General features: G+C 60.1%; 108 protein-coding genes, 9 tRNA genes, 2 pseudogenes and 1 riboswitch (1 of these 120 running past the window's edge). Of the genes and pseudogenes, 84 read left to right on the forward strand and 35 right to left on the reverse strand.

The features are described 5' to 3' along the window. Positions 1-170 precede the first annotated feature (170 nt). Positions 171-626, forward strand: coding sequence for a hypothetical protein (locus GIW48_RS06740; protein ID WP_177411412.1), 456 nt, complete (start codon positions 171-173; stop codon positions 624-626). 144 nt (positions 627-770) lie between these two features. Here the strand turns inward: GIW48_RS06740 and GIW48_RS06745 are convergent, their stop codons facing one another. Further along, positions 771-1,172: a DUF6896 domain-containing protein gene (locus GIW48_RS06745; RefSeq protein ID WP_419789539.1), complete on the reverse strand. Its 402-nt coding sequence runs from the start codon at positions 1,170-1,172 to the stop codon at positions 771-773. Between the two features lie 91 nt (positions 1,173-1,263). Here GIW48_RS06745 and GIW48_RS06750 point away from each other — a divergent pair. Next, positions 1,264-1,550: pseudogene (locus GIW48_RS06750) on the forward strand (DUF3313 family protein); the annotation flags it as partial. Positions 1,551-1,553: 3 nt separating this feature from the next. Here the strand turns inward: GIW48_RS06750 and GIW48_RS06755 are convergent. After that, positions 1,554-2,567, reverse strand: a complete 1,014-nt coding sequence (locus GIW48_RS06755; protein ID WP_236462836.1) for a DUF3829 domain-containing protein — start codon at positions 2,565-2,567, stop codon at positions 1,554-1,556. Further along, complete coding sequence (locus GIW48_RS06760; protein WP_236462839.1) at positions 2,564-4,132, reverse strand: J domain-containing protein; 1,569 nt, start codon at positions 4,130-4,132, stop codon at positions 2,564-2,566. Before GIW48_RS06760 ends, GIW48_RS06755 begins: the two co-directional genes overlap by 4 nt. 15 nt (positions 4,133-4,147) lie before the next feature. Here GIW48_RS06760 and GIW48_RS06765 point away from each other — a divergent pair, with 15 nt between their 5' ends. From GIW48_RS06765 to GIW48_RS06775, 3 genes are all read left to right on the forward strand, one after another. Further along, positions 4,148-4,327, forward strand: coding sequence for a hypothetical protein (locus GIW48_RS06765; protein ID WP_236462841.1), 180 nt, complete (start codon positions 4,148-4,150; stop codon positions 4,325-4,327). Between the two features lie 136 nt (positions 4,328-4,463). Further along, a complete protein-coding gene (locus GIW48_RS06770) occupies positions 4,464-4,697 on the forward strand; it encodes a hypothetical protein (protein ID WP_017136893.1) in 234 nt (77 codons plus the stop codon). Between the two features lie 75 nt (positions 4,698-4,772). Beyond that, complete coding sequence (locus GIW48_RS06775) at positions 4,773-5,072, forward strand: hypothetical protein (RefSeq protein WP_017136894.1); 300 nt, start codon at positions 4,773-4,775, stop codon at positions 5,070-5,072. A 37-nt stretch (positions 5,073-5,109) separates the two neighbouring features. Here GIW48_RS06775 and GIW48_RS06780 read toward each other — a convergent pair whose 3' ends face one another. Both GIW48_RS06780 and GIW48_RS06785 read right to left on the reverse strand, forming a co-directional pair. Next, positions 5,110-5,349 carry a DUF6124 family protein gene (locus GIW48_RS06780; protein WP_169988616.1) on the reverse strand — a complete coding sequence of 80 codons (240 nt, stop codon included), beginning with the start codon at positions 5,347-5,349 and terminating at the stop codon, positions 5,110-5,112. A gap of 488 nt (positions 5,350-5,837) precedes the next feature. Then, positions 5,838-6,443: a hypothetical protein gene (locus tag GIW48_RS06785; protein WP_169988614.1), complete on the reverse strand. Its 606-nt coding sequence runs from the start codon at positions 6,441-6,443 to the stop codon at positions 5,838-5,840. Positions 6,444-6,567: 124 nt separating this feature from the next. On the opposite strand from GIW48_RS06785, the gene GIW48_RS06790 reads away from it, so the two are divergent. After that, the gene (locus GIW48_RS06790; RefSeq protein WP_236462845.1) at positions 6,568-7,149 is read left to right on the forward strand and encodes a nucleotidyltransferase family protein; all 582 of its coding nucleotides are present in this window, start codon (positions 6,568-6,570) and stop codon (positions 7,147-7,149) included. Here GIW48_RS06790 and chrA read toward each other — a convergent pair. Next, on the reverse strand, positions 7,130-8,341 hold the full coding sequence (gene chrA / locus GIW48_RS06795; protein WP_236462848.1) for a chromate efflux transporter: 1,212 nt from the start codon (positions 8,339-8,341) through the stop codon (positions 7,130-7,132). The genes GIW48_RS06790 and chrA overlap by 20 nt on opposite strands. Before the next feature lie 195 nt (positions 8,342-8,536). Here chrA and tspO point away from each other — a divergent pair, with 195 nt between their 5' ends. The 4 genes from tspO to GIW48_RS06815 all read left to right on the forward strand — a co-directional run bounded on the left by tspO (position 8,537) and on the right by GIW48_RS06815 (position 11,044). Continuing rightward, positions 8,537-8,977: a tryptophan-rich sensory protein TspO gene (gene tspO, locus GIW48_RS06800; RefSeq protein WP_017136899.1), complete on the forward strand. Its 441-nt coding sequence runs from the start codon at positions 8,537-8,539 to the stop codon at positions 8,975-8,977. Then, on the forward strand, positions 8,977-9,921 hold the full coding sequence (locus GIW48_RS06805) for an alpha/beta hydrolase (protein WP_236462851.1): 945 nt from the start codon (positions 8,977-8,979) through the stop codon (positions 9,919-9,921). Before tspO ends, GIW48_RS06805 begins: the two co-directional genes overlap by 1 nt. A gap of 65 nt (positions 9,922-9,986) precedes the next feature. Then, positions 9,987-10,526 (forward strand): hypothetical protein, encoded by a 540-nt coding sequence (locus GIW48_RS06810; protein ID WP_236462854.1) that lies wholly within the window; start codon positions 9,987-9,989, stop codon positions 10,524-10,526. A gap of 20 nt (positions 10,527-10,546) precedes the next feature. After that, entirely contained in the window at positions 10,547-11,044 is a 498-nt protein-coding gene (locus GIW48_RS06815; protein WP_236462857.1) for a GNAT family N-acetyltransferase, read from the forward strand. 334 nt (positions 11,045-11,378) lie between these two features. Here GIW48_RS06815 and GIW48_RS06820 read toward each other — a convergent pair. The 5 genes and pseudogenes from GIW48_RS06820 to GIW48_RS06840 form a co-directional block, all read right to left on the reverse strand. Beyond that, positions 11,379-11,570, reverse strand: a pseudogene (locus GIW48_RS06820) (histidinol phosphatase); the annotation flags it as partial. Positions 11,571-11,943: 373 nt separating this feature from the next. After that, on the reverse strand, positions 11,944-12,708 hold the full coding sequence (locus GIW48_RS06825; protein ID WP_236460721.1) for an ABC transporter ATP-binding protein: 765 nt from the start codon (positions 12,706-12,708) through the stop codon (positions 11,944-11,946). Further along, positions 12,705-13,709 (reverse strand): FecCD family ABC transporter permease, encoded by a 1,005-nt coding sequence (locus GIW48_RS06830; RefSeq protein WP_017138720.1) that lies wholly within the window; start codon positions 13,707-13,709, stop codon positions 12,705-12,707. The genes GIW48_RS06825 and GIW48_RS06830 overlap by 4 nt, the downstream gene beginning before the upstream one ends. Beyond that, positions 13,706-14,716 carry an ABC transporter substrate-binding protein gene (locus GIW48_RS06835; protein WP_017138721.1) on the reverse strand — a complete coding sequence of 337 codons (1,011 nt, stop codon included), beginning with the start codon at positions 14,714-14,716 and terminating at the stop codon, positions 13,706-13,708. Before GIW48_RS06835 ends, GIW48_RS06830 begins: the two co-directional genes overlap by 4 nt. A 115-nt stretch (positions 14,717-14,831) precedes the next feature. Further along, positions 14,832-15,025: riboswitch (cobalamin riboswitch) on the reverse strand. Positions 15,026-15,520: 495 nt separating this feature from the next. After that, positions 15,521-16,912, reverse strand: a complete 1,392-nt coding sequence (locus tag GIW48_RS06840) for an aldehyde dehydrogenase family protein (protein ID WP_170037936.1) — start codon at positions 16,910-16,912, stop codon at positions 15,521-15,523. A gap of 190 nt (positions 16,913-17,102) precedes the next feature. Here GIW48_RS06840 and ptrR point away from each other — a divergent pair, with 190 nt between their 5' ends. Further along, on the forward strand, positions 17,103-17,975 hold the full coding sequence (ptrR, locus tag GIW48_RS06845; protein WP_017138723.1) for a putrescine utilization regulator PtrR: 873 nt from the start codon (positions 17,103-17,105) through the stop codon (positions 17,973-17,975). 46 nt (positions 17,976-18,021) lie between these two features. On the opposite strand, the gene GIW48_RS06850 is transcribed toward ptrR, so the two are convergent. Then, complete coding sequence (locus GIW48_RS06850; RefSeq protein WP_017138724.1) at positions 18,022-18,231, reverse strand: hypothetical protein; 210 nt, start codon at positions 18,229-18,231, stop codon at positions 18,022-18,024. Positions 18,232-18,332: 101 nt separating this feature from the next. Next, positions 18,333-19,529 carry an amino acid aminotransferase gene (locus GIW48_RS06855; protein WP_017138725.1) on the reverse strand — a complete coding sequence of 399 codons (1,197 nt, stop codon included), beginning with the start codon at positions 19,527-19,529 and terminating at the stop codon, positions 18,333-18,335. A gap of 343 nt (positions 19,530-19,872) precedes the next feature. On the opposite strand from GIW48_RS06855, the gene uvrB reads away from it, so the two are divergent. The 13 genes from uvrB (at position 19,873) to GIW48_RS06920 (ending at position 32,806) form a co-directional block, all read left to right on the forward strand. After that, positions 19,873-21,888 carry an excinuclease ABC subunit UvrB gene (uvrB, locus tag GIW48_RS06860; protein ID WP_099548995.1) on the forward strand — a complete coding sequence of 672 codons (2,016 nt, stop codon included), beginning with the start codon at positions 19,873-19,875 and terminating at the stop codon, positions 21,886-21,888. A 190-nt stretch (positions 21,889-22,078) separates the two neighbouring features. Then, positions 22,079-23,560, forward strand: coding sequence for a glutamate--tRNA ligase (gltX, locus tag GIW48_RS06865; protein WP_236460724.1), 1,482 nt, complete (start codon positions 22,079-22,081; stop codon positions 23,558-23,560). A 147-nt stretch (positions 23,561-23,707) separates the two neighbouring features. Further along, positions 23,708-23,783: transfer RNA gene (locus GIW48_RS06870), tRNA-Ala, on the forward strand. A gap of 78 nt (positions 23,784-23,861) precedes the next feature. Beyond that, positions 23,862-23,937 (forward strand) — tRNA-Glu (locus GIW48_RS06875). Between the two features lie 50 nt (positions 23,938-23,987). Further along, positions 23,988-24,063, forward strand: a tRNA-Ala gene (locus GIW48_RS06880). 79 nt (positions 24,064-24,142) lie between these two features. Further along, positions 24,143-24,218: transfer RNA gene (locus tag GIW48_RS06885), tRNA-Glu, on the forward strand. Between the two features lie 183 nt (positions 24,219-24,401). Then, positions 24,402-24,941, forward strand: a complete 540-nt coding sequence (locus tag GIW48_RS06890; protein WP_017138728.1) for a TetR/AcrR family transcriptional regulator — start codon at positions 24,402-24,404, stop codon at positions 24,939-24,941. A gap of 14 nt (positions 24,942-24,955) precedes the next feature. Beyond that, a complete protein-coding gene (locus tag GIW48_RS06895; protein ID WP_017138729.1) occupies positions 24,956-25,789 on the forward strand; it encodes an alpha/beta hydrolase in 834 nt (277 codons plus the stop codon). Positions 25,790-25,826: 37 nt separating this feature from the next. Further along, positions 25,827-26,261, forward strand: coding sequence for an acyl-CoA thioesterase (locus GIW48_RS06900; RefSeq protein WP_058419746.1), 435 nt, complete (start codon positions 25,827-25,829; stop codon positions 26,259-26,261). Between the two features lie 55 nt (positions 26,262-26,316). After that, positions 26,317-27,276, forward strand: a complete 960-nt coding sequence (locus tag GIW48_RS06905; protein ID WP_236460725.1) for a tRNA dihydrouridine synthase — start codon at positions 26,317-26,319, stop codon at positions 27,274-27,276. Positions 27,277-27,851: 575 nt separating this feature from the next. Continuing rightward, positions 27,852-29,603 (forward strand): hypothetical protein, encoded by a 1,752-nt coding sequence (locus GIW48_RS06910; protein WP_236472890.1) that lies wholly within the window; start codon positions 27,852-27,854, stop codon positions 29,601-29,603. An 89-nt stretch (positions 29,604-29,692) separates the two neighbouring features. Then, positions 29,693-30,715 (forward strand): hypothetical protein, encoded by a 1,023-nt coding sequence (locus GIW48_RS06915; protein WP_236460729.1) that lies wholly within the window; start codon positions 29,693-29,695, stop codon positions 30,713-30,715. Positions 30,716-30,892: 177 nt separating this feature from the next. After that, entirely contained in the window at positions 30,893-32,806 is a 1,914-nt protein-coding gene (locus GIW48_RS06920; protein WP_236460731.1) for a hypothetical protein, read from the forward strand. Here the strand turns inward: GIW48_RS06920 and GIW48_RS06925 are convergent. Both GIW48_RS06925 and GIW48_RS06930 read right to left on the reverse strand, forming a co-directional pair. After that, entirely contained in the window at positions 32,792-36,100 is a 3,309-nt protein-coding gene (locus tag GIW48_RS06925; protein ID WP_017138735.1) for an EAL domain-containing protein, read from the reverse strand. The two genes, GIW48_RS06920 and GIW48_RS06925, sit on opposite strands and share 15 nt — an antisense overlap. Before the next feature lie 67 nt (positions 36,101-36,167). Continuing rightward, on the reverse strand, positions 36,168-37,058 hold the full coding sequence (locus tag GIW48_RS06930) for a LysR family transcriptional regulator (protein ID WP_017138736.1): 891 nt from the start codon (positions 37,056-37,058) through the stop codon (positions 36,168-36,170). A 140-nt stretch (positions 37,059-37,198) separates the two neighbouring features. Here GIW48_RS06930 and leuC point away from each other — a divergent pair, with 140 nt between their 5' ends. From leuC to GIW48_RS07025, 19 genes are all read left to right on the forward strand, one after another. After that, on the forward strand, positions 37,199-38,617 hold the full coding sequence (leuC, locus tag GIW48_RS06935) for a 3-isopropylmalate dehydratase large subunit (protein ID WP_099548310.1): 1,419 nt from the start codon (positions 37,199-37,201) through the stop codon (positions 38,615-38,617). Between the two features lie 10 nt (positions 38,618-38,627). Further along, the gene (gene leuD, locus GIW48_RS06940) at positions 38,628-39,272 is read left to right on the forward strand and encodes a 3-isopropylmalate dehydratase small subunit (protein WP_003234333.1); all 645 of its coding nucleotides are present in this window, start codon (positions 38,628-38,630) and stop codon (positions 39,270-39,272) included. A 128-nt stretch (positions 39,273-39,400) separates the two neighbouring features. Then, on the forward strand, positions 39,401-40,165 hold the full coding sequence (locus GIW48_RS06945; RefSeq protein ID WP_017138737.1) for a class I SAM-dependent methyltransferase: 765 nt from the start codon (positions 39,401-39,403) through the stop codon (positions 40,163-40,165). A 53-nt stretch (positions 40,166-40,218) separates the two neighbouring features. Next, positions 40,219-41,301, forward strand: a complete 1,083-nt coding sequence (gene leuB, locus GIW48_RS06950; protein WP_021491199.1) for a 3-isopropylmalate dehydrogenase — start codon at positions 40,219-40,221, stop codon at positions 41,299-41,301. Positions 41,302-41,365: 64 nt separating this feature from the next. Further along, on the forward strand, positions 41,366-42,478 hold the full coding sequence (asd, locus tag GIW48_RS06955) for an aspartate-semialdehyde dehydrogenase (protein WP_017138739.1): 1,113 nt from the start codon (positions 41,366-41,368) through the stop codon (positions 42,476-42,478). Between the two features lie 239 nt (positions 42,479-42,717). Continuing rightward, entirely contained in the window at positions 42,718-43,728 is a 1,011-nt protein-coding gene (locus GIW48_RS06960; protein WP_236460732.1) for an aspartate-semialdehyde dehydrogenase, read from the forward strand. 161 nt (positions 43,729-43,889) lie between these two features. Beyond that, entirely contained in the window at positions 43,890-46,457 is a 2,568-nt protein-coding gene (locus GIW48_RS06965; protein WP_236460734.1) for a FimV/HubP family polar landmark protein, read from the forward strand. 225 nt (positions 46,458-46,682) lie between these two features. Next, complete coding sequence (gene truA, locus GIW48_RS06970; protein ID WP_026013815.1) at positions 46,683-47,507, forward strand: tRNA pseudouridine(38-40) synthase TruA; 825 nt, start codon at positions 46,683-46,685, stop codon at positions 47,505-47,507. Between the two features lie 64 nt (positions 47,508-47,571). Next, positions 47,572-48,204: a phosphoribosylanthranilate isomerase gene (locus GIW48_RS06975; protein ID WP_186617567.1), complete on the forward strand. Its 633-nt coding sequence runs from the start codon at positions 47,572-47,574 to the stop codon at positions 48,202-48,204. A 245-nt stretch (positions 48,205-48,449) separates the two neighbouring features. After that, positions 48,450-49,370, forward strand: a complete 921-nt coding sequence (gene accD / locus GIW48_RS06980) for an acetyl-CoA carboxylase, carboxyltransferase subunit beta (protein WP_003234319.1) — start codon at positions 48,450-48,452, stop codon at positions 49,368-49,370. Further along, positions 49,367-50,674, forward strand: coding sequence for a bifunctional tetrahydrofolate synthase/dihydrofolate synthase (folC, locus tag GIW48_RS06985; RefSeq protein ID WP_236460735.1), 1,308 nt, complete (start codon positions 49,367-49,369; stop codon positions 50,672-50,674). The genes accD and folC overlap by 4 nt, the downstream gene beginning before the upstream one ends. Continuing rightward, positions 50,658-51,332, forward strand: a complete 675-nt coding sequence (locus GIW48_RS06990) for an SPOR domain-containing protein (protein WP_236460736.1) — start codon at positions 50,658-50,660, stop codon at positions 51,330-51,332. Before folC ends, GIW48_RS06990 begins: the two co-directional genes overlap by 17 nt. A 234-nt stretch (positions 51,333-51,566) precedes the next feature. Beyond that, the gene (locus tag GIW48_RS06995; RefSeq protein WP_003212681.1) at positions 51,567-52,124 is read left to right on the forward strand and encodes a CvpA family protein; all 558 of its coding nucleotides are present in this window, start codon (positions 51,567-51,569) and stop codon (positions 52,122-52,124) included. Positions 52,125-52,165: 41 nt separating this feature from the next. Next, a complete protein-coding gene (gene purF / locus GIW48_RS07000) occupies positions 52,166-53,671 on the forward strand; it encodes an amidophosphoribosyltransferase (RefSeq protein ID WP_017138746.1) in 1,506 nt (501 codons plus the stop codon). A gap of 65 nt (positions 53,672-53,736) precedes the next feature. After that, complete coding sequence (locus GIW48_RS07005) at positions 53,737-54,948, forward strand: O-succinylhomoserine sulfhydrylase (protein ID WP_017138747.1); 1,212 nt, start codon at positions 53,737-53,739, stop codon at positions 54,946-54,948. 11 nt (positions 54,949-54,959) lie between these two features. Beyond that, positions 54,960-55,724: an SDR family oxidoreductase gene (locus GIW48_RS07010; RefSeq protein WP_020372699.1), complete on the forward strand. Its 765-nt coding sequence runs from the start codon at positions 54,960-54,962 to the stop codon at positions 55,722-55,724. Positions 55,725-55,831: 107 nt separating this feature from the next. Further along, positions 55,832-55,907: transfer RNA gene (locus GIW48_RS07015), tRNA-Val, on the forward strand. Positions 55,908-55,962: 55 nt separating this feature from the next. Continuing rightward, positions 55,963-56,039, forward strand: a tRNA-Asp gene (locus GIW48_RS07020). 105 nt (positions 56,040-56,144) lie between these two features. Beyond that, positions 56,145-56,221 (forward strand) — tRNA-Asp (locus GIW48_RS07025). Between the two features lie 230 nt (positions 56,222-56,451). Here GIW48_RS07025 and GIW48_RS07030 read toward each other — a convergent pair. Further along, complete coding sequence (locus tag GIW48_RS07030; RefSeq protein WP_099549905.1) at positions 56,452-57,735, reverse strand: NAD(P)/FAD-dependent oxidoreductase; 1,284 nt, start codon at positions 57,733-57,735, stop codon at positions 56,452-56,454. Positions 57,736-57,919: 184 nt separating this feature from the next. Between GIW48_RS07030 and GIW48_RS07035 the strand changes: the two genes are divergently transcribed. Next, positions 57,920-57,996 (forward strand) — tRNA-Val (locus tag GIW48_RS07035). Between the two features lie 116 nt (positions 57,997-58,112). Here the strand turns inward: GIW48_RS07035 and GIW48_RS07040 are convergent. Continuing rightward, positions 58,113-58,529, reverse strand: coding sequence for a winged helix-turn-helix transcriptional regulator (locus GIW48_RS07040; protein WP_017138750.1), 417 nt, complete (start codon positions 58,527-58,529; stop codon positions 58,113-58,115). Between the two features lie 99 nt (positions 58,530-58,628). Here GIW48_RS07040 and GIW48_RS07045 point away from each other — a divergent pair, with 99 nt between their 5' ends. The 5 genes from GIW48_RS07045 to pcp all read left to right on the forward strand — a co-directional run bounded on the left by GIW48_RS07045 (position 58,629) and on the right by pcp (position 63,172). Then, a complete protein-coding gene (locus tag GIW48_RS07045; RefSeq protein WP_017138751.1) occupies positions 58,629-59,750 on the forward strand; it encodes an NADH:flavin oxidoreductase in 1,122 nt (373 codons plus the stop codon). 444 nt (positions 59,751-60,194) lie between these two features. Continuing rightward, entirely contained in the window at positions 60,195-60,620 is a 426-nt protein-coding gene (locus tag GIW48_RS07050; protein ID WP_017138753.1) for a GNAT family N-acetyltransferase, read from the forward strand. A 242-nt stretch (positions 60,621-60,862) separates the two neighbouring features. Further along, complete coding sequence (locus GIW48_RS07055; RefSeq protein ID WP_099549907.1) at positions 60,863-61,579, forward strand: DUF969 domain-containing protein; 717 nt, start codon at positions 60,863-60,865, stop codon at positions 61,577-61,579. Beyond that, positions 61,576-62,526, forward strand: coding sequence for a DUF979 domain-containing protein (locus tag GIW48_RS07060; protein ID WP_236447874.1), 951 nt, complete (start codon positions 61,576-61,578; stop codon positions 62,524-62,526). The genes GIW48_RS07055 and GIW48_RS07060 overlap by 4 nt, the downstream gene beginning before the upstream one ends. A 7-nt stretch (positions 62,527-62,533) precedes the next feature. Further along, the gene (gene pcp / locus GIW48_RS07065) at positions 62,534-63,172 is read left to right on the forward strand and encodes a pyroglutamyl-peptidase I (protein WP_236460737.1); all 639 of its coding nucleotides are present in this window, start codon (positions 62,534-62,536) and stop codon (positions 63,170-63,172) included. A gap of 15 nt (positions 63,173-63,187) precedes the next feature. Here pcp and GIW48_RS07070 read toward each other — a convergent pair whose 3' ends face one another. The 4 genes from GIW48_RS07070 to GIW48_RS07085 all read right to left on the reverse strand — a co-directional run bounded on the left by GIW48_RS07070 (position 63,188) and on the right by GIW48_RS07085 (position 66,440). Beyond that, complete coding sequence (locus tag GIW48_RS07070; RefSeq protein ID WP_236460738.1) at positions 63,188-64,588, reverse strand: heavy metal sensor histidine kinase; 1,401 nt, start codon at positions 64,586-64,588, stop codon at positions 63,188-63,190. Continuing rightward, on the reverse strand, positions 64,585-65,256 hold the full coding sequence (locus tag GIW48_RS07075; RefSeq protein WP_056861264.1) for a heavy metal response regulator transcription factor: 672 nt from the start codon (positions 65,254-65,256) through the stop codon (positions 64,585-64,587). Before GIW48_RS07075 ends, GIW48_RS07070 begins: the two co-directional genes overlap by 4 nt. Positions 65,257-65,298: 42 nt before the next feature. Further along, positions 65,299-65,559, reverse strand: a complete 261-nt coding sequence (locus tag GIW48_RS07080; protein WP_017138759.1) for a DUF2790 domain-containing protein — start codon at positions 65,557-65,559, stop codon at positions 65,299-65,301. Between the two features lie 110 nt (positions 65,560-65,669). Further along, positions 65,670-66,440, reverse strand: a complete 771-nt coding sequence (locus GIW48_RS07085) for an alpha/beta fold hydrolase (protein WP_236460739.1) — start codon at positions 66,438-66,440, stop codon at positions 65,670-65,672. Positions 66,441-66,661: 221 nt separating this feature from the next. Here GIW48_RS07085 and GIW48_RS07090 point away from each other — a divergent pair, with 221 nt between their 5' ends. Next, positions 66,662-67,339 carry an HAD-IA family hydrolase gene (locus tag GIW48_RS07090; protein WP_099549912.1) on the forward strand — a complete coding sequence of 226 codons (678 nt, stop codon included), beginning with the start codon at positions 66,662-66,664 and terminating at the stop codon, positions 67,337-67,339. Between the two features lie 19 nt (positions 67,340-67,358). Here the strand turns inward: GIW48_RS07090 and GIW48_RS07095 are convergent, their stop codons facing one another. The 3 genes from GIW48_RS07095 to csrA form a co-directional block, all read right to left on the reverse strand. After that, entirely contained in the window at positions 67,359-67,655 is a 297-nt protein-coding gene (locus tag GIW48_RS07095) for a hypothetical protein (protein ID WP_017138762.1), read from the reverse strand. A 94-nt stretch (positions 67,656-67,749) separates the two neighbouring features. Next, positions 67,750-68,013, reverse strand: coding sequence for a hypothetical protein (locus GIW48_RS07100; protein ID WP_017138763.1), 264 nt, complete (start codon positions 68,011-68,013; stop codon positions 67,750-67,752). A 209-nt stretch (positions 68,014-68,222) separates the two neighbouring features. Beyond that, the gene (gene csrA / locus GIW48_RS07105) at positions 68,223-68,417 is read right to left on the reverse strand and encodes a carbon storage regulator CsrA (protein WP_003192511.1); all 195 of its coding nucleotides are present in this window, start codon (positions 68,415-68,417) and stop codon (positions 68,223-68,225) included. A gap of 262 nt (positions 68,418-68,679) precedes the next feature. Between csrA and GIW48_RS07110 the strand changes: the two genes are divergently transcribed. Next, a complete protein-coding gene (locus tag GIW48_RS07110; protein ID WP_017138764.1) occupies positions 68,680-69,045 on the forward strand; it encodes an SPOR domain-containing protein in 366 nt (121 codons plus the stop codon). 31 nt (positions 69,046-69,076) lie between these two features. Here GIW48_RS07110 and GIW48_RS07115 read toward each other — a convergent pair whose 3' ends face one another. The 3 genes from GIW48_RS07115 to GIW48_RS07125 form a co-directional block, all read right to left on the reverse strand. Next, complete coding sequence (locus GIW48_RS07115) at positions 69,077-69,766, reverse strand: endonuclease (RefSeq protein ID WP_056861270.1); 690 nt, start codon at positions 69,764-69,766, stop codon at positions 69,077-69,079. A 4-nt stretch (positions 69,767-69,770) separates the two neighbouring features. Continuing rightward, positions 69,771-70,019, reverse strand: coding sequence for a DUF1654 domain-containing protein (locus GIW48_RS07120; RefSeq protein ID WP_017138765.1), 249 nt, complete (start codon positions 70,017-70,019; stop codon positions 69,771-69,773). Positions 70,020-70,206: 187 nt separating this feature from the next. After that, a complete protein-coding gene (locus GIW48_RS07125; protein WP_017138766.1) occupies positions 70,207-71,295 on the reverse strand; it encodes an asparaginase in 1,089 nt (362 codons plus the stop codon). A 494-nt stretch (positions 71,296-71,789) separates the two neighbouring features. On the opposite strand from GIW48_RS07125, the gene GIW48_RS07130 reads away from it, so the two are divergent. From GIW48_RS07130 to GIW48_RS07160, 7 genes are read left to right on the forward strand one after another with little or no spacing between them, the layout of a single operon-like run. Further along, on the forward strand, positions 71,790-72,749 hold the full coding sequence (locus GIW48_RS07130; protein ID WP_017138767.1) for a sugar ABC transporter substrate-binding protein: 960 nt from the start codon (positions 71,790-71,792) through the stop codon (positions 72,747-72,749). 57 nt (positions 72,750-72,806) lie between these two features. Further along, a complete protein-coding gene (locus GIW48_RS07135; protein WP_017138768.1) occupies positions 72,807-74,360 on the forward strand; it encodes a sugar ABC transporter ATP-binding protein in 1,554 nt (517 codons plus the stop codon). Continuing rightward, positions 74,357-75,334, forward strand: a complete 978-nt coding sequence (locus tag GIW48_RS07140; protein WP_099549914.1) for an ABC transporter permease — start codon at positions 74,357-74,359, stop codon at positions 75,332-75,334. Before GIW48_RS07135 ends, GIW48_RS07140 begins: the two co-directional genes overlap by 4 nt. A gap of 3 nt (positions 75,335-75,337) precedes the next feature. Then, entirely contained in the window at positions 75,338-76,360 is a 1,023-nt protein-coding gene (locus GIW48_RS07145) for a LacI family DNA-binding transcriptional regulator (RefSeq protein WP_099549915.1), read from the forward strand. Between the two features lie 23 nt (positions 76,361-76,383). Beyond that, positions 76,384-77,301: a ribokinase gene (rbsK, locus tag GIW48_RS07150; protein WP_236460740.1), complete on the forward strand. Its 918-nt coding sequence runs from the start codon at positions 76,384-76,386 to the stop codon at positions 77,299-77,301. Continuing rightward, positions 77,298-77,702: a D-ribose pyranase gene (gene rbsD / locus GIW48_RS07155; protein ID WP_099549917.1), complete on the forward strand. Its 405-nt coding sequence runs from the start codon at positions 77,298-77,300 to the stop codon at positions 77,700-77,702. Before rbsK ends, rbsD begins: the two co-directional genes overlap by 4 nt. 26 nt (positions 77,703-77,728) lie before the next feature. Beyond that, a complete protein-coding gene (locus GIW48_RS07160) occupies positions 77,729-78,757 on the forward strand; it encodes a nucleoside hydrolase (RefSeq protein ID WP_017138773.1) in 1,029 nt (342 codons plus the stop codon). A gap of 33 nt (positions 78,758-78,790) precedes the next feature. On the opposite strand, the gene GIW48_RS07165 is transcribed toward GIW48_RS07160, so the two are convergent. Next, on the reverse strand, positions 78,791-79,003 hold the full coding sequence (locus GIW48_RS07165) for a hypothetical protein (protein ID WP_017138774.1): 213 nt from the start codon (positions 79,001-79,003) through the stop codon (positions 78,791-78,793). 172 nt (positions 79,004-79,175) lie between these two features. On the opposite strand from GIW48_RS07165, the gene GIW48_RS07170 reads away from it, so the two are divergent. Beyond that, entirely contained in the window at positions 79,176-79,484 is a 309-nt protein-coding gene (locus GIW48_RS07170; RefSeq protein WP_026013818.1) for a hypothetical protein, read from the forward strand. Positions 79,485-79,627: 143 nt separating this feature from the next. Continuing rightward, positions 79,628-79,948, forward strand: coding sequence for an I78 family peptidase inhibitor (locus GIW48_RS07175; protein WP_017138776.1), 321 nt, complete (start codon positions 79,628-79,630; stop codon positions 79,946-79,948). Between the two features lie 74 nt (positions 79,949-80,022). Here the strand turns inward: GIW48_RS07175 and GIW48_RS07180 are convergent, their stop codons facing one another. Then, a complete protein-coding gene (locus tag GIW48_RS07180; protein WP_003234260.1) occupies positions 80,023-80,235 on the reverse strand; it encodes a cold-shock protein in 213 nt (70 codons plus the stop codon). Positions 80,236-80,524: 289 nt separating this feature from the next. Then, on the reverse strand, positions 80,525-80,839 hold the full coding sequence (locus GIW48_RS07185) for a hypothetical protein (RefSeq protein WP_017138777.1): 315 nt from the start codon (positions 80,837-80,839) through the stop codon (positions 80,525-80,527). Positions 80,840-81,204: 365 nt separating this feature from the next. Between GIW48_RS07185 and thrS the strand changes: the two genes are divergently transcribed. The 10 genes from thrS to GIW48_RS07235 all read left to right on the forward strand — a co-directional run bounded on the left by thrS (position 81,205) and on the right by GIW48_RS07235 (position 89,507). Beyond that, positions 81,205-83,127, forward strand: a complete 1,923-nt coding sequence (gene thrS / locus GIW48_RS07190; protein ID WP_017138778.1) for a threonine--tRNA ligase — start codon at positions 81,205-81,207, stop codon at positions 83,125-83,127. Continuing rightward, positions 83,127-83,678 carry a translation initiation factor IF-3 gene (gene infC / locus GIW48_RS07195; protein WP_015884933.1) on the forward strand — a complete coding sequence of 184 codons (552 nt, stop codon included), beginning with the start codon at positions 83,127-83,129 and terminating at the stop codon, positions 83,676-83,678. The genes thrS and infC overlap by 1 nt, the downstream gene beginning before the upstream one ends. A 59-nt stretch (positions 83,679-83,737) precedes the next feature. After that, complete coding sequence (gene rpmI, locus GIW48_RS07200; protein WP_002553160.1) at positions 83,738-83,932, forward strand: 50S ribosomal protein L35; 195 nt, start codon at positions 83,738-83,740, stop codon at positions 83,930-83,932. A 27-nt stretch (positions 83,933-83,959) separates the two neighbouring features. Next, the gene (gene rplT / locus GIW48_RS07205; RefSeq protein WP_003174975.1) at positions 83,960-84,316 is read left to right on the forward strand and encodes a 50S ribosomal protein L20; all 357 of its coding nucleotides are present in this window, start codon (positions 83,960-83,962) and stop codon (positions 84,314-84,316) included. 109 nt (positions 84,317-84,425) lie between these two features. Continuing rightward, the gene (gene pheS / locus GIW48_RS07210; protein WP_034117607.1) at positions 84,426-85,442 is read left to right on the forward strand and encodes a phenylalanine--tRNA ligase subunit alpha; all 1,017 of its coding nucleotides are present in this window, start codon (positions 84,426-84,428) and stop codon (positions 85,440-85,442) included. A 26-nt stretch (positions 85,443-85,468) separates the two neighbouring features. Then, positions 85,469-87,847 (forward strand): phenylalanine--tRNA ligase subunit beta, encoded by a 2,379-nt coding sequence (gene pheT, locus GIW48_RS07215; RefSeq protein ID WP_236460741.1) that lies wholly within the window; start codon positions 85,469-85,471, stop codon positions 87,845-87,847. Between the two features lie 3 nt (positions 87,848-87,850). Then, positions 87,851-88,153, forward strand: a complete 303-nt coding sequence (gene ihfA / locus GIW48_RS07220) for an integration host factor subunit alpha (protein ID WP_002553164.1) — start codon at positions 87,851-87,853, stop codon at positions 88,151-88,153. Then, positions 88,134-88,490 (forward strand): MerR family transcriptional regulator, encoded by a 357-nt coding sequence (locus GIW48_RS07225; RefSeq protein ID WP_003219935.1) that lies wholly within the window; start codon positions 88,134-88,136, stop codon positions 88,488-88,490. Before ihfA ends, GIW48_RS07225 begins: the two co-directional genes overlap by 20 nt. Positions 88,491-88,580: 90 nt before the next feature. Next, a tRNA-Pro gene (locus GIW48_RS07230) sits at positions 88,581-88,657 on the forward strand. 208 nt (positions 88,658-88,865) lie between these two features. Continuing rightward, positions 88,866-89,507 carry a glycoside hydrolase family 25 protein gene (locus GIW48_RS07235; protein WP_236460743.1) on the forward strand — a complete coding sequence of 214 codons (642 nt, stop codon included), beginning with the start codon at positions 88,866-88,868 and terminating at the stop codon, positions 89,505-89,507. A gap of 5 nt (positions 89,508-89,512) precedes the next feature. On the opposite strand, the gene GIW48_RS07240 is transcribed toward GIW48_RS07235, so the two are convergent. Next, a complete protein-coding gene (locus GIW48_RS07240) occupies positions 89,513-90,142 on the reverse strand; it encodes a CatB-related O-acetyltransferase (protein WP_236446538.1) in 630 nt (209 codons plus the stop codon). 167 nt (positions 90,143-90,309) lie between these two features. Between GIW48_RS07240 and GIW48_RS07245 the strand changes: the two genes are divergently transcribed. The 13 genes from GIW48_RS07245 to GIW48_RS07305 all read left to right on the forward strand — a co-directional run bounded on the left by GIW48_RS07245 (position 90,310) and on the right by GIW48_RS07305 (position 108,144). Further along, positions 90,310-92,715 (forward strand): TonB-dependent receptor, encoded by a 2,406-nt coding sequence (locus tag GIW48_RS07245; protein ID WP_236460746.1) that lies wholly within the window; start codon positions 90,310-90,312, stop codon positions 92,713-92,715. Between the two features lie 299 nt (positions 92,716-93,014). Next, on the forward strand, positions 93,015-93,929 hold the full coding sequence (locus tag GIW48_RS07250; protein ID WP_419789519.1) for a Fe(3+) dicitrate ABC transporter substrate-binding protein FecB: 915 nt from the start codon (positions 93,015-93,017) through the stop codon (positions 93,927-93,929). A 2-nt stretch (positions 93,930-93,931) separates the two neighbouring features. After that, positions 93,932-94,921: an iron-dicitrate ABC transporter permease FecC gene (gene fecC / locus GIW48_RS07255; RefSeq protein ID WP_170040382.1), complete on the forward strand. Its 990-nt coding sequence runs from the start codon at positions 93,932-93,934 to the stop codon at positions 94,919-94,921. Further along, positions 94,918-95,886: an iron chelate uptake ABC transporter family permease subunit gene (locus GIW48_RS07260; protein WP_138450896.1), complete on the forward strand. Its 969-nt coding sequence runs from the start codon at positions 94,918-94,920 to the stop codon at positions 95,884-95,886. The genes fecC and GIW48_RS07260 overlap by 4 nt, the downstream gene beginning before the upstream one ends. A gap of 4 nt (positions 95,887-95,890) precedes the next feature. After that, the gene (gene fecE / locus GIW48_RS07265; RefSeq protein WP_170040384.1) at positions 95,891-96,682 is read left to right on the forward strand and encodes a Fe(3+) dicitrate ABC transporter ATP-binding protein FecE; all 792 of its coding nucleotides are present in this window, start codon (positions 95,891-95,893) and stop codon (positions 96,680-96,682) included. 488 nt (positions 96,683-97,170) lie between these two features. Next, a complete protein-coding gene (locus GIW48_RS07270; RefSeq protein ID WP_138450892.1) occupies positions 97,171-99,564 on the forward strand; it encodes a TonB-dependent receptor plug domain-containing protein in 2,394 nt (797 codons plus the stop codon). 25 nt (positions 99,565-99,589) lie between these two features. Then, positions 99,590-100,555: an amino acid ABC transporter permease gene (locus tag GIW48_RS07275; RefSeq protein ID WP_236461992.1), complete on the forward strand. Its 966-nt coding sequence runs from the start codon at positions 99,590-99,592 to the stop codon at positions 100,553-100,555. Further along, complete coding sequence (locus GIW48_RS07280; RefSeq protein ID WP_017138708.1) at positions 100,548-101,321, forward strand: amino acid ABC transporter ATP-binding protein; 774 nt, start codon at positions 100,548-100,550, stop codon at positions 101,319-101,321. The genes GIW48_RS07275 and GIW48_RS07280 overlap by 8 nt, the downstream gene beginning before the upstream one ends. Before the next feature lie 18 nt (positions 101,322-101,339). Further along, positions 101,340-102,263 (forward strand): ABC transporter substrate-binding protein, encoded by a 924-nt coding sequence (locus tag GIW48_RS07285; RefSeq protein ID WP_099549947.1) that lies wholly within the window; start codon positions 101,340-101,342, stop codon positions 102,261-102,263. 10 nt (positions 102,264-102,273) lie between these two features. After that, on the forward strand, positions 102,274-103,857 hold the full coding sequence (locus GIW48_RS07290) for a flavin monoamine oxidase family protein (RefSeq protein ID WP_170040388.1): 1,584 nt from the start codon (positions 102,274-102,276) through the stop codon (positions 103,855-103,857). A gap of 11 nt (positions 103,858-103,868) precedes the next feature. After that, positions 103,869-104,291 carry a RidA family protein gene (locus tag GIW48_RS07295; protein ID WP_017138711.1) on the forward strand — a complete coding sequence of 141 codons (423 nt, stop codon included), beginning with the start codon at positions 103,869-103,871 and terminating at the stop codon, positions 104,289-104,291. 358 nt (positions 104,292-104,649) lie between these two features. Further along, positions 104,650-106,800: a phosphocholine-specific phospholipase C gene (locus GIW48_RS07300; protein ID WP_236461996.1), complete on the forward strand. Its 2,151-nt coding sequence runs from the start codon at positions 104,650-104,652 to the stop codon at positions 106,798-106,800. Positions 106,801-106,959: 159 nt separating this feature from the next. Then, entirely contained in the window at positions 106,960-108,144 is a 1,185-nt protein-coding gene (locus GIW48_RS07305) for an EAL domain-containing response regulator (protein WP_236461998.1), read from the forward strand. A gap of 32 nt (positions 108,145-108,176) precedes the next feature. Here GIW48_RS07305 and GIW48_RS07310 read toward each other — a convergent pair whose 3' ends face one another. Beyond that, the gene (locus tag GIW48_RS07310; RefSeq protein WP_017138715.1) at positions 108,177-108,743 is read right to left on the reverse strand and encodes a hypothetical protein; all 567 of its coding nucleotides are present in this window, start codon (positions 108,741-108,743) and stop codon (positions 108,177-108,179) included. Continuing rightward, positions 108,740-109,654 (reverse strand): NAD synthetase, encoded by a 915-nt coding sequence (locus GIW48_RS07315; protein WP_236462001.1) that lies wholly within the window; start codon positions 109,652-109,654, stop codon positions 108,740-108,742. Before GIW48_RS07315 ends, GIW48_RS07310 begins: the two co-directional genes overlap by 4 nt. A gap of 185 nt (positions 109,655-109,839) precedes the next feature. Between GIW48_RS07315 and GIW48_RS07320 the strand changes: the two genes are divergently transcribed. Further along, complete coding sequence (locus GIW48_RS07320) at positions 109,840-110,328, forward strand: Hcp family type VI secretion system effector (protein WP_236462005.1); 489 nt, start codon at positions 109,840-109,842, stop codon at positions 110,326-110,328. Between the two features lie 15 nt (positions 110,329-110,343). On the opposite strand, the gene GIW48_RS07325 is transcribed toward GIW48_RS07320, so the two are convergent. Both GIW48_RS07325 and GIW48_RS07330 read right to left on the reverse strand, forming a co-directional pair. Then, positions 110,344-111,180, reverse strand: coding sequence for a 5'-nucleotidase, lipoprotein e(P4) family (locus GIW48_RS07325; protein WP_236462008.1), 837 nt, complete (start codon positions 111,178-111,180; stop codon positions 110,344-110,346). A 245-nt stretch (positions 111,181-111,425) separates the two neighbouring features. Then, positions 111,426-111,512, reverse strand: partial view of a fimbria/pilus outer membrane usher protein gene (locus GIW48_RS07330; RefSeq protein WP_236462010.1) — the 3' portion only. Its footprint extends 2,424 nt past the window's final position; 87 of the gene's 2,511 nt are visible here — the last part of the coding sequence; its start codon lies off the right edge, out of view — the gene reads right to left on this strand; the stop codon is at positions 111,426-111,428.

Here is a 111,512-nt window from a genome sequence, read left to right on the forward strand (position 1 = left end):
GTGGGGAGGGTTGGGGAATGATGTATGTGTCTGCGTTTGTTCGGTAGATAATTGTGGGAAGGTCATCTTTCGGTCAGAAGCAGCCATTCATAATCCCTTAAGGTATAGGGATGCTAACCTCGCTAGGCCAAACTGAGGCAAGGCACCTGAGATATTCCTGGGATCAAAAAATGGAAGAAACACTCTCCTCTACATTTATGGGCACCAAAGGGAAGCCCATAAGTTTCAATGGAAAAACTATCGTTGCGATCATGGAGATCAAGATCACAGAGCCTAGAACCGTCTTTTCAGTTCGTCGATTGGGCGCTACGAACGGTCGAGTGCAAGGATTGGCATTAAAGATGATGGGCGGGAAAATCGTCGTCGAAGGCTTTGGCAACGGCTGTCCCGAAATAGTTTTGTGGTCTGATACCAGTCCCGATGCTTTGGAGATAGAAGTGTTTTCTAAAGGTGGAAACGTTCTAAAAATCTGGAACGTCTGGAAGAGCGCTTTTGGCATGAATGCATGGGTTGGCAATGCTGGAATTCACGTCCACGGGACCGATGGCACGATGACGTTGGAATGTAGCGACGGGGTGGGTGATGTCGACTTCTCCGATTATGTGGTTGTTGTGGAAAAACGATAATGCACGGAGTTATGTCGGCTTTGGGTCGATTTCTGCCTGTCGGAACGGGCATTAATCGGCCTAACTTGGCGGTGGTAGGTGACCGAAATTGGCAGGTCCAGGCAGGCGCCCTGTACTGAGAACTTAATGCTCGGATAGAACGGACTATTTCGACAGAAATTGTGAGGTGTCGTCTGCTACGTAGTACAGAATGTACCCTGAATACACTAGAGAACCGGCAGCAGCTTCTGCTTTGAAGCACTCTGTGAGTGCATCCTCATCAGCAAAACCGTATTCCGGCAACTTGTCGCCTGCGAAACTAGCAAGTCGCCAAGCGTCGAAGCCACCGATCTCACCATAAGCCCCAAAGTCAAAGTCTACTTTACCTGTGGGGAGGCTAACCGTGCAGCCATAGCCGTGCTTGAAGTAACGAACTCCGCCTTCTAGCTCTCCGTGCTGAGGAATGTCAGCTCCCACCCAATCCGTATTGGTCAAGGGCCGCGGGATACCAGACCGATGCATCATGTCCACAGCGGCGCCAACACTTGCTTGGTAGTCGCTGATCAAAATGGCGAGTTGGTTATTCCTACGGTCTCACGTTATAAGCAGCACTGAGTCCATTGACCGCAGAGAGTAGCAGTCGACGCAATTGATGGGCAGCAGCAAGACCGAAAGCCTCAAGCCGTATGAGTACATTCCCGTGGCGTTGATGGCTGCAGCGGTCAGCACTGGCACTGGGATTCGTGACCAGGAAACTACCCTGGGTACCGAAGCCAGTTCCTCGATGGCGACAGCGGCAAAGTAGTCGCCCAGGTCGTGCGCAAAGGCACCGGCAAGCCGTTGTCGAACGACTCCCAGGTGATGAAGGCCGATGATGTGAAGAGCGTCATCGACGGCTGGGCTTCGGACCTGCATCAGTCGTACCTGAAGCTTAAAAAGAGCTAAGCCTCAAAACGTATTACGGGCCGGTTTGTTGTAGAAGCTGAGCAAGACGTCGTAGCAGTGGGTGACGAGGGCATAGTCGTCACTCAGCTGCTGCGGCGTCGCATGTTCCTGCCAGTGCTGCTGAAGGGTTTGCAACGCTTGCAGGTACGCGTCCGCCGACGGCGTTATGGTGTACCAGAGGTAGTTGGCAAACTCGTCCCGCGGTGTGCCGGGGTGCAGGCGCACATACGCCTTGCCGTGGGCGCTCGCCCGTTGCACCGCGTCAATCAATGGCGCGAGGGTTTGCGGAGTCAGTGTGGCGAGGTAAACCCCTTGCTCCAGTTCGTCCACCGCTGTTCGTGCGGCAATCATGTAGTTGAGCAGGTGCCAGTGGGTGTCCTGGCCAAAGCGCGCCTGCAGCAGCGCCAGTTGCCCAGGGCGCAGGCGCACGTCCTCGCGCTCCAGGCGCTTGCGCAGCTCGGTGGAGGCGGCCATATAGGCATCGCCCTTGATGGCCATGGCCTGGGCGACTTGCCCTTGGGGCGGTTGAAACCGTGCCATGCCCAGCCGCTGGTAGAAGTCGAACGAATTGGTCAGCGGCGTGACGTCCTGCAAGGCCAGCACGTAGCGTCCGGCAGCATTGATCAATGGGCTATTGGGCTCCAGGCGCTCCAGCTTGCCGGTGATGCGCCGGGCACAGATATCGTTTTGCAGGTCGCGGCCCAGGGCTTCGTCGTGGTCGCCGAACTCCTTGAGGATCCGGTCCATCTGCACGAGGGATTCGTAGGTCTGCTCGTCGAAAATCGAAGGCCTGTACCATTCCTGATGGGTGTAGCCGTAATAGAACAGGCGCCAGTCCCGGTCGACGCGGTTCATGCAGTCGATGATCGGCGCCAGGGCGCTGGCCTTGGCGGTTTCGGGGCCGTCGCGCTTGTCCAGCCAGAGTTGCACTTGCGCCACCTGCTTGCTGGCCCCTGCCAGGCCGAGCAAGCCCAGGCCCAGGGTCAGGGCGATGGGCACCAACCATTTCGGATTCATCGTTTGGCCTCCTGGCCGTACCATTGCGCCTCGGTGGCGGGGGCGTGGCACTCCCGGGCGGTGGCCGGCAGTCGGCTGCACAGGCGTTCGGTCCATTGCTGCAAGCCCTGGTTGGGATTGACCTGGTGTTGGCTGTCGAATGCCTTCAATGCGCTGTACAGCACCACGCAGATGGCAATGCCCAGGGCGATCGCGCGGGTTGACCATTGGGCGTTGTCGGCCTTCCACGGGATGTGGGTTTTCAGGGTGTGCCGCTTGAACAGGCCAATGGCAGCCAGCACGAGCAGCAGCGTCACGCTGGCCGCCGGGCCGATTTTATAACCGGCCGCCACCATCATCACCGCGCCTGGCAGCAGGTCGCGCAACGGTAACAGGGGCAGACGTGTCGGGCTCAACCACCGGGGAAGCAGGGCGCCCAGGCGATCATCCAGCACGCGATACTGGTGGGCCAGCGGGCGCCATACATGCCACCCCACGAAGCCGCCCATCACGATGGGGATCGACCACAACAGGCCGACGCCAACGGTTCTCATCAGGTTGCCGGCCAGGGAATCGGCGTGTATCAGGGCGCCCACCATGCAGCCCACGACGGTTGCCAGCACCAGCGGCCAACTGTCGAACGCACGTTCCCAGCCTTGCCAGAAGTAGGGCGTGCCGCCTGGCATCGAGGCCGCCACCGTGGGGTGGTCAGCATAGATGTCGGCGCTGAGCCGTTGGCAGGCGGCCCAGTCGTCTGCGTCCAGGCGTTGGGCAAAGGCGCGGCGTTGTCCCAGGGTCATGGGTGCCAGCAGCAGGCGGGCGGCGCGTTGCTGCGGGGTGCCGGGAGGCTCCGCCGCCAGCTCGCGTTGCCGGGCGATAAACTGCGGGCTTTGCTGGCGCCGCAGCAACTGCAGCCAATCGTCGGGCGGGCAGGTATGGTTGCTGCCACCGTGCCAGCCCTGGCCGGCGCACACGGCTTCAAACACGCTCGGGGACCAATAGCGGGTGTCCAGCAGCAGCTTGGCCAGCCACGTGTTAAACCACTGTGCGTGGGGCGTCTTGTCAATCCAGGGCTCACGCAAGCGCGCCTCATAGGCGGCCAGGAAGCCGGCCTCATCCTGCTGTTCCAGGGGCAGGCGCAGGGATTTTTGCAGGGCCGCCTTGCTATGCATCTCCAGGGCTTCAATCAGCACGCCGGGCAGCTCCAGGCGTTGCCAGGCGGTCAGCCAATGGAAGGTTTCAAAGGCCCATTGGCGGTCGTCGATGCTGACGTCGTGGGTGTCGACAATGCGTTGCAGCAGCGTGACTTCAAACATCAGCCCGGTGCCGGTTGCCAGGGCTTGCTGATACTGCTGTTGCAGCGTCCCGACAGTGACGGCAGTGGGCACCGGCTCCACGACCGTAGGCTGATCATCTTCCCGCTGCCATTCGATCCAGTTCAACGCCTCTTCATAGGCTTCCCGCAGGCGTTGAAAGCTCTCGGGGTCATCATCCGGGCGGGTTTTCTTCAGCAGGGCGGCGTATTGACGTTTGATCGTGCGGGTGTCGGCATCGGAAGGCAGGCCGAGGATGTTCCAGCAACTCATGTGCGGCGCAACTCCATGAACAACGGCACCGCCCTCCTGGCGGGCGATGCAATGGGCGAACCTTACCTGTTTGGCGCGAATCTGTCCTCGTTTCAGTGCTGGCTATTGGCCAATCAAAAAACGGGACGGATCTATATGCAGGTAAATAAATCTGTCCCCTTTTTTCCTTTTTGCCAATTAGCCAGTTCTGAATGACGAGAGTGGGTCGGACGCCGCCTGACCCGACCGGCGGCTTTTGGCCGAAAGCCCCCCCTTTCCACGCCAACCGGTCTACCATGGCACCCCCGGCAGTGGTCCATGCGCTCCCGATCATTTTTCTCAAGGTATCGCCATGTCCATCGACCAAATCTCCCTCCCCAAAGGCGTCGGCCCTCACGCCGCTAAGCTTCTCGACGCCATCACTGGCGCCGCGACCCACGAAGAACTCAACCGCGCTGGCGGCAAGGCCGAAGGTTTTGTCTTGGGCCTGGAATCCACCAAAGCCATCAAAAGCCAGATCGCCGAATCCTTGTATGTGGCTTACGACGATGCGGCGAGTAACCGCGCGGGTGAGTTGAAGGGTTAAGCACCCGGCAATGCCGGACGTTGTGCGCGCAGGGCGTTAGACTGGGCGCCTTTTATTGCTCAGGATGAGGCTGTCATGTTCAAGGTTGCTCTCGCGTCACTGCTGCTGGCGTGTGCCTTCGGCGCTCAAGCTGATACGACTGTTGATGTGTCGAAGATTTACGGCAACATCAAGTTCGTCAGTAGCTTCCCGGACTATAAGGTCAAGGTGGTAAACAGTTTCCCTGACCTTAAGGTAAAACAGGTGAGTAGTTTTCCCGACTCGGCCGGCAAGTGGAAAACAGTCGAGAGCTTCCCCGACTACAAGATCCAGATTGTTGACTCCTTTCCAGACTTCACCATTCAGTACGTTGATTCGTTCCCTGGGGTTAATTGAAGGCAGCGCCCTTTGCGGCGCTGCCTCGGGCTGTTTATCAGCCAGGGCAAGGTGCTTCACGGTCGAGCAATTTGGCCGTGAGCAGCACGCCCAGTTCGCTTAGTTGGTGGATGGCCAGGGCGATGTCGCGGTGTTTGCCGCACAGGTCTTCGGACAGGTCGAGCAGCAGTGTGCTTACGCTGGTGAAGGTTTCGTAGCTGTTGGTGATGAGGGTTTCGGTGCTGGCGTGGGGGACGACGGTGAAGAGGGTGGTTGAGTCAATTTTTGCTTGAGTCATAACGATATCCTGGTTTTGGCCGCCATCTTTTCGCTACTAAACGAAAAGGTGGCAGCTGTGCGCAGGTTAGTAGACCGGTGGATATCAAAGCCGGCGCGCCCGAGGACGCCCTACGCACAGCCACCATCAAGCACAGACGCAATGTCTGATTGATGAAGCTCATGCACTTTTCAATACCCAACTCAGGCTACTAAACCCGATCACTGAACATTCAGCGACCGAGCCACCTTAGAGACGGCCACCTCAGCACACAAGCCGGCGGATTCTGACGCACGCGTAGGCAATGGAGCAAGGTGGTGCGGGCTTGTTCACCATTCCCTGTGGTTTGCACACTCCCTTGTGGCGAGCAGGCTTGCCCTGCGTTGGGCTGCGAAGCGGCCCCAAAAGCGGCGGCCGGGTTTCCCTCTTGGACCGCGGTGGCTGGGTTGGGAGCGCTGCGCACTCCAGCGCAGGGCAAGCCTGCTCGCCACAACAGTACTGCTCACCACTTAGAACGCCTGGTTCACCCCAACCCCACGCATGATCGAAAACCGTGGGTCGATCAGCTTCAGCGTTTGCTCACCCTTCAAGCGGCCCACCACCACGGTGTAGGTCTTGGGCACTTCGGAGAGGTTTTCCGGGTTGCGGGCCAGTTTTTCAATCGCCGGGGTGTTGGCCCAGTCGGCGATGGTTTTCTGGCGGATGTCCACGGTCACCACCCAGGATTTATCCACGGCGGCGCCCATCGGGTTGGGGTTGGCGGCGATGTTCTGGATCTTGGCGATTTCATAGCCCTGGGCGTAGCAGAACCCGGACTCTTGCTGCACATAGGCGGCGCGGCCGTTGTCGGTGAGGCTGTAGGTGTTGGCGCTTTTGGCCAGCAGGCCGGCGTCGGTCAGGGCGTCGAAGGCCGGCTGGTTGGCGCTGGAGGTGCCGCTCATGACGCCGTCACCCAAGGTCACCGGGAAGCGGTTGAACATCGCCGCCTTCACGCAGGACGCGCCTTCGAGCCTGGGTTGCAGCGCGGCTTGAATGTCGGTGTCCGACGGGCTGTCGCTGCAGGCGGTGAGCAGCAAAGCGGCGGCGGTGATGAGGGCCATTTCTCTGATTCGCATCGTTTTATCCTTGACGATTGGTGGCGGGCGGGCAAAGTGTATAGAAACATTGCTGTCACGAAACCCTCCCCGCCGTCGTGTAGGTTCGGTGACTTGAGCCACCCTGAACACACAAGGATTAAACATGACATTGACCGTCAACACCCTGCTCGAGCTGGCCATGGCCAACCCCATCAACGCCGAAATCACCGCACGCCTGCCCGACCTCGGCGTAGAGCAGTGCATGCTCACGGCGGGCTGCCTGTTCCAGGCCGTATGGAACCATCAGTCAAACTTGCCTGCGGCTCAGGGCGTAAAGGACTACGACGTCTTTTACTTCGACACGGACTTGTCCTACGAAGCGGAGGACAAAGTGATCCGCGCCGCCGAGCGGTTGTTTGAGGATTTGGGCGTCAATGTCGAGGTCAAGAACCAGGCGCGGGTGCACCTTTGGTACAGCGAGCGCTTTGGTCGGCCTTATCCGCAGCTGCACTCGGCTAAACAGGGCGTGGACCGTTACCTGGTGGCCGGCACCTGCATCGGGCTGGAGATCGACACCGGCGAAGTGTACGCGCCCTATGGGTTGGCGGATGTGGAGCAGGGCGTGTTGCGCATTAACCCGCTGCACCGCGAGCCTGAGTTGTTCGCCGCCAAGGCCCGCAGTTATCAGGCGCGCTGGCCTTGGCTCACGATCGTGGCGCCTGAGGTTATGCCGGGCCGAGACTGAGCAGCCATCCGACCCCGGCGCTGCCCAGCACCACCAGCCACGGGGGTAATTTCCACACCATCAACGCCACCAGGGCAATCAGGGCCAGACCGAAGTCCCGGGCGCTGAAGATGGCGCTGGTCCACACCGGTTGGTACAGCGCTGCCAGCAACAGGCCAACCACTGCAGCATTCACGCCCGCGAGGGCCGCTTGGGTGCGCGGGCTGTGGCGCAGGCGTTCCCAGAAGGGCATTGCGCCCATCACCAGCAAAAACGAGGGCGCAAAGATCGCCAGCAAGCAGAGCAAACCGCCAGGCCAACCGGTGGGGGGCTGTTGCATCGACGCGCCAAGGAATGCGGCGAAGGTGAACAGGGGACCGGGCATGGCTTGCGCCGCCCCGTAGCCGGCCAGGAATACGTCGTTGCTCACCCAGAGTGTCGGCACGACCTCCGCTTGCAATAGCGGCAGTACCACGTGGCCGCCACCGAACACGAGTGCACCGGTGCGGTAGAACGCGTCGATCATGGCCACGTCTTGGCGGGTTGTGAACTGCGCCAGCAGCGGCAGGCCCGCCAGTAATATCAGGAACAACGCCAGCCACATTGCCCCGGTTCGACGGCTGAGGGTGATGGGCAGCGCGTCGTGGGTGGTCGGCGGCGGGGTATTGAGCCAGAGCAGGCCGGCCAGTGCCGCTGCGGCTATAACACCCACCTGGCCCCAGGCCGAGGTTTGCAGCAGGGCTATGCAGGCGGCGATCAGCATCACAGTGATGCGCGTTGCGTCGGTGCACAGGTTGCGCGCCATGCCCCACACGGCTTGCGCGACGACGGCGACCGCCACGACTTTAAGGCCGTGCAGCACGCCGGACGGGATGGCCGCGCTGTGTTGGGCAATACCCATTGCAAACAGGATCAGCACCACGGCCGACGGCAGGGTAAACCCCAGCCACGCCGCCAGCGCGCCGCCGTAGCCCGCCCGTGACAGACCCAGCGCAATGCCCACCTGGCTGCTGGCCGGGCCGGGGAGGAATTGGCACAGTGCTACAAGGTCCGCATAAGTGCGCTCACTCAGCCAGCGCCGCCGGGTGACGAACTCGTTGCGAAAGTAACCCAGATGCGCCACCGGACCACCGAATGACGTGAGCCCAAGGCGCAGGAAAATCAGGAATACCGTCCAGGGGCTGGCGCGGTGGTCAACAGTGGAGAGGTTCAAGGCGCAGCATCCCAATGACGGCAAACGGATTAAGGCGTAGAGGCACCCTAGTCGATTTTGATGACGCGAAGAAGAGGCGCTGGTTTGTGCAAATTGCCGCGCTGGATGGAATTTATGCCCGTGTGTTTGAGTCATTGAAATGGCAGGGAACAAGGCCTCCCACCCATCACCGCTGATTTCAGCCCAGGACAGCCCATGATCTTCCTTATTTTCCTCATCGCCTGCGGCGCCGCCGCCAGTACCGGCATCATTTTCAAGCCCGGCCAGTGGTACGAAACCCTGGTCAAGCCCGGCTTCACTCCACCCAATTGGCTGTTTCCGGTGGCCTGGACGGTCATCTACCTGCTGCTCGCCTGGGCGGGCTATCGCCTGACGATGATTCCTGGCAGCCAATTGGCCCTCGGCCTGTGGGCGGCGCAGATTGCGCTAAACACGCTGTGGACGCCGGTGTTTTTCGGCGCGCATAACATCGTGGCCGGGATGGTGGTGATTGTGCTGTTGTGGCTGGTGGTGGCGGCGTTGGTGGTGATGGCGTTGCGGTTGGATTTGATCACCGGCTTGATCCTGTTCCCGTACCTGGCGTGGCTGAGCGTAGCGGCGGCGTTGAATTTCTCGATTTTGCGTAATAACCGCTGATGGCTCATAAACGCTGGCCCGCGAGCGAGGCTGAATTAGTCCAGATGCGCCAGTTCAATAAAAAGCTGGCCTGGCTGCCGCGTTTTAAAATCCGCAATCGCGTCACGCCGCGTTTGATCCAGGCGTTGCTGCGGGTCAGTCAAAAGGTCAAGAAAGCGCCTGCGGCTGAAACCCGCCGAGTGGCCGGTGTGCCCGTGCGTATCCTGCGGCCCGAGGGGAAAACCAACGGCGTGGTGCTGGATATCCACGGCGGCGGTTGGGTGATCGGCAATGCACAGATGGATGACGACCTCAACCTGGGCATGGTGCAGGCGTGTGGTGTGGCGGTGGTGTCGGTGGATTACCGGCTGGCGGTGGACACGCCGGTTGAGGGGCTGATGGAGGACTGCCTGAATGCCGCGCGCTGGTTACTCAGCAGTGATGAGTTTGCCGACTTGCCGGTGTTCGTCGTGGGTGAGTCTGCCGGTGGGCATTTGGCGGCCGCAACCTTGCTGGCGCTTAAGCAATGGCCGGACCTGCTCAAACGTGTCAACGGCGCGGTGCTGTACTACGGCGTATACGACTTGACCGGCACACCGAGCGTGCGCACGGCGGGGCCGCAGACGTTGTTGCTGGACGGACCAGGCATGGTCGAAGCGCTGCGCATGCTCACGCCGGGCTTGAGTGATGAGCAACGTCGGCAGCCGCCGTTGTCACCGTTGTTTGGCGACCTGACCGGCTTGCCGCCGGCGTTGATGTTTGTCGGCGAACTTGACCCGTTGCTGGACGACACGCTGCAGATGGCCGAGCGCTGGGGCATGGCCGCGCAGGTTGAGGCGCACCTGTTGCCGGAATCTGCCCATGGGTTTATTCATTTTCCGGTGGCGATGGCGGATGACGTTCTTGCTTACAGTCGGCGGTGGATATCGGCGAGAATCCAGTCGGTACTCGCTTGTAGTGGTTAGCCATTCACCTGCACCCCGCGTAACCTCTGACACCCTGGTTTCCAGATTCCCGCAAGGACGCACACGTGACCATTTCCCATGCAGTTGTAGGGCTGTCGGCATTTTTGCTGGTGGCAGGTGTTCAAGCCGCCGAATACAACTTCTCGTTTGATGTGCCCTACGGGCAGTACGAGCGGCAATTCAAAATGAAGACCCCAGGTGACGGCACGTTGAGCTGCACGGTGTTCATCGAAAAAGAGTACCGGGGCGAGAAGTGGGTGCCGGCAGTGATTCTGGCGGCTGCCGAAGACGATGCCGAAGACGACACGCTGTTTCTGTCCAGTTCGACCGAGCCCAACGGCGGGCCGCGCACGTTCCACCTGCGCACGTTCAACCAGGCGAAGCCGGTCCTCGACAAGACGCAGTGGGAGGCCCCGGATGAGAAGGGCGTGTATAAAATGGCCGTGTCGTGGTATGCCAATGGCGCCATCGGTTATCAGTACGGCATCTACGCGAGTTGGCAAGAGAAGCAGTTCGTCGAGAAGCCAGGTTTTTCCACGCGGCATGTCAGCGTCCATGCGTCGGGCGTGAAGGGCTCTGCTTTGTGCTACGTGCATACCAAGTGACACGGAGCGATCGAGATTGTATGGCACAACGCCTGACCATTCGGACGGTGACGGCCGCCGACCTTCCGCAGGTGCTGGCCTTTGTTCTGCAGGCCCGTGCCGAGCTTTTCCCCAAGCTCAGCGCCACGGGCCTGCCGGATGACTTGGCGCGATTTGAGGCCGTTTACCTAAAGGGTGACGGCCAGTTTCTGCTGGCCTGTGTTGAAGGTCAAATCGTGGCTGCCGTCGGCTATCTGCCGTATGACGGGCGCTTCCCGCAGTTGAGTTACCAGGGCCGCAAGGTCGTCGAAGTGGTGCGCCTGTTCGTGCTGCCGGCGTTTCGCCGTTTTGGTTTGGCAGGGGAGTTGTATCGCGCATTGGAGATGAAGGCACAGGCGGATGGGGTGGAGGTGGTTTACCTGCACACCCATCCGTTTTTGCCGGGTGCGATTGATTTTTGGCGGCGGCAGGGGTTTGAGGTGATCGACGTCGAAGCCGACCCGGTGTGGCAGACCACGCATATGCAGCGGTATTTATAGATCAAGGTGGGAGCTGGCTTGCCTGCGATAGCCAAAGAACGGTTAGAAGTCTGTCGCAAGTGGACTGTTGTGGCGAGCAGGCTTGCCCTGCGTTGGGCTGCGAAGCGGCCCCAAACCCAGACGCTGAGTACTTTCAGGAAAATTGCAGTGCCTTTACTGGGGCTGCTTCGCAGCCCAACGCAGGACAAGCCTGCTCGCCACAGGAGAAATTGGATGCCTTTAAAAGTTGTGTAGGTACCTATGCTGCGATAGCGGTGTGTCAGCCCCAGCTATGGCACTGATCCGCCGGCATCGCAGGCAAGCCAGCTCCCACCTTTGCGCGGTGTGCAGTCCATTAAATGGGGCGTAACCGCAGGATTTGCGCGCCGTCGAACGGGTCCGTGAGGTAATGCGCCTGCACCCCGAATGTTTCCTGTAGCCGCTGCGGCGTCAGCACCTCCAACGGCGTGCCCAATGCCACCAGGCAGCCGCGATCCAGTATTGCCAAACGATCACAGGTCAGCGCCTGGTTCAGGTCATGCGTGGCAGACGACACATATGCAGCGGGCTCTATAGATCAAGGTGGGAGCTGGCTTGCCTGCGATAGCCATAGGTGTCTACACAACGGTTAGAAGTCTGTCGCAAGTGGGCTGTTGTGGCGAGCAGGCTTGCCCTGCGTTGGGCTGCGAAGCGGCCCCAAACCCAGACGCTGAGTACTTTCAGGAAAATTGCAGTGCCTTTACTGGGGCTGCTTCGCAGCCCAACGCAGGACAAGCCTGCTCGCCACAGGAGAAATTGGATGCCTTTAAAAGTTGTGTAGGTACCTATGCTGCGATAGCGGTGTGTCAGCCCCAGCTATGGCACTGATCCGCCGGCATCGCAGGCAAGCCAGCTCCCACCTTTGCGCGGTGTGCAGTCCATTAAATGGGGCGTAACCGCAGGATTTGCGCGCCGTCGAACGGGTCCGTGAGGTAATGCGCCTGCACCCCGAATGTTTCCTGTAGCCGCTGCGGCGTCAGCACCTCCAGCGGCGTGCCCAATGCCACCAGGCAGCCGCGATCCAGTACCGCCAAGCGATCACAGGTCAGCGCCTGGTTCAGGTCATGCAGCGCAATCAGCGTGGTCACCGGCAGCGCCTGCACACCTTTCAAAATCGCCAGTTGATGTTGGATATCCAGGTGATTGGTCGGCTCATCCAGCAACAAGATCTGCGGTCGTTGCGCCAATGCGCGGGCGATGTGCACGCGTTGGCGCTCGCCGCCAGAGAGGCTGCGCCAGGCGCGTTGGCTCAGGTGGATGGCATCGACGTCGTGCAGCGCCTGGCGCACGATGGCATCGTCTTCGGCAGACCACGGGCTCAGCGCCGACAGCCAGGGCGTGCGGCCCAGCGCCACGGCATCGAACACGCGGATGGCATCGTCGGTATCAGCCTGCTGCTCCACCACCGCCAGGTGTTGCGCAACAAGGCGACGGGGCAGTTTGGTCAGGCGCTGGCCGCCCAGTAACACCTCGCCGGACGCAGGCACACGCAAACCGGCGAGCAATTTAAGCAGGGTGGATTTGCCCGAGCCGTTCGGCCCGACAATGCCCAAGGTTTCACCTGGCTGAACTTCAAGATCAATGTCGCGCAGCAAATGCGCTTCACGCACCTTGAAGCCCAGGCCGGTGCAACTGAGTACCGTCATCGCGCATTCCTCCGGCCAATCAGGATCAATGCAAAGACTGGCGCGCCGACCAAGGCAGTGACCACACCGACGGGAATCACCTGGCCTTTGATCAAGGTGCGCGACAGCACATCAGCAGCGATCAGAAACAACGCGCCACCCAGCGCACTGGCGGGCAGCAACCGCGAATGCCCGGTGCCCAGCAGCAGGCGCACGGCGTGGGGAATCACCAGCCCGACAAAACCGATGGAGCCGACAATCGACACCATCACCGCCGTCACCAGCGCCGCGCAACCGACAAGCACAAATTGCACACGGCGCACTGGAATACCCAACGAAGCCGCCGAGTCGGTGCCAAAGGTAAACGCATCCAGCGCACGCCGATGCCACAAGCACACCGCCAGGCCTGCGACCGCCACCGGCACCGCCAGCCACACCGACGGCCAGCGCACGCCGCTGAGGTTGCCCAGCAGCCAGAACATGATGCCGCGCGCCTGTTCGGAACTGGCGGACTTGGTGATCAGGAACGCGGTGAGGGCATTGAACAGCTGCGAACCGGCGATGCCGGCGAGGATGATCTGGCCGGTGCCGCTGACTGAGCCGCTGGCCCGTGCCAGCAATATCACCAACGCAAACGCCGCCATCGCGCCGACAAACGCGCCCGCCGACAGCGAAATCAGCCCACCGCCCACACCCATCAATGCCACCAACACTGCACCGGTCGAGGCGCCCGCGCTGATGCCCAGCAGGTACGGATCGGCCAACGGGTTGCGCAGCAGCGACTGCAGGATCACCCCGCAGGTGGCCAGCCCGGCGCCACACGCGGCGGCAACCAGCGCCCGTGTCAGGCGGTAGTTCCACACCACGCCTTCATCGATCGGGTCGAGCACGTAACCGGCCGCCCAGAGTTTGTTGGCCAGCACCTGCAAGACCACTTGCGGTTCGATGGCGGTTTCGCCGATGGCGGTGCCGGCGAGCACGGCCATCAGCAACACGGCGAGGGCGAGTAGGGTGCGCATCATTTCGACAGGTCGTAGCCGTCGATGGCACCGGCCAGTTGTTCCAGGCCATCGAACATGCGCAGGCTTGCCTGCAACGCCAGGGCATCAATAATGAGGATGCGGTTGTTTTTCACCGCGTCCATGTTGCGGGTCACCGGGTCGCTGCGCAGGAAGGCGAGTTTCTTTTCATGGTCGTCGGCCGGGTAGCGACGGCGGTCCATGCGCGCGATCACCAGGAAGGTCGGGTTGGCCTTGGCGATGGTCTCCCAACCGACGGCGGGCCATTCTTCGTCGGACTGCACCACGTTGTGCAGGCCGAGGGTTTGCAGCATCAATTCGGGAATGCCCTTGTGGCCAGCTACATACGGGTCGGCGGCCATCTCGCTGCTGGAAAACCACACCAGTGCACTGGCGTGCTTGAGGCCTTTGCCTTGCGCGGTGGCGACCGACTTGGCCAGGCGGGCCTTGAGTTCGTCATTCAACTGTTGGCCACGCGCTTGCACGTCGAAAATCTCAGCCAACTGGCTGATGCTTTTATAGATCGTGTCGATGCGAAACGGCTCCAGCCGCGTGCCATCGGCGCCCACCAGGTTGTCCTTGCCTTCGCAGTCGGAGGGCAGCACGTAGGTGGGAATCTTCAGTTCGTGGAATTGCTCGCGGGTACCGACCACGCCTTGCGGGCCGACCACCCATTCCAGCTCGGCGGCCACCAGTTGTGGGCGTTTGGCGATCACAGCTTCGAAGCTCGGCTCGTTGTCGGCCAGGCGCTCGATCTTGTCGTTTTGCGCTTTGAACTGCGGTAATACGCTGTTGAACCACAGCGAAGTGCCGACCACTTTGTCCGCTACGCCCAGAGCGTAAAGCATCTCGGTGGCGGCCTGGCCGATGGTCACGCTGCGTGCCGGGGCTTGTTGGAAGGTGACGCTGCTGCCGCAGTTTTCCACCGTGAGCGGGTAGTGAGTCGGCGTGGCGTGGGCCAGGGCACAAAAGCCCAGGCCGGTGATCAGGGCGCAAACGCGTAGCAGCATGGGGCAATCTCCGAGTGAACCGTACGGGAAACAGGGCAGGTACGGCTCGGAAACACACCTTTGAACGCTGCAGGTTTGCAGGGCGCGGATGTCCTTCCCGGACACCCCGCCGGTGAGTGATAACGCTGGGCCGGCAGGTCTCCTGACTGATGCGTCGTCGCCTCGCTCCGGCCTTCCCGGACGTGGTCCAGTGGCAATGGGGAGCAGGCTCGGCACCTACAGTTGCGGGGGCAGTTTCGATTGGCGCGATGGGCCGCGCTTCGAATTCCCTATTAGTCCCGTTTGGGAACCGGCGCAGTATGGTAGTCGATTGCGGGGTGCGGGGGGAATTGGCGCCATTCCTGCGAAGAATAAGAGCTATGCCTTGGGCCTGCCTACTGCTCGCCGGTTCAGTTGGGGACGCCTGCGCTTTTGAAGGCCTGGAGAAGGTGACCATGCCTACCAACCGAGTAACGCGCGAGCAAGTGCTGGAAGCGAGTAAAGGCAAGCTGCAAAAGCAGTGGGCAACGTGACGGTCGACTAATCGATAAGCACCGCAGATCAAAGGTGGGAGCTGGCTTGCCTGCGATGGCAGTGGGTCAGCCAAGGAGTTGTCACTGATGCACCGCTATCGCAGCATAGGTATCTACACAACTTTTTAAAGCAGCCTATTTCTCCTGTGGTGTCTGGGTTTGGGGCCGCTTCGCGGCCCAACGCAGGACAAGCCTGCTCGCCACAACAGCCCACTGGCCACTAACCGGTTGTGTAGATACCTATGGCTATCGCAGGCAAGCCAGCTCCCACAGTTGAAGGGTGTTGCCGGTTTTATTTGCGATCCAGCCACACGGTCTGCGCGTTGCAGAATTCGCGTACGCCAAAGTGCGACAGTTCGCGGCCAAACCCACTCTTTTTCACGCCGCCAAACGCCACGCGTGGGTCTGACACGCTGAACGAGTTGACGAATACTGCGCCGGTTTCCAGTTGGTTGGTGATATCCCGTGCCTTCGCCGAGTCGGTGGTGAAGATACTGGCGGTCAAGCCGAACTCGCTGTCGTTGGCCAGGGCCACGGCGTGGTCAGCATCGCGGGCGGTGATGATCGAGGCCACGGGGCCGAACAGTTCCTGTTTGAACGAGGTCATCTGGTCGGTGACGTTGGCCAGTACGGTCGGCTCATAGTAGTTGCCGGCGCCGGGCACTTTATTGCCGCCCAGCAGCAGGGTCGCGCCTTCTTCCAGGGTGGCTTGGACTTGGCCATGCAGCTCGTCGCGCAGGTCGAAACGGGCCATCGGGCCGACGTAAGTGTGGGTCGAGGTCGGGTCGCCCATTACCAGCGCGCGGCTGGCCTGAAGGAATTTGGCTGTGAAAGCTTCCACCACACCTGCTTCGATGATCAGGCGCTTGGCGGCGGCGCAGACCTGGCCGCTGTTCTGGAAGCGCCCGATCACGGCGGCCTGCACGGCGGCATCAAGGTCGGCGTCGTTAAGCACGATAAACGGGTCGGAGCCGCCCAATTCCAGCACGCATTTTTTCAGCGCTGCACCGGCTTGGGAGCCGATGGCGATACCGGCGCGCACGCTGCCAGTGAGGGTGACGGCGGCGATGCGTGGGTCGGCGATGGCCTTGGATACGCCGTCGTTGGTCACGTTGACCACTTCAAAAATACCTTCGGCAAAACCGGCTTTCTGGAACGCCTGCTGGATCAGGTAGGCGCTGCCCATCACATTCGGCGCGTGTTTGAGCACGTAGGTGTTACCGGCCAGCAAGGTCGGCACGGCGCCGCGCAGTACTTGCCACACCGGGAAGTTCCACGGCATGACGGCGAAGATCAGGCCCAGCGGACGATATTCGATCTGCGCGCTGCCGTTGTCCACCAGGGTCGGTTCCGGTGCGAGCATGGCTGGGCCTTGGGCGGCGTACCACTCGCTGAGCTGTGCACATTTTTCGATTTCGGCGCGGGCCTGGGCGATGGGTTTGCCCATTTCCAGGGTGATCATCTGGGCCATGTCTTCGGCTTGCTCGCGCAATGCACCGGCCAGGGCCAGCAGCAGTTCAGCGCGTTGGCTCACCGGCTGGCGGCGCCAGCTGCGGAAAGCGTCAGTGGCGCGGTCTAGGGCGGCGTCCAGTTGCGCCGCGGTTTCGTAGGGGTAGCTGGCGACCGTTTCGCCATTGGCGGGGTTGATCGACAAGGCGTGGGTCTGGTGAGTAATAGCGTTCATGGCACCGTCCGGCTGAATGAGTGGAATGGGGTCAGCCTACGGGGATGCATGTTTTCTGGAAACTGAATAATATTAAGTGATACGTTCTCGAATTGAGAATGGATGTTTGATTTTGGACGCGGAGCGTCCTTGGCGGCATTCCCGCGCAGAGCGTGGGAACGATCACATACGTTCACGATTGGAGAATGACTTGGATCTGGTGCAGCTGGAAATCTTCAAGGCCGTTGCCGAGCAAGGCAGCATCAGCGCCGCCGCGCAGTTGATTCATCGCGTGCCGTCGAACTTGACCACACGCATCAAGCAACTGGAGCAGGATTTGGGCGTGGAGTTGTTTATCCGTGAGAAAAGCCGCCTGCGCCTGTCGCCAGCCGGCTGGAATTTCCTCGGTTATGCGCGGCGCATTCTTGATTTGGTGCAGGAGGCCCGCGCAACCGTGGCCGGGGAGGAGCCTCAGGGCGCGTTTGCGCTTGGCTCGCTGGAGAGTACGGCGGCTGTACGCATTCCGGCGCTATTGGCGGCGTATAACCAGAAACACACCAAGGTCGAGCTGGACCTGAGCACCGGGCCGTCGGGCACGATGATCGAGGGCGTGTTGTCGGGGCGCCTGGCGGCGGCGTTTGTCGATGGGCCGGTGCTGCATGCCACGCTGGAGGGCGTGGCGGTGTTTGAGGAGGAGATGGTGGTGATTGCGCCGCTGCACCATGCGCCGATCACGCGGGGCCAGGATGTGGCGGGGGAGAGCATCTACACCTTTCGTTCGAACTGCTCGTATCGCCATCACTTCGAACGCTGGTTTTCACAGGATGGCGCGGTGCCGGGCAAGATCTTCGAAATGGAGTCCTATCACGGCATGCTCGCCTGCGTCAGCGCCGGGGCCGGCCTGGCGCTGATGCCGCGCAGTATGCTGGAGAGCATGCCGGGGTTTACGACGGTGAGTGTGTGGCCGTTGACCGACGCGTTTCGCCTGCTCAATACCTGGCTGATCTGGCGCCGAGGCACGGTGTCGCAGAGTTTGAACAGCTTTGTGAAGTTGCTGGAGGAACGCGGCCTGGTAGCCACTTAGATCTCATGTGGGAGCTGGCAAGCCAGCTCCCACCTGTTGATCTGTGTCAGCCGCCAAATTGCAGGGTGCCCATGGCCAGCTTGGCCATTATCGCCGTGGCGCCCAACTGCACCAGCCACAAGGCCAACCCACCCAGGAACACGCCCAGCGCCACTTGCAGCACCAGACTTTTCTGGCGCTTGGCTTGCGGCGCGCGCGGGGTGTAGTCATGCAGTTCGTCGCGGTCGGCGCGCAGGTCCAGGTCGTCGTTTCTCATAGGGCTCTCACAGCAAAGGGGCGATCAGGGTTCAGTCTAGTGGGTTCGCCAATAAAAAGGGGGAAGCCATCGGCTTCCCCCTTCGTACGACGCTGGCAGGTTTATAGAACCTGAACAATCGCTTTTGTTACCGCACCAATGTTCGACTGGTTCAACGCGGCCACGCAGATACGGCCGGTGTCGAGCGCGTAGATGCCAAACTCGGTGCGCAGGCGGGTGACTTGCTCAACGGTCAGGCCGGAGTAGGAGAACATCCCACGCTGGCGACCGACGAAGCTGAAGTCGTGGCCCGGTGCAGCCTTGGCCAGTTCGGCGACCATCTGCTCACGCATGCCGCGGATGCGCAGGCGCATTTCGGCCAGTTCCGCTTCCCATTGGGCGCGCAGCTCAGGGTTGTTCAGCACGGCCGCCACGATCGCCGCGCCGTGGGTCGGCGGGTTGGAGTAGTTGGTGCGGATAACGCGTTTGACCTGGGACAGGATGCGCGCGCTTTCTTCCTTGGATTCGCTGACGATCGACAGCGCGCCCACGCGTTCGCCGTACAGCGAGAACGACTTGGAGAACGAGCTGGAGACAAAGAAGGTCAGGCCCGATTCAGCAAACAGGCGCACAGCAGCGGCGTCTTCGTGGATGCCGTCGCCAAAGCCCTGGTAGGCCATGTCGAGGAACGGCACCAGGTTCTTGGCCTTGATTACGTCCAGCACGTTTTGCCAGTCGGCCGGGCTCAGGTCAACGCCGGTCGGGTTGTGGCAGCAGGCGTGCAGCACCACGATGGACTGTGGCGGCAGGGCGTTGAGGTCTTCGAGCAGGCCGGCACGGTTGACGTCGTGGGTGGCGGCGTCGTAGTAGCGGTAGGTCTGCACCGGGAAGCCGGCTTTTTCGAACAGGGCCTGGTGGTTTTCCCAGCTCGGGTCGCTGATAGCGACGACGGCGTTGGGCAGCAGTTGCTTAAGGAAGTCCGCGCCGATTTTAAGCGCGCCGGTGCCGCCGACCGCTTGGGCGGTGATCACGCGGCCGGCGCTCAGCAGTGGCGACTCAGCGCCGAACAGCAGCTTTTGCACGGCCTGGTCGTACGCCACGATACCGTCGATCGGCAGGTAGCCACGGGCGGCGTGTTGCGCCACGCGAATGGCTTCCGCTTCGGCAACGGCACGCAAGAGTGGAATCTTCCCCTCCTCGTTGCAGTAAACGCCCACGCCAAGGTTGACCTTGGTGGTTCGTGTATCGGCGTTAAATGCTTCGTTGAGGCCCAGGATTGGATCGCGTGGTGCCATTTCGACAGCGGAGAACAGGCTCATTTTTGCGGCAGCTCTATGGGGGAATGGAGGGACGTGTCGCGCTCCAGCCGAATGCACTAGAGCGGTGCACAAACGGGGAGCTAGTATAGAGGCCATCCAGGCTCAGGGCGACAACCGAAACGGCTTTTCGGCCAAGTTTTTCGGTTTATTTGCCCACCGTTAGTCTTATTGCAATATTGATCAGCGACGGCAGGTAGGACGATTGCCTTGAAACCCGTCACATTCGCCACCACTTCTACAGCTATCATGGTTTTTTCCTGCAACCTGCGAAGACTATTCGCGGGTTGCTGAGCTATTTCGTCCCTGGCGGTTTCGAGTCTGGGGTGACTTCACGAGGTACGTTATGTCGGATTTCCAGCTCGTCACCCGTTTTGAACCCGCCGGCGACCAGCCCGAAGCCATTCGCCAGATGGTCGAAGGCATCGAAGCCGGCCTGGCGCACCAGACGCTGCTCGGGGTGACCGGTTCAGGCAAGACCTTCAGCATCGCCAACGTGATCGCGCAGATCAACCGTCCGACTCTGGTGCTGGCGCCGAACAAAACCCTGGCCGCGCAGTTGTACGGTGAGTTCAAGGCGTTCTTTCCGAACAACGCGGTGGAGTACTTCGTCTCCTACTACGACTACTACCAGCCCGAAGCCTATGTGCCGTCGTCCGACACCTTTATCGAGAAGGATGCGTCGATCAACGACCATATCGAGCAGATGCGGTTGTCGGCGACCAAGGCGCTGCTGGAGCGCAAGGACGCAATCATCGTCACCACGGTGTCGTGCATCTACGGCCTGGGCAGCCCGGAAACCTATTTGAAAATGGTGCTGCACGTCGATCGCGGCGACAAACTCGACCAGCGCGAACTGCTGCGCCGCCTGACAAGCCTTCAGTACACCCGCAACGACATGGATTTTGCCCGTGCCACCTTCCGTGTGCGTGGCGATGTGATCGACATTTACCCGGCCGAATCCGACCTGGAAGCGATCCGCATTGAGCTGTTCGACGATGAAGTCGAGAGCCTGTCGGCCTTCGACCCGTTGACCGGCGAGGTGATCCGCAAACTGCCGCGCTTCACCTTCTATCCGAAAAGCCACTACGTGACGCCGCGGGAAACCCTGATGGGGGCGATCGAAGGCATCAAGGCCGAACTGGTAGAGCGTCTGGAATACCTGCGCGCCAACAACAAACTGGTGGAAGCCCAGCGCCTGGAGCAGCGCACCCGCTTCGATTTGGAGATGATCCTGGAGCTGGGCTACTGCAACGGCATCGAAAACTACTCGCGCTACCTGTCGGGGCGCGAAGCCGGCGCCGCGCCGCCGACGCTCTATGATTATTTGCCCGACGACGCGCTGCTGGTGATCGACGAATCCCACGTCAGCGTGCCGCAGGTCGGCGCCATGTATAAGGGCGACCGTTCGCGTAAAGAGACGTTGGTGGAATACGGCTTCCGTCTGCCATCGGCACTGGATAACCGGCCGATGCGTTTTGACGAGTGGGAGGCCATCAGCCCGCAGACCATCTTCGTGTCTGCAACCCCAGGCAACTATGAAGCCGAACATGCCGGCCGTGTGATTGAGCAGTTGGTGCGGCCGACCGGGCTGGTGGACCCGCAGATTGAAATCCGCCCGGCGCTGACCCAGGTCGATGACTTGCTCTCGGAAATCACCAAGCGCGTGGCCCTGGAAGAGCGCGTACTGGTCACCACGCTGACCAAACGCATGTCCGAAGACTTGACCGATTACCTGGCCGACCACGGCGTGCGTGTGCGTTATTTGCACTCGGACATCGACACCGTGGAGCGCGTGGAGATCATCCGCGACTTGCGCCTGGGTGTGTTTGACGTGCTGGTGGGCATTAACTTGCTGCGCGAAGGCCTGGACATGCCGGAGGTTTCGCTGGTGGCGATTCTGGATGCGGACAAGGAAGGCTTCCTGCGTTCCGAGCGCTCGTTGATCCAGACCATTGGCCGTGCCGCGCGTAACCTCAATGGCCGGGCGATTCTGTATGCCGACCGCATCACCGGCTCCATGGAACGGGCGATTGGCGAGACCGAGCGCCGTCGTGACAAGCAGATTGCGTTTAACCTGGAGCATGGCATCACCCCCAAAGGGGTGTTCAAGGACGTCGCCGACATCATGGAAGGCGCCACCGTGCCGGGCTCGCGCAGCAAGAAGCGCAAGGGCATGGCCAAGGCGGCCGAGGAGAGCGCCAAGTACGAGAACGAACTGCGCTCGCCGAGTGAGATCACCAAGCGGATTCGGCAGTTGGAAGAGAAGATGTACCAGTTGGCGCGCGATCTTGAGTTTGAGGCGGCGGCGCAGACGCGCGATGAGATTGGCAAGTTGCGTGAGCGCCTGTTGGCTGTTTGATTTTTCGCTAGCCGGTCTGGCCTCATCGCGGGCAAGCCCGGCTCCCACAGTTGATGTGTGAACACAGTCAAAATGTGGGAGCTGGCTTGCCTGCGATAGCGACACCTCGGTCTGCCAGAACCCCCCGCGCTGGTGTTACCATTCGCCCCTTGTTTCAATTTTCAGTTTTATCGCCCATTCGAGACCTGCCATGACCACCGTCCGCACGCGCATTGCGCCATCGCCTACTGGGGATCCCCACGTCGGTACTGCCTACATCGCCCTGTTCAACTACTGCTTTGCCAAGCAGCACGGCGGTGAATTCATCCTGCGGATCGAAGACACCGACCAGGTGCGCTCCACCCGTGAGTCGGAGCAGCAGATTTTCGATGCCTTGCGCTGGTTGGGCATTACCTGGGCTGAAGGCCCGGACGTCGGCGGCCCGCACGGCCCGTATCGTCAGAGCGAGCGCAGCGACATCTACAAGCAGTACACCCAGCAACTGGTCGACATGGGCCACGCCTTCCCGTGCTTCTGCACCGCCGAAGAACTCGACCAGATGCGTGCCGAGCAACAGGCCCGTGGTGAAACCCCGCGTTACGACGGCCGCGCGCTGCTGCTGTCCAAGGAAGAAGTGGCCCGGCGCCTGGCCGCCGGCGAGCCGCATGTGATCCGCATGAAAGTGCCGAGCGAAGGCGTGTGCGTGGTGCCGGACATGCTGCGCGGTGACGTCGAGATCCCGTGGGACCGCATGGACATGCAAGTGCTGATGAAGACCGACGGCCTGCCGACGTACTTCCTGGCCAACGTGGTCGACGACCACCTGATGGGCATCACCCACGTGCTGCGCGGCGAAGAATGGCTGCCCTCGGCGCCTAAACTGATTCTGCTGTACGAGTACTTCGGTTGGGAGCAACCGCAGCTGTGCTACATGCCGCTGCTGCGTAACCCGGACAAGAGCAAGCTGTCCAAGCGCAAGAACCCGACGTCGGTGACGTTCTACGAGCGCATGGGCTTTATGCCTGAGGCGATGCTCAACTACCTGGGCCGCATGGGCTGGTCGATGCCGGACGAGCGCGAGAAGTTCTCGCTGCAGGAAATGGTCGATAACTTTGATTTGTCCCGCGTGTCCCTTGGCGGGCCGATCTTCGACATCGAGAAGCTGTCGTGGCTCAATGGCCAATGGCTGCGTGATTTGCCGGTGGACGAGTTCGCCAGCCGCGTGCAGCAGTGGGCGCTCAACCCCGAGTACATGATGAAGATCGCGCCGCTGGTGCAGGGCAGGGTAGAGACGTTCAGCCAGGTCGCACCGCTGGCCAGCTTCTTCTTCGCCGGTGGCGTGAACCCGGACGCCAAGCTGTTTGAGTCCAAGAAGCTCTCCGGTGATCAGGTTCGCCAGTTGATGCAGTTGATCCTGTGGAAGCTCGAAAGCCTGCGTCAGTGGGAGAAAGAGGCGATCACCGCGACAATCCAGGCAGTGGTGGAATCGTTGGAATTGAAATTGCGCGATGCCATGCCGCTGATGTTTGCCGCGATCACCGGGCAGGCCAGTTCGGTGTCGGTGCTCGATGCGATGGAAATTCTCGGCCCGGACCTTACGCGTTTCCGTCTGCGCCAAGCCCTTGATTTGCTTGGGGGTGTGTCGAAGAAAGAAAACAAAGAGTGGGAAAAGCTGCTGGGCGCTATCGCTTAAGCAGGCTGTTGTTACGACGAAACCCCGGTTTTCCGGGGTTTCGCCGGTAAGTGATTGTTATCCCGGCAAAAAAGTTTGGAAATTGTTGAAAATAAATTTGACACACTTCCAAACCGCCATTAAGATTCGCCCCGTCCTCACCGATGAGGGGCTATAGCTCAGCTGGGAGAGCGCTTGCATGGCATGCAAGAGGTCAACGGTTCGATCCCGTTTAGCTCCACCAATTTACAGGTTCAAGGTCTGGCCACACCGTCCTTGAATTGATCAGAACTCAGCTCTGATCGGTTGTACAGAAGGTTTTGTCCCCTTCGTCTAGTGGCCTAGGACACCGCCCTTTCACGGCGGTAACAGGGGTTCGAGTCCCCTAGGGGACGCCAGTTTCAACAAGCAGCTCGAAAGGTCTGCTGCGTCGCGAGACGAAAAATCCGGGGCTATAGCTCAGCTGGGAGAGCGCTTGCATGGCATGCAAGAGGTCAACGGTTCGATCCCGTTTAGCTCCACCAATTTACAGGTTCAAGGTTCTGGCCACACCGTCCTTGAATCGATCAGTTCTCAGCACTGATCAGTGTATAGAAGGTTTGTGTCCCCTTCGTCTAGTGGCCTAGGACACCGCCCTTTCACGGCGGTAACAGGGGTTCGAGTCCCCTAGGGGACGCCACGATTACCCGCTCTGCGGGATTTTTAAGGGTCATTCAATTATTGAATGGCCCTTTTGTTTGTCTGGCGTTTGGCCAATTCTCTCCTCAGTGCCCCTTATTCTGTCCTGACCAGCGGTCATGCCTGTCGCTTGCTAAATATTATTATGGTAATAATATTCAACCCATGAGAGACGGAGGCACTGATGAGCGATAAAAAAGCGCAAACCCGCGAACGCATTTTGCAGGCTGCCAGCGCGGCGTTGATCCAGCGCGGCCCGGCTGAGCCGAGTGTCGGCGAAGTCATGGGCGCAGCCGGGCTCACGGTCGGCGGTTTCTACGCGCACTTTGAAAGCAAGGACGCGCTGATGCTGGAGGCCTTCACCCAGTTGCTGGCTCGGCGGCGTGCGTCGATCGACGACATGGACGCGCAACTGACCGGTGAGGAGCGCAGAAGCCTGGTGGCGGCGTTCTACCTGTCGCGCAAGCACCGCGACTCCACCGACCACGCCTGCCCGATCCCCGCCACCGTGGGCGAGATGAGCCGCCTGCCGGACGAGTTCCGCCTGGCGCTCAACGAGCACACCGAATTGATGGCCGCCCAGTTGGCCGCCAGCCCCGAAGACACCGACAAGGCCCTGGCCGACATGGCCTTGATGATCGGCGGCCTGGCGCTGGCTCGTGCGCTTGGCCCGGGTGAATTGTCCGACCGCGTGTTGCGCGCCGCCAAGTCGGCAGTGCGTTAAAGAGGAGTCGCATGATGGGCGCATTAACCTGGATTCGTGGTTTCCATGGCACCGTTGGCCGTTTGGCACCGCGAACGGTGGCCAGCAAATTGCGCCGCACCTTCATGACACCGCGCAACTTGCCGCCGCGAGATTGGGAGCTGCCGCTGCTGGCGCAATCGGAGCGCATCACCTTGCGTTTCGGCTTGTCAGCGTTGTGCTGGGGCCAAGGCCCAGCAGTATTGCTGATGCACGGTTGGGAAGGGCGCCCCACGCAGTTCGCCAGCTTGATCACCGCGTTGGTGGACAATGGTTATTCGGTAATAGCCCTGGATGGCCCGGCCCATGGTCGCTCGCCGGGGCGTGAAGCGCATGTGTTGCTGTTTGCCCGCGCCATGCTCGATGCTGCCGCTGAGTTGCCGCCGCTGCATGCGGTGGTCGGGCATTCCATGGGCGGAGCCAGTGCGATGCTGGCGGTGCAATTGGGGTTGCGCACTGAAGCGCTGGTGAGCATTGCCGCGCCCTCGCGCTTCCTGGATGTGCTGCGTGGCTTTACCCGCATGGTGGGCTTGCCGCCGCGTGCGCGCTCGGCGTTTATCCAGGAGGTCGAACAGACTTTCGGAATGCCGCTCAAGCACCTGGATGTGGCCCACTACCAGATGAACCTGCCGGGGTTGATCGTGCACGCTGAAGACGACACGTTCGTCCCGGTCAAAGCCTCGCAAGCCATTCATGAGGCTTGGTTCGACAGCCGCCTGCTGCGCCTGGAGCAGGGCGGTCATCAGCGGGTGCTGGCCGATCCACGGGTGATCGAGGGTGTGTTGGCCTTGTTGGCCGGCAGTCGTTTACAGGAGCGGCAAACCGCCTGATACACTGCCCGGCGACATTCATCGACTGGAGCAAGGCATGGGCTGGGATCTGGCAGCGCCGTTTATCATCGACCTGCAGGTCGCCGCTGAAGACATCGATGGCCTTGGGCACGCCAATAATGCGGTGTACGTGTCCTGGCTGGAGCGTTGTGCGTGGCGTCACTCCCAGCGTCTGGGGCTGGACCTTACCGCGTATCGCCGGCTGGACCGCGCCATGGCCGTGGTGCGTCATGAGATCGACTACCTGGCGGCCGGCTACGAAGGTGACGAGTTGCAACTGGCTACCTGGATCGTTGACTGGGACCAGCGGCTGAAGATGACTCGGCGCTTCCAGTTGGTACGCCCCAGCGATGGTGCGACCCTGCTGCGTGCGCAAACCACCTTTGTTTGCATCGAGCTGTCCAGCGGCAAACCCAAGCGCATGCCTGCCGAGTTTCTCGACGGTTATGGCCCGGCCCTGACAGGGGGTTAACGATTCCTGCGGGAAACCCAGTAAACTGCGCCACGATTTTTGTTGAGTGTTTCCCATGCAAATTGCTTTGGCGCCCATGGAGGGGTTGGTCGACAACATCCTGCGGGACGTGTTGACCCGCGTGGGCGGTATTGACTGGTGCGTGACCGAGTTCATTCGCGTCAACGACCGCCTGCTCACCCCGGCCTATTTCCACAAGCTCGCCCCCGAACTGCTGCACGGTGCCCACACCGCAGCGGGCGTGCCGTTGCGCGTGCAGTTGTTGGGCTCGGACCCGGTGTGCCTGGCGGAAAACGCTGCGTTGGCGTGCGAATTGGGTTCCGAGGTGATCGACCTGAACTTCGGCTGCCCGGCCAAGACCGTCAACAAATCCCGTGGCGGTGCGGTATTGCTCAAGGAGCCCGAGCTGCTCAACCAGATCGTCGAGCACGTGCGCCGCGCCGTGCCGGCGCATATCCCGGTCACTGCGAAAATGCGCCTGGGCTTCGACAGCCCCGACGGTGCGTTGGTATGCGCCACGGCACTGGCCGAAGGCGGCGCGGCGCACATCGTGGTGCATGCGCGCACCAAGACCGATGGCTACAAGCCGCCGGCCCATTGGGAGTGGATTCCGCGGGTGCAAGACGTGGTCAAGGTGCCGGTGTTTGCCAATGGCGATATCTGGAGCGTCGAAGACTGGAAGCGTTGCCGCGAAGTCAGCGGCGCCGAAGACATCATGCTTGGCCGTGGCCTGGTGGCCCGCCCAGACCTGGCGCGGCAGATTGTGGCGGCGAAGGCAGGCGAAGAGGTGGTAGAGATGACGTGGGCAGACATGCAGCCGATGCTCCAGGAGTTCTGGCGCCAATCGGTGGCGCAACTGACCGAAAAGCAGGCGCCGGGCCGTTTGAAGCAGTGGCTGGCGATGCTCACGCGCAACTACCCCGAGGCAGTCGAGTTGTTTACCGCGCTGCGCCGCGAAACCGGGCTGGAGCAGGTCAGCCGCTTATTGGGTATGAAGCATCCTGACCCGACGTAGTGAAGTGACCACCGCCGCCTTTGTTGCAAAAATGCTCTGTATTGAAAGATACGGAGCATTTTTGCATTTAAAGGTATTACCGAGGCGGCTCACCTGGCTTGAAAGTTGGCGTTTTTTTTTGCCGGTTGAAGCTTTTTTAGTGCTGGAAAGTAACAGGCGCTATCGGCCAGCGTTCAGTAGTTACTACAGGGCTGTTCTGGAAAGTTAGTGTTTTTTTATTCGCGCAATAGGTGTTGCGAAAAGTGTTTCGCTGAGTGCGGTATAGCATGCGGTGTCATTTTACTGGTCGGCTAATTATTTCTCTTAATTGCAGTCTTGGCAGTTTATAAGTGCATGTGTCCGTCGTCATGCGGGTAGGGGCGAGCGACGTCTTGGTTTTTTGTGAATAGCTACGGGGAAAAGTCCTAAAGGTTGATTTGGTTTCCTTATATGAAGCGCGATTTCTGGAACTCAATAATCTCGCGCTCCACAAAAGTGGGGACTGTGAAGCAACGCGGTTGCTTGCAGCACTTAAAACAACTGTCGCTGTTCTAGGTGTTTAATTGCCAAGGCTGCGCTTAATTAGGAAATTGTTAATGTCTTTTTCGATCAATAACTCGCCCTTTATCAAAAATGATGCGTTGCCCCTTGACTCGAAACCGTCAAAACGTCCCGATGTCGGCACGACGCTAAGCATGTCCGGGGCTGGTTTTGGGCATACTCCTTCCGCCCCTAAAACTGAATTTTCCGCAACGCTGCAGCGTGACGGGTTGAATAATGCCGGCGTGCTCACGAAACTGTTTGATATGTTTGATCAACTTATCAGTGCCATGCGTGAGATGTTTTCGGGCAGAGCTGAAATCGCTAATCGATTGCCTCAAACCAATAGCACGGTCCTCGCCAAACAGGACCCAGGCGTTCAGATCGTTGCGACGGCGTACACTAAATCGCAGGTGAAGGGTTCCACTTCCGAGACTCAATCGAAAAGCAAACTGGAAGATGGCGCGCAGCAAAAGGACGCAGCCGTTGCAGGCGACCAAACCAAAACGACAACGCAAACAGGCCAGTTGCTTAAGAACACTGCGGCTGTAGAAACTCAATCGAAAAGCAAACTGGAAGAAGGCGCGCAGCAGAAGGACGCAGCCGTTGCAGGCGCCCAAACCAAAGCGACAACGCAAACAGGCCAGTTGCTTAAGAACACTGCGGCTGTAGAAACTCAATCGAAAAGCAAACTGGAAGAAGGCGCGCAGCAAAAGGACGCAGCCGTTGCAGGCGCCCAAACCAAAACGACATTGCAAACAGGCCAGCCGCTTAAGAACGCCACGGCTGTAGAAACTCAAACGAAGCGCACGCTGGAAGAAAGTTCGCAGCACAAGGACGTACACGTTGCAGGCGTTCAAACCAAAGAGCGGCTGCCAGTCGGTGTGTTGTCCAAGGTTATATCGGATGTTGCGAACCAACTGAAAAAGAAGTCGAGTGAGGATTCGCATCAAGCAGAAACGCGTGCCCCCGGGCTCCGTGTTTTACCTCAGGCACGTGAACCCGGCATTAATGTGATAACGGAAGCAAACCCACAGATCAAAGTGGAAGTTAATGTCAACCACTGCCACTGCCCTGAGACCTCGGGTGACGCCGGCAAGGCCTCGCGAGCCGTCGCCGGTGTGACGTCCAAGACTAACGCGCCTTTGCCGCCTGAAAAGCCAGTACTGACTGATAGTGTGGAAGGGCACGTAAAGTCAGTCATCACTGAGGGCCAGAACAGTGAGCTCGTCACTGAGGCCAAGGACAGTCATGTCGAGACGGCCAAGACCGATGGCAAGGACGCAAAGCTCGTTACTGAGGCCAAGGACAGTCATGTCGAGACGGCCAAGACTGACGGCAAGGACGCAAAGCTCGTCACTGAGGCCACGGACAGTCATGTCGAGACGGCCAAGACCGATGGCAAGGACGCAAAGCTCGTTACTGAGGCCAAGGACAGTCATGTCGAGACGGCCAAGACCGATGGCAAGGACGCAAAGCTCGTCACTGAGGCCACGGACAGTCATGTCGAGTCGGCCAAGACTGACGGCAAGGACGCAAAGCTCGTTACTGAGGCCAAGGACAGTCATGTCGAGACGGCCAAGACCGATGATATGCACGGCAAGAACGGTGAGCACGATTCCGATCACCTTACCGGTCTGCGCCGTAGCCGTGATGAAGTCGCGGAGTCTGAAACCTCTGGCACGCGCGAGGCGACCTTGGAGGTAAGCACCCAGACCAAGCGTGGTGTAACCAGCCCAGGCCCTGCTGAAAATGAAAGTGATCGCTGGAACCAAGACTTCTCCAGCCGCTCCCGGCTAAGGAACTGACACCCGCCAGGGTGTTTTTACTTCGCCGATAACGCCGCGTTTCCTCGGGCCCAAGGTTCGGGGAAACGTTTGAAAACGTGGAGCAAGTCATGGTGTATTACCGAATTGATAACAGTGCTTACCCAGATGTGCGTCAGCTGCCAAGCATGGATTTGCATGGCGCACCCAATGAGCGCGCGTCCTTTTACGCGCCAAGACATGCCGGTTCGCGCTGGAGCTCGGTGCCGGTGCCCAGTGATAGGCCTGGGCAACAAAGGGCTCAAAGCCTGGTGGACAGGGTTGCCGCATTTTTAGCGCAATTGGCCAGTGGTCCCTCGCAGCCAAAGGCTAAGGTCTTTCCCGATGTGCCCCCACAACCCCAAGTGAATCCCCAGGCGGTGAGGCGTGCCGCGCCAGCTGACTCGGCGCTCGTGCTGACTTGCGCGCCTGCGCAGGCGCATGGAGGCGATATCCCGGGTTTGTCCGATAAGCGTAATGGCGCAAAGCCTTTGAATATTTGGAGTGGGTTCCGTCAGGGGCCAGGCGGTAACTGTGCCACGGTAGCGACGATCAAGGCTGCCATGCACACATTCGGTCAAAGCCCGACAGACATCTACCGCGAAGTCAGGCGGCTGGACGGTGGTTATCGGGTAACGATGCGCGACAATTACACGCTCACATTGACCGACCGAGAGTTGGCAGTCGCCTCGCGCGCTTCGCAGTTCATCGGCCCCGATAAAGGCATGCTCAAGGATGCGCACTTTTTGTTTGCCGTCAGTGCCAAGCGTGCACATGAGGAGAACAACGACACAACGGCGGGTGAGAGCTTTGACGCGGGTGTGGAGAGTTTGAATGATGGTGAGGATGAGGAAAAGCCTGGCGAGGGCTTCCTGCGGTTAGGGCTAATTCACTATATGAAAAACGTCAGCGTGCGTGAGCTTGCCGAAGGTCACGTGGGCGTGAGTAATCGGCGGGGGCACTCGGTAGCAGTCATCAATGGCCTTGAAGAGATTTGGGGGCGGCCCGGGGCTGAGCCTCGGCGAGGGGAGGCTGTGGCACTCAAGCGCACTCCTTGCTGTCAAGGCCTGGCCTCGCTGGGCGCGAATGATCAGGTAATAAAAGATAAGCGTTGACCGTAACTTTCTACTTATCGCAACTCATTGATTTAACTCTTCTTCTCAACGTGTATTGATTGACAGACTGCAGGAGTCATTTTTGTGGACGTAGCCAGGCTTAACCTCTCTACTCGTTCAACACCCGTACATTCCCTGCCTTTTACAGGGCCGATCTCACACTCCACAGACGTTAAATTGCTGGACGTTGTCAACGCATTCAATGCCCCTCAAAGACGCTTTGGTGAGGACTATGACGCCAGTGCTCACTTAGCGGTTATCAAAATGATGATGGTTACTTTTGGTCAACGCCCTTCGGACTTGTTTACGAAGGTCAAACGTGCCGAGCAGGGGTATGAGGTCACGCTTAGAGATGGCAACAAAGTTCACGTGTCCGATCTCGAGTTACGGCAAACAGCCGCCGGCTCAAGAATTGTTGGACATGACCCGGCGGCGATCAGTGATGCGAACTTTGCATTGGCTGTGTTTGTTAAACGTAAACAACTAATGGGCGTTCAGGCAGGTAATAATCAGGGGTTTAAGAGTGCATTATCAAATTCGTTGCGTGGTGAGACGACTTATAATGTGCTCAAGGGCCTGGGCATGGCCGGTTTTTTACGCCAAGTACCGTCGGCGCAGTTGGCAGGCAGCGGGGTCGGCGTCATGCAAACCCATACATTTGGCGGTGCCCTGGTCTATGGGGGCGTGAGCCATGAATATGGGGGCCAGCGACCTGTCGAGCGTCCCTATGTCTACGTGCTGGTTAATCACAATACGTCCGTTGAGGTGCAGGGTAATGCCTCTGGTTTGAGTGCCAGCGCTCAGCCTCAGAGCCCCTCCGACCCCGGCGTGCCGCCAATGAGCGATTTGTCTCCCGACATCCCTGTTCGAGCAAAGGGGCAGAAACCTGTCGATATGGTAAGAAGTTTTGACGTCGCTGAACGACGGTTCGGTGAGGGCGATACCCGTCGGCATGCGTCAGTGATCAAAATGATGATGATGAGGTTTGGTCAAAGTCCGCAGGATGTGTTCGACAAGGTCGTGGCGGCCGCAGAGGGCTATGACATCACCATGAAGGACGGTTTTTCTTTACATCTGTCCAAAGAAGAATGGAGTCGCACTGCCGGGGTCTCGCGGTTTACCGGCGGTGACGGCGGTATTGTGATGGATGCCAATTTCATCTTGGCGGCCTATGTAAAACGTGTGCAACTGTCCAGTACGGACCCTGATAAACAGGGGAGCTTCGAGCGCGCGTTATCCGCGGTCATGCTTAATGATACGGTGTACCGGGCATTAAAAGGGATGGGGATGATCGGTTTCCTGCGCATTGTCGAACCCGAAAAAATGTTGAAAAAAGGCGCCGTTGCCGTCGTGGATAGTTACGCTGGTGAGTTTGTACTGGATGGCATCAAATACTCGTCGGGAAAACAACAGCCTGTTGTCAAAGACTATGGCTATATGCTCGCCATGCAGCCGCCGAGCACTTCGTCGGCGCAACCGGGCGGGAACATTTCAAACCTCTCCAGTCGTCAGGTGGGCGTCAAGCCTGACAATATCTGGAGTGGGTTCTATCAAGGTTCAGAACTCAACTGCGTCACCGTCTCTGCGATCAAGGCCGCGATGATGAAGTACGGTCAAAATCCCCAGGGCATTTATAAACGCATTACCGAGACACCCGAGGGTTATACCGTGACCATGCGTGACTCATGCACGGTACACCTGACCCACGATGAGTTGAAAAAAGCGCAAAAAGGTTCGCACTTCTTCGGTGAAGATAAAGGTCTTTTGCACGATGCGATTTTCATGTTCGCGGTGAGCGCAAAGCGCGCGCAAATGGAAAATCACGAGTTTCGGGCTGAAGCGAGTTTTGAGGCCGCCATGGGGACGCTCAATGATAGAGAAACCCCTGGCGAAGCACTTCGGCGCCTTGGCTTGTATGCCTTCACGCGTGGCAGCACTGCCGAGGAATTGGCCAGTGGCGTTGCGGGCACTCTTGCCAATCATGGCCACTCCGTAGGCGTTTTTGACGGAATTATCGATTTTTATGGGTCAACAATAAAATTGGCCGGTTCGGACTGGGAGAAAGGCGCTCACGCGTTAAAACTGGTGTAGACCGGGTGAGGGCGGTTGGACCAGTAACTGCCTGAACGCCTTGATCGGCAACGGCCGGCTGTGCAAATACCCTTGGAACAAATGGCACCCCAGCTTTTGCAGGAACGCCAGTTGCTCCGGCGTTTCCACGCCCTCGGCAATTACATCAAGGTTGAGGCTGCGGGCCATGGCCACGATGGCGCGGATGATTTCCGCGTCGTTGGGGTCATGGGTGGCATCGCGCACGAAGGACTGGTCGATCTTCAGCGCATCCACCGGCAGGCGTTTGAGATAAGTCAGCGACGAATAGCCGGTGCCGAAGTCATCCATGGCAAAGCTCACGCCGAGCTTTTTCAGGCGGCGCATCTTGGCCACGGTGTCGTCCAGGTTCTGGATGACGATGCCTTCGGTGATCTCCAGCTTTAACAGGCTGCAGGGCAGATGATGCTGTTTGAGGCTGTGTTCTACCCGCTCCACAAAGTCGTTCTGGCGAAACTGCCGGGGGCTGATATTCACGCACAGGCTGAAATTTAGCGGGTCTACCAGGCCCTCGGCAATCAGCTGCGCAAAGGCGCCGCAGGCCTCATCGAGAATCCAGGTGCCGACCTCCAGGATCAGGCCGCTGTCTTCTAGTACCTTGATAAATTCGGTGGGTGACTGCGCGCCCAATTGTGGGTGCTGCCAGCGCACCAGCGCCTCGGCGCCGACAATTTTGTTGCCGCGTGCATCCACCTGGGGTTGGTAATGCACGCTGAACTCACCGCGTGACAGCGCCAGGCGCAGGTCGGTCTCCATGCGCAGACGCTCACTGGCGGTTTTCTGCATGCTGTTGTGGAACATTTGCGTGGTGTTGCGCCCCGAGTCCTTGGCGCGATACAGCGCAATATCGGCGCGCTTGAGCAGGTCGGCCGGTGTGGAGCCATGATCGGGTATAAGCGCCACGCCGATGCTCGGTGTGACCTGCAAGCGGTGGCCATCCAGGAACATCGGCTCCGACAGCAGTTCGCGCAGCGTGTCGGCCAATACTTGTACTTGGCCGCTGACCGCTGTACGTGTGCCTTCCAGGCCACTGAGCAACACCACGAATTCATCGCCGCCCAGGCGCGCCACGGTGTCTTCCAGGCGCACGCTGGCTTCCAGCCGTGCAGTGACTATTTTCAGCACGGTGTCGCCCACCGGGTGACCGAGGGAATCATTGATGTGCTTGAAGTGGTCAAGGTCGAGGAACAATAACGCGCCGCGCAGGTTATGGCGTTTGAGTAGGGCGATCTGCTGACTGAGACGGTCCATCAGCAGCGCGCGGTTGGGCAGGTTGGTCAGAGGGTCGTGGTAGGCCAGGTGACGAATCTGCGCCTGGGCGTTTTTCAACAGGCTCACATCCCGTGCAGTCAACAGCAGGCACGGGGTTTCATTGAGGGTGATGGGTTCGACCGAGACTTCCACCGCCAACACTTCACCGCGCTTGTTGTGCCAGAGCATTTCCAGGTGATGAATGCGGCCCTTGATCTGCAGTTCGGCCAACAATGCCGCGCGCTGGTTTTCATCGGCCCAGATGCCGATCTGGTAGAGCGTGAGGCCGATGGCTTCTTCGGCGCGGTAGCCGGTCAGGCGGCAGAAGCCGTCGTTGACCTCGACATAACGGCCGGTGTCGCGCTCGGTAATGGAAATCGCGTCAGGGCTGGAGTGAAAGGCCTTGGCGAACTTCTCTTCACTGGCCTTGAGCGCGGCTTCCGAGCGCTGTTGCTGGGTGATATCGCGCAACGTCGTGACAATGCAGGGTTGGTCACCGACCTTGATCAACCGGCTGGAAATCACGCAGGTCAGGCTGTGGCCGTTCTGGTGATGCACCACCAGGGCCACATTGCTCAACGATTGTTCGCGAATCACCTGCTCAATGCGTTGCAGGCGCTGGCTCGAATCGTCCCACAGGCCGATCTGCTCGGCGCTGTTGCCGATGACGTCGGCAGCGGTCCAGCCGAAGGTCTGGGTAAAGGCCGGGTTGATCTCGATAAACACGCCGCTGTCCAGGCAGGTTACGCAGATCGGGTCGGGGCTGGCCTGGAACAGGCTGGCGAATTTTTCTTCGGAGGCGGTCAGGCGTTGTTCGCGTTCAACCTGGTCGGTGATATCGAGCAAGGTGCCGGCCATGCGCAGCGGCTTGCCGGCGTCATCGCGATACAGGCGTGCACGGCTTTCCAAGTAGCGCGGGCTGCCATCTTCCATTTCTACGCGGTAGGTCAACTGATAGTTGCCGTCCGGGCCTTCGCGCAGGCTGCGGTAGGCGTTGCGCATGCCCTCGCGGTCGGCATCGGACATGCCTTCAAAAAACGCATCGAAGGCTTCGTGGAACGGTTCGGGCGGCAGGCCGTGCAACTGGGCAGCGCGGGCCGAGCCGTAGAGCATGCCGGTGGGGATATGCCAGTCCCAGGTGCCCAGTTGCGCCGAATCCAGGGCCAGGTCGAGGCGCTCCTGGCTGTCCTTGAGGGCCTGCTCGGCGTTCTTGCGGTCGGTGGTGTCAAGAAAGGTGCTGATCAGGTAAGCCTCGCCCTCAAGCTCGACCTTTTGCGCGCTGAGGGTGCCATCGTGAATCTGGCCGTTGCTGGCGCAGAACTGCACGTCCATGGTGATCGGCTCGCCCTTGCGCTGGGTGGCCTTGACCAGCAGCGCGCGCTCCTCGGGGTGGCGCCACAGGCCCAGCTCCAGGGTGGTGCGGCCGATGGCTTCGGCCACGGGCCAGCCAAAGTGAATCTCGAAGTACTGGTTGGCTTCGCTGATGCGGCCGTCGGACTGGCGGGTGAGCAACACCATGTTGGGGCACAGGTGAAACAGCGTGGCGAAGCGTTTTTCCGATTGCATGAGGGCGTGTTCGCGCTCGCGCTGGCGAGTGGTTTCGCGAATTACCCCGATCATGCGGCGCCGGCCGGTTTTGTCCGGCGCCAGGCTGCCGTTGATTTCCAGCCAGTGATGGCTGCCATCCGGCCATTGGATGTGGTGGTGCATGGCCTGCTCGAACGGCTCGCCCGCCAGCACCGCATGGAACGCGCGCACCACCCGGGCGCGGTCCTGCGGCGCCAGCAGGTCCAGGTAGTCGAGGTCTTTGGGCAAGGGTTGCCGAGGGTCGTAGCCAAACAACGCCTGGGTGCCGCGTGACCAGCTGATCCTGCCCGTATCGATCTCCCAGCACCACGCGCCAAGGCGGGCAGCATTGAGGGCCGCCAGCAATTGTGGAGCACTTTCCCAGCTTTGTTCCGCCTCTTGAGGGTCCAAGGCGTAAATGCGCGGCAGGGGCGGTACGGAATCGACGGGGTTGCGCATTATCAATGGGCCTTGGCTCAATGGGCGTTCGGCGCGGGATTATTCAGGCTTTATGGGCCGCACAGCTTCATGCCGGTATCCCTGGCAGATCGACCTGTGCATCCAATAGGCTCATGAAAGCCCGCGCAGCGTTCGACAGCGTCCTTTCGGTGTGCACGATATAGCCTAGCTGGCGACTGAGCTGTATGCCCGGCAAAGCGATACTTGCCACCTGATCATCGAGCATGGTGCGCGGCAAAACGCTCCAGGCCAGGCCGATGGAGACCATCATCTTGATGGTTTCCAGGTAGTTGGTGCTCATGGCGATGTTGGGCGTGAGGCCCTGGGCCTCGAACAGCCGTCTGACGATATGGTGGGTAAAGGTGTTGCCGCCGGGAAAGACCGCCGGGTGTTTGGCAATGTCGGCGAGGCTGACCATACCGTTGCCGGTCAAGCTGTGTTCCGGTGCCACCACGAAGTCCAGCGGGTCGTCCCACACCGGCGTGGCGCGCACCAGGTTGTGCGGTTCAGGTGCCAGGGTGATGACCGCCACTTCGGCACGGCCATGGAGGATTTCTTCGTAGGCCACTTCCGAATCAAGGAACTGAATATCCAGTGCCACATTGGGATATTGCCGGGTAAAGGTGCGCAGAATGGGCGGCAGGCGGTGCAGGCCGATGTGATGGCTGGTGGCCAATGTCAGCCGGCCGCTGACTTCGCCGGTCAGGTTGGTGAGCGCCCGGCGTGTATCGTCCAGCACATTCAAAATCTGATAAGCGCGTGGCAGCAGGGCGCGCCCGGCTTCGGTCAGGCCGACTTCACGGCCCAGGCGATCGAACAGGCGCACCTTTAATTGTTGTTCCAGCCCGGCGATGCGTTTGCTGATCGCAGGCTGGGTCAGGTGCAGGCGATCACCGGCGCCGGAAAAGCTGCCGGTCTCGGCGATAGCGATAAAGGCGTTGAGGTTGGCCAGGTCCATGGTGGTATTCCAGTTGGTAATCCAAAGCATAAAAAATATGAATTTGAGTTATTTAATGTAGCGCCATACCATCAGCCTCACAAGCCAAAGGGTTATTGAAAAGCCCGGCGTATAGATGCACCTGTGATGAGGACCGACTGATGGCCGGCAAAACGCTTTACGACAAGCTTTGGGATTCCCATGAAGTGAAACGGCGCGACGATGGCTCGTCGCTGATCTATATCGACCGTCACATCATCCATGAAGTGACCTCGCCCCAAGCGTTCGAAGGCCTGCGACTGGCCGGGCGCAAGCCTTGGCGCGTCGACTCGATCATCGCCACCCCGGACCACAACGTGCCGACCACCCCGGAACGCAAGGGCGGGATCGACGCCATCGTCGACACCGTGTCGCGCCTTCAGGTGCAGACCCTCGACGACTACTGCGACGAATATGGCATCACCGAATTCAAGATGAATGATGTGCGTCAAGGCATCGTCCACGTGATCGGCCCGGAGCAGGGCGCCACCTTGCCGGGCATGACCGTGGTCTGCGGCGACTCCCACACGTCCACCCACGGCGCGTTCGGCGCCCTGGCGCACGGCATCGGCACCTCCGAGGTGGAACATGTGTTCGCCACCCAGTGCCTGGTCGCCAAGAAGATGAAAAATATGTTGGTGAAAGTCGAAGGCAAATTGCCGTTCGGCGTGACCGCCAAAGACATCGTGCTGGCCGTGATCGGCAAGATTGGCACCGCCGGCGGTAACGGCCACGCCATCGAATTCGCCGGCAGCGCGATTCGCGACCTGTCCATCGAAGGCCGCATGACCATCTGCAACATGTCCATCGAAGCCGGTGCCCGCGTGGGCATGGTGGCGGCGGACGAAAAAACCGTTGAATACGTCAAAGGTCGCCCATTCGCACCGGCGGGCGCCGATTGGGATGCCGCCGTTGAGGCCTGGAAAGACCTGGTCTCCGACACCGACGCGGTGTTCGACACCGTGGTCGAGCTCGACGCTGCCCAGATCAAGCCGCAAGTGAGCTGGGGCACCTCGCCGGAAATGGTCCTGGCGGTTGACCAGAACGTGCCAGACCCGGCTAAAGAAACCGACTTGGTCAAGCGCGGTTCCATCGAGCGCGCCCTGAAATACATGGGCTTGCAAGCCAACCAGGCGATTACCGACATTCAGTTGGATCGCGTGTTTATCGGTTCCTGCACCAACTCGCGGATCGAAGACCTGCGCGCTGCGGCGGTGATCGCCAAGGGCCGCAAAGTGGCTTCGACCATCAAGCAAGCCATCGTGGTGCCGGGTTCGGGCCTGGTGAAGGCTCAAGCTGAAGCCGAAGGCCTGGACAAGATCTTCCTCGAAGCCGGTTTTGAATGGCGTGAGCCGGGCTGCTCGATGTGCCTGGCGATGAACCCGGACCGTTTGGAATCGGGCGAGCATTGCGCGTCCACTTCCAACCGAAACTTCGAAGGGCGTCAGGGCGCCGGCGGGCGTACTCACCTGGTCAGCCCGGCCATGGCCGCTGCGGCTGCCGTCAACGGTCGTTTCATCGACGTTCGCGAATTGATCTGAGGAGTACCCGATGAGAGCTTTTACCCAACACACCGGCCTTGTCGCCCCTTTGGATCGCGCCAACGTCGACACCGACCAGATCATCCCCAAGCAGTTCTTGAAGTCGATCAAGCGCACCGGTTTCGGCCCTAACCTGTTCGACGAGTGGCGCTACCTGGACGTGGGCTACGCCTACCAGGACAACTCCAAGCGCCCGCTGAACAAAGACTTCGTACTCAACGCCGAGCGCTACCAAGGCGCCAGCGTATTACTGGCGCGGGAAAACTTCGGTTGCGGCTCCAGCCGTGAACACGCGCCGTGGGCGCTGGAAGAATATGGCTTTCGCAGCATCATCGCGCCAAGCTACGCCGACATCTTCTTCAACAACAGCTTCAAGAACGGCTTGCTGCCGATCATCTTGAGCGATGCCGAAGTGGATGAGTTGTTCAAGCAGGTGGAAGCTGATGTGGGCTACCAACTGACCGTTGACCTGGCCGCGCAGACCGTGACCCGCCCGGACGGCAAGGTGTATCACTTTGAGGTGGATGCATTCCGCAAGCATTGCCTGATCAATGGCCTGGATGATATCGGCCTGACCCTGCAGGACGGCGATGCGATTGCTGCGTTTGAAGCCAAACACCGGGCGAGCCAGCCCTGGCTGTTTCGCGATGCCTGATTGGCGGTAACCGTGCGGGCCCCATCGCGGGCAAGCCCGACTCCCACCCTGGAATGCATTCCACTGTGGGAGCTGGCTTGCCTGCGATAGCGCCCGTACAACCACCCCAACACCCAAGGAAAGCCACCATGACCACCACCGCCCACACCCAAGTCGTGCAAAAACAATTCGGCGAGCAAGCCTCCGCCTACCTGAGCAGTGCCGTGCACGCCCAAGGCACCGAATTCGCGCTGCTCCAGGCCGAATTGGCCGGGCAGGGCGCTGCGCGCCTGCTGGATTTGGGCTGCGGTGCGGGGCATGTGAGTTTCCAGGTGGCGCCACTGGTCAACGAGGTCGTGGCCTACGACCTGTCCCAACAGATGCTCGACGTGGTTGCCGCAGCTGCTATAGACCGCAACCTGGCCAACATCCGCACCGTACACGGCGCCGCCGAGCGCCTGCCATTCGCCGACGGCGAGTTCGACTTCGTGTTCAGCCGCTACTCGGCCCACCACTGGAGCGACCTGGGCCTGGCGCTGCGCGAAGTGCGCCGGGTGCTCAAGCCCGGTGGCGTGGCAGCCTTCGTCGACGTCTTGTCACCGGGCAGCCCACTGTTGGACACTTACCTGCAAACCGTCGAAGTGCTGCGTGACACCAGCCACGTACGCGATTATTGCGCCGCCGAATGGATGCAACAGCTCAGCGAATCCGGCTTGCATGTGCGCACCAGCAGCCGTCAACGCCTGCGCCTGGAATACACCTCGTGGGTCGAGCGCATGCGCACGCCAGAGGTATTGCGCGCGGCGATCCTTGCGCTGCAACAGGCAATGGGCCAGGAAGTGCGCGATTACTACGAGATTCAAGCCGACGGCACCTTCAGCACCGACGTGCTGGTGGTTTTCGCTGAACGCTGATTGATTTTTCCCGACCTGCCCACGGGCGGGTCGCTTGATGAAATGAGGAACGCATGAGCAAGCAGATTCTGATTCTCCCTGGCGACGGTATTGGTCCGGAAATCATGGCCGAAGCGGTCAAGGTCCTGGAACTCGCCAACAGCAAGTACAGCCTGGGCTTTGAGCTGAGCCACGACGTGATCGGCGGCGCGGCCATCGACAAGCACGGCGTGCCGCTGGCTGACGAAACCCTGGACCGCGCCCGTGCGGCCGATGCCGTGCTGCTCGGCGCCGTGGGTGGCCCGAAATGGGACAAGATCGAGCGTGACATCCGCCCTGAGCGCGGCCTGCTGAAAATCCGCGCGCAACTGGGCCTGTTCGGCAACCTGCGCCCGGCCATCCTCTACCCGCAGTTGGCCGACGCGTCGAGCCTCAAACCGGAAGTGGTCGCGGGCCTGGATATCCTGATCGTGCGTGAACTGACCGGCGGTATCTATTTTGGCTCGCCACGCGGCGTGCGCGAGTTGGAGAATGGCGAACGCCAGGCCTACGACACGCTGCCGTACAGCGAGAGTGAAATCCGCCGTATCGCCCGTGTCGGTTTCGACATGGCCCGTGTGCGCGGCAAAAAGGTCTGCTCGGTCGATAAAGCCAACGTACTGGCCTCCAGCCAACTGTGGCGCGAAATCGTCGAGGAAGTCGCCAAGGACTACCCGGACGTCGAGCTGAGCCACATGTACGTCGACAACGCTGCCATGCAACTGGTGCGTGCGCCCAAGCAGTTTGACGTGATCGTCACCGATAACCTGTTTGGCGACATCCTGTCGGACCAGGCCTCGATGCTCACCGGCTCCATCGGCATGCTGCCGTCGGCGTCCCTGGACACCAACAACAAGGGCATGTACGAGCCTTGCCACGGTTCGGCGCCGGACATCGCGGGCCAGGGCATTGCCAACCCGCTGGCGACGATTTTGTCGGTCTCGATGATGCTGCGTTACAGCTTCAACCTGAGCGAAGCGGCGGATGCCATCGAGAAGGCCGTAAGCCTGGTGCTGGATCAAGGTTTGCGCACCGGTGACATTTGGTCACAGGGTTGCACCAAAGTCGGCACGCAAGAAATGGGCGACGCAGTAGTCGCCGCGCTGCGGAATCTGTAATCTCTCCGGCCCGCTTGCAGTTGTTGCTGCAAGGCGGCCCACTTTTTAACAAGGTGTAGTTGCGATGAAACGTGTAGGTCTGATCGGTTGGCGCGGTATGGTCGGTTCCGTGCTCATGCAGCGGATGCTGGAAGAGCAGGATTTCGATCTTATTGAGCCGGTGTTTTTCACCACTTCGAACGTAGGTGGCCAAGGGCCGTCCGTGGGCAAGGATATCGCCCCGCTCAAGGACGCCTACAGCATTGAAGAGCTGAAAACCCTCGATGTGATCCTGACCTGCCAGGGTGGCGACTACACCAGCGAAGTCTTCCCCAAGCTGCGCGAAGCCGGCTGGCAGGGTTACTGGATCGACGCCGCCTCCAGCCTGCGCATGCAGGACGACGCGGTGATCATCCTCGACCCGGTGAACCGCAAGGTCATCGACCAGCAACTGGATGCCGGCACCAAGAACTACGTCGGCGGCAATTGCACCGTCAGCCTGATGCTGATGGGCCTGGGCGGCTTGTTCGAAGCCGGCCTGGTTGAGTGGATGAGCGCCATGACTTATCAGGCGGCGTCCGGCGCCGGTGCGCAGAACATGCGTGAACTGATCAAGCAGATGGGCGCGACCCACGCCGCTGTTGCCGATCAACTGGCCGACCCTGCCAGCGCGATCCTCGACATCGACCGCCGCGTGGCCGAAGCCATGCGCAGCGACGCTTACCCGACCGAGAACTTCGGTGTGCCATTGGCCGGCAGCCTGATCCCGTGGATCGACAAGGAACTGCCAAACGGCCAGAGCCGCGAAGAGTGGAAGGCCCAGGCCGAGACCAACAAGATTTTGGGTCGCTTCAAGAGCCCGATCCCGGTCGACGGCATCTGCGTGCGCATCGGCGCCATGCGCTGCCACAGCCAGGCGCTGACCATCAAGCTGAACAAAGACGTGCCGATCGCCGATATCGAAGGGTTGATCAGCCAGCACAACCCGTGGGTCAAGCTGGTGCCGAACAACCGCGACATCAGCATGCAGGAGCTGAGCCCGACCAAGGTCACCGGCACCCTGAATGTACCGGTGGGCCGTCTGCGCAAGCTGAACATGGGCAGCCAGTTCCTCGGCGCGTTCACGGTCGGCGACCAACTGCTGTGGGGCGCTGCCGAGCCGCTGCGTCGCATGCTGCGGATCTTGCTTGAGCGTTGATCGCTTGAAGCCGTAAGAGAAACCCGCGTACTGGTGACAGGCGCGGGTTTTTTGTTGCCCTTGAGGCCGCCATCGCAGGCAAGCCAGCTCCCACATTGTGTTTTGTAAACACATTCAAGGGTGGGAGCTGGCTTGCCTGCGATGAGGCCATCAGCCTCACCACAAAGGCCAGCTTAATTGCCTCACCCCGAGCCACCCGGTAAAGTGCCGCTCCCCCCGCAATGCCCGAGGCAGCCTCCATGACCCAGACCTTTGAAATCGCCGTGATCGGCGCCACTGGCACCGTCGGTGAAACCCTGGTGCAGATTCTCGAAGAACTGGATTTTCCGGTGGGCACCCTCTATCTGCTGGCCGGCAGCAATTCGGCCGGCGCCTCCGTGCCGTTTCGCGGCAAGAACGTGCGGGTCAAGGAAGTCGATGAGTTCGATTTCAAAAAAGCGCAGTTTGCCTTCTTTGCGGCCGGCCCGGCCGTTACCTTGAGCTTTGCCCCGCGCGCCACCGCTGCCGGTTGCGCGGTGATCGACCTGTCTGGCGCCTTGCCTGCTGAACAGGCGCCTCACGTGGTGCCAGAAGCCAATGCCCATGTACTGGACAGTTTGAAAAAGCCCTTCCAGCTGAGCAGCCCAAGCCCATCGGCGACCAACCTGGCCGTGGTGCTGGCGCCGTTGCGTGAATTGTTGGAGATCCAGCGTGTCAGCGTCACCGCCAACCTGGCGGTATCCGCCCAGGGCCGTGAAGCCGTCAGCGAGCTGGCACGACAGACCGCCGAACTGTTGAACGTGCGCCCGCTGGAGCCCAAGTTCTTTGATCGGCAAATGGCCTTCAACCTTTTGGCACAAGTCGGCACGCCAGATGCGAAAGGTCATACAGCCCTGGAGAAACGTCTCGTACACGAACTGCGCGCGGTGCTGGAAACTCCATTGCTGAAGATTTCTGCAACCTGCGTTCAAGCCCCGGTGTTTTTTGGCGATAGCCTGACGGTGTCGTTGCAATTGGGCGCGCCGGTCGATCTGGCAGCGGTGAACCGTGCATTGGAAGCGGCGCCTGGCATCGAACTGGTTGAAGAGGGCTATTACCCCACGGCTGTGGGCGATGCGGTCGGCCAGGATGTGGTCTACGTCGGCCGTGTGCGTGCAGGTGTGGATGACCCGGCGGAACTAAATCTGTGGCTGACGTCAGATAACGTACGCAAGGGCGCGGCACTCAACGCCGTACAGCTGGCGCAGTTGTTGATAAAAGGCCTTGTGTAAAAGATACTTGGCGGCAATTTGTAGATTGATTCTAGCCAGGCGCTATGCTTGGCCCCAAGCGGTAAAGAAGCGCGTCGGTAACCTATCGGCTCGCCATGCCTTATGGCAGCGGTTACCAACCTTCTCGCAGGCCGGGGAGTGTTCAGACAAAGGATGAGGCTATGGTTCAAGTTCGCAAACTGGTGTTAGCAATAGCGGCCGCCTCGGCGCTGTCCTCCGGTATGGCGCAGGCGCTGCAACTTGGGGAGATGACCCTCAAATCGAAGCTGAACCAGCCGTTGTCGGTGGAAATCGAATTGCTCGACGTGGGCGGCCTCACGGCTGCCGAGATCACCCCGAGCCTGGCCTCCGACCAGGCGTTTGTCGATGCAGGCGTTGACCGCCAGGCGTTTCTCAATGACCTGACGTTTACCCCGGTGGTCAACCCCAGCGGCCGCAGTGTGGTGCGCGTCACCTCCAGCAAGCCGCTGCCCGATTCCTACGTACGTTTCCTGCTGCAGGTGCAGTGGCCCAATGGCCGCCTGATGCGCGACTACAGTGTGTTGCTCGACCCGGCCAAGTTCGAGCAGCCGGCGCCGACCGCCAACGCGCCCGCGCCGCGCTTGAGCGCACCGGCCAGCACTGCGGCCGCCAGCCCGGCGAAGACCGCCAGCAAATCCGCTCAACACACCACGACCTCTCACGACACCTTGTGGGAAATTGCCGAAAAGAATCGCAACGGTGCGTCGGTGCAGCAAACCATGCTGGCCATCCAGGCGCTTAATCCTGATGCCTTTGTCGACGGCAACATCAATCGCCTGAAAACCGGCCAGGTCCTGCGCCTGCCGGACCGCCAGCAAGCCACCAGCTTGCCGCAGCCCGAGGCGATTGCCGAAGTGACTGCGCAAAATGCTGCCTGGCGCGCAGGTCGTCGCGCAGCCAGTAACCCGGTGGCGGGCAAGCAACAGCTGGACGCGACCAAGCGCACCCAGGCGGGCAATGCGCCGTCGAGCACCACGGCCAAGGACAACTTGAGCCTGGTCTCGGCGGAGTCGGCCAAAAAAGGCGCAAAGGGCAAGGCCGGTGATAGCCGAGCGGTGAGCGATAAACTGGCGATGACCCAGGAGCAGCTGGACACCACCCGTCGCGACAATGAAGAGCTCAAAAGCCGTGCGGCCGACCTGCAAAGCCAGCTGGACAAGCTGCAAAAACTGATTCAACTGAAAAACGATCAACTCGCCAGGTTGCAGGCCGGCAACCCTGAGCCAGCGGCACAGGCGACAGCGGCGATGCCGGCTCAATTGGCGGCTGAACCTGCGGCCACGCCAGCACCGGCTGAGGCGGCGCCCGTTGCCGCAGCACCCGCGCCTGAGCCAATCAAGGCGCAGGACACGCCTGCCACCAACGAAGGCAAGTTCAACGAGCTGCTGACCAATCCGATCGTCCTTGGTGTAATCGGTGGCGCGGCTGGCTTGCTGGTGTTGTTGCTTCTGCTGCTGTGGGCGCGCCATCGCAATGCGCGCCTCGAAGAGGAAAAGCACCTGCGCATGGCACGCGCGCTGGCCGAAGAACCGGCATTTACGCCAAATGTGGATCACGATCTGCCTGCGGACAGCTTCGAAGGCCTTGAGGTGGCAGCGCCGAACGTTAAATTGGCTGCTGCTCCAGCGCCGGCGGCGGTTGCTGAGCCTGTGGTGGTGCCATCGGTCGCCTCCGTGCTGGCGCCATTGGCCGTCGCCGTCGCCCCGGAAAACTCCAGTGATGCACTGGCGCAAGCGCAATCCCATATCGACCGTGGCCACCTGAACCAGGCCGCCGATGTGCTGGAGCAGGCGATCAAGCGCGAACCCAAGCGCAGCGACCTGCGCCTGAAGTTGATGGAAGTCTATGGCCTGCAAGGCGACAAGGACGGTTTCGTCACCCAGGAGCGTCAACTGGTGGCCAATGGTGAAAACCATGCCCAGGTCGAGCAGCTCAAAAACCGCTTCCCGGCCATGGCCGTGTTGGCGGCGGGCGTCAGTGCTGCGGTGGCAGCGGCGGCCCTGGATGCTCAATACGTCAAGGACTTGCTCGAAGACAAGCCCGCCGCGCCTGCCCCGGAGCCTGAGGCGTTCGACACCGATTTCGACCTGAGTCTGGATGACCTGGAAGCGGCGTCACCCACCGTAGTCAGCCCGAAAGACGCGCCGAGCTTTGAGTCGGTGCTGCAACAGCAGACCGAAGCCAAGGCCAGCCCTGATGACCTGTCGGACTTCGACCTGGACTTGCAGCTTGAGGCTCCGTCTTCGCAGGCCGATGACGACTTCCTGTCGGGCCTGGAAGATCAAATGAAGGACGTGCCGGCTGTTGAGCCGCCGACCCTCAAGCCGGCTGCGCTGGACGATTTTGACCTGCCGGAGGACTTCGACCTGTCCCTGGCGGACGAGCCGCAAGCCCCGGCCGTTGCCAAGCCTGATGCATTCGCCTCGGAGCTCGATGACGTCAACGCAGAACTCGATCGCCTGTCTTCGAGCCTCGAGCATCCGCCGATCGAGCCTTCCTTCACCGCTGAAGACGCGGCGTTGGGCGCTGATGAGCCGGAGTTTGACTTCCTTTCCGGCACCGACGAGGTCGCCACCAAGCTGGACTTGGCCCAGGCTTACATCGACATGGGCGATGCGGATGGCGCAAAGGACATCCTCAATGAAGTGCTGACCGAGGGCAGTGAAGAGCAGCGCGGTGAAGCCAAGGAAATGCTCGGCAAAATCTAACAATTGATACAAACCCCCTGTGGGAGCTGGTTTGTGCGGGAGCTGGCTTGCCTGCGATGGCGTCAACCGGGTCTCAACTGTAGACCGAGGTGCCTGTATCGCAGGCAAGCCAGCTCCCACACAACAAAAGCGCCCCGCATAGCTCCAGCGCCTTTATAATGCCCGCCTTCGCGCAACTCATCGGGCTCTCAGTTCTTGGCAAATATAGATAACGCGGCTGCCGAAATGGCGGCCGCAGGCTTTAACCGCATCGCCTTGGGCGTGGAATATAAAGGTTCGCGCTATCGCGGCTGGCAGCGCCAGGCTTCAGGTGTGCTGACTGTGCAGGAAACCCTCGAAAACGCGTTGTCGAAGGTGGCGGATTCGCCGGTCTCGCTGATGTGTGCCGGGCGTACCGATGCCGGTGTGCATGCCTGTGGCCAGGTGGTGCACTTTGACACCCAGGCCGAGCGCACGCTGAAAGCCTGGGTGATGGGCGCTAATATCAATTTGCCCCATGACGTCAGCGTGACCTGGGCCAAGGTCATGCCTGCGCATTTTCATGCGCGCTTCAAGGCCATTGCCCGGCGCTACCGCTATGTGATCTACAACGATCAGATCCGCCCGGCGCACCTGAATCAAGAAATCACCTGGAACCACCGCCCGCTGGATGCCGAACGTATGGCCGAGGCCGCCCAGCATCTGGTCGGCGTGCATGATTTCAGCGCCTTCCGTGCGGGGCAATGCCAGGCTAAATCGCCGATCAAGGAAGTCCATCACCTGCGCGTGACCCGTCACGGCAAGATGATCGTGCTGGATATCCGCGCCGGTGCTTTCCTGCACCACATGGTGCGCAATATTGCCGGTGTGCTGATGACCATCGGCACTGGCGAGCGCCCGGTGGAGTGGGCGCGGGAAGTGCTGGAGAGCCGCGTTCGCCGCACCGGCGGTGTCACGGCGCACCCGTTCGGCTTGTACCTGGTGGATGTGGAGTACCGCGACGAGTTTGAATTGCCGCAGCGCTTTATCGGTCCACATTTCCTCACAGGTTTCAGCGAACTTGACGGCTGACGCCTGCAAGCGCTTTTGTTACCATCCGGGACTTTCTCGGCCCAACCCCTGAGGTTTCCACGACATGCCAGCCGTTCGCAGCAAGATTTGCGGGATTACCCGCATAGAAGACGCGCTGGCGGCAGTCGAAGCGGGGGCGGATGCCATCGGTTTCGTGTTTTATGCCAAGAGCCCGCGCGCGGTGAATGTGTTGCAGGCGCGGGCGATTATCGCTGCGCTGCCGCCATTTGTGACCACCGTGGGGCTGTTCGTCAACGCCAGCCGTTGCGAACTCAACGAAACCCTGGATGCCGTGCCGTTGGATATGCTGCAATTTCACGGTGACGAAAGCCCCGATGAATGCGAAAGCTACCAGCGCCCGTACATCAAGGCGCTGCGCGTCAAGGCCGGAGATGACATTGCTGCTGCGTGCGCCGCCTATACTGGCGCTCGCGGCATTTTGCTGGATACCTATGTCGAAGGCGTGCCCGGCGGCACGGGTGAGGCGTTCGACTGGACGCTGATTCCCGAAGACTTGAGCAAGCCGATCATCCTCGCTGGAGGGCTCAATCCCGCGAATGTCGCGGCGGCCATCGAGCAGGTCCGGCCTTATGCGGTGGACGTCAGCGGCGGAGTGGAGCAGGGCAAGGGCATCAAGGATCACCACAAGATTCGCGCATTCATGCAGGCCGTGCGCAACAGCAGTGGCGCGATGTGACGGCTGGCAGTCTGCCGCCGTCCATAACTACCACTGTGTAGAACAGCACCGGCGCCGCCTGCGGGAGGCCCGGAAATGAAGTGGCAACCCTGCGTTGGCAGGTTGTCTGGAAGGCTGAGGATACAGGCGGGAAATGGCCGGTCGAACGTCTGACCCCGTCCAGCCTGTGTCATCGCCATATATGAATTTAGCTCAAGGGCATACGCGGGGCTGTGTTCAAGCCACCGGTACTGGAGAAAGAAAGCATGAGCAACTGGTTAGTAGACAAACTGATCCCTTCGATCATGCGTTCCGAGGTGAAGAAAAGCTCGGTTCCTGAAGGTCTGTGGCACAAGTGCCCATCCTGCGACGCGGTGCTGTACCGCCCGGAGCTGGAAAAGACCCTGGACGTTTGCCCCAAGTGCAACCACCACATGCGTATCGGCGCCCGCGCGCGCATCGACATCTTCCTTGATGCCGACGGCCGTAACGAGCTGGGCGCAGACCTGGAGCCGGTTGACCGTCTCAAGTTCCGCGACGGCAAGAAGTACAAGGACCGCTTGACCGCAGCGCAGAAGCAGACCGGCGAAAAAGACGCGCTGATTTCGGTCAGCGGCAAGCTGCTGGGTATGCCGGTGGTAGTGTCCGCGTTCGAATTTTCCTTCATGGGCGGTTCCATGGGTGCCATCGTCGGCGAGCGTTTTGTACGTGCCGCCAACTACGCGCTGGAAAATCGTTGCCCGATGATCTGCTTCGCTGCCTCTGGTGGTGCGCGCATGCAGGAAGCGCTGATCTCCTTGATGCAAATGGCCAAGACCTCTGCGGTACTGGCGCGTCTGCGTGAAGAAGGCATCCCGTTCATCTCGGTACTGACTGACCCGGTTTACGGCGGTGTTTCCGCCAGCCTGGCGATGCTGGGTGACGTGATCGTCGGTGAGCCCAAAGCACTGATCGGCTTTGCCGGCCCGCGCGTGATCGAGCAGACCGTACGTGAAAAGCTGCCGGAAGGCTTCCAGCGCAGCGAGTTCCTGCTGGAGCACGGTGCGATCGACCTGATCATCCCGCGCGGTGAGCTGCGCCCACGCCTGGGTAACCTGCTGGCGCAAATGATGGGCTTGCCGACGCCTGTGTACGTCGCACCTAAAATCGAACCTATCGTTGTTCCGCCGGTGCCAGCAAACCTATGACCCAACGTACCCTGGGCGAATGGCTCGCTTACCTTGAGCAGTTGCATCCGTCAGCCATCGACATGGGCCTGGAGCGCTCGCAACAGGTAGCGGCCCGCCTCGGGTTGGGCCGCCCGGCGCCGCGTGTAATCACGGTGACCGGCACCAACGGCAAAGGCTCTACCTGTGCCTTTGTCGCGGCGCTGCTGCAAGCCCAAGGGCTTAAAGTAGGCGTCTACAATTCTCCGCACCTGCTGCGTTATAACGAGCGGGTGCAGCTCAATGGCATCGAAGCCACTGACGCGCAGCTTTGCGAAGCCTTCGCTGCACTGGATGCCGGCCGTGGCGAAATTTCCCTGACTTACTTTGAAATGGGCACCTTGGCGGCTTTCTGGCTGTTCGAGCGTGCGCAGTTGGATGTGGTCGTGCTGGAAGTCGGGCTTGGCGGGCGTCTGGATACCGTTAACGTGGTGGACGCCGATATCGCGCTGGTAACCAGCATTGGTGTCGACCATGCGGACTATCTGGGCAACACTCGCGAGTCGGTGTCTTATGAAAAGGCCGGGATCTTCCGCCAAGGCAAGCCGGCGCTGTGTGGTGACCTGAACCCGCCGCAGCCTTTGCTGGACAAGGTGCGCGAGCTGGATTGCCCATTTTACCTGCGCGGCCGCGAATTCAATCTCGAAGTTGGCGACCAGCATTGGCAGTGGCGCGGGTGTGATGCGCGTGCCCAGGTGGTAGAGCTGCGGGATTTGCCGCTGCTGAACCTGCCGATGGAAAACGCCGCGCTGGCGCTGCAAGCGTACCTGTTGATGGATCTGCCGTGGAATCCCGAGCAGATTGCTGCCACGTTGCTGGCTACTCCTGTGGTGGGGCGCCTGGATCGCCGCACATTCGAGTGGGAAGGCAAGCGTTTGAACCTGCTGCTGGATGTGGGGCACAACCCGCACGCCGCCGAGTACCTGGCGCAACGTCTGTCACGCACGCCACCTGCCGGTCGTCGCCTGGCGGTGTTCGGGCTGTTGGCTGACAAGGATCTGGACGGTGTGGTTGCGCCGTTACTCGGCAATGTCCAGGCTTGGGCGGTAGCGCCGCTGGACACGCCGCGCAGTCGCCCGGCTGCCGAACTGCAAGTGGCATTGCAGAACCTTGGTGCGTCGGCGGCGTCGTATGCAAGCGTCACTGCAGCACTTGAGGCGCAATGTGCAGTGGCGACGGCCGAGGACGAGATTCTGTTGTTCGGATCATTTTATTGTGTTGCCGAGGCGCTTGAGTGGTTGGCCCGGCGCTCCACGGAGGAAGCTGCACATGGCATTACTGGATAGCGCATACAAGCAGCGAATGGTCGGAGCCCTGGTATTGGTGGCGTTGGCGGTGATTTTCCTGCCGATGCTGTTTTCGCGCCAGGACGAACAGCGCCAGGTCGTGGTCGAGGCACCGGCAGCGCCACAGGCGCCAGCGATGCCGCAAGTTCAGGTGGAGCCTGTGGTGGTGCCTGAGCCGCAGACGCTGCCTGAAGAACCGGTGCCGAGCGATGATGAGGTGGCTGCGCAAACGGCTCCAGCGGCGCCAGCAGTGCCGGTGCAGCAGAGTGTGCCGGTAGTCAGGGCGGCGCCCGCTCCAGCGGCCCCGGTGGTGGCTGCCAAACCTGCTGCGCCAGCCCCTGCGCCCAAGCCGGTAGCGCCACAACCTGCCGCGCCGGGCAAGCCGGATGTCGGTCAAAGCCGTATCGACCCGAATGGTCTGCCGATCAGTTGGTCGATCCAGCTCGCCAGCCTGGCCAACCGTGAAAGCGCCGATGCCTTGCAGAAAAAGTTGCGTGCCCAGGGGTATAACGCCTATATCCGCAGTGCCGACGGCAAAAATCGCGTATTTATCGGGCCGCTGATCGAGCGCGCCGAAGCGGACCGCCTGCGTGACCTGCTGGGGCGACAGCAGAACCTGAATGGGTTTGTGGTGCGGTTCCAGCCTGAGCGCGGCTGAGTAAAGGGTTGGAATGCAGGCCAAATGTGGGAGCTGGCTTGCCTGCGATAGCATCACCGCGGTCCAGCTTAAAGACCGAGGCGCCTGCATCGCAGGTAAGCCAGCTCCCACATTGTTTTTGGGTGGTCTTGAGATTGCTCAACCCATTGATTTGCAAAGCACCCACAATCACAGCTTACCGATAGCCCAGCGCTCTGCTAAAATGCGCCGCCTTATCCGTACGTAGGCTGCACTGTGCCATTTACCTGGGTTGATTGGGCGATCGTAGCAATCGTCGCCATCTCCGCTTTGATCAGTCTAAGCCGCGGCTTCGTAAAAGAAGCACTGTCGTTGCTGACCTGGATCATCGCAGGAGTTGTAGCCTGGATGTTCGGTGGTTCACTGTCGGTTTACCTGGCCGGGTATATCGAAACACCTTCGGCTCGCGTCATTGCGGGCTGCGCCATCATGTTCATCGCCACGCTGTTGGTGGGGGCAATGGTCAATTATCTTATTGGCGAGTTGATACGTGTCACCGGCCTCTCCGGGACCGATCGATTTCTCGGCATGGCCTTCGGCGCCGCACGTGGTGGCTTGCTGGTGGTTGTGGCGGTCGGGCTGTTGAGCCTGGGGCCGGTACAGCAGGATTCGTGGTGGCAGGAGTCGGTACTCGTGCCAAAATTTCTATTGGTTGCAGATTGGTCCAAGAACCTCATATTGGGGTGGAGCAGTCAGTGGCTGGCCAGCGGAATCAGCGTACCCGCTGATCTTCCGTTCAAGGAACACCTCTTGCCGGCCAAAACGCCTCAGTAAGTAGTGTTCAGTCAAGATTCATTAAGTAGGGGTTGCGTCGCATGTGTGGCATCGTCGGTATCGTCGGTAAGTCGAACGTCAATCAGGCGCTGTATGACGCGCTAACCGTCCTCCAGCACCGCGGCCAGGACGCTGCCGGTATTGTGACCAGCCACGACGGCCGGTTATTCCTGCGCAAGGACAATGGCCTGGTGCGTGACGTGTTCCATCAGCGTCACATGCAGCGCCTCGTCGGGCACATGGGCATTGGCCATGTGCGTTACCCGACTGCCGGTAGCTCGACCTCGGCCGAAGCTCAACCGTTTTACGTCAACTCGCCTTACGGCATCACCCTGGCGCACAACGGTAACCTGACCAACGTTGAACAGCTGGCCAAGGAGATTTACGAATCTGACCTGCGCCACGTCAACACCAACTCCGACTCGGAAGTGCTACTCAACGTGTTCGCACATGAGCTGGCCCAGCGCGGCAAGTTGCAGCCGACCGAGGAAGATGTATTCGCTGCCGTGACCGACGTGCACAACCGTTGTGTTGGTGGTTATGCCGTCGTCGCAATGATCACCGGTTATGGCATCGTCGGTTTCCGTGACCCGCACGGCATTCGCCCGATCGTGTTCGGCCAGCGTCACACCGACGAAGGCGTCGAGTACATGATCGCGTCCGAAAGCGTGTCCCTGGACGTGCTCGGCTTCACCCTGATCCGCGACCTCGCGCCGGGCGAAGCCGTTTACATCACCGAAGACGGCAAGCTGCACACCCGTCAGTGCGCGATTGCGCCGAAACTCACTCCGTGCATCTTCGAACACGTCTACCTGGCGCGTCCGGACTCGATCATCGACGGTGTTTCGGTGTACAAGGCGCGCCTGCGCATGGGCGAGAAGCTGGCCGAGAAAATCCTGCGCGAGCGTCCCGAGCACGATATCGACGTGGTGATCCCGATCCCGGACACCAGTCGTACCGCTGCGCTAGAGCTGGCCAACCACTTGGGCGTCAAGTTCCGCGAAGGTTTCGTCAAGAACCGTTATATCGGCCGTACCTTCATCATGCCTGGCCAGGCGGCGCGTAAGAAGTCGGTGCGCCAGAAGCTCAACGCCATTGAGCTGGAATTCCGCGGCAAGAACGTGATGCTGGTCGACGACTCCATCGTGCGCGGCACCACCTGCAAGCAGATCATCCAGATGGCCCGCGAAGCCGGTGCGAAGAACGTGTACTTCTGCTCCGCCGCGCCTGCCGTGCGTTACCCGAACGTGTACGGTATCGACATGCCGAGCGCCCACGAGCTGATCGCCCACAACCGTTCGACCCAGGATGTAGCCGACCTGATCGGTGCCGACTGGTTGATCTATCAGGACCTGCCGGACCTGATCGAGGCGGTCGGTGGTGGCAAGATCAAGATCGCCGAGTTTGACTGCGCCGTGTTCGACGGCAAGTACGTGACCGGTGATGTCGACGAGGCCTACCTGAACAAGATCGAGCAGGCGCGTAACGACTCGTCGAAGATCAAGACCCAGGCGGTCAGTGCGATCATCGATCTGTACAACAACTGAGTAAACACCGGCCCTGAGGGGCCGGTTTTGTATCTTAAATAGAGTATTGAGTAAGGAGTCGCAGCATGAGTCAGGAATGGGATGCCGGTCGGTTGGACAGCGACCTCGATGGCGTAGCTTTCGATACCCTGGCTGTGCGCGCCGGTCAGCACCGCACCCCGGAAGGTGAGCACGGTGACCCGATGTTCTTCACCTCCAGCTATGTATTCCGCACCGCTGCCGACGCGGCTGCGCGCTTTGCCGGTGAAGTGCCGGGCAACGTTTACTCGCGTTACACCAACCCGACCGTGCGTGCGTTCGAAGAGCGTATCGCGGCCCTGGAAGGCGCTGAGCAGGCGGTGGCCACGGCGACCGGTATGGCTGCGATCCTGGCAGTGGTGATGAGCCTGTGCAGTGCTGGCGACCATGTGCTGGTGTCGCGCAGTGTGTTCGGCTCCACCATCAGCCTGTTCGAGAAGTACTTCAAGCGCTTCGGCATCGAAGTGGACTACGTGCCCCTGGCGGATCTGTCCGGCTGGGATGCGGCGATCAAGGCCAACACCAAGCTGCTGTTCGTCGAGTCGCCGTCCAATCCGCTGGCCGAGTTGGTAGATATCGCCGCGTTGTCCGAAGTGGCCCACGCCAAGGGCGCGATGCTGGTGGTCGACAACTGCTTCTGTACGCCGGCGCTGCAACAGCCGTTGAAGCTGGGCGCGGACATTGTTGTGCACTCTGCCACCAAGTTCATCGACGGCCAGGGCCGTTGCATGGGCGGCGTAGTCGCCGGCCGCAGCGAGCAGATGAAGGAAGTGGTGGGTTTCTTGCGCACCGCCGGGCCGACTCTGAGCCCGTTCAATGCGTGGATCTTCCTCAAAGGCCTGGAGACCCTCAGCCTGCGGATGAAGGCCCATTGCGCCAATGCCCAGGCCCTGGCCGAGTGGCTGGAGCAACAGGACGGGATCGAGAAAGTCCATTACGCCGGTCTCAAGAGCCACCCGCAACACGCGCTGGCCCAGCGTCAGCAGCGTGGTTTCGGCGCGGTGGTGAGCTTTGAAGTAAAAGGCGGCAAAGACGGCGCCTGGCGCTTTATCGACGCAACGCGCCTGATCTCCATCACGGCCAACCTGGGTGACAGCAAGACCACCATCACCCACCCCAGCACCACCTCCCACGGGCGCCTGGCGCCACAGGAGCGTGAAGCGGCCGGCATCCGTGACAGCCTGATCCGCATTGCAGTGGGCCTGGAAGACGTAGCCGACCTGCAAGCTGACCTGGCTCGCGGGCTGGCTGCCTTGTGATCGAGTGGTCCATGGAAACAGCAGCGGCCGGTAACGGCCGTGTTGCGCTGGTGACGGGCGCCGCCCGAGGCATTGGCCTCGGCATCGCGGCATGGCTGATCAGCGAAGGCTGGCAGGTGGTGTTGACCGACCTGGACCGCGAGCGCGGCTCCAAGGTGTCCAAGGTGCTGGGTGACAACGCCTGGTTTATCAGCATGGACGTGGCCGACGAGAAGCAGGTCGCCCAGGGCGTTGCCGAAGTGCTCGGTCAGTTCGGTCGCCTGGACGCGTTGGTGTGCAACGCCGCCGTGGCCGACCCACGCAATATCACCCTCGAAAGCCTCGACCTGGCGTACTGGAACCGCGTGCTGGCGGTGAACCTCAGCGGGCCGATGCTGCTGGCCAAGCACTGTGCACCGTACCTGCGTGCCCATGGCGGCGCGATCGTCAATCTGGCCTCGACCCGCGCGCGTCAATCGGAGCCCGACACCGAGGCCTACGCGGCGAGCAAGGGCGGGCTGCTGGCCCTGACTCACGCGCTGGCCATAAGTCTTGGGCCGGAGGTGCGGGTCAATGCCGTCAGCCCTGGCTGGATCGATGCGCGTGATCCAGCGGCGCGGCGTGCCGAGCCTTTGACCGATGCCGATCATGCCCAGCATCCGGCGGGCAGGGTGGGCACGGTTGAGGACGTGGCGGCGATGGTGGCGTGGCTGCTGTCGCGTCAGGCAGGGTTTGTCACTGGCCAAGAGTTTGTGGTCGACGGCGGCATGAGCAAGAAGATGATTTACAGCGAGTAGGGCGGGTAGCCGCCTTGAAGCAATTTTGTCTTTTTCAGAAAAACTTCAAGCAGGCTATTGACTTAGGTCTGCTACCTGCGTAAATTTCGCGGCCTCAACGAAGCAAAGGGTGATTAGCTCAGCTGGGAGAGCATCTGCCTTACAAGCAGAGGGTCGGCGGTTCGATCCCGTCATCACCCACCACTTCTTGAGAGTTTTGCCTTCGGGCAAGACGCAACGTTAAAGGTTGCACCGACGCGCAGCGGTAGTTCAGTCGGTTAGAATACCGGCCTGTCACGCCGGGGGTCGCGGGTTCGAGTCCCGTCCGCTGCGCCATATTTTCCAGGTCCGATTTGTCGGGTTTGAGATTGAAAGGCTTAGGCTGATCAGTCAGACGTTTAAAGACAGTTGAGGGTTTAGGTTCAACTGGTCAAGCGATACGCAGCGGTAGTTCAGTCGGTTAGAATACCGGCCTGTCACGCCGGGGGTCGCGGGTTCGAGTCCCGTCCGCTGCGCCATATCTGCCCCAAGGCCCACTGAACGCCTTGGAGCACAAAGCAAGCGTTAAGCTGCTTTGACCCGATAGCAAAGACCCTGGTCGAAAGACCGGGGTTTTTTGTGTCTGCGATTTGATATTTTGGGTTGAGCTTCTTCTGAAGTTGCCACTGGTCAATGTGGGGGCTGGTTTGCCTGCGATAGCTACACCTCGGTCCAAGGTATGGCCATCGTCGGCAGCCAGCTATCGCAATCAGAACCCCAGCTTATCCCGCAGCCCGTAATACCAGGCGCCCATCGCCGCAAACGGTGTGCGCAACAGTTGCCCGCCCGGGAACGGGTAGTGCGGCAGGTCGGCAAACGCATCAAAACGCTCTGCCTGGCCTCTCAACGCTTCTGCCAGCACCTTGCCCGCCAGGTGCGTGTACGTCACGCCGTGGCCACTGCAGCCCTGGGAGTAATAGATGTTGTCGCCCAGGCGACCCACCTGTGGCAGGCGCGACAGGGTCAGCAGGAAATTGCCGGTCCAGGCGTAATCGATCTTCACATCCTTGAGCTGCGGGAAGGCCTTGAGCATCTTCGGGCGGATGATCGCTTCGATGTTGGCCGGGTCGCGCGCGCCATACACCACGCCGCCGCCGAAGATCAGGCGCTTGTCACTGGTGAGGCGGTAGTAGTCCAGCAAGTAGTTGCAGTCCTCGACGCAGTAGTCCTGCGGCAGCAAGGTCTTGGCCAGTTCATCGCCCAGCGGGGCGGTGGTGATGACCTGGGTGCCGCACGGCATCGACTTGGCCGCCAGCTCCGGCACCAGGTTGCCCAGGTAGGCATTGCCCGCGACGATGATGAACTTGGCCCTGACCTTGCCCTCGGCGGTATGTACCACAGGGTTGGCGCCGCGTTCGATGCGCACCGCCGCAGACTGCTCGTAAATCGTGCCGCCCAGGGACTCTACCGCCGCTGCTTCGCCCAGTGCCAGGTTGAGCGGGTGAATATGGCCGCCGCTCATGTCCAGCAGGCCGCCGACATAGTTGTCACAGGCCACCACTTCGCGGATACGGCGCTCATCCAGCAACTCAAGCTGCGTATGGCCGTAGCGCTCCCACAGGCGCTGCTGCGACTCCAGGTGGCCCATGTGCTTGCTGTTGAGTGCAGCGAACACGCCGCCGTCCTTCAAGTCGCACTGGATCTGGTACTTGGCCACGCGCTCACGAATGATCCTGCCGCCCTCAAACGCCATCTGCCCCAGCAACTGCGCCTGCTTGGGGCCAACGCTGCGTTCGATCACGTCGATGTCGCGGCTATAGCTGTTGACGATCTGCCCACCATTGCGGCCCGAGGCGCCAAAGCCGACCTTGGCGGCTTCCAGTACCGTCACGCGAAAACCGTTCTCCAGCAGAAACAGCGCGCTGGACAGGCCGGTATAACCGGCGCCAATCACGCAGACATCGGTTTCGACTTCACCTTGCAGCACCGGGCGTGGCGGAACCGCATTCGCGGACGCGGCGTAATACGACTGGGGGTAGGGGGTGTTCGCCATCCTGGAACCTCTGTTTTATATTTTTTACGAGTGCGCCGATCCTACCTGAGTTGAAAATTGCCTGCCAGCCACCCGAAAACCCCGGGCATGCCTTTCACAAATAAAAAATTCGCATATTCATAGGGTTAGCTGCAAAAAAGATGTTGACACCCCTTCGGAATTCCGTAGAATGCCGCCTCACAGCAGGCACGTAGCTCAGTTGGTTAGAGCACCACCTTGACATGGTGGGGGTCGTTGGTTCGAGTCCAATCGCGCCTACCAAACAAAATCCGCTCTGCTGGGCGGTCTGGAAGGGCTCACCGAAAGGTGGGCCCTTTTTTGTTGCCTGCGATTTGTAAAACTTCCTTATCAACACTCCCGCCGCCATCGTTATGCTTTTACCCGTCGTGCTGCTGCTCTTCTGCAAGCTTATCGAATGCCGCCTGGGCGTTCATCACAGCTTCAGAATGTTGGAGCGTCCACCTATATAACGCACGAAATGGCTCTTCCAGCGTATGCCCCAGGTCGGTAACGCTGTACTCGACCGCGACTTGAGAAGAGGGAATGACGCGGCGCGACAAAATGCCGTTGCGCTCCAGGCGACGCAGGCTTTGCGTGAGCGCTTTTTGCGTAATGCCGTCGAGTCGACGTTTGATTTCATTGAAGCGCAGCGGGCTTTTACAGAGCGTTGCCAGTATCAATACGGACCATTTGTCCGCGATCTGATCGAGCAGTATCCGGCTGGTGCAATCAGCGGCGTAGACGACTGGAGGGTTCTCGTTTTGCCCCAACGCCTGAATAGCTTTTTCCTGCATGTAGTTTCCTCGGGTATACCTGAGCACTTTTAAGTGCCTTATTGATATTAGGTATACACCTTATACCATGGAGTTTCCTTTTGCTCGGAGCATCTCTCAATGAGTTCTACGAATCTCGACTCTCTATTTCAGCCGTTCACGATCAAGTCCTTGACCCTGAAGAATCGAATTGTAATGGCGCCTATGACGCGCGCTTTCGCCAAGGGCGGTGTGCCTGACGAACAAATCGCCGCTTATTACCGCAAGCGTGCGGAAAACCAGGTCGGGTTAATTCTGTCTGAGGGGACTGTGGTGGATCGTCCGGGCGCTCGTAATATGTCGCGGATTCCGTTTTTCCATGGCGATGAATCACTCGCAGGCTGGAAAGCAGTAATCGATGGTGTTCATCGTGCCGGTGGCAAAATGGGGCCGCAGATCTGGCACGTCGGGGCCGCGCCCAGTTTCCAGGAAGACTGGGCGCCCGCCGGTGGGTTTGAGAGCCCGTCGGGGCTTGCCGGTCCTCAAAAACCACTGGGGCAGGCCATGAATGATGAGGCGATTGCCGACACCATTGCGGCGTTCGCCAAGGCCGCTGCTGACGCCAAGCGGCTGGGGTTTGATACCGTCGAAATACACGGTGCCCACGGATACCTGCTGGACCAGTTTTTCTGGACAGGTACGAATGAACGCTCCGACCACTTCAACGGTGCAACGATCAAGGAGCGTTCACGGTTCGCGGCGGAAGTGGTCAAGGCCATACGCGCAGCCGTAGGGCCGGATTTCCCGGTCATTCTGCGTCTGAGTCAGTGGAAGCAGCAGGATTACAGCGCCCGATTGGCTACGACGCCTGAAAGCATGTCCGATTGGCTGGTGCCACTGGTGGAGGCCGGCGTGGACGTTTTGCATTGCTCTCAACGGCGCTTCTGGGAAGCCGAGTTCCCGGAACTGGACGGCGAGCAGGGTCTGAACTTTGCCGGCTGGGCCAAAAAGCTGACAGGCGCTGCGACTATCAGTGTCGGCTCTGTGGGGTTGTCCGGCGACTTCCTCGGCGCCTTCAGCGGCGAAAGCTCCCAACCGGCAGCGATCGACAATTTGGTGCAGCGATTGGAGAAAGAGGAGTTCGACTTGATCGCTGTTGGGCGAGCACTGCTGAGTGACGCGCAGTGGGTGAGGAAAATTCGAACGGGCAATTCGGCCGACTTGAAGCCTTTTGACGTAAAAGATTTGGCCGAGCTGGCCTGAGTCTCACACTTCTGACACGTGCAAAACCTTGAGTGTTGAAGGGCTCACCGAAAGGTGGGCTCTTTTTTTGGCTGGAATTTTGCCAATACCTGCCCATACCGCTTTGCGGGTTACTGCGCTGAGAACTGCTAGCAGAACAGCGTAGCCACCGATAACAGGCAGATAATCTGTGCAAACATCTGGCACCGTATCTCACCATTTGTTGTCGCCATACTCGTTTGTCCGGCGTACATAGCGGCTGCCTCCATCGGCAATACTGCGCTGAGCGCTGCGCAGGACCGCGCAACACTGTATTGAGTATAGGTCTGGAACGAGATCCATGCTGTCGAGACGACTTAAGGTGATTGAGCGCCGCTGGGTTAATGAAACTGGCGCAGATCCACTCAGGTTTGGTGCGCCCAAGGCATACTGAGGAGCGATTGAATTCAACCCATGGAGTCCGTAATGGAATTGGCAATGGAAGTATCGTTCGACGTGACGGCGCAGGAGCGCGAGGCCATTCTCAAGCCGCTGCGGGCTTTCAACCGCAGCCACACCGGCCAGATGCCGTCCGAAACGGTCGGTATTTTGCTGCGTGATCCCGCTTCTCAAGAAGTAGTGGGCGGTCTTTACGGGGAGATTTCCTTCGGGTGGTTGTTCATTGAACTGTTGAGCATTCCCGACCAGATGCGCACCCAAGGCACGGGGACGCGATTGATGCGTGCGGCTGAAGACCTGGCCCGTGAACGCGGTTGCGAGGGCATCTGGCTGGACACTTTCAGCTTCCAGGCGCCCGGGTTTTATCGCAAACAGGGCTTCACTGAATTTGGCCACATTGCTGATTTCCCGCCGGGCCATAAACGCCATTTTTTCCACAAGCGCTTGAGCTGAACTCCCTCAAAGCGCCGGGCCACCCGGCGCCCATCACCGACAAAATTTATTGGTTTGCAGCAACAATTTTTCTTGTTGGACACCTCCCGCCCCCAAGCAGCACAGTTGCCGCCACTGACGCTCGACCTCCCAGGTCAACAATAAAAAACCACGTCGGGCTGCACGCCACTTTCATGCTGTGAACCCTTTGTTCACATCCTGCCGTCATGGCGCCGCAGCGCGCATTCTAGGACTTAATCGTCATGCAAACTGTTGTGAACCTATGGCCGTTGATCGGCGTACTTGTCATCGTGGTTGGCTTTGTCCTGCGCTTCAATCCGTTGCTGGTGGTGACCGCCGCAGCCATCGCCACGGGGCTTGCCGCCCACTTCCCGCTGGAAAAAATCCTCGCCAGCATGGGCGAAGGCTTCCTTCAGACCCGCGCCTTGCAATTGATCCTGTTGCTGCCCCTGGCCGTTATTGGGCTGCTGGAGCGCCATGGCCTGCGCCTGCATGCGCAGAACTGGATCGCCCGCTTCGAGCGCGCCACGGTGGGGCGCTTGTTGATCATGTATCTATTTGTGCGCGAGTCCACGGCCGCCATGGGCCTCACCAGCCTGGGCGGGCATCCGCAGATGGTGCGGCCGTTGTTGGCGCCGATGGCCGAAGGCGCAGCGGAAAAACGCTACGGCAAACTGCCGGACAAACTGCGCCACAAGGTGTTGGCCATGTGTGCGGCGACCGATAACGTCGGGCTGTTTTTCGGTGAAGACATCTTTGTTGCCTTTGGTGCGATTGCGCTGATGCACACCTTCCTGCTCGGTTCGGGGATTGATGTGGAGCCGTTGCACATCGCGGTGTGGGGCATTCCGACGGCGATTTGTGCGTTTATCATCCATGCGATTCGCCTGCACCGGTTCGACCGAAGGCTTACCCGCGAGATGACGCCCGTCGCGACGCCGGTGGAGTCTGCGCAATGATTATCTCCATCGAGTACCTGTACTGGCTGGCCGGCATTCTGCTGTTGATTACCGCAGGCATGATCCTGCTGGATCGTACCCATCCCAAGCGCTGGTCCAGCGCGGCATTCTGGTTGCTGTTTGCCATTCCGTTCCTGGTCGGGGAGCGTTTGCCGCCGGTGGTTATCGGCGTTGGCGTGGTGGTGATGGCGTTGATCGCAGGTTTGGGCGGCGTGGGGCGTGGCGCGCATGCCCAGTTGCATGACAAGTCTGCCCGCGCCAGTGCCGGTCGGCTTGGCCACAAGCTGTTTATCCCGGCGTTGGCCATTCCGCTGACCACCGTGATTGGCTCGGTATTGCTCAAGCACACCGAAATCGGCGGCGTGCCATTGCTGGACCCGAAAAACACCACTTTTGTCTCCCTGGGCATCGGTTGCCTGATCGCCCTCGGCCTGGCCTGTTGGTTGACCCGCGACACACCGGTGCAAGCCTTGCGTGAATCCCGACGCCTGACCGAAGCCTTGGGCTGGGCCATGGTGCTGCCGCAAATGCTCGCCATGCTCGGCTTGCTGTTCAATGAAGCCGGGGTCGGCACAGCGGTTGCCCATGTCACCACCACCTATATCAACCTGGATTTCAAGCTGGTGGCGGTGATGGTGTATGTATTGGGCATGGCGCTGTTTACCGTGATCATGGGCAATGGTTTTGCGGCGTTCCCGGTGATGACCGGCGGTGTCGGCGTGCCGGTGCTGGTGGGCATCTACGGCGGCAACCCGGCGGTAATGGCGGCGATTGGCATGTTCTCCGGCTATTGCGGCACGTTGATGACGCCGATGGCGGCCAACTTCAATATAGTTCCGGCAGCCTTGCTGGAGTTGCCGGACAAGAACGCGGTCATCAAGGCGCAATTGCCCACGGCATTGATGATGCTGGTGGTCAATATTGTGCTGCTCTACCTGTTGATGTGAGGCGAGGATGAAAACGTTACTGTTGATGGGCTTCGAGCCCTTTGATCAAGACTCGGTAAACCCGTCCTGGGAGGCCGTGCGCCAGTTGGATGGGATGCTTTTGGGTGAGGGTGTGCAGATTGTTGCGCGCCGACTGCCTTGTGCATTTGCCTTGGTGGAGGAGTGCCTGGCTGAGTGGATCACCCAATTGCGCCCGGCGATGGTGATCGCCACGGGGCTTGGGCCTGGGCGCGACAGCATTTCCATGGAGCGGGTGGCGATCAACGTTAACGACGCGCGCATCCCTGACAACCTGGGTGCGCAACCCGTCGATACGCCGGTGGTGGTCGATGGGCCGGCCGCGTACTTCAGCACACTGCCGATCAAGGCCATGGTCAAGGCGTTGCGCGAGGCCGGGGTGCCTGCGGCGGTTTCGCAGACCGCGGGTACGTTTGTGTGTAATCAGGTGTTTTATCTGTTGCAGCACGCGCTGGCCGGCACGGACGTTCGCAGTGGGTTCATCCATGTGCCGAACTTGCCGGAGCAGGTGGGGACTGGGCTGGCATCGATGCCATTGGTGACAACCTTAGAAGGCTTGCGCCTGGCGGTGCAGGTGGCATGGAACACACCGGTTGATGTGGTGCAGGCCGGTGGCCAGGTCAGTTGACCCGGCTCGCGGTGTTCAGGCTTCGCGCCTGGGGAAAAACAACTCAAAACAGGTCACTCCGGCCTCACTGGTGACCCGGTAGCGGCCGTTATGCAGCTGCATGATGGTCGCGACAATCGACAGCCCCAGCCCATTGGACTGGGCCGAGCGTTCCCGTGACTCATCCACCCGGTAAAAACGCTCGAACAGGCGCGGCAAATGCTCGGCGGGAATGGTCTGCCCCTGGTTGCTGACGCGCAAGTTGATGCCCTCGGCGTCTGGAATGGCCTGAATCAGCAACTGCGAACTGGGTGCGCCGTACTTGATGGCGTTTGCACACAAATTTGCCAAGGCGCGGCGCAACAGCATCGGTTCGGCCCAGATCAGGCCTTCGCCCTCGGCCTGAATGTGAATATCCACATCGCTCGCCAACCCTTCGAAGTAGTCGGCTATACGCTCCACTTCATCCGCCGCACTCAGTTCCTGGCGTTGGCGCAGTGCGCTGGCCGGGTCGGTACGGGCGAGGAACAGCATGTTGTCGAGCATTCGTGCCAGGCGTTCGAGTTCTTCGACATTGGACGCCAGCAGTTGCTGGTAGCTCTCAATGTTACGGCTCTGTTGCAGGGCGACCTGGGTTTCCCCCAGCAAGTTGTTGATCGGCGTGCGCAGCTCGTGGGCCATGTCGGTGGATACCTGGCTCAGTTGCACAAAGCCCTTGGCCAACCGTTCAAGCATGGTATTGAAGGCGTCGATCATCGGCAGCAGCTCTTTGGGCGCGCCGTGGCTGTCGAGGCGTTCGGCCAGGTTGCCCACGCCGATACCTTGGGTGTGCACGGCCAGGCGCCGCAGTGGCACCAGCCCGCGGTGCACCAGCAGGTAGCTGATGATGGCGAGAATGACCGCGGCGATGCTGGCGAGGATAAACACGCTCAAGCGATAGCTGGCGAGCATCGCCGTGCGTTCGGTCATCAGGCGCCCGGTGGTGACTTGCAGGATGCCCAGGTCGCCCGAGTCGATGGACGCGGCCACGGTGGCGAAAGGCACGCCATTGATACCGGGTAAATGGTGCACGTCGGCAAAGCCCAGTTCACGGTTGGTGGGCACGGGCGGCACATCTGGCATTGCAATGTTGCCCGGGTTTACCAGCAGCAACGGCTTTTGCCCCGGCGCCGCGATGCTCAGCACCGACTCGCTGTTGCCCAGCATGTTCTGGAACAGCTCCGGCTTGGTCTTGATCAGGTCCAGGGTATTGCTGTCCTTGAGCAGGTTGCGCAACTGGTCGGCGCGATAAATCAGTGCGGCGTCGTCACGCTTGATCAGTTCACGCTCAAGCTCGCGGTACAACGCAACGCCCAAGGTGGCGAGCAGCGCGAAGGCGAGCAGGGCGAAGATCAGCGCCAGGCGCAGGGTCAGCGAATAATGGCGGCGAGGGTTCATGGCTGGGTGTCGAAGCGGTAGCCGATGCCCCGCACGCTGTGGATCAATTTGAGCTGGAATGGGTCGTCGATTTTCAGGCGCAGGCGCCGCACGGCGACGTCGACCACATTGGTGTCGCTGTCAAAGTTCATGTCCCAGACCCGCGAAGCAATCATCGAGCGTGATAACACCTGGTCCTGGTGCGTGGCGAACAGGTGCAGCAGGGCGAACTCCTTGTTGGTCAGCGTTATGCGCGTGCCGTTGCGGGTGACGCGGCGCTTGAGCACGTCGATCTGCAGGTCGGCGATGTGCAGTTGCTCTTCTTCGCGACTCGGGCCGCGACGCGTCAGGGTACGCAAGCGCGCGACCAGTTCGGCGAAGGAGAAGGGCTTGATCAGGTAGTCGTCGGCGCCCAGTTCCAGGCCCTTGATGCGGTCGGCGATGTCATCGCGGGCAGTGAGGAACAGCACCGGCGTGTCAGCCTCTTTGCGCAGGCGGCGCAGCACTTCCCAGCCGTCCATTTTCGGCATCATCACATCCAGCACGATGACGTCGAAGGGCGTTTCCAGCGCCTGGTGCAAGCCGTCTACGCCGTCGCGGGCAAGGCTCACCGAGTAACCCAGTTCCTGCAGGCCATTGAGCAGGTAATTGCCGGCCTTGGGTTCGTCTTCGACTACGAGGATGTTCATGGGAAGTGCCCTGGTTCGCTGCGTTGCGCAAGTGTAGCCGGATCAATTGTCACTGGGGCAACCGATGCCTTGCACCTGGTAGTCCAGCACGTGTTCACGGTCTTGGGAGTCGAGGTATTTGAGTTGTGCCGGGACGATCCCGCATTGGCCGTAGGTGTCGGTGCTCGACAGCACTTTGGCCACGTCCAGGTGCACGAAGAAGCCGGTTTTGTCGTGGATCACGTTAGTTTCAGGGGCTGTGTCGGCAGCGAACGCAGAGCCGGTAGCAAGCAAAGCGGCAAAGCCCAGGATAAACAGTTTCATGGCAGTAGCTCTCTTTAAGGGTTGGCTGCCGGGGCTGGCAGTGAGTTCACAGTAACCAGGCACCCCAAACAGCCAGCCAACAGGATCATGACAAGTTTGTAATGCGTGGTTTAAGGCTGGCGGCCGGACGCTTCGAGGATCAGGTCGGTGATTGCCTTGGCGTTGGACACCAGCGACAAGTGGCTCGACGGCAGTTCGATGGTGGTCGCGTTCATGCGCTTGGCCAGAAAACGCTCCAGGTCCGGGTTGATGGTCTGGTCATTGCTCGACACTGCGTACCAGGACGGCTTGGTGTGCCAGGCGGCATTCACCGTGCGGCCGTTGAACAGGGTCTTGGCGATCGGCTGTTGTACCGCGAACAGCTGCAGGGCTTTGGCGCGCGGCACGTCAGCGGCGAAGTACTTGAGGAAGGCGTCCTGGTTCAGCGTCAGGTAACCGTCGTGCTCGACGACACCGGCGCGCACCGGCGTGCTGGGGTATTTGGCAGACAGGGCGACGAAGTCTTCGTTGGTGTCCGGTGCACGGGCGGCCACGTACACCAGTGAGCTGACCTTGGGGTTCGCCCCGGCGTCGCTGACCACGGTGCCGGCGTAGGAGTGACCGACCAGCACGGTAGGGCCGTCCTGTTGGTCCAGCACGCGGTTGGTGGCAGCGACGTCATCGGCCACCGAAGTCAGTGGGTTTTGTACGGCGGTCACATGCAGCCCGGCGGCCTGCAGGCGCGTGATCACCTCGGACCAGCTCGAGCCGTCAGCCCAGGACCCGTGCACCAGCACCACATTGTTGGCCTTGATCGGCGCGACAGTGCCGGCCATGGCGGTGCCGGTGCCCAGCATCAACAGGCTGGCGGCGATCAGGCAGAGTTTGCTGGCAGGTTTCATCGTGCGGCCCTTCATCATCAGTGGGAAGTTGTGCCACCCGGTGTGGGTGACTGACGACGCCACTGTATGAAGCGAGGGTGCTGACAAGCCTTACAGGCTCATTACAAACCTGTCATTCAATCGCAGGGGCCGCCAGATACCGCTGGCGTTTACAAGCGAGGAGGTGACCCGTAGATTGCATCGGGCCGATTATTTGTTACCGCCTATGAGGAAGCCACGCAGTGTCCATTCGAGGTCCAGCCGTATTCACCCAACGTTACCGCGCCTTCCTGTTTGATATGGATGGCACCCTGCTCAACTCCATTGCCGCCGCCGAGCGCGTGTGGAGCATCTGGGCTGAACGCCACGGTCTGGAGGTGGCGGCGTTCCTGACCACCATTCATGGCGCACGCGCCATTGACACCATTACCCGCCAGGCGCTGCCAGGGGTAGATCCCGAAGTTGAAGCACAGTGGATTACCGAGGCCGAAATCAACGACGTCGAAGGCGTGGTGGCGATTCCCGGTGCTGTCGGGTTTCTGAATAGCGTGCCTGGCGATCAATGGGCACTGGTCACGTCTGCGCCCAAGGCGCTCGCGCTACGACGCCTGGCTGCGGCCGGTATTACGCCCCCAGCCGTGCTGGTGACGGCCGAGGACGTTGCCAGCGGCAAGCCCGATCCCGCCTGTTACGTGCTGGGCGCCCAGCGTCTGGGTGTGCCGGTGCAGGATTGCCTGGTGTTCGAAGACGCTTCGGTGGGGATTCGCGCCGGGGAGGCGGCCGGCGCGGATGTGCTGGTTGTAACCAATACACACCTGACGCCGATCGTCACGGCGCATGCCTGCATTAACGACTATCAGCCGCTGCAGGTTCTGCGCGATGCAGAGGGCACGTTACGCTTGCAGCGCCTGGAAGACTGAAACGAAAAAGCCGAGCCCGTTATTGGTCTCGGCTTTGTGCGCAGGAAGGCGAGTCGGGTGGCGCCTGCAGTCGGCTGCTCTTGATGCCTTGGCGCGAAAGCACCATTTCCCTGAGGATTTCATTGGCAAGCCGGGCAATCGCCTCGGGGCCATGGTAGTGCGCGCGCACGATGCCGGTAATCGCGAAATGGTCGGTTTCCGGACCACTAAGGATGGCGGAAAGGGTGCCGTCAGCGTGTAACGTACAGGTGATCGCATAGCTGGGCAAACGCGCCGCCAGGGCCGCTTCGATTTGAGATTTGCTGAGGGTATCCATCTGCGTCAATGCCTTTCGGAAACCGTGCAAGCCCAAGCATAGATCCTGCCGCCGACCTGTAAATACCGGCGATCTAATAGCAGATTAGCCGCCATCAACGTGCGGTTTTCGGGTGCTCACGTTGCGCGGCGCGCTGGCATAATTTGCGCAAAATGGCTTTCTGGATAGGCTGTAGGCAGAACACGAACAGGTAGCCGCACAAGAAGAGTGTAAGTTCCATCGACGAACGCTTGCCGGGGTCACTGACTGTTTCGATCTCGAACTTCACGCCATATCCCAGCACCACGAAGGCCAGCCCTATCAGCAGGGCGATCCCCCAAGACTTGGAGGCAAGCGGTTGTTTTGCAATCGGTCTCATCGACGTGCTCCTGAACGCACACTGATGGTAGGGTTATAGTCAGTGGATTCGGCCGCGAATTACGCAACAAGTTCCAGTCGCCAAGACAGTTTTATCTTGCAGCGTAGCTGAAAGCATAAAGCACGCCGATCATGCAGGAAGCGCGAGTGGGCGGAAGGGTTTTCGCCAGCCATCACAATGAACGAAAAGGCTGGCTACTGAGTGAGGCGTCAAGGAGTCTGGTTTTTGTCCGGAGCTGTCAGGCCAGCCTGAATGCGCTGGTAGATCTCCTCGCGATGCACGGCAACGTCCTTGGGTGCGTTGATGCCGATTCGTACTTGCTGGCCGCTGACGCCCAGGATGGTGATCGTGATGTCATCACCGATGTTTATGCTTTCACCAACTTTGCGGGTGAGTATCAGCATGGACTTCTCCTTGATTACTTTTAAGGACACATGTTTCAGACAGGGCAGGTGTCGGATGTGTGTAGCTTACTGCTAAGCGCTTCCCTGTGACTGCCTCTTTTAGGACGCATAGAGGCGACATTAATTCCCATGGCGGCATCATACAGGTCTGCGATACATCATTCGCATTGTTTAAGCCAACGTTTATGACGGCCAGAATAGACAGTGAATGATAAAGTTGCCTCTTTATCCTTAAAGGAGCAGGGCAGTGCGTAAAGTAGCGATGGCAATTGCGGTGTTGGCGTTGGCCGGTTGCGGTGAAGGTAAACCGGTTGACGCCCCCAAGGCCAAGCCTGCCGTGACCGAGAGCCAGCCACAAACCGGGGCGATTGCCGCTCAGGAATGGGATGTGTGGGTAGGCCCGCCGGACCATAAGCTGCAAGCAATCACCGACCTGACTGCCTGGTTGCTCGAACATGGTTTCAACTTCTATATCGTCAAAACAGACGGCAAGGACGAGGTGTATCTAGGCCCGTTCGCGAGCAAGGCCGAGGCTGAAGCCAAGCAGGCGCTGCTGACCGAAAAGCTCGCACGGGCCAAGAAAAACGATACCGAATCAGAGGTTATCGAGCACAAGGTCGCGCAATAACCGGCAGGGTGGGCGGCAACTCCGCCCACGCTCAACCGCAGGTCTTCAGGTTTACCGGGCCGACGAACTCGTTACCGCGCCCCATCACACACGCCACAGTCTGGTTGCGCTGGCGCTCCCAGGGTTGCACCGGATAGGTCTTGTTCCAGGCTTCATACAGCTGGCGGTCCTGTTTTGACAGGCGCAAGCCGTATTGTTTGCTCATGTAAAAATACGTTCGGGCGATCATTCCGCGAATAGACGGGCGGGGCATGACTTTTTTGGCCTTGAAATCGACCTGGGTCAGGCATGAGCCGTACTGCCCGCGTTGCGCCGGCAGCCAGCCAAAACTGAAGTTGTTACGGTCGCCATTGACCTCGCCGATGCTCGGCACCAGGTTGTGCAGGTCCGCCTCGGCGCGCTTGAACACATCATCGTGACGCGTACAGTTTTTGCGCCCGCCGGCTTGCCAGCACTGGCGCTGATGTCCGATCTGCCAGGCCGGGACGATATGTTCCCATTCGATGCGTGCGGCACGGTTGGCATTTTTGCGCGGTACGTAACCGCAGGCTTTCAAATCGACCCGGTTGCCGGTGTATTTGCAGCCACAGTAGAACTCCGTGGATTGCGGGGCGTAGAGCTTCCAGGCGACTTTCTTGGCCTCGCTGAAGGTTCGAGGCGCCTGTGCGTGGGCTGTAACGGCAAAAAACAGGCAAAAAACAGCAATAAAACGGCCACTCATTGAATCAATCTTCCTTCGGCACAACCCAGAAAATCTGCACGCCACCGTCATCCCGGTAGGCGAGGGTGACGTTGTCGTTCTCCGCAATCTCCTCCAGCAAGCGCGCCCATTCCTCCTCAGGCTCATCCGGCAAGCGGAAGATCAAGGCCGCCTTGGCTTTCTGGGCGTTGGTCGAATTGATGATTTTTTGCACGCGAACGGCAAGGCGTGCGTAGGCGTCAGGGGTTGGCGCTGCAGAAGAGGACGTTGCCACGGAGTATTCCTTAGTGTGCTGTACGGGCATACAGTATTTAACTGTTACGATTTTCGCAACTGCTTAAAATTCAGAAGGTTTATGTGGCGGCGATTCGAGCGGGGTTATGCAGCGCGGGGAGTTGTATCCAGGTGTAAGAGGAGAGGTAGAGGCGGGCAAACCCGCCTCTACGCGTGTTACCGGGGGATCAGTATTCCCAGAACATCCGTTGCAGCTCTTTGCTGTCCTGGGTCTTGGTCAGGGCAACCATCGCCAGAATCCGGGCTTTTTGTGGGTTCAGGTCATGTGCGACGACCCAGTCGTACTTGTCGTCAGGCTGTTCGGCATTGCGCAGAACGAAACCACCGGCATTCACGTGGGAAGAACGAATGATCTGCACACCTTGCTTGCGCAGTTCCTGCAGGGCAGGCACCACCTTGGAAGACACCGAACCGTTACCGGTACCGGCATGGATGATGGCTTTGGCGCCGGCCTGGGCCAGGGCTTTGACAGCCGTGTCGCTCACGTTGCCGTAGCCGTAGGCGATTTCAACGTCCGGCAGGCTCTTGATGGTCTTGATGTCGAATTCGGAATCCATGGTGTGACGCTTGGCAGGCAAGCGGAACCAGTAGGATTTGCCTTCAACCACCATGCCCAGCGGGCCCCATGGGCTCTTGAACGCTTCAGTCTTGATGTTGATCATTTTGCTGACGTCGCGACCCGATTGGATCTCGTCGTTCATGGTCACCAGTACGCCCTTGCCGCGCGCGTCTTTGCTGCCGGCAACGGCCACGGCGTTGTACAGGTTGAGCATGCCGTCCGCCGACATGGCGGTGCCTGGGCGCATGGAGCCGACCACCACGATTGGCTTGTCGGTTTTTTCCACCAGATTGAGGAAGTAAGCGGTTTCTTCCAGGGTGTCGGTGCCGTGGGTGATCACGATACCGTCCACGTCCTTGCTGTCGGCCAGTTCGGCAACACGACGGCCCAGTTGCAGCAGGTTTTCGTTGTTGATGCTTTCGGACGCAATTTGCATCACTTGTTCGCCGCGTACGTTGGCGATCTGACTAAGCTCAGGAACGCCGGCGATCAGTTGTTCGATGCCGACTTTGGCCGCCTGGTACGTGGCACTGTTGGCCGCACTGGCGCCGGCGCCAGCAATGGTGCCGCCGGTGGCGAGGATCACGACGTTGGACAGTTTGGTCTTGGTTTCAACTTCCTTTGCCTGGGCGGCAACGGGGAACAGCAGCAGGAGGGCGAGGGCGCCCGGAACAAAAGTCTTCAGTGCAGATTTCATTATTTTTCTCTCTGGTTTTTGATGAGTGCTGTAGCAGGTTCATCGAGAACACCCGGGCCGTTCTGAATGCCGCGAGGTGCTTGGAAAGAGCAGGATTTGTACCAAGCCCATGATGTTCGCGGTCATAAATTAACGTGTTGATTTAAAACAACTTATATTGAATTTTAAGATGAGTGGGCAGCGTGCTCGTCCGGCATTCCGAACAGCAGGGTGGTATTGCGTTCGGTTGTCCGAAAACCATGATGGAATATCAACGGTGGGTGTGGGACTTGGGCGCCATAGCCTGTCGTTTTAGACAGCGACCGGGAGAAGCTGAGGTTCAATCCTGCGACCCGCAGGGTGATAGGGAAGGTAACGGAGCGCCTGGATGAAAGACGCTTTTCACCCGTTGACAAATCTCGACAAGGTTCTCATAGTTTGAACAACGCAAACGTTTGCGAGATGTTTCGCAGTGCAAGCGTTGCTCACAATAATCATAAGATCGGAGTGAACCCATGAAGCTGCCATTTGCTGGACGTCTTCTTGCTGTCGCTGTGCTTGCTGCCGCATCCGCTGCTCTGCCCCTTTCCTCTGCTTTTGCCGATGACGCCGCCGCCAAACCCAAGGTCGGCCTGGTGATGAAGTCCCTCGCCAACGAATTTTTCGTGACCATGCAGGACGGCGCCAAGGCTTATCAGAAAGAACACGCCGCCGATTTCGACATGATCACCAACGGGATCAAGAACGAAACCGACACCAGCGCGCAGATCGATATCGTCAACCAGATGATCCTCGCCAAAGTAAACGCCATCGTGATTGCTCCGGCTGATTCCAAGGCGCTGGTCACCGTGTTGAAGAAAGCCTCCGATGCCGGCATCAAGGTCGTCAACATCGATAATCGCCTTGACCCGGACGTGCTCAAAAGCAAAAACCTCGATATCCCGTTCGTAGGTCCGGACAACCGCAAAGGCTCCAAGCTGGTGGGTGACTACCTGGCCAAGCAACTGAAGGCAGGTGACAAGGTCGGCATCATCGAAGGCGTGCCGACCACCACCAATGCCCAGCAGCGCACCGCAGGCTACAAGGATGCGATGGACGCCGCGGGCATGAAGATTGTTTCCACCCAATCGGGTAACTGGGAAATCGACCAGGGCCAGAAGGTGGCGTCCGCCATGCTGAGCGAATACCCGGACCTCAAGGCACTGCTGGCGGGTAACGACAACATGGCCCTGGGCGCTGTCTCTGCCGTGCGTGCGGCGGGCAAGGCCGGCAAGGTGCTGGTGGTTGGCTATGACAATATCGAAGCCATCAAACCTATGTTGCAAGACGGCCGCGTACTCGCGACCGCCGACCAGGCCGCAGCCCAGCAAGCGGTGTTCGGTATCCAGAACGCGCTCAAGCTGGTCAAGGGTGAAAAAGTCGATGCCAAAGACGGCGTGATCGAAACCCCAGTCGAACTCGTCCTCAAGAAGTAATCCTGGCAGCACCCAACAGCGCCCGCTCGTCCTGAGCGGGCGCCTGGAGATTTTCCTATGTCATCTTCCGCCCCGAACGCTGTCCTCTCGGTCAGCGGTATCGGCAAGACCTATGCCCAACCGGTACTGTCCGACATCACCCTGACGCTCAATCGCGGGGAAGTGCTGGCGCTGACCGGTGAGAATGGCGCAGGTAAAAGCACCTTGTCGAAAATCATCGGCGGGCTGGTCACGCCGACCACCGGGCACATGCAGTTCAATGGTCAGGATTACCGTCCCGGCAGCCGCACCCAGGCTGAAGAGCTGGGCGTGCGCATGGTCATGCAGGAACTCAACCTGCTGCCGACCCTGACCGTGGCCGAAAACCTGTTCCTGGACAACCTGCCCCGCAACTGTGGCTGGATCAACCGCAAGCAACTGCGTAAAGCTGCGATCGAAGCCATGGCCCAGGTCGGCCTGGATGCGATCGACCCGGACACCCTGGTGGGGACGCTGGGCATTGGCCATCAGCAGATGGTCGAGATCGCCCGCAACCTGATCGGCGACTGCCATGTACTGATCCTCGACGAACCGACGGCCATGCTCACGGCCCGTGAAGTCGAGATGCTCTTTGAACAAATCACCCGCCTGCAGGCTCGGGGCGTGGCGATCATTTATATTTCACACCGGCTTGAAGAGCTCGCCCGTGTTGCCCAGCGCATTGCAGTACTGCGTGACGGCAAGCTGGTCTGCGTCGAGCCGATGGCCAACTACAACAGTGAGCAGCTGGTGACCTTGATGGTCGGCCGCGAGCTGGGTGAGCAGATCGACCTGGGGCCACGCACCATTGGCGGCCCGGCGCTGACGGTCAAAGGCTTGACCCGTTCGGACAAGGTTCGCGATGTGTCCTTTGAAGTGCGTGCCGGTGAGATCTATGGCATTTCAGGTCTGATCGGCGCCGGCCGCACTGAATTGCTGCGTCTTATCTTCGGTGCCGACCTGGCCGACAGCGGCACCGTGGCCCTGGGTTCGCCAGCCCAAGTGGTGAGCATTCGCTCGCCGGTGGACGCAGTGGGCCATGGCATCGCGCTGATCACCGAAGACCGCAAGGGCGAAGGCCTGCTGCTGACCCAATCCATCAGCGCCAACATTGCCTTGGGCAACATGCCGGAAATCTCCGGTGGCGGCGTGGTCAACAGCCGCGACGAAACTGCCTTGGCCAAGCGCCAGATCGATGCCATGCGCATCCGCAGCTCCAGCCCGGCGCAGTTGGTGTCCGAGTTGTCGGGCGGCAACCAGCAGAAGGTCGTGATTGGCCGTTGGCTGGAGCGCGACTGCGCGGTAATGCTGTTCGATGAGCCGACTCGCGGTATCGACGTCGGCGCCAAGTTCGACATTTATGCCTTGCTCGGCGAATTGACGCGCCAGGGCAAAGCGCTGGTGGTGGTATCGAGTGACCTGCGCGAACTGATGCTGATCTGCGATCGCATCGGTGTGCTGTCTGCCGGGCGCTTGATCGAGACCTTCGAGCGCGACAGCTGGACCCAGGACGAATTGCTCGCCGCCGCCTTTGCCGGCTATCAAAAACGTGACGCGCTGCTCAACGACGCAGTGCTTAGGGAAACACCATGAAAATCACTTCTTCCCCGGGCAAAACCGGCGGCAACTTCTACGGCCTGGGCACCTACCTGGGGCTGGCCGGCGCCTTGCTCGCGATGATTGCGCTGTTCTCGGTGCTCAGCGACCACTTCCTGTCCTATGACACCTTCAGCACCCTGGCCAACCAGATCCCGGACCTGATGGTGCTGGCGGTGGGCATGACGTTCATCCTGATCATCGGCGGCATTGATCTGTCGGTGGGCTCGGTGCTGGCACTGGCCGCTTCGGCGGTCAGTGTGGCGATTCTGGGCTGGGGCTGGAGCGTGTTGCCAGCCGCATTGCTGGGCATGGGCTGCGCTGCGTTGGCGGGCACCATTACGGGTTCGATTACCGTGGCATGGCGCATTCCGTCGTTTATCGTGTCCCTTGGCGTGCTGGAAATGGCGCGTGGCGTGGCCTACCAGATGACCGGCTCGCGCACCGCCTATATCGGTGACTCCTATGCCTGGCTGTCGAACCCGGTGGCTTTCGGGATTTCGCCGTCGTTCATCATTGCCCTGTTGGTGATCATCGCCGCTCAGTTGGTGTTGACCCGTACTGTATTCGGTCGCTACCTGATCGGCATCGGCACCAACGAAGAAGCCGTGCGCCTGGCCGGCATCAACCCCAAGCCTTACAAGATCCTGGTGTTCAGCCTGATGGGCCTGCTGGCCGGGGTGGCGGCATTGTTCCAGATTTCCCGCCTGGAAGCGGCGGACCCGAATGCCGGCTCCGGCCTGGAGCTGCAAGTGATCGCCGCCGTGGTGATCGGCGGCACCAGCCTGATGGGCGGGCGTGGTTCGGTTATCAGCACCTTTTTTGGCGTGTTGATTATTTCGGTACTGGCCGCCGGCCTTGCGCAGATCGGTGCGACAGAGCCAACCAAACGCATCATTACCGGCGCCGTAATCGTGATTGCCGTGGTCCTCGACACCTACCGCAGCCAGCGCGCCAGTCGGCGGGGCTGAACCATGGCAACGATCAAGGATGTGGCCGCGCTTGCAGGTATTTCCTACACCACTGTGTCCCATGTGGTGAACAAGACGCGGCCGGTCAGCGAGCCTGTGCGCATCAAGGTGGAAGCGGCGATCAAGCAACTGGACTACGTGCCGAGTGCCGTCGCGCGCTCGCTCAAGGCCAAGACCACTGCGACCATCGGCCTGCTGGTGCCCAACAGCCTTAACCCGTATTTTGCCGAGCTGGCGCGGGGTATCGAGGATTACTGCGAGCGTAATGGCTATTGCGTGATCCTCTGCAACTCCGACGATAACGCCGAAAAGCAGCGCAGCTATCTGCGCGTGTTGCTGGAAAAGCGCATCGACGGCCTGATCGTGACCTCGGTGGGCGGCGACGACAGTGGCCTTGCCGCAGGCTTGAGCGCGGTGCGCACCCCCATGGTAATTGTCGACCGAGCACTGGACGGCATTGATGTCGACCTGGTGCGCATCGATCATGAGCAGGGTGCCTACCTGGCAACCCGGCATTTGCTGGAGCTTGGTCACCGCGACATCGCCTGCATTGGCGGCCCCAGTCATACCCGCGTGGCGCAAATGCGTCTTGCCGGCTATCACCGCGCGCTGCGTGAGGCGGGCGTGGAAGTGCCAGCCAATCGCACCCAGGAAAGCGATTTCACCAGCACCGGTGGTTATGCCGCAGCGGTACAGCTACTGTCGGAAAACCCGCCCAGCGCGATTTTCGCCAGTAACGATATGATTGGTTTCGGCGTGTTGCGTGCAGCCGCCGAACGCAATATCCGTGTGCCTGGCGAGCTGTCGGTGATTGGTTTTGACGATATTCAAATGGGTCGCTACGTGTACCCGGCGCTGACGACGGTCGGGCAGTCGATCGTGCAACTGGGCGAGACGGCGGCCGAGCTTTTACTGCGACGAATTGCAACACCCCAACTGCCGATCGATCAGCGCATCGTGACGCCGAGCATTGTTTTGCGTGAGTCGACGGCGCCGTTTGCCGGTGTGTTCGCCCAATACCGCTGAACCGAATTGATGAGTACTGATGTATGCCAGCAAAAGTAGTGGTAATAGGCAGCTTGAACATGGACCTGGTCACCCGCGCCAGTCGCTTGCCGCGCGCCGGTGAAACCCTGATCGGCCAGACGTTTTCCACCGTGCCGGGCGGCAAGGGCGCCAATCAGGCGGTGGCCTCTGCGCGCCTTGGCGCTGAGGTGGCGATGATCGGCTGTGTGGGCACGGATGCCTACGGCGCGCAATTGCGTGATGCGCTGCTGGTGGAGGGCATCGATTGCCAGGCCGTCAGCACGGTGGATGGCTCCAGCGGCGTGGCGTTGATTGTGGTGGATGACAGCAGCCAGAACGCGATTGTGATCGTGGCTGGCAGCAACGGTGAGCTCACGCCCGCGTCGTTGCAGGCGGCTGACGCGGTACTGCAGGCAGCAGATGTCATCGTCTGCCAGTTGGAAGTGCCGATGAGCACGGTTGGCCAGGCGCTCAAGCGCGGTCGTGAATTGGGCAAGACCGTGATCCTCAATCCGGCACCGGCCAGTGGCCCGCTGCCAGAGGAATGGTATGCCTCGATCGATTATTTGATCCCCAACGAAAGCGAGGCCAGCGCCTTGAGTGGTGTGACGGTCGATTCACTCGACGGCGCCAAGGCTGCCGCAACGCTGCTGCTCAAGGCGGGTGCCGGCAAGGTCATTATTACCCTTGGCAGTCAGGGCGCGTTGTTTGCCGATGGCAAAGGTTTCGAGCACTTGCAGGCGCCCAAGGTCAAGGCGGTGGACACCACGGCTGCCGGTGACACCTTTGTTGGCGGTTTTGCCGCGGCGCTGGCCAATGGCAAAAGTGAAGCCGAGGCTATCCGGTTTGGCCAGGTGGCTGCCGCGCTGTCGGTCACGCGGGCGGGTGCGCAACCCTCTATTCCTACGCTGCAGGACGTACAAGGTTTTATCCCCTCATGAAAAAGACACCATTGCTCAATATTGCGCTGTCGCGCGTGATCGCATCCCTCGGCCACGGTGACATCCTGGTGATCGGTGATGCCGGCCTGCCAGTGCCGCCAGGCGTCGAGTTGATTGACCTGGCGCTCACCCAGGGCATTCCGGATTTCATCAGCACCCTGCGCATTGTGCTCAGCGAGATGCAGGTAGAAAGCCATGTGTTGGCCGAAGAGATCCTGCTCAAGCAGCCACCTGCGCTGACGCCACTTAATGTGTTGACCGAACAGGCCGCCTTGGGCGAGCGCCGTTTGGTCAGCCATGAAGAATTCAAGCAGCTCAGCCACAAGGCCCGCGCCGTGGTGCGCACGGGCGAGTGCCAGCCGTATTGCAATATCGCGCTGGTGTCCGGCGTTACCTTCTAGAGTTTCCCTACGACAAGGAGTGTTTCATGCAACGTGGTCTCCCAACCCTGAAAAATCTATTTCGGAGTGTCCTGCTTTTGTCCGCACTCACCGCAGCCAGCGCCCACGCGGCGGAAAAAATCGACCTGATCATCGACACCGACCCAGGCGCCGATGACGTCGTGGCGTTGCTGTTTGCCATGGCGTCCCCGCAGGAGCTGAGCATTCGTGCGCTGACCACCGTCGCCGGTAACGTGCGCCTCGACAAGACCTCCCGCAACGCGCGCCTGGCCCGCGAGTGGGCAGGGCGCGAAGACATCCCGGTGTACGCCGGCGCGCCAAAACCCATGCTGCGCACGCCGATCTATGCGGAGAATATCCATGGCAAGGAAGGTATTTCCGGGGTCGCCGTGCATGAGCCGAAAAAAGGCCTGGCCGAAGGCAATGCCGTTGACTACCTGATCAAGACCCTCAGCACCGCCAAGCCTCACAGCATCACCATCGCCATGCTCGGCCCGCAGACTAACCTGGCACTGGCGTTGACCCAGGCGCCGGAGATCACCCAAGGCATCAAGGAAGTGGTGGTGATGGGCGGGGCGCATTTTAATGGCGGCAATATCACCCCGGTGGCTGAGTTCAATCTGTTCGCGGACCCTGTCGCGGCTGAAATTGTGCTCAAAAGTGGCGTCAAGCTGACTTACCTGCCGCTGGACGTGACCCACAAGGTGCTGACCAGTGACGCGCGCCTGAAACAGATTGCCGACATCAAGAACAATGCGAGCAAGGTGGTGGGCGATATTCTCAATGAATACGTCAAGGGCGACATGGAGCACTACGGCATCCCGGGTGGCCCGGTGCATGACGCTACCGTGATTGCCTACCTGCTCAAGCCTTCCCTGTTCAGCGGCCGTGAAGTCAACGTGGTGATCGACAGCCGCGAAGGCCCGACCTTCGGCCAGACCGTCGTCGACTGGTATGACGGCCTCAAGCAGCCGAAGAACGCATTCTGGGTTGAGAACGGCGACGCCCAGGGCTTCTTCGATCTGTTGACCGAGCGCCTGGCCCGTCTGAAGTAAGGTGTTTGCCGGTCGGCGCTCGCCGGCCGGGTCTTATTCGCGCTCGGGGTTATGAGCGCCCATGTGGTCGGCCGGGTATTTCTCGAATACCTGGCCGATGAACGCCTGTGCGGCCTGAGTGCCGAGCTCCTTGACCAGCAGGTCGATTCCGATGATGGCCAACTCCTCCGGGCTTCCGGGGCTGTAGGAGCTTTGTCCTTGAGGCCACTTGGCTTTGATGTCGGCTTGGAGGGTTACGGTACTCATGGTCGGGGCTCACGGGGCGGGAAGGCTGGGCAATGCGCTGGAACGCGGTTCTAACCGGGGCAGTTAACCATTTTTGCGTAGGGTTTGGCAGTGCTACTTAGGCATGAGACGTTTCGGGATGAGGCCGATGCTGTGCGACACTGTTACCCCATTCAATTGCCGGGGACACCAGGTGCAGATCGATTTGAACAACCCCGAGAACCTCACGCTGGAAGCCGTGCGCCAGTTGCTCGCGAGTGCCAGTGACGACGAGCACACCCAGTTGCGGGTGACCAAGGGCGGTATCGCGTTTATTTCTTCCGGGAAGGCCGTAGGCGGAGTCGACATCGACGGCCTGCTGTTTCGCCTCGAGACCTGGGCCAAAGGCTCGGGTTATGTCGGTAACGTCGCGGCCAGCGATGAAGTCTGGGTCCGGCAGATTTTCAACGCGCTCCAGCAGAACTGGCCGAAGCCGCCGTTTGACTACATCGATATCTACTGAATTCGTTCATATCTGGTGACGATTGATCCGGCGAATGCTCGCCTTGAGTCAGGCAGACTTGCTCTTAGGCGATTTACGTCTTGAAACCAAACCGCCAGATCGCTGTCGCACGATCTCTGTCCATTTTTTTCATAGGAGGCTTCATGCCTTGGAAGCTCGCATCATTCGGTACTTTGTTGGCAGCACTCGCGTTGGCGGGTTGCAGCACCCCGGGTGCCCCTGAGCCGGGCAAAGATGCCGCCGTTGCCGATGCAGGTCACACTCGCTGCGAGTCGAAGGCTGCCGAATTCGCTATCGGCCAGAAAGCCTCGCCTCAATTGCTGGAGCAGGCGCGTACCCGTGCCGGCGCGCAGAACGCACGGATCCTCAAGCCTAACGACATGATCACCCTGGAATACCGCTCCGACCGTCTGAACCTGAACACCGACGACAACCTGGTGATCACGCGGGTCAACTGCGGCTGATCGCCTCCCGGCTTTTGCAGCGCCCATAAAAAACCCCGTCACATGGACGGGGTTTTTTTTAGCTCAGCGGAGAATTACTCGCCGCGAACCTGTGCAGCTTGCATACCCTTTTGGCCTTTCTCAGCCACGAAGGAAACGGTTTGGCCTTCTTTCAGGCTTTTGAAACCGTCGCTTTCGATAGCTTTGAAGTGTACGAACAGGTCGTCACCGCCACCTTGAGGAGTGATGAAGCCGAAGCCTTTTTCATCGTTGAACCATTTAACGGTGCCGGTTTGGCGATTAGACATGGTGTATCTCCAAGAAACATATATTTTCAGTAGTGCTGTGCTGCTCAGGCCAACTGGGCACACCGGGGTATCATAGTCGAAATGTTCGGCTTGTAAGCCCCCCCAAGGCATTGTTTGCTAATCAATAGCGTTGCGTTTAGTGCCTTGGTTGGCTGAAAGCCCCGATCTACGGGGCTTTGCAGCGAAATACCAGCTGTTAAAAAAAGCCGTAAAAGCTGAGTAATTTGTGCGAAATGGCAGTTTTCAGGCTGTTTTTTCAGTCAAATGGCCGTCTGATCAGTGGTCGTTGTTATTTTTTCTTCACGACTTTGCAGGACGAAATAGCCGCGACAGCTTTGTTTTTTAGCTCGGGGCTGGAGTTCGGGTTAGTCATGAGCTCTTTGATTTCAGCGGTGCTCAATTCGGCATTGATCTTGTCCGCGCCACATTCGCAATGGCTTTTGGCGGTTTTGGCGTCCACGTTTTGTTGGGCTGCCGAGCTGCAATCTTTGATGAAGCTGTCACGGGCACCTTCAGGCCAGTTCGAAGGGGCGGCGGCGTGTGCGCCAACAGACAAGAAAGCCAGGGAAGCGGCGAGAGCGAGGGTCGAGGTAAAGCGCATCATGAAGTGCTCCTTTGATTCGTGGGCAAACAGCGATTCTCAGCGGGTTTGAGGGCTTTCGTACAGCTCAAGTTCACTTTGACAGGCATCAAACACGGGATTTTATGTTTCATCAGGCGCGGCAGGCGCGATGACCGTTCATCTGTGCTAGCATCACCCGCTTGGCTATTTCCAGGCGCGCCCATTGCCGCCTTGCCATGTTTTTTGAGTTCACTCCAGTCACTCTGGTTCGATTATCGGTTGGCCGAAAGGCTCCTGCCGCTGTAAGGCAGGCGTTCATCATTGAACGGCCTGGTGTTGGATCTTGTACTGGCTCATCCCAACCCACGTGACCTTTGGTAGGGGTCACCACTAGGAGAGGAGGCGCCATGCCAACTATTACTCTTCCCGACGGCAGTCAACGTTCATTCGATCATTCGGTTTCCGTAGCCGAGGTCGCCGCATCCATTGGTGCAGGTCTTGCCAAGGCCACCGTGGCCGGCAAGGTCGACGGCAAGCTGGTTGACGCCAGCGACCTGATCACTGGTGATGCCAGCCTGCAAATCATCACGCCCAAGGATCAAGAGGGGCTGGAGATCATTCGCCACTCTTGCGCGCACCTGATTGGCCATGCGGTCAAGCAGCTGTACCCAACGGCAAAAATGGTGATCGGCCCGGTCATTGACGAAGGCTTTTACTACGATATCGCCTATGAGCGTCCTTTCACTCCGGACGACCTGGCCGCTATCGAAGCGCGCATGCACGCGCTGATCGAAAAAGATTACGACGTGATCAAGAAGGTCACGCCGCGCGCCGAAGTGATCGACGTGTTCACCGCCCGTGGCGAAGACTACAAGCTGCGTCTGGTGGAAGACATGCCGGACGAACAGGCCATGGGCCTGTATTACCACGAAGAATATGTCGACATGTGCCGTGGTCCGCACGTGCCGAACACACGCTTCCTCAAGTCGTTCAAGCTGACCAAGCTGTCCGGTGCCTACTGGCGCGGTGATGCGAAGAACGAACAATTGCAGCGGATCTACGGCACGGCCTGGGCTGACAAGAAGCAACTGGCGGCCTACATCCAGCGCATCGAAGAAGCTGAAAAGCGCGACCACCGCAAAATCGGCAAGCGCCTGAACCTGTTTCACCTCCAGGAAGAAGCGCCGGGCATGGTGTTCTGGCACCCGAACGGCTGGACCCTGTACCAGGTGCTCGAGCAGTACATGCGCAAGGTTCAGCGCGACAACGGCTACCTGGAGATCAAGACGCCTCAGGTTGTTGACCGCAGTCTGTGGGAGAAATCCGGGCACTGGGCCAACTACGCCGACAACATGTTCACCACGCAGTCGGAAAACCGCGACTACGCCATCAAGCCAATGAACTGCCCATGCCACGTGCAGGTGTTCAACCAGGGCCTGAAGAGCTACCGCGAGTTGCCGATGCGCCTGGCCGAGTTCGGTGCCTGCCACCGTAACGAACCGTCGGGTGCGCTGCACGGCATCATGCGTGTGCGTGGCTTCACCCAGGACGACGCCCACATCTTCTGCACCGAAGAGCAGATGCAGGCTGAATCCGCCGCGTTCATCAAGCTGACCATGGATGTTTATCGCGATTTCGGTTTCACCGAAGTCGAAATGAAACTGTCCACTCGTCCGGAAAAACGTGTTGGTTCCGACGAACTGTGGGACCGCGCTGAATCTGCACTGGCCGCTGCGCTAGACAGCGCGGGCCTTGCGTACGATCTGCAGCCGGGTGAGGGCGCCTTCTACGGTCCGAAGATCGAGTTCTCGCTGAAAGATTGCCTTGGTCGCGTCTGGCAGTGTGGTACCCTGCAGCTCGATTTTAACCTGCCGATCCGTTTGGGAGCCGAATACGTCTCCGAAGATAACAGCCGCAAGCACCCGGTTATGCTGCACCGGGCGATCCTCGGCTCGTTCGAACGGTTCGTCGGTATCCTGATCGAGCACTACGAGGGTGCATTCCCTGCGTGGCTGGCTCCGACCCAGGCAGTGATCATGAATATCACTGATAAACAGGCCGATTTTGCCGCTGAAGTTGAAAAAACTCTCAACGAAAGCGGATTTCGTGCCAAGTCCGACTTGAGAAATGAAAAGATCGGCTTTAAAATCCGCGAGCATACTTTGCTCAAGGTTCCCTATCTTTTGGTTATCGGAGATCGGGAAGTCGAGATGCAGACTGTCGCTGTGCGTACTCGTGAAGGTGCTGACCTGGGCTCGATGCCCGTCGCCCAGTTCGCTGAGTTCCTCGCGCAAGCGGTTTCCCGGCGTGGTCGCCCAGATTCGGAGTAATTATTATTAAGCGTGAAATGAGACAAGATAAACGAGCTGCACCGAAAGCCCCGATCAACGAGAATATCTCGGCACGCGAGGTTCGGTTAATTGGCGCTGACGGCGAGCAGATTGGCATCGTCTCGATTGATGAAGCGCTTCGTATTGCTGAAGAGTCCAAATTGGACCTGGTGGAAATCTCCGCCGATGCAATCCCACCTGTTTGTCGGGTGATGGACTACGGCAAATCGATCTTCGAGAAGAAGAAACAGGTTGCCGCAGCGAAGAAGAACCAGAAGCAGATTCAAGTAAAAGAAATCAAGTTTCGTCCAGGGACGGAGGAAGGGGATTACCAGGTAAAACTGCGCAACCTGGTACGTTTCCTGAGTGATGGGGACAGGGCCAAGGTATCCTTGCGATTCCGCGGCCGTGAGATGGCCCACCAGGAGCTGGGGATGGAACTCCTCAAGCGGGTTGAAGCTGACTTGCTCGAGTACGGTTCGGTCGAACAGCATCCTAAGATGGAAGGACGCCAGCTTATTATGGTCATCGCCCCGAAAAAGAAGAAGTAATCAACAGGGCACGGCAGGCCTTCTGATTATGTTTATCAACTGAATGCGGAGTACCGAACATGCCAAAGATGAAAACTAAAAGTGGTGCTGCTAAGCGGTTTCTGAAAACTGCTAACGGTATCAAGCACAAGCACGCTTTCAAGAGCCACATTCTGACCAAAATGTCGACCAAGCGTAAGCGTCAACTGCGCGGTAGCAGCTTGCTGCATCCGTCTGACGTGGCAAAAGTCGAGCGCATGCTGCGCCTTCGTTAATTTTAGTCAAGAATAGAGGAATAACTCATGGCTCGTGTAAAGCGTGGCGTCATTGCCCGTAAGCGTCACAAAAAAATTCTGAAACTTGCTAAAGGCTACTACGGCGCGCGTTCACGCGTATTCCGTGTTGCCAAGCAAGCGGTAATCAAGGCAGGCCAATACGCCTACCGCGACCGTCGTCAGAAAAAACGTCAGTTCCGCGCTCTGTGGATCGCTCGTATCAATGCTGGTGCACGTGTTAACGGTCTGTCCTACAGCCGTTTCATCGCTGGCCTGAAAAAAGCGTCCATCGAAATCGACCGTAAGGTTCTGGCTGAACTGGCCGTGAACGAAAAAGCGGTGTTTGCTGCGATTGTCGAGAAAGCTAAAGCCACCTTGGCTTAAGTACCCCCGACAGTCACCTTGGGCTGCTCCTGTAGCCCAAGGTGGTAAACGTCATAAATAGGGGAAGAGCCTTCAAGCTCTTCCCCTATTTTGTATCTGGAGTCTGTACATGGAAAACCTGGATGCGCTCGTTGCCCAAGCTCTTGAGGCTGTGCATAGCGCTGAAGATGTAAATGCCCTGGAGCAAATCCGGGTTCACTACCTTGGCAAAAAAGGTGAATTGACTCAGGTGATGAAGACCCTGGGGAATTTGCCGGCTGAAGAGCGTCCGCAAGTCGGCGCGCTGATCAACGTCGCCAAGGAGCGTGTCACCGAGGTGCTCAATGCGCGCAAGGCGTCGCTCGAGGAGGCCGATCTTGCGGCCAAGCTCGCCGCCGAGTCCATTGACGTCACCTTGCCTGGTCGTGGCCAGGCCTCGGGCGGTCTGCATCCGATCACCCGGACTCTGGAACGTATCGAGCAGTTCTTCACCCATATCGGTTACGGCATTGCCGAAGGCCCCGAGGTCGAAGACGACTATCACAACTTCGAGGCGCTCAACATCCCAGGCCATCACCCGGCCCGGTCGATGCACGACACCTTCTATTTCAACGCGAACATGCTGTTGCGCACCCATACCTCGCCGGTACAGGTCCGCACCATGGAAGCGAACAAGCCGCCGATCCGCATCGTCTGCCCAGGCCGTGTGTACCGCAGCGACTCTGATATCACCCACTCGCCGATGTTCCACCAGGTCGAAGGCCTGCTGGTCGATCGCGACATCAATTTCGCCGACCTCAAAGGCACCATCGAAGAGTTCCTGCGGGTGTTCTTCGAGAAAGAGCTGGCGGTGCGTTTCCGTCCATCGTTCTTCCCGTTCACCGAGCCATCCGCTGAAGTCGACATGGAATGCGTGATGTGCAGCGGCAAAGGCTGCCGCGTCTGCAAGCAGACCGGCTGGCTGGAAGTGATGGGCTGCGGCATGGTTCACCCTAACGTGCTGCGCATGTCCGGGATCGACCCGGAAGAGTTCTCGGGCTTTGCCTTCGGCATGGGCGTTGAGCGCCTGGCCATGCTGCGTTACGGCGTGAACGACTTGCGTCTGTTCTTCGACAACGACTTGCGGTTCCTCGCGCAATTTCGCTAGTCGTAACGAATCTTTAGGAGAGCAGGATGAAATTCAGTGAACAATGGCTGCGTGGCTGGGTAAGCCCGCAGGTAGATCGCGACGAGCTGGTTGCTCGTCTGTCGATGGCCGGCCTTGAGGTCGATAGCGTAACGCCGGCCGCCGGTGTTTTCACCGGCGTGGTGGTGGGCGAGGTGCTGAGCACCGAGCAGCACCCCGATGCCGACAAGCTGCGTGTGTGCCAGGTCAGCAATGGCGTGGAAACCTTTCAGGTCGTGTGCGGAGCGCCAAACGTGCGCCCGGGCCTGAAGATTCCGTTTGCCATGATCGGCGCCGAACTGCCGGGCGACTTCAAGATCAAGAAAGCCAAGCTGCGTGGCGTTGAGTCCAACGGCATGCTGTGTTCCCAGGCCGAGCTGCAAGTCGGCGAGGGCAACGATGGCCTGATGGAACTGCCGGCCGATGCGCCAGTGGGTCAGGACATTCGCGTTTACCTGGAACTGGAAGACGCCAGCATCGAGGTCGACCTGACCCCGAACCGGGGTGACTGCCTGTCCCTCGCCGGTCTGGCCCGTGAAGTGGGCGCGCTGTACAACGCCCCGGTCACCCGCCCGGTGGTGGCCGCAGTCGCTGCAGTCCACGACGAAGTGCGCCCTGTCGACGTACTGGCGCCAAACGCCTGCCCACGTTACCTGGGTCGTGTGATCCGCAACGTCGACCTGTCCAAGCCAACCCCGCTGTGGATGGTTGAGCGCCTGCGTCGCGCCGACGTGCGCAGCATCGATGCCGCCGTGGACATCACCAACTACGTGATGCTGGAGCTGGGCCAACCGCTGCACGCCTTCGATCTTGCCGAAATCAATGGCGGCATCCGTGTGCGCATGGCCGAAGAAGGCGAGAAGCTGGTATTGCTCGACGGCCAGGAAGTCAGCCTGCGCGCCGACACCCTGGTAATTGCCGACCATTCCCGCGCCCTGGCGATTGCCGGCGTGATGGGTGGCGAGCACAGCGGCGTGTCCGAAACCACCCGCGATATTTTCCTTGAGAGCGCATTCTTCGACCAGATCGCCATCGCTGGCAAGGCCCGTTCCTACGGCCTGCACACCGATGCCTCGCACCGCTACGAGCGTGGTGTGGACTGGAAGCTGGCCCGTGAAGCCATGGAGCGCGCCACTGGCCTGCTGCTGGAAATCACTGGCGGCGAAGCCGGCCCGATCACCGAGACCGTCAACGAGCAGTTCCTGCCGTCGATTGCACCGATCACCCTGCGCGCCAAAAGCGTCGAGCAAATGCTTGGCCTGGTGATTGAACCTGCGCAGATCGAGCAACTGCTGTCCGCACTCGGCCTGGGTATTTCCGCCGGTGGGGAAGGGCAGTGGCACGTAGAAGTGCCAAGCCATCGTTTCGACATCAGCCTGGAAGTCGACCTGATCGAAGAACTGGCCCGCCTGTACGGCTACAACCGCCTGCCGGTTCGCTACCCGCAAGCGCGCCTGGCACCGCAACCCAAGGCCGAGGCGCGTGCGCACCTGCCAGAGTTGCGTCGCCTGCTGGTTGCCCGTGGCTACCAGGAAGCGGTGACTTATAGCTTCATCGATCCAAAGCAGTTTGAGCTGTTCAACCCAGGTGTTGAGCCGTTGCTGTTGGCTAACCCGATCTCCAATGACATGGCCGCCATGCGTTCGTCGCTGTGGCCGGGCCTGGTCAAGGCACTTTCCCATAACCTGAACCGTCAGCAAGACCGCGTGCGCATGTTCGAAAGCGGCCTGCGTTTTGTCGGCCAGCTCGACGGTCTGAAGCAAGAGCCGATGCTGGCGGGTGTTGTCTGCGGTAGCCGCCTGCCAGAAGGCTGGGCACAGGGCCGCGATGGCGTGGACTTCTTCGACGTTAAAGCCGATGTGGAAGCGGTGCTGGGCTTTGCCGGTGCACTGGATGACTTCACGTTTGTGTCTGGTAGCCACCCGGCATTGCACCCGGGCCAGACTGCACGTATCGAGCGCGAAGGGCGTTTGGTGGGTTTTGTCGGTGCTATCCACCCTGAGCTGTCGAAAACCTTGGGTCTGGACCGTCCGGTCTTTGTTTTTGAGCTGGTTCTGGCTGAAGTGGCGTCGGGCAAGATGCCTAAATTCAGCGAGTTGTCGCGCTTCCCTGAAGTGCGTCGTGACCTCGCGCTGATCGCCGACCGTGAAGTGGCCGCCACTGCCGTTCTGGACGTAATCCGTGAAAATGCAGGGGAATGGCTGACAGACCTCAGGCTATTTGACGTCTATCAGGGTAAAGGCATTGATCCGCATAGAAAAAGCCTTGCAGTTGGCTTGACCTGGCAGCATCCATCGCGCACTCTTAATGACGATGAGGTGAATACCACGACACAAAATATCCTCACCTCGCTCGAACAAAGGTTGAACGCCACGTTAAGGAAGTGACGTATGGGGGCTTTGACGAAAGCTGAGATGGCGGAACGTCTGTACGAAGAGTTGGGTCTGAACAAACGCGAAGCCAAGGAATTGGTCGAGCTGTTCTTTGAAGAAATTCGGCACGCTCTGGAAGACAACGAACAGGTCAAATTGTCCGGTTTCGGCAATTTTGACCTGCGGGACAAACGCCAGCGGCCTGGCCGCAATCCAAAAACGGGAGAAGAAATCCCGATCACGGCTCGCCGTGTGGTCACCTTTCGTCCAGGGCAGAAGTTGAAGGCCCGAGTTGAGGCTTATGCTGGAACCAAGTCATAACGACGAGCTACCCGTCATCCCAGGCAAACGCTACTTCACCATTGGTGAAGTCAGCGAGCTCTGTGCGGTCAAGCCGCACGTGCTGCGCTATTGGGAGCAGGAGTTTCCTCAACTCAACCCCGTCAAACGCACCGGGAACCGTCGGTATTATCAGCGCCAGGATGTGCTGATGATCCGACAGATCCGTGCGTTGCTGTACGACCAGGGGTTCACCATCAGCGGCGCGCGTCAGCGTATGTCCGGTGATGAAGCCAAAGACGACACCACCCAATACAAGCAAATGATCCGCCAGATGATCTCCGAACTCGAAGATGTGCTGGTGGTGTTGAAGAAGTGATACAAGCTTTTAAAATACTTCCACATTTCAAAAGCTTGCGGTATATTCCGGATCGCTTCGTTACGAAGCAAACCCAGTAACACGCCTAGTCGGGGCGTAGCGCAGTCCGGTAGCGCACTAGCATGGGGTGCTAGGGGTCGAGTGTTCGAATCACTCCGTCCCGACCATATTCTCGATCAAGCCCAATCTGAAAAGGTTGGGCTTTTTCATGTGCGCGTTTTTTGGGGAACGCCCCAATTTTTCACCCTTGTACCGTCTGCCATACCCAAGCGCATCCCTAAGCAGGCAGTACTCTTATACGGTTTTTCGGCGCTTTAGAATGAAAGTATCCGAGATGAAAGGTTGCATAAAGCACCCAGCATCTTGGAGAAACTCATGAGTTGTGAACAGCAAACCCCTACCACCCATGCGCGTGGCATTGATGTGTCGCGCTGGCAAGGCGAGATCGACTGGCGTCGCGTCGCGTCAGCCGGTGTCACCCATGCCATTGTGAAGATGACCGAAGGGGGCACCTACACTGACCCTCGGTTTGCGACGAATTTTGCCGGGATGCTGGCCCAGGGTTTGACTGCGGGGGTTTACCACTACTTTCGTGCACTGAGCAGTACCCCCGGCGAACAACTGGCCAATATTCGGCAGCGGATCTGCGAGGCCAACTTCGAGGTCGGGAAGCACATCCTGGCCATTGATGTAGAAACCTCGCGCAACGAAACGGCGAGCGCGGATCAGATGGCCGATGCCTTGTACGAACTGGTAATGCTGCTCAGCACGCAGGTGCTCGATGGCGCCCATCCATACATCTACACGTCACCCAGCATCTGGGCTGACCGTGTGGCGTGGCGCAAGTACGATTTCAGCCCGTGCCCGTTGTGGATCGCCCACTGGGATGCCAAGCAGCCGACAGTGCCCGAAACCTGGCGTAGCCACGGCAAGCGCTGGCACTGGTGGCAGCACAGCAGCAAAGGCCAGGTCGATGGCATTCAAGGTGCCGTGGATCTGGATTGGATCAAGCGCTGAAGGCTTCAGCCAGCCGAACGCCCGCGCTGGCTGAGGTACTCCACAAACGGCCCGATATCCGTACTGCACAGCAAATGCGCCACCTCACGCACCTCAGCCTCCGGCCAGTCCCACCAGGCGGATTGCTCAAGGATCAGCCGAGTCGGTTCATCAAAACGCCAGCGGATATGTTTGGCCGGGTTGCCGCCCACAATGGCGTAAGGCGCCACATCCTTGGTCACAATCGCGCCTGCCGCCACGACTGCGCCATTGCCGATCGTCACGCCCGACAGAATCTTCGCGTGGGAGCTGATCCAGCAATCATTGCCAATGATCACGTCGCCTTTGCTGCCACCAAAGTCGGTAATGTGCGCGAGGCTTTTCATCTTGGCGGGGAAGGGGTAGCAACTGAGCCAGTCGGTGCGATGATGGCCGCCCAAATACACTTCCACATTGCCGGCAATCGAGGTGTAGGCGCCGACACGCAGGGTCGTGCCTTCATGCCAGTCGTGCACCTTCAAATCGCCGTAGGTGCCTATGCCAAAGCTGTAGTTTGGATAGCGGTTGCGCAGTTTTTGCGTCGAGCGCTCCAGCGGGGAGAGCGCGCGTAGTGCCTTGCGCGCTTTTTTTTCGCGCCATTTACGCAATAACTTCATGCGGTGAGCCTTTATGCAGAGATTGAAATCAGGCGACATCGTGAGCAATGGCTGCCCTCTATGCAAGACGAAGGCTTTATCTGCTGAAAAAAATCGCCAACCCCTGTCCCTTTTTTGCGCCTCGCCTGTCATTCCAGGCAAGTGAACAAAATCGAGAGCTTCTCCCCATGCCCGCAGTCCGACCCATGCGCTTGCGCCCGTTGCTGAACCTGAGCCTGATGCTGAGCCTCAGTGCCAGCCCGTTATTTGTCCCGCTCAGCTATGCCGAAGACAGCACCGCCCGCCGCAGTTACCAGGTGCCGGCCGGTAGCCTGAGCGCCGCATTGACCCGCTTCGCCGGGCTCGCCGGGGTCAACCTGTCGGTGGACCCGGCGCTGGTCAGCGGTCGCAGCAGCGCCGGCTTGTCGGGTGAATACGGCGTGGAGGAGGGCTTTGCGCAGTTGCTGACGGGCTCGGGCCTGCAATTGCAACCGATGGGCACGCAGGCCTACAGGCTGATGCCGGTGCCGGAAAGCGGCAGCCTGCAACTGGCACCCACGTCCATCGTCGGTACCACTGGGTTGGCCGATGGCGATACCTATGCCGGTGGCCAGGTGGCGCGGCGTGGCTCGCAAGGCCTGCTCGGCTCACGGGACTTTATGGAAACCCCGTTCAGCATGACCACCTATACCGCCGAGGCGGTGAAGAACCAACAGGCGCGTACCCTCGGCGATCTGGTCGCCAGCGACCCTTCGGTGCGCGCCACCAACCCGGCGGGCGGGCGCTACGAGCAGTTCACCATTCGCGGGTTCAGCCTGTTCAACAGTGATGTGGCTTACAACGGCCTCTATGGCGTACTGCCGACGTACACCATCGACATGGAAATGGCCGAGCGCGTCGACATCCTCAAAGGCCCGAGCCAGTTGATCAACGGCATCTCGCCGCGCGGCAGCGTGGGCGGCGGGATCAACGTGGTGCCCAAGCGCGCTACCGACATGGACATTACCTCGCTGACCGGCACCTGGGCGTCCGGCAGCCAGGCCGGTGGCGCGGTGGACGTGGGGCGGCGCTTTGGTGAGGACAACAAGTTCGGCATCCGTTTCAACGGCGTGAAGCAGTCCGGCGATACCGAATGGGATCACCAGAGCGTCGACCGTGAAATGGCGGTGCTGGGCCTGGATTTTCGCGGTGAGCGCCTGCGCCTTTCCACGGATATCGGCCACACCGAGCGCGCCACCGATGCGCCGCAGGAACGTGTACAAGTCGGCGCCAATGCCCGGGTGCCGAGCGCCAAAGACGTACGGCATAACTACGCACAGCCGTGGAGTAAAGCCCGCACCGATGACACCTTCGGCACGGTTAACGGCGAGTTCGACCTCAGTGACAGCGTGATGCTGTATGGCGGCGTCGGCGCGCGTAAAAGCAACCACGACTTCTTGCGTCACGCGGTGTCCGTCACCAACAACGCCGGGGATTTCAGCGTATTGCCACGGGATTTCACCCGCGATGAAAACGTGCGCACCGCTACCGCCGGGGTGCGCAGTTGGTTGCATACCGGGCCGGTCAGCCATGAGATCAACCTGGCGGCCAGCTACTTCTACATGGACTTTGAAAACGGCGGCGCCCGTTACGCGGCGGCGCCGAGCAACCTGTACAACCCGGTAGAAACCCCAACCCCTTCACGGCCAACACGCCTGGATTCCAAGGTCTACACCGAGAACCGCTTCAGTGGCGTGGCGCTGTCCGATACCCTGGGCTTTTTCGACGAGCGTTTATTGCTGACCCTCGGCGCGCGCTGGCAGCGGGTCAAGGTCGACGACTGGACCGACAACGTCAAAGGCGCTACGGCCTACGATGAGGAAAAAGTCTCGCCCTCCGGCGGCATCCTGTTTAAAGCCACCGACAAACTGTCGCTGTACGCCAACTACATGGAAGGCTTGAGCCAAGGCAAAATCGCGCCGTCGACCTCGATCAACGAAGATGAAATCTTCCCGCCGTTTGTCAGCCGTCAGGTTGAAGTGGGTGCCAAATACGACGCCGGCGCGTTTGCCATGACGGCGGCGGTGTTCCGTATCAAGCAACCGGCCTACGAAACCAACGCCACTACGCGGGTGTTCTGGCCCAATGGCAAACGCCAGAACGACGGCGTGGAACTGAGCGTGTTCGGCGAGCCGCTCAAGGGCGTGCGCTTGCTGGGCGGCGTGATGTACATCGACAGCGAACTGACCCACACCACCAACGGTACTTTCGACGGCAACCGCGCCCCGGCCACGCCCAAGTACAACGTCAACCTGGGCGCCGAATGGGATGTGCCGACGGTGGAAGGCCTGACCCTGACCAGCCGGGGTATCTATTCCAGCTCGCAGTACCTGGACCAGTCCAACGTCAAGGAAATCGACGCCTGGACACGCCTTGACGTCGGTGCGCGCTATGCCTTCAAGGTCGACGATAAGCACATCACTTTGCGCGCGAATGTCGAGAACGTCGCCGATAAACGCTACTGGAGTTCAGCGGGTGCTTCGGATGACAGTGAGCCGGGCCTGACCCTGTCCACGCCGCGCACGTATTTGCTGTCGGCCACGGTGGACTTCTAAACGCAACGATCACGAGGGGAAGGCCAATGTGGGAGCTGGTTTGCCTGCGATACAGGCACCTCGGTCTGTCAGTAAGACCCGGTCGATGCTATCGCAGGCAAGCCAGCTCCCACACAAGCCAGCTCCCACACAAATCAGCTCCAATTAAGCCTGCTCCCACATCGCCCCGGCCACACCCCAGACTCACCACGTTAATAAGAATGTTTTTTGATTGCATCGCCTCAATATGGAATAGTACCCGCCGTTTTCCCCGGCCCGTCCAGCCGGGGTGTTTTAACGCCGAGGTCTTTGTCATGCGAATGTTGCGCTCCATCCCGACCCTTGCCGCCTGCCTCCTGGCGTTGTCTTCCAGCGTGTTGAACGCCGCGCCCATCGACCTTAATGATGGCCAGCACGCGGTGCACCTGCCGGATGCGCCCAAGCGCGTGGTGGTGCTGGAGTTTTCCTTTCTCGACAGTCTCGCCGCCATAGACGTTACGCCGGTCGGCGCTGCGGACGATGGCGATGCCAACCGCGTCTTGCCGCGTGTGCGCCAGGCCATCGGCCAATGGAAGTCGGTGGGCTTGCGTTCGCAACCGAGCATCGAAGAAATCGCCCGGCTCAAGCCGGACTTGATCGTCGCCGACCTCAATCGTCATCAGGCGTTGTACAGCGACTTGGCGAGCATCGCGCCGACCTTGTTGCTGCCATCACGTGGAGAAGATTACGAAGGCAGCCTTAAATCCGCCGAACTGATCGGCACGGCCCTGGGCAAAAGCGCGCAGATGCACGCGCGCATCGCCCAGAACCGTGAACACTTGCAGGCCATTGCCAAGCAGATTCCGGCGGGTGCCAGCGTGTTGTTCGGGGTTGCCCGTGAAGACAGTTTTTCCGTACACGGGCCTGACTCCTACGCCGGCAGCGTGCTGCAAGCCATCGGCCTGAAAGTGCCGTCGGTACGCGCCAAGGCTGCGCCGACTGAATTTGTCAGCCTGGAACAATTGCTCGCGCTTGACCCTGGCTGGTTGCTGGTCGGTCACTATCGACGCCCAAGTATCGTCGACACCTGGAGCAAGCAGCCGTTGTGGCAAGTGCTCGGTGCGGTGCGTAATCATCAAGTGGCCGAGGTCGATGGCGACAGTTGGGCGCGTAACCGAGGTGTATTGGCGTCGGAGCAAATCGCTGAAGACACCCTGGCGATTCTCAAGGGCGGCAAAGCCGTATTGAGCCAATAACCGTGCAGCGCAGTTTCGCGGCGGCAGGCATTGTGCTGCTGGGTGCCGTGTTGTTCTGGTACTCGTTGTACAGCTGGTCGCCGTTCACCATCACTGCGACGGATGCCTGGAACGGCCTGGTTCATCAGGGCAGCATTGGCGGCAATATGGCCTATATCGTGGCGCAGCTGCGCGTGCCGCGTGCGTTGTGCGCGGCGTTGGTCGGTGCCTGTCTGGGGCTGGCCGGTGCACTGATGCAAGGCATCACCCGCAACCGCTTGGCATCGCCTTCATTGTTTGGCGTGACGGCCGGCGCGGCATTGGGATTGGCCTTGTTTTCCACCGGTTTGGTTGCGCCGCCCTTTGCCGGGGGCGCCTTGTTGATGACCTGCCTGGGCGGCGCGCTGGCCTGGGTCACGGTGTTCAGCCTCGGCGGCGCGTGGTCGCCGACCACCGCGCAAGGTCGGTTGGTATTGGCCGGTGTGGCGGTTGCGGCGCTGTGCGCGGCCTTGACCCGGCTCACGGTGATTCTGGTCGAGGCCCAGGCCCAAAGCGTGCTGAACTGGCTGGCCGGGTCGCTGGCCAATGTGGGTGCGGCCCAGGTGCAACTGCTCTGGCCGTGCACGCTGATCGGCGGCGTGTGGGCGCTGTGGTGTGCGCCGCGCCTGAACCTGATCAACCTCGGCGAAGACGCCGCGCGCTCGTTGGGCGTCGGTATCGCCAGCCTGCGCTTGCAGGTGTTTGTCGCCAGCTTGCTGTTGGTGGGCGCCAGCGTGTGCGCGGTCGGCCCCATTGGCTTTGTCGGGCTGATCGCGCCCAATATCATTCGCCAGTTTCTCGGTAACGACTACCGCTGGCTGATTCCGCTCAGCGCGGTGTTGGGCGCGGTGATCGTGCTGGGCGCCGACTTGCTCAGTCGCGCGGTGGCCTTTCCAGTGGAAACCCCGGCGGGTGTGGTCACTGCTTTGATCGGCGCACCGTTCTTCCTGTTTCTTGCCAGGCGCACCCTATGATTCGGCCACGATTACGTTTATGGCTGCTGCTGGGCTTGCTGCTGGTGGCGTTGCTGGCGAGCCTCAGCGCCGGTACGGTGTGGCTCAAACCTGCCACCGTGCTGGAGCGCCTGCTGGCCCACGATGCCCTCGATTTTGAAGTGTGGAACCACCGCCTGCCACGCAGCCTGATCGCCATTCTGGCCGGCTGCGCCTTCGGCCTGGCCGGTGCGATTGTGCAGGGCGTGATCCGCAACCCGCTGGCCTCGCCGGAAATTCTCGGCGTGACCCAGGGCGCCGGGCTGGCGCTGACCGTGGCGATCATCAGCTGGCCACACCTGCCGATTGCCTGGCTGCCACTGGTGGCCTGCCTGGGCGGTGCCGGTGGGGCCTTGCTGCTGGCGCTGTACAACACCGGCGTGAGTTTTTCCGGGGTGCGTTTTGCGCTGTCGGGGGTGGCGATTGCGGTGACCTTGTCCAGCGTCACCGAGTTTTTGATCCTGTCCCATCCGTTGGATATCAACACCGCGTTGCTCGCGCTGACGGGCAGTTTGTGGAGCCGCAATTGGCACCATGTGGCGCTGGTGCTGCCTTTTCTGCTGTTGATCCCGCTGGGCCTGTGCCTGGCTAAACCCCTGAACCTCATTGCTCTCGGCGATGAGGCCGCCCACAGCCTGGGCACTGCGCTTGGCCGTACCCGCTGGTGGGCGATGGCCTGCGCGGTGGTGCTCACCAGCCTGGGTGTCGGCGTGATCGGGCCGATTGGTTTTATCGGCCTGGTCGCACCGCACATGGCGCGGCGCCTGGTGGGTGGGCATCACCAGTACCTGCTGCCGGCTGCGATGCTGATTGGCGCGTTATTGCTGGTGCTGGCCGACACGCTTGGACGCACGTTGATTGCGCCCAGCGAAATCCCGGCGGGCGTGCTTACGGCGGTGATTGGTGCGCCGTATTTTCTTTGGTTGCTGGCACGGTTCAAGGGTTGATGACATGAGTATTTTGCAGGCACACCAACTCGACATCGGCTATGGCGCCACGCGCATTGTGCAGGGCCTCTCGTTCGTACCGCCGACAGGTCGCGTCACCGCGCTGATCGGCCCCAACGGCTGCGGCAAATCCACCTTGCTCAAGGCGTTTGCGCGCATCCTCAAGCCGACCCAGGGCGAGTTGACCCTGGATGGCCACGCCTACGCCAGCTTGTCCGCTCGGCAACTGGCGCGGCAGATCGCATTTTTACCGCAGGTATTGCCGGTGCCGGAAGGTGTCAGCGTGCGCCAGTTGGTCGCCTACGGCCGCAGCCCGCATAACTCGTTGTGGGGGCGCCTGAGCGGCAACGATCAAGCCCAGGTGACCCAGGCCATGCAGCGCCTGGAGCTGGACAGCCTGGGCGACCGCGCGTTGGCGGATTTGTCCGGCGGCCAGCGCCAGCGCGCCTGGCTGGCCATGGTGCTGGCACAGAATGCGCCAGTGGTGTTGCTCGACGAACCCACCACTTACCTCGACATCAGCCATCAGGTGGAACTGCTCGACCTGATGGGCGAACTGGCCGCCGAGGGCAAAACCGTTATCACCGTACTGCACGACATCAACCAGGCCTGCCGCTACGCCGACCACTTGGCGGTGATGCACGCCGGCAAGCTGGTGGCTGACGGCCCGCCCGCCCAAGTGATCAGCGCCGAGCTGATGCGCCAGGTGTTCGACGTGCAAGTGCAGATCATGCAGGAGCCGGTTGCCGGCACGCCAATGTGCCTGGTGGAAAAAAGCACTCGCATCCACGCCTGACCCTGTTCGCTCTCACGCACTAATGCTCGTTCCCACGCTCCGCGTGGGAATGCAGCCCGTGACGCTCCGCGTCACAAGGTTGCAGGGCGGGACGCGGAGCGTCCCATGAGGCATTCCCACGCGGAGCGTGGGAACGATCAGCAGGAAAACATTATTTATATGAATAAAGTTATTCGCTAATAATGAAAGTAGAGAATATTAGCTTATACCCAAATAGCATTATATTTTTAAAATCCATTCCGTTATGTTTGATCGCAACAGCCTACCCCTGACCTCGGATGGTACCCAGCGTGATTCAGATTCTGCGCGCCATAACCGGGTAAAGACCCCGCGGCAGAATCGTTGGAAGGGAGTTCAACGTATGTTGCCGATTCAAAACCCTCGCTCACTCCACACCTAGTTCCCCATCGCAGCGACACCCTGAAAAACGAGCACCGCGCCCGCCGCGCGACTGCCCGACTTCGCGATTCGGAAAGCCTGGAGTGGTCATGAAGCAAGTTTTACCCCCCACCGCCGCACTCACGCTGGCCCTGTTGGCCGGCACTGCATCCGCCCAGGACGACAGCACCTTGTCCACCGTGGTGGTCACCGGCAACCGTGGCGCCGAGCAGCGCACCGTCACCAGCAGCCCGGTGCCGATCGATGTGGTCAGCGCCAGGCAACTGCAAAGCACCGGTAAGCCTGGCTTGATGGAAGCCTTGAGCGCGGTGATCCCGTCGCTGACCCTGCCTGAAAAAACCGGCTGGGACGCCAGCGGCATTGCCCGTGCGCCCAACCTGCGCGGCTTGAGTGCTGCCGAAGTGCTGGTGCTGGTCAACGGCAAACGTCGCCACACCAGCGCCACGCTGAACATCAATGGCATCAACACCGGCGCGGCACCGGCCGACCTGGATTTGATCCCCATCAGTGCCATCGACCATGTGGAAGTGCTGCGCGACGGCGCCGCCGCCCAGTACGGCTCGGATGCCATCGCCGGGGTCATCAATGTGATCCTCAAGGCTGATACCAGCGGCACCGCCGTCACCAACGTCGGTCAGGGCTACGACGGCAAGAAGCAAACCGTGCAACAAAGCCTCAACAAGGGGTTTGAAATCGGCAACGGCGGCGTTGTGCAGTTGGCCCTGGATGCGCGCAGCCAGAATGACGACAACAAAGCCAGCGCCAACGGCTACACCTATGAGCAAGCCTACAACCAGGCCGGCAGATCGACCTACGGCGGCTATGGCACGCCCAAGACCAACCTGCTGACCCTGGGCTACAACGCCGAGCTGCCGATTGATGACAGCCTCAGCCTGTATTCCTTCACCACCTATTCGCGGCGCAAGGCCGAGCAGGGGCAGAACTACCGCCTGCCGACCATCACCAACACCATCACCACCGGGCCGAATGGCTACCCGGCTGGTTACACGCCGACCTGGTATATCGACGAAGACGATTTCCAGGCCGCGTTCGGCGGCAAAGGCACCGTCGGCGCGTGGGACTGGGACCTGTCCACCACCTACGGGCGCAACGAGGCGGAACAGGGCACCACCCACAACCAGAACCCGTCGCTGGGCGAGTACACGCCCAACAGCTTCACCTCTGGCACCTGGATTTCCACCGAGCTGACCACCAACCTCGACTTCAAGCGTGGCTTTGATGTCGGCCTGCAAAAACCGTTGGACCTGTCCTACGGCTTCGAACATCGGCGCGACACCTATGAGGTGCAGGCGGGTGACTACGCGTCTTATGCCAATGGCGGCTACTGCGTGGCGCCCGGCAACTGCGCGTCATCCGGGGCGCAGGTCACCAACGGCATTTCGCCGGATGAAGAAAGCAGCGCCTCGCGCAACAGCCTCGCCAGTTACGTCGATGTGGGCTTCAACCCGCTGCCGGACTGGTACATCGGCACGGCCTTTCGCTACGAGCATTACAACGAAGGCGTCGGCGCAACCCGCAGCGGCAAACTGACCACACGCTACGATTTCACCCCGCAATTTGCCGTGCGCGCCACCGTCAGTAACGGCTTTCGCGCGCCGTCCCTGGCCAATAGCCTGTTCAGTGCGCGCTCCACCACTTATGGCGTGGTCGACGGCGTGTATCAGTCGATCAACTACGGCGTATTGCCGGTGGGTTCGGCGGCGGCCAAGGCCCTCGGCGCCCAGGAGTTGAAGCCCGAGCGCTCGACCAACTTCAGCCTGGGTTTCACCCTTACGCCCACCGACCGCCTGAACTTCACCGCCGACGCCTACGTGATCAACCTGCGCGACCGCATCACCCTGACCGGCACCTTGCTCGGCCCCGAAGTCACCCAGGTACTGCAAAGCAACGGCATCAACTCCACCTCCGGCGGCCAGTACTTTATCAACGGCGCCGACACCCGCACCAAGGGCGTGGATCTGGTCAGCAACTACAACCAGGACCTCGGCCAGTTCGGCGCCTTGAAGTGGACCGCCGCGTTCAACTGGAACCAGACCAAGATCCTCAACTACAAGGCGTCCACCGATATCCTCGGCACGCCCTATGACCTGATGGACCGCCAGGCCCGTGGCCTGATCACCGATGTGCAGCCCAAGACCAAGCTCATCCTCGGCGGCGACTGGAGCATAGACCGCTTCAACCTCAACCTGGCCCTGACCCGCTACGGCGCCTACAAAGAGGTCAATTCCTCGGCCAATCGCGATCTGGACCGGGTTTACAACGCCCGCTGGATCACTGACCTCGACCTTGGCTACAACCTCACCAAAGCCCTCAACATCGCCGTCGGCGCCAAGAACCTGTTCGACCTTTACCCCAAGAAACAAGGCGTGCCGAGCAGCACCATGCTCGCCAGCTACGGCACTTATTCGCCCTACGGTTTTACCGGCGGGTACTACTACACCCGGCTGACTTACGCCTTCTAAGGCCGCAACCCGCGAGGAATAGAACATGCCCATTGTCGCCAAATCCTATGACCTGATCGACGAGGTCAGCCCGGTTCGCCAGCGCCGCGTTGCAACGCCCATCAAGGCCCTGCAAGTGGTTCCCGCCCGCCACCCGTGGCGCTGGGCCGGGTCGATCTTCGCTGCGCTGGTGCTGCTCGCTATCGTGCATTCACTGGCCACCAACCCGCGTTGGGAGTGGGGCGTGTTCGGCCAGTGGTTCTTTTCTGTCTCGGTGCTGCGTGGCCTCGGCCAGACGCTGCTGCTGACGCTGCTCAGTACCGTGTTCAGCATCCTCTTCGGCACTGCATTGGCGCTGGCACGGCTGTCGGGCTCGCCATTGCTGGCGGCGTTGGCCTGGGGCTATATCTGGTTTTTCCGCTCGATGCCGGCGCTGCTGGTGCTGATCATCCTCTACAACTTTGCCTACCTGTATGACCACATCGTGCTCGGCGTGCCGTTCACCCGCGTAGTGTTCGCCGAGTGGTCGACCGTGGATGTGCTCAGCCAATTCACCGTGGCGGTGTTGGGCCTGAGCTTGATGCAGGCAGCCTATGCGGCGGAGATCATTCGTGGCGGTTTGATTGGCGTGGATGCCGGCCAGCATGAAGCGGCGGCGGCCCTCGGTTTGCCGGCTTCGCGACGGATTTTTCGCATCATTCTGCCCCAGGCGCTGCGCTCGATTTTGCCGTCGGGTTTCAACGAAATCATCGGCCTGGTCAAGGGCACGTCCATCGTCTACGTGCTGGCTCTGCCGGAGCTGTTCTACACCGTGCAGGTCATCTACAACCGCACCCAGGCGGTGATCCCGCTGCTGGTGGTGGCGACCGTGTGGTACCTGATCATCACCACGGTGCTGACCAGCGCCCAGTACTACGTCGAGCGCCACTTTGCGCGCGGTACGGCGCGGGTACTGCCGCCCACACCGCTGCAACGCCTGCGCGGCTGGCTCAAGGAGAAAACCCATGGCTGAAGCACGCGCCGGGCGCATTCAGATCCAGGGCGTGGGCAAGCGCTTTGGCAACCAGCAGGTGTTGAAAGACATCGACCTGACCATCGACCCAGGCAAGGTCACGGTGATTCTCGGGCCGTCCGGCTCGGGCAAATCCACCTTGCTGCGCACCATCAACCACCTGGAAAAAATCGACAGCGGGCACATCACCATCGACGGTGAATACGTCGGCTATCGGCGCAAGGGTGACCTGCTCTACGAATTGAAAGAACGCGAGATTCTCAAGCGCCGCATCGACGTGGGTTTTGTGTTCCAGAACTTCAACCTGTTCCCGCACCTCACCGCCTGGGAAAACGTCGCCGAGGCACCGCTGGCGCACAAGCGCTGGAGCAAGGCCGGGGCGCAGGCCAAGGCCTGCGAGCTGCTGGCCAAGGTCGGCCTGGCCGACAAAGTCGATGCCTACCCACGGCAGCTCTCCGGCGGCCAGCAACAGCGCGTGGCTATCGCCCGCGCCCTGGCGCTGGATCCCAAAGTGCTGCTGTTCGATGAACCCACCTCAGCCCTCGACCCGGAGCTGGTGGGCGAAGTGCTCGACGTGATCAAAGGCCTGACCCAACTGGGTGTGACCCTGGTGATCGTCACCCACGAAATTGGGTTTGCCCGCGAAGTGGCCGACCACGTGGTGTTCCTGTGTGACGGTCAACTGATCGAAGAAGGCCCGCCCGAACAGATGTTTCGCCAACCCCGACATCCCCGCACCGTGGCCTTTCTGGGCAAGGTGCTTTAGTTCAAGGAGTGACTGCCCATGTTCATCAATACTGCCCGCGTGGCCTTGCTGACGCTTGCCGTCGGTGCTGCGCAAACCGCGTTCGCCGTGCAACAGGTGGATTTCAGCCCCGACCGTGTGCGTATCCATGTACCGCGCAATGAAGCGGCGATTGCGCAGATCCCGCCGGGCTTCAAGTTCGCCCAGCCCGGCAAATTCACCGTGGCCGTGTCCGGCGTTGCCGGGCCGCCGCTGGCGCTGTTGGCCAATGACGACAAGACCACCATTGGCAGCGAAGCCGACACCGCGCAGCTGGTGGCCGACAGCCTCGGCCTGCAACTCAATGTGGTGCAGACCAGTTGGGAGGATTGGCCGCTGGGCGTCAGCTCCGGCAAGTACGACGCGGTGATCAGCAACGTCACCGTGACCGAGGCGCGCAAGAAGCGTTTTGACTTCGCCACCTATCGCCAGGATGTGCTCGGCTTTTACGTCAAGAGCACCAACAAAATCACCGAGATCAAACAGGCCGCCGACATTGCCGGGCTGAAGATCATCGTCGGCTCCGGCACCAACCAGGAAAAGGTCTTGCTGGCCTGGAACGAGGCCAATGAAAAGGCCGGTATCAAGCCTGCGCTCCTGCAATACATCGACGACCAGGCCGCCGCGCAACTGGCGGTGCAGTCCGGTCGCAGCGATGCGCTGTTCGGGCCTAACTCGGTGTATGCCTATTCGGCGGCGGTCACCGGTGGCATCAAGCGGGTGGGTACGGTGAACGGCGGCTGGCCGTTGAAGGCCGATATCGCCGTGACCACCCGCAAGGACAACGGCCTGATCCAGCCGATTCACACCGCCCTGCAAGGCGCGATTGCCGGCGGCCAATACGAACAGGTGCTGCAACGCTGGGGCCTGGACATCGAGCGCGTCGACACCTCGCTGATCAACCCACCGGGCCTGCCGGACTAGGAGCATCGACATGGGACTGACACGCCGTGAAGCGCTGTCGAGCATCGCCGCTGTAGGCGGCGAAAAGGCCGTCAAGGATGCATTGGCGGTATTGGGTTTGGGGCCGTCGTCACATCGCCGCCCGCAACCGCTGAAACTCAACGCGGGCCTGGGGCAGGGCACTCGTGTGCTGGTGCTGGGCGCCGGGATTGCCGGGTTGGTGACGGCCCTGGAACTCAGCCGCGCCGGGTTCAGCGTACAAATACTGGAGGCCCGCAACCGCGTGGGCGGGCGCACCTGGACCCTGCGCAATGGCGACCGCGTGGACTACAAGGACGGCCGCACGCAAACCGTAGCGTTTGATAACGGCCTGTATTTCAACGCCGGTCCCGCCAGGATTCCGAGCCAGCACCGCACGCTTCTCGACTATTGCAGCGAGCTGGGTGTGCCGTTGGAAGTGCTGGTCAACAGCAGCCACGGCGCCCAGGTGCGGCCCGACCTGCAACAGCCGGCGTTCACCGTCGGCCAGGCGATCAATGACACCCGCGGGCATTTGTCCGGCTTGCTGGCCAAAGCCGTGCAGCGCGATGCCCTCGATGATGTGTTGAGCAGTGAAGAGCGCACGCGCTTGCTGGCGTTTTTGCAGGTGTATGGCGATCTGTCGCAGGAACTGGCCTTTGAAGGCAGCTTGCGCTCCGGTCACCTGGAGTCGCCTGCCCACCCCGGCGCGCTGCCCGCCAGCCGCAGCCCGCTGGCGCTGGACCGGCTGCTGCATCCGGAGTTGTGGGGCGCGTTATTGCACACCGAATTCCCGGAATTTTCCGCCACCATGTTCCAACCCGTCGGCGGCATGGACCGCATCACCGACGCCTTCTACCAGCGCGTGCGTGAGCACGTGCAACTCGGCGCCCAGGTGCGGCAGATCCGCCAGCTTGAAGACGGCGTGGCGGTGACCTACCACGACCAGCTAAGCGGCCGCGAACAGGTGGTGCGCGCCGATTACCTGGTCTCGACCTTGCCGTTGCCACTGTTGGCCAAACTCGACACCGACTTCAGCGACCGGGTCAAAGCCGCCTTGCTCAGCACCCGCAGTGATCAGGCGACCAAAGTGGCGTGGCAATCGCCGCGCTTCTGGGAAACCGACTATCGCACCTACGGCGGCTTGTCGTGGATCGAACACCCGGCGCGCCTGCTGTGGTACCCCAGCAACGACCTCAACACCCGCGACGGTTTGTTGGTGGCCGGCTACGTGACCGGGGAGGGCGCCGACGTGTTTGGCGCCAAGCCGTTCGACCAGCAGTACGCCACGTCCAAAGAAGCCGTGGAACTGCTGCATCCGGGTTATTCAAAACACCTGCGCCACCCGCTGGCGGTGTCCTGGGAACAGATCCCCTACAGCGAAGGCCCATGGCTGCAACGCGAACACTTCCCGGCCGACGCCAGTGCCTTGCTGGAACAGGCCCACGGCCGCGTGTACTTCGCCGGCGACGGCCTGGTGCAAAGCGGTGTGGGCATCTGGCAGGAGTCGGCAGCCAACTCGGCGCGGCATGTGGTCGCGCAGCTGGCCGAGCGCGTTACCCAACAACAACAGATTGCGGCACTCGCCGCCTCCTGAGGAGCATCACCATGAGCGACAGCATCCAACGCACCAGCGTCGGCGATTTTCCCATCTCGCAAACCGTCACCGTACCGGCCTCCGCCAGCCTGATTTTCGTCAGTGGTACCTTGCCCGACCTGGCCGACCCGAACGTGCCAGGGGTTTACGGCAACACCGAAGTGCAGACGGTGTCGGTGTTCAACAAGCTGCGCAAGATCCTCCAGCAGCAAGACCTGGACCTGGGCGATATCGTGCAATTGCGCGTGTTTCTGGTGGGGGCCGAAGAGACCGACGGCAAGCTCGACTTTGCCGGGTTGCAGCGTGGTTACACGCAGTTCTTCGCCACGCCAGAGCAGCCGAACAAGCCTGCGCGCACGGCGTTGCAGGTGGTGGCATTGCCGTTGCCAGGGGCGCTGGTGGAAGTGGAGGCGATTGCGGCCAGAACGGCCTGACTCTATTGAATGCGCTGTTGTGGATAGCTTGCTTGCTGTGGCTTGTTGTGGCGAGCAGGCTTGCCCTGCGTTGGGGCGCGCAGCGGCCCTGAAACCAGGCGCTGAGTTCCTTCAGGAGAATCCCGGTGCCTTTACTGGGGCTGCTGCGCAGCCCAACGCAGGGCAAGCCTGCTCGCCACAACAAGCCTGCTTGCCACAATAAGCCACTAGCCACAACAAGCTGCTCACCACCATTGGTGGCAGGCCCGTGAACAGATCATCGGATTGTCAGTAACCGCATGTCACCTTTTTGTCGCTTGCAGTCTCTACTTTGTCTTGAGCGTTTTTATCTCAAGCACCCCAGGGATTGATTAGTGCCATGCCAACTCTCACCCGCCGCACCCTGCTGAAGGCCGCCGCCATCGGCTCCGCCTACACCCTGCTACCCGACTCCATCCGCCAGGCGCTGGCGATCCCCGCCAACAACCGTACCGGCACGATCATGGACGTCGAACACGTGGTTATCCTGATGCAGGAAAACCGCGCGTTCGACCACTACTTCGGCACCTTGCCCGGCGTACGTGGTTTCAGCGACCGCTTCACCATTCCGCTGCCGGGCGGCCGCAAAGTCTGGGAGCAACAGGGCAAGGGGCGGCGCGTATTGCCTTATCATTTGGACAGTTCACGCGGCAATGCCCAGCGTGTCAACGGCACGCCACATTCCTGGGTTGACGAACACGCCGCCTGGGGCAGCGGCCGCATGAATGCCTGGCCAACCTACAAGACCAACACGTCAATGGGCTATTACCGCGAGCAGGAATTGCCGTTCCAGTTTGCGTTGGCCAACACCTTTACCCTGTGCGATGCCTACCACTGTTCGGTGCACGCCGGCACCAACCCGAACCGGCTGTTCCATTGGACCGGCACCAACGGCCCGACCGGCGCCAATGTGGCTGCGGTGGTCAATGAATGGGACGGCCCTGGCGCAGTGAGCGTGGGTTACACCTGGAAAACCTACCCTGAGCGCCTGGAAGAGGCGGGCGTGAGTTGGAAGGTCTACCAGTTCTTGCCGGATAACTTTGGCGACAACCCGCTGGCTGGTTTTCGCCAGTACCGCGCCGCCAGTGTTGCGGCCGGCAACCCGGCGGAACCACCGAAAGACTTCAAGGCCTTTGTGCCCTACAGCGATCAACTCAACGCCCGTGTGCCGTTGTACAAAGGCAACGGCAACACACTGCCATCGGCAAACGGCAGTGACCTGGAAGCGATCATCCAGGGCTTTCGCGATGACATAAAAAACGGCCGCTTGCCTCAGGTGAGCTGGCTGGTCGCCCCGGCCAATTACTCCGAACATCCTGGGCCTTCCAGCCCGGTGCAGGGTGGCTGGTTCACCCAGGAGATTCTCAAGTCGCTGACTGAAAACCCGCAGGTGTGGAGCAAGACTGTATTGCTGGTCAACTACGATGAAAACGACGGTTTCTTCGACCACGTCCCTTCACCGTCAGCCCCGTCCAAGCGTGCCGATGGCAGCTTTGCCGGCAAATCCACGGTCAAGTTCGACAGCGAAATCTTCACGCACCCGGCGCCGCCCGGCACCACGCAACAGCCTGCGCCTGACGGTGGTGTTTACGGCCCTGGCCCGCGGGTGCCGATGCTGGTGCTGTCGCCCTGGAGCCGCGGCGGTTGGGTCAACTCCCAGGCGTTCGATCACACCTCGGTGCTGCAATTTCTGGAGAAGCGCTTCCAGGTGCGCGAGCCCAATATCAGCGCCTGGCGACGCGCCGTATGCGGCGACCTCACCTCGGCGTTCAACTTCGTCAACCCCAACACCGAGTTGTTGCCGCCACTGCATGAAACCACCCGCCGGGCGGCGGATTTGCTGCGCCAGCGCCAGGAACAACTGGCCCAGGTTGTGGTGCCTGCTGAAGGTCGGCAACAGGCGCCGCATCAGGCGCGCATGGCTCGGCCATCCCGTGCGTTGCCATACCAGTTGAACGTCGAAGGTGACGTTGATCGTCGCGCCGGTGAGCTGACGTTGAACTTCTTCAACCATGGCGAACAGGGCGCGGTCTTCCACGTCTACGACCGACTGCACCTGGAAGACATCCCGCGGCGCTACACCGTTGGCGCCGAACAGCACCTCAGTGATACCTGGCCAGTGGCTGGCGGCTATGACCTGTGGCTATTGGGGCCGAACGGCTTTCACCGATCATTCAAGGGTGATCTGCAACGCCGCGAACCCGAACTGTCAGTGGCTTATCAAGGCGATAGCGTGCAACTGACAGTGATCAACCCCAGCAAGCATCCGGCCTCGGTGACGATCAAGCGCTGCCCTTACACCCATCAAGGCCCATGGCTGCTGGAGATTGCTGGCCACAGCTCGCAGCAACGCACATTCTCCCGTCAGCCGAGCGGTGGCTGGTATGACTTCACCGTGCGTAATGAGCATGGCTGGGTGCGCCGGGTGGCGGGGCGGGTTGAGACGGGGGCGCATAGCATCAGTGACCCGTTGATGGGCAAGCCGGTGTAGCAAACCCTGAGGCGGCGGATAGCGTTGAACCGATCCGCTGCCTTTGGCCGGGAGTTAGTATTTTGAGAAATATCCTACGTTCATAAAGGATTAAACATCCGCGCTTTTTCCGGGCAGTTTTAGACAATCGTTGGGTCCACCACCCACGAGCCCACGCCAATGACGAGCCAGCCTTTACGCGTCCTGATCCTTGAGGAGCAAGCCTCTCAGCGCGCCGTCGTCGTGAGCCGGTTCAAACGGTTGGGGCATGCGGTGATCGAGGCGACGCATGCCATTGAAGCCTTGGCCCTCCTGGAAAGCGTTCACGGGGTGGATGTCGTACTGTGCGACTTGTCCATGTCCGGCATGGATGGGCTGGAGTTTTTGCAACATGCCGCGCAACGAGGGTGGCTGCATGGCGTGATTGTCAGCGGCCATCAGCCGACCGGGATCAGCCAAGCCCTGCAACAGTTCACCAGCCTGCTCGGCGTGTGTTTGCTTGGCCATGTCGAAAAGCTGGCGACCCTCAATCAGCTCGAAGAGGTATTGCATCGTCATCAGCCTGTTGGGGGGATCGTGCCTGCGGTTTCACCTGCGTTGCCATTGTTTACTCAGGCGCAAGTATGCGACGCATTAGCTGCCGGCCAGCTGCACGCGTACTACCAGCCCAAATTCAGCCTGTGGACCAACGAGATGATCGGCGTGGAAGTGTTGAGCCGCTGGCAGCACCCGCTTTACGGTTTGTTACCGGCAATGGCCTTCATGCCGGTGCTGGAGCGTTGCGGGCTGCTCGACCCATTGCTGTTTGCACAGATGCACCAGGCCTTGACCCTGCAACAACACGTCAGGGCAAGAGGCATGACCTTGAACCTGGCGTTCAATCTGCACGCTCAGCAGCTGGCTCAGGGCGGGTTGAGTTTGAAGATCAAAGACGTCATGGCGCCGTTCAAGGCACCGCGCTCCAGCGTGACTTTCGAGCTGACCGAAAGCGGCATGCTGGAAGCCTCGGCGAGCAGCCTGGCGTGCCTGATGCGTTTGCGCATGCTCGGTTGCAACCTGTCCCTGGATGACTTCGGCGCCGGGTTTTCATCCTTGCAACGGCTGTGTCAGCTGCCGTTCAACGAGATCAAGCTGGATGCCGAGTTTGTGCGCGGCATGACCGCCGACCCACGCTGCTGCGCGGTGATCCACAGCACCCTGGCGCTGGGCGATAGCCTGGGCATGAGCGTGGTGGTGGAAGGTATCGAAACCCAGGAGCAGCAGCGGCAATTGCTGGCGATGGGCTGCAGGGTGGGCCAGGGGTATGTGTATGCGCCGGCGATGAGTGGCGAGCAGTTGTTGTGGCGGTTGCAGAACGTGGCTTGATGGGCGTTGAGCGAATACAGGTGGCAGGGCGCTCACCACCATTTCCAGCGGCCCTGTTTTTTCAGGGTGGCGATGATGTCTTCGCGCTTGAGGCGGATTTCGACCATCTTGTGGCGCAGTTCGCGGCAGCGGTTGCTGTTGAGGATCAGCAGGCCGGTCAGTGGGCTAAGCAGTGACATAGCGTAGAGAAAAAGCGGCGGGCGGTACGCAATTGCGGGTAGGGATATCAGCAAGCAAATTAAGTAAATACCGACACTGATCCATACCGCGCGGATATGCCCATAGTTGACCTGAGCCTTGGAAAAAAACAGGACAAGGCCTGCTGCGATGCTGCCGAGAAAACAGATCTTAATTGCAAGGTCTTCCGGAAGTCTGGAGAGAAAGGTCAGCAACAGTAAGACGGCAGTCATTGCAATCGTGGAGCAGCCGGTAATTAGATCGGCGCCAATCACTAGCGCGTAGCGTCTCCTGAACGTTTGTGGGTTCTCAAAATAGAAGTATGCGTAAGCGCGATCCTCAGAGGTCAGGGCTTTGCGATCTTCATATATTTCATCCTTTTCGGATCCGCTAAGACCTTTTTTTGGTACATGCTTGCTCACTGGCTGACTTCCTCGTAGATACCAATAGCCCACGTCTTGATATTTCCTGGCATCGAGCTGCTCGCGAAACCCAGGGTTGCAGCCAAGGTGTCTTTTATGTGATTGGCGGTAGCAAGTTGCATTTCTGTGGCACTGATTCGTTTTGGTAATACGCCGGTGGCTTGTTTCACCTTGAGGATTTTTAGGGTTAATCGAGGATCACGAAGCCTGAGCAATTCATCATTCAGTCTCGCTCGTTCTTGCCGGTTCAGACCTTTGAGTACTTGTTTGAGAGGTTTGCCAGTGACTCTTGTTGCTGTGTTTATTGTTTTGATTGTGGTCAAGGCAGAAGTGGCGACGCCAAGTAATGCAATGGCATCCAGCGTCGTAACAACGGCCTGATACCAGGTTTCGTTATCCAGAAGATCAAGGTATTGGGGCGCAAACGCTTCTACACTGGTTCGACCTAACCCGATGGCGCATTGGGTCATACTGGCAGCCAGAGCAGCCTTGCCGATAAACGTAATTACCGCGCTCGTCCCCGCCGTAAAGGGCATCAACATCACGCCACTGGTAATGACTACCCAACTCAGAATCGCCCCCGTACAGGTCACCGCCGTGCCAAGCGCTTCAGCCACCCATTCCGACTCTCGCGGCTCATGCTCCAACATCCGCTTGAACTCCACCGGCCCCACATGTTTCGGAGCCTCACGCAGCACGACCTTGATCGGCCGCACACTGCAAATCGCCTGAAACTCGCGCAGTACCACCACGTTAAACATGCCATCGATATACACCACGCCCGCGCCAATCAGTGCCGGGTCGCTATCGATGGTGAAGAACAACTTGCGCAGATCAATACTGCTTTCAATCCGCTGACGCGTGGTGCGGTGGGCCGAAGGGAATCCATCTTTGAGCAGGGAAGCCGTCATCCTTAACTCCTGTTTTTGCGGGAGTTGAGAGCGTAAAGATAAGGCGGTGCCGCTGAATGTCGGAAGGTTCGCCATTTAACGTCGGGTGCATCTCTAACTGCCTTCTGCGTCTTGCGCGCACCGCTGCGGCTGAGGAAAAGTGCGCCCCACGTCACTACCGACGCATACCAAGGCAAGGAGCAAACATGGCAGTCGATATGTTTTTGAAGCTGGGTGATATCAAGGGTGAATCAAGGGACCAGGCCCATCGCGACGAGATCGACATCACCCAATGGGCGTGGGGCATGTCGCAGTCGGGTTCGATGCACAGCGGTACGGGCGGCGGTGCGGGCAAGGTCAATATCGCCAACCTGAACCTGACCAAACCGCTGGACAAATCCAGCCCCAACCTGATGATGGCCTGCGCCAGCGGCAAGCATTACCCCGAGGCCAGGTTGGTGGTACGCAAGGCCGGCGGTGCGAGCCCGGTGGAGTATCTGGTGATGACCCTGAAGGAAGTCATGGTGGTGTCCTACAGCACGAATGCTGAAAGCAACACCGACGTCGTGCATGACAGCGTCGCTCTCAATTTCGCCAGCGTCGACGTCAGCTACCAGCCGCAGAAGGCCGACGGTACCAAGGACGGCGGGCCAGTGAAGTTTGGCTGGAACATTCGGCAGAACATCAAAGCCTGAGCACCAGCCAGCCTCTTATTGTTCCAACTGCAATGCCTGCTGTTTGAGCTTGCGTTTTTGTTCAAACGGCAACTTCTCATCATCCCCATACGGCGCGCTGTACCAGTTGCCGTAACTCGGGTTCGGCAGCAGGAACCAGCGCTGCCCCAGCCAGCTCACATAGGGTTCCACCGCTTTACGTTGGGCGGCAAGGGTGTTGTGTTCGGCCTGCACGAAATCACCCAGCGAGTCCCCGGCCATCAGCAATACGCGGGCATGGCTGGCGACCCACTGACGGCGACATGTCTTGCCGTAGCCGGCGCTTTCGCAACGGCCGATGGGCGTGCTGGCGGCCAGGACCTGCGTGTCACTGGTCACCGGAAAACCACGCAGGCGCAGGTTGGCGACAGTGGCCGCGACCTGGCTGTGTTCGCGGTTGGTGAGGTAGTAAACCTTGATGCCTTTTTGCTCGGCGGCTTGCAGGAAAGCCACTGCGCCCGGCAATGCCTGGGCCTTGGCCTGGTCGACCCAGGTGTTCCAGCGATCGTAGGAATAGATTTGATTGTTAATGATGTCGCGCGCGTTCAGCGGCACGTTGTCCAGCAGGGTTTCGTCGATATCCACCACCACCGCTGGAGGCAAGCCGTTCAGGTTGCGGGGTGGAAAGGGCAGGGCATCCCAGGTCGGGTCGGCCAGGGCCACGTCGAGTTGGCGGGTGGCGTTGGCGAACAGCTGGCGGTAGATCAACTCGTGCTCGATGGAGGTCTGGGTCCAGAGCACGGCGTCGAGTTGGTCGTTGGCCGGCGGGGTCTGCTGGCAGCCGGTCAGGGCGGTGGTCAGCAGGCAGACACTGGCGAAAATCAGGTGGCGCATGGGATGTCTCGGCGGTGGCAGCGTGTGGGCAGCACCTTAGCCTAATCAGGCTATACATCAATCCCGAATGTGGGAGCTGGTTTGGTGATGTAAGGGCCAGAGCAACGTCAGCAGCAGAGCCATACTCGGTCAAAGGTGGGAGCTGGCTTGCCTGCGATGGCATCAACTCGGTTTACCTGATACACCGAGGTGTTTGCATCGCAGGCAAGCCAGCTCCCACAGAAAAGCAGACGAGCCACCACCCCTCAAGGCCCACACACCAACGCCTGCCGCTCATAGTTCAACGCCTTGTTCTGCGGCGGTAGCGCATAGCTTGCACTGCAGCGCTGCTC

Origin of the sequence: Pseudomonas sp. PA-6-3C (assembly GCF_021605825.1) — a bacterium.
In the GTDB taxonomy this organism is placed as follows: Bacteria; Pseudomonadota; Gammaproteobacteria; order Pseudomonadales; family Pseudomonadaceae; genus Aquipseudomonas; species Aquipseudomonas edaphica.

What these genes read in the sequence shown, in the direction of transcription:
- GIW48_RS06740 (WP_177411412.1), top strand. Translation starts at nt 171, where the DNA reads ATGGAAGAAACACTCTCCTCTACATTTATGGGCACCAAAGGGAAGCCC.
- GIW48_RS06755 (WP_236462836.1), bottom strand. Translation starts at nt 2,567, where the DNA reads ATGAATCCGAAATGGTTGGTGCCCATCGCCCTGACCCTGGGCCTGGGC.
- GIW48_RS06760 (WP_236462839.1), bottom strand. Translation starts at nt 4,132, where the DNA reads ATGAGTTGCTGGAACATCCTCGGCCTGCCTTCCGATGCCGACACCCGC.
- GIW48_RS06765 (WP_236462841.1), top strand. Translation starts at nt 4,148, where the DNA reads ATGAACAACGGCACCGCCCTCCTGGCGGGCGATGCAATGGGCGAACCT.
- GIW48_RS06770 (WP_017136893.1), top strand. Translation starts at nt 4,464, where the DNA reads ATGTCCATCGACCAAATCTCCCTCCCCAAAGGCGTCGGCCCTCACGCC.
- GIW48_RS06775 (WP_017136894.1), top strand. Translation starts at nt 4,773, where the DNA reads ATGTTCAAGGTTGCTCTCGCGTCACTGCTGCTGGCGTGTGCCTTCGGC.
- GIW48_RS06780 (WP_169988616.1), bottom strand. Translation starts at nt 5,349, where the DNA reads ATGACTCAAGCAAAAATTGACTCAACCACCCTCTTCACCGTCGTCCCC.
- GIW48_RS06785 (WP_169988614.1), bottom strand. Translation starts at nt 6,443, where the DNA reads ATGCGAATCAGAGAAATGGCCCTCATCACCGCCGCCGCTTTGCTGCTC.
- GIW48_RS06790 (WP_236462845.1), top strand. Translation starts at nt 6,568, where the DNA reads ATGACATTGACCGTCAACACCCTGCTCGAGCTGGCCATGGCCAACCCC.
- tspO (WP_017136899.1), top strand. Translation starts at nt 8,537, where the DNA reads ATGATCTTCCTTATTTTCCTCATCGCCTGCGGCGCCGCCGCCAGTACC.
- GIW48_RS06805 (WP_236462851.1), top strand. Translation starts at nt 8,977, where the DNA reads ATGGCTCATAAACGCTGGCCCGCGAGCGAGGCTGAATTAGTCCAGATG.
- GIW48_RS06815 (WP_236462857.1), top strand. Translation starts at nt 10,547, where the DNA reads ATGGCACAACGCCTGACCATTCGGACGGTGACGGCCGCCGACCTTCCG.
- GIW48_RS06825 (WP_236460721.1), bottom strand. Translation starts at nt 12,708, where the DNA reads ATGACGGTACTCAGTTGCACCGGCCTGGGCTTCAAGGTGCGTGAAGCG.
- GIW48_RS06830 (WP_017138720.1), bottom strand. Translation starts at nt 13,709, where the DNA reads ATGATGCGCACCCTACTCGCCCTCGCCGTGTTGCTGATGGCCGTGCTC.
- GIW48_RS06835 (WP_017138721.1), bottom strand. Translation starts at nt 14,716, where the DNA reads ATGCTGCTACGCGTTTGCGCCCTGATCACCGGCCTGGGCTTTTGTGCC.
- GIW48_RS06840 (WP_170037936.1), bottom strand. Translation starts at nt 16,912, where the DNA reads ATGAACGCTATTACTCACCAGACCCACGCCTTGTCGATCAACCCCGCC.
- GIW48_RS06850 (WP_017138724.1), bottom strand. Translation starts at nt 18,231, where the DNA reads ATGAGAAACGACGACCTGGACCTGCGCGCCGACCGCGACGAACTGCAT.
- GIW48_RS06855 (WP_017138725.1), bottom strand. Translation starts at nt 19,529, where the DNA reads ATGAGCCTGTTCTCCGCTGTCGAAATGGCACCACGCGATCCAATCCTG.
- uvrB (WP_099548995.1), top strand. Translation starts at nt 19,873, where the DNA reads ATGTCGGATTTCCAGCTCGTCACCCGTTTTGAACCCGCCGGCGACCAG.
- gltX (WP_236460724.1), top strand. Translation starts at nt 22,079, where the DNA reads ATGACCACCGTCCGCACGCGCATTGCGCCATCGCCTACTGGGGATCCC.
- GIW48_RS06890 (WP_017138728.1), top strand. Translation starts at nt 24,402, where the DNA reads ATGAGCGATAAAAAAGCGCAAACCCGCGAACGCATTTTGCAGGCTGCC.
- GIW48_RS06895 (WP_017138729.1), top strand. Translation starts at nt 24,956, where the DNA reads ATGGGCGCATTAACCTGGATTCGTGGTTTCCATGGCACCGTTGGCCGT.
- GIW48_RS06900 (WP_058419746.1), top strand. Translation starts at nt 25,827, where the DNA reads ATGGGCTGGGATCTGGCAGCGCCGTTTATCATCGACCTGCAGGTCGCC.
- GIW48_RS06905 (WP_236460725.1), top strand. Translation starts at nt 26,317, where the DNA reads ATGCAAATTGCTTTGGCGCCCATGGAGGGGTTGGTCGACAACATCCTG.
- GIW48_RS06910 (WP_236472890.1), top strand. Translation starts at nt 27,852, where the DNA reads ATGTCTTTTTCGATCAATAACTCGCCCTTTATCAAAAATGATGCGTTG.
- GIW48_RS06915 (WP_236460729.1), top strand. Translation starts at nt 29,693, where the DNA reads ATGGTGTATTACCGAATTGATAACAGTGCTTACCCAGATGTGCGTCAG.
- GIW48_RS06925 (WP_017138735.1), bottom strand. Translation starts at nt 36,100, where the DNA reads ATGCGCAACCCCGTCGATTCCGTACCGCCCCTGCCGCGCATTTACGCC.
- GIW48_RS06930 (WP_017138736.1), bottom strand. Translation starts at nt 37,058, where the DNA reads ATGGACCTGGCCAACCTCAACGCCTTTATCGCTATCGCCGAGACCGGC.
- leuC (WP_099548310.1), top strand. Translation starts at nt 37,199, where the DNA reads ATGGCCGGCAAAACGCTTTACGACAAGCTTTGGGATTCCCATGAAGTG.
- leuD (WP_003234333.1), top strand. Translation starts at nt 38,628, where the DNA reads ATGAGAGCTTTTACCCAACACACCGGCCTTGTCGCCCCTTTGGATCGC.
- GIW48_RS06945 (WP_017138737.1), top strand. Translation starts at nt 39,401, where the DNA reads ATGACCACCACCGCCCACACCCAAGTCGTGCAAAAACAATTCGGCGAG.
- leuB (WP_021491199.1), top strand. Translation starts at nt 40,219, where the DNA reads ATGAGCAAGCAGATTCTGATTCTCCCTGGCGACGGTATTGGTCCGGAA.
- asd (WP_017138739.1), top strand. Translation starts at nt 41,366, where the DNA reads ATGAAACGTGTAGGTCTGATCGGTTGGCGCGGTATGGTCGGTTCCGTG.
- GIW48_RS06960 (WP_236460732.1), top strand. Translation starts at nt 42,718, where the DNA reads ATGACCCAGACCTTTGAAATCGCCGTGATCGGCGCCACTGGCACCGTC.
- GIW48_RS06965 (WP_236460734.1), top strand. Translation starts at nt 43,890, where the DNA reads ATGGTTCAAGTTCGCAAACTGGTGTTAGCAATAGCGGCCGCCTCGGCG.
- truA (WP_026013815.1), top strand. Translation starts at nt 46,683, where the DNA reads ATGGCGGCCGCAGGCTTTAACCGCATCGCCTTGGGCGTGGAATATAAA.
- GIW48_RS06975 (WP_186617567.1), top strand. Translation starts at nt 47,572, where the DNA reads ATGCCAGCCGTTCGCAGCAAGATTTGCGGGATTACCCGCATAGAAGAC.
- accD (WP_003234319.1), top strand. Translation starts at nt 48,450, where the DNA reads ATGAGCAACTGGTTAGTAGACAAACTGATCCCTTCGATCATGCGTTCC.
- folC (WP_236460735.1), top strand. Translation starts at nt 49,367, where the DNA reads ATGACCCAACGTACCCTGGGCGAATGGCTCGCTTACCTTGAGCAGTTG.
- GIW48_RS06990 (WP_236460736.1), top strand. Translation starts at nt 50,658, where the DNA reads ATGGCATTACTGGATAGCGCATACAAGCAGCGAATGGTCGGAGCCCTG.
- purF (WP_017138746.1), top strand. Translation starts at nt 52,166, where the DNA reads ATGTGTGGCATCGTCGGTATCGTCGGTAAGTCGAACGTCAATCAGGCG.
- GIW48_RS07005 (WP_017138747.1), top strand. Translation starts at nt 53,737, where the DNA reads ATGAGTCAGGAATGGGATGCCGGTCGGTTGGACAGCGACCTCGATGGC.
- GIW48_RS07010 (WP_020372699.1), top strand. Translation starts at nt 54,960, where the DNA reads ATGGAAACAGCAGCGGCCGGTAACGGCCGTGTTGCGCTGGTGACGGGC.
- GIW48_RS07030 (WP_099549905.1), bottom strand. Translation starts at nt 57,735, where the DNA reads ATGGCGAACACCCCCTACCCCCAGTCGTATTACGCCGCGTCCGCGAAT.
- GIW48_RS07040 (WP_017138750.1), bottom strand. Translation starts at nt 58,529, where the DNA reads ATGCAGGAAAAAGCTATTCAGGCGTTGGGGCAAAACGAGAACCCTCCA.
- GIW48_RS07045 (WP_017138751.1), top strand. Translation starts at nt 58,629, where the DNA reads ATGAGTTCTACGAATCTCGACTCTCTATTTCAGCCGTTCACGATCAAG.
- GIW48_RS07050 (WP_017138753.1), top strand. Translation starts at nt 60,195, where the DNA reads ATGGAATTGGCAATGGAAGTATCGTTCGACGTGACGGCGCAGGAGCGC.
- GIW48_RS07055 (WP_099549907.1), top strand. Translation starts at nt 60,863, where the DNA reads ATGCAAACTGTTGTGAACCTATGGCCGTTGATCGGCGTACTTGTCATC.
- GIW48_RS07060 (WP_236447874.1), top strand. Translation starts at nt 61,576, where the DNA reads ATGATTATCTCCATCGAGTACCTGTACTGGCTGGCCGGCATTCTGCTG.
- pcp (WP_236460737.1), top strand. Translation starts at nt 62,534, where the DNA reads ATGAAAACGTTACTGTTGATGGGCTTCGAGCCCTTTGATCAAGACTCG.
- GIW48_RS07070 (WP_236460738.1), bottom strand. Translation starts at nt 64,588, where the DNA reads ATGAACCCTCGCCGCCATTATTCGCTGACCCTGCGCCTGGCGCTGATC.
- GIW48_RS07075 (WP_056861264.1), bottom strand. Translation starts at nt 65,256, where the DNA reads ATGAACATCCTCGTAGTCGAAGACGAACCCAAGGCCGGCAATTACCTG.
- GIW48_RS07080 (WP_017138759.1), bottom strand. Translation starts at nt 65,559, where the DNA reads ATGAAACTGTTTATCCTGGGCTTTGCCGCTTTGCTTGCTACCGGCTCT.
- GIW48_RS07085 (WP_236460739.1), bottom strand. Translation starts at nt 66,440, where the DNA reads ATGAAACCTGCCAGCAAACTCTGCCTGATCGCCGCCAGCCTGTTGATG.
- GIW48_RS07095 (WP_017138762.1), bottom strand. Translation starts at nt 67,655, where the DNA reads ATGGATACCCTCAGCAAATCTCAAATCGAAGCGGCCCTGGCGGCGCGT.
- GIW48_RS07100 (WP_017138763.1), bottom strand. Translation starts at nt 68,013, where the DNA reads ATGAGACCGATTGCAAAACAACCGCTTGCCTCCAAGTCTTGGGGGATC.
- csrA (WP_003192511.1), bottom strand. Translation starts at nt 68,417, where the DNA reads ATGCTGATACTCACCCGCAAAGTTGGTGAAAGCATAAACATCGGTGAT.
- GIW48_RS07110 (WP_017138764.1), top strand. Translation starts at nt 68,680, where the DNA reads ATGGCAATTGCGGTGTTGGCGTTGGCCGGTTGCGGTGAAGGTAAACCG.
- GIW48_RS07115 (WP_056861270.1), bottom strand. Translation starts at nt 69,766, where the DNA reads ATGAGTGGCCGTTTTATTGCTGTTTTTTGCCTGTTTTTTGCCGTTACA.
- GIW48_RS07125 (WP_017138766.1), bottom strand. Translation starts at nt 71,295, where the DNA reads ATGAAATCTGCACTGAAGACTTTTGTTCCGGGCGCCCTCGCCCTCCTG.
- GIW48_RS07130 (WP_017138767.1), top strand. Translation starts at nt 71,790, where the DNA reads ATGAAGCTGCCATTTGCTGGACGTCTTCTTGCTGTCGCTGTGCTTGCT.
- GIW48_RS07135 (WP_017138768.1), top strand. Translation starts at nt 72,807, where the DNA reads ATGTCATCTTCCGCCCCGAACGCTGTCCTCTCGGTCAGCGGTATCGGC.
- GIW48_RS07140 (WP_099549914.1), top strand. Translation starts at nt 74,357, where the DNA reads ATGAAAATCACTTCTTCCCCGGGCAAAACCGGCGGCAACTTCTACGGC.
- GIW48_RS07145 (WP_099549915.1), top strand. Translation starts at nt 75,338, where the DNA reads ATGGCAACGATCAAGGATGTGGCCGCGCTTGCAGGTATTTCCTACACC.
- rbsK (WP_236460740.1), top strand. Translation starts at nt 76,384, where the DNA reads ATGCCAGCAAAAGTAGTGGTAATAGGCAGCTTGAACATGGACCTGGTC.
- rbsD (WP_099549917.1), top strand. Translation starts at nt 77,298, where the DNA reads ATGAAAAAGACACCATTGCTCAATATTGCGCTGTCGCGCGTGATCGCA.
- GIW48_RS07160 (WP_017138773.1), top strand. Translation starts at nt 77,729, where the DNA reads ATGCAACGTGGTCTCCCAACCCTGAAAAATCTATTTCGGAGTGTCCTG.
- GIW48_RS07165 (WP_017138774.1), bottom strand. Translation starts at nt 79,003, where the DNA reads ATGAGTACCGTAACCCTCCAAGCCGACATCAAAGCCAAGTGGCCTCAA.
- GIW48_RS07175 (WP_017138776.1), top strand. Translation starts at nt 79,628, where the DNA reads ATGCCTTGGAAGCTCGCATCATTCGGTACTTTGTTGGCAGCACTCGCG.
- GIW48_RS07180 (WP_003234260.1), bottom strand. Translation starts at nt 80,235, where the DNA reads ATGTCTAATCGCCAAACCGGCACCGTTAAATGGTTCAACGATGAAAAA.
- GIW48_RS07185 (WP_017138777.1), bottom strand. Translation starts at nt 80,839, where the DNA reads ATGATGCGCTTTACCTCGACCCTCGCTCTCGCCGCTTCCCTGGCTTTC.
- thrS (WP_017138778.1), top strand. Translation starts at nt 81,205, where the DNA reads ATGCCAACTATTACTCTTCCCGACGGCAGTCAACGTTCATTCGATCAT.
- rpmI (WP_002553160.1), top strand. Translation starts at nt 83,738, where the DNA reads ATGCCAAAGATGAAAACTAAAAGTGGTGCTGCTAAGCGGTTTCTGAAA.
- rplT (WP_003174975.1), top strand. Translation starts at nt 83,960, where the DNA reads ATGGCTCGTGTAAAGCGTGGCGTCATTGCCCGTAAGCGTCACAAAAAA.
- pheS (WP_034117607.1), top strand. Translation starts at nt 84,426, where the DNA reads ATGGAAAACCTGGATGCGCTCGTTGCCCAAGCTCTTGAGGCTGTGCAT.
- pheT (WP_236460741.1), top strand. Translation starts at nt 85,469, where the DNA reads ATGAAATTCAGTGAACAATGGCTGCGTGGCTGGGTAAGCCCGCAGGTA.
- ihfA (WP_002553164.1), top strand. Translation starts at nt 87,851, where the DNA reads ATGGGGGCTTTGACGAAAGCTGAGATGGCGGAACGTCTGTACGAAGAG.
- GIW48_RS07225 (WP_003219935.1), top strand. Translation starts at nt 88,134, where the DNA reads ATGCTGGAACCAAGTCATAACGACGAGCTACCCGTCATCCCAGGCAAA.
- GIW48_RS07235 (WP_236460743.1), top strand. Translation starts at nt 88,866, where the DNA reads ATGAGTTGTGAACAGCAAACCCCTACCACCCATGCGCGTGGCATTGAT.
- GIW48_RS07240 (WP_236446538.1), bottom strand. Translation starts at nt 90,142, where the DNA reads ATGAAGTTATTGCGTAAATGGCGCGAAAAAAAAGCGCGCAAGGCACTA.
- GIW48_RS07245 (WP_236460746.1), top strand. Translation starts at nt 90,310, where the DNA reads ATGCCCGCAGTCCGACCCATGCGCTTGCGCCCGTTGCTGAACCTGAGC.
- GIW48_RS07250 (WP_419789519.1), top strand. Translation starts at nt 93,015, where the DNA reads ATGTTGCGCTCCATCCCGACCCTTGCCGCCTGCCTCCTGGCGTTGTCT.
- GIW48_RS07260 (WP_138450896.1), top strand. Translation starts at nt 94,918, where the DNA reads ATGATTCGGCCACGATTACGTTTATGGCTGCTGCTGGGCTTGCTGCTG.
- fecE (WP_170040384.1), top strand. Translation starts at nt 95,891, where the DNA reads ATGAGTATTTTGCAGGCACACCAACTCGACATCGGCTATGGCGCCACG.
- GIW48_RS07270 (WP_138450892.1), top strand. Translation starts at nt 97,171, where the DNA reads ATGAAGCAAGTTTTACCCCCCACCGCCGCACTCACGCTGGCCCTGTTG.
- GIW48_RS07275 (WP_236461992.1), top strand. Translation starts at nt 99,590, where the DNA reads ATGCCCATTGTCGCCAAATCCTATGACCTGATCGACGAGGTCAGCCCG.
- GIW48_RS07280 (WP_017138708.1), top strand. Translation starts at nt 100,548, where the DNA reads ATGGCTGAAGCACGCGCCGGGCGCATTCAGATCCAGGGCGTGGGCAAG.
- GIW48_RS07285 (WP_099549947.1), top strand. Translation starts at nt 101,340, where the DNA reads ATGTTCATCAATACTGCCCGCGTGGCCTTGCTGACGCTTGCCGTCGGT.
- GIW48_RS07290 (WP_170040388.1), top strand. Translation starts at nt 102,274, where the DNA reads ATGGGACTGACACGCCGTGAAGCGCTGTCGAGCATCGCCGCTGTAGGC.
- GIW48_RS07295 (WP_017138711.1), top strand. Translation starts at nt 103,869, where the DNA reads ATGAGCGACAGCATCCAACGCACCAGCGTCGGCGATTTTCCCATCTCG.
- GIW48_RS07300 (WP_236461996.1), top strand. Translation starts at nt 104,650, where the DNA reads ATGCCAACTCTCACCCGCCGCACCCTGCTGAAGGCCGCCGCCATCGGC.
- GIW48_RS07305 (WP_236461998.1), top strand. Translation starts at nt 106,960, where the DNA reads ATGACGAGCCAGCCTTTACGCGTCCTGATCCTTGAGGAGCAAGCCTCT.
- GIW48_RS07315 (WP_236462001.1), bottom strand. Translation starts at nt 109,654, where the DNA reads ATGACGGCTTCCCTGCTCAAAGATGGATTCCCTTCGGCCCACCGCACC.
- GIW48_RS07320 (WP_236462005.1), top strand. Translation starts at nt 109,840, where the DNA reads ATGGCAGTCGATATGTTTTTGAAGCTGGGTGATATCAAGGGTGAATCA.
- GIW48_RS07325 (WP_236462008.1), bottom strand. Translation starts at nt 111,180, where the DNA reads ATGCGCCACCTGATTTTCGCCAGTGTCTGCCTGCTGACCACCGCCCTG.